At 73.3% G+C, this 112,367-nt stretch carries 101 protein-coding genes, 5 tRNA genes and 2 pseudogenes (1 of these 108 running past the window's edge); 25 read left to right on the forward strand and 83 right to left on the reverse strand.

Annotated features, from left to right (window positions below; genetic code table 11):
* Positions 1-69 precede the first annotated feature (69 nt).
* From metK to pyrR, 13 genes are all read right to left on the reverse strand, one after another.
* Positions 70-1,278: a methionine adenosyltransferase gene (gene metK, locus ACFQLX_RS06120; protein ID WP_386412878.1), complete on the reverse strand. Its 1,209-nt coding sequence runs from the start codon at positions 1,276-1,278 to the stop codon at positions 70-72.
* A 230-nt stretch (positions 1,279-1,508) separates the two neighbouring features.
* The gene (coaBC, locus tag ACFQLX_RS06125) at positions 1,509-2,717 is read right to left on the reverse strand and encodes a bifunctional phosphopantothenoylcysteine decarboxylase/phosphopantothenate--cysteine ligase CoaBC (protein WP_386412880.1); all 1,209 of its coding nucleotides are present in this window, start codon (positions 2,715-2,717) and stop codon (positions 1,509-1,511) included.
* 195 nt (positions 2,718-2,912) lie between these two features.
* Positions 2,913-3,179: a DNA-directed RNA polymerase subunit omega gene (rpoZ, locus tag ACFQLX_RS06130; RefSeq protein ID WP_386412882.1), complete on the reverse strand. Its 267-nt coding sequence runs from the start codon at positions 3,177-3,179 to the stop codon at positions 2,913-2,915.
* 29 nt (positions 3,180-3,208) lie between these two features.
* The gene (gene gmk / locus ACFQLX_RS06135; protein WP_386412883.1) at positions 3,209-3,766 is read right to left on the reverse strand and encodes a guanylate kinase; all 558 of its coding nucleotides are present in this window, start codon (positions 3,764-3,766) and stop codon (positions 3,209-3,211) included.
* 78 nt (positions 3,767-3,844) lie between these two features.
* Positions 3,845-4,165: an integration host factor gene (locus ACFQLX_RS06140; protein WP_386412886.1), complete on the reverse strand. Its 321-nt coding sequence runs from the start codon at positions 4,163-4,165 to the stop codon at positions 3,845-3,847.
* A gap of 247 nt (positions 4,166-4,412) precedes the next feature.
* Positions 4,413-5,288: an orotidine-5'-phosphate decarboxylase gene (gene pyrF / locus ACFQLX_RS06145; RefSeq protein WP_386412888.1), complete on the reverse strand. Its 876-nt coding sequence runs from the start codon at positions 5,286-5,288 to the stop codon at positions 4,413-4,415.
* Entirely contained in the window at positions 5,285-6,412 is a 1,128-nt protein-coding gene (locus ACFQLX_RS06150; protein WP_386412890.1) for a quinone-dependent dihydroorotate dehydrogenase, read from the reverse strand. Before ACFQLX_RS06150 ends, pyrF begins: the two co-directional genes overlap by 4 nt.
* A gap of 57 nt (positions 6,413-6,469) precedes the next feature.
* On the reverse strand, positions 6,470-9,796 hold the full coding sequence (gene carB / locus ACFQLX_RS06155; RefSeq protein WP_386412891.1) for a carbamoyl-phosphate synthase large subunit: 3,327 nt from the start codon (positions 9,794-9,796) through the stop codon (positions 6,470-6,472).
* Complete coding sequence (gene carA / locus ACFQLX_RS06160) at positions 9,789-10,967, reverse strand: glutamine-hydrolyzing carbamoyl-phosphate synthase small subunit (protein ID WP_386412893.1); 1,179 nt, start codon at positions 10,965-10,967, stop codon at positions 9,789-9,791. Before carA ends, carB begins: the two co-directional genes overlap by 8 nt.
* Complete coding sequence (locus ACFQLX_RS06165; protein ID WP_386412895.1) at positions 10,964-11,551, reverse strand: PH-like domain-containing protein; 588 nt, start codon at positions 11,549-11,551, stop codon at positions 10,964-10,966. The genes carA and ACFQLX_RS06165 overlap by 4 nt, the downstream gene beginning before the upstream one ends.
* A complete protein-coding gene (locus tag ACFQLX_RS06170; RefSeq protein WP_386412897.1) occupies positions 11,548-12,837 on the reverse strand; it encodes a dihydroorotase in 1,290 nt (429 codons plus the stop codon). The genes ACFQLX_RS06165 and ACFQLX_RS06170 overlap by 4 nt, the downstream gene beginning before the upstream one ends.
* Positions 12,838-12,868: 31 nt before the next feature.
* On the reverse strand, positions 12,869-13,876 hold the full coding sequence (locus ACFQLX_RS06175; protein ID WP_386412899.1) for an aspartate carbamoyltransferase catalytic subunit: 1,008 nt from the start codon (positions 13,874-13,876) through the stop codon (positions 12,869-12,871).
* Positions 13,877-14,004: 128 nt separating this feature from the next.
* A complete protein-coding gene (pyrR, locus tag ACFQLX_RS06180) occupies positions 14,005-14,589 on the reverse strand; it encodes a bifunctional pyr operon transcriptional regulator/uracil phosphoribosyltransferase PyrR (protein ID WP_386412901.1) in 585 nt (194 codons plus the stop codon).
* Positions 14,590-14,862: 273 nt separating this feature from the next.
* On the opposite strand from pyrR, the gene bldD reads away from it, so the two are divergent.
* Entirely contained in the window at positions 14,863-15,363 is a 501-nt protein-coding gene (bldD, locus tag ACFQLX_RS06185) for a transcriptional regulator BldD (protein WP_386412903.1), read from the forward strand.
* Between the two features lie 155 nt (positions 15,364-15,518).
* On the opposite strand, the gene nusB is transcribed toward bldD, so the two are convergent.
* The 19 genes from nusB to ACFQLX_RS06280 all read right to left on the reverse strand — a co-directional run bounded on the left by nusB (position 15,519) and on the right by ACFQLX_RS06280 (position 33,846).
* Positions 15,519-15,953: a transcription antitermination factor NusB gene (nusB, locus tag ACFQLX_RS06190; protein WP_386412905.1), complete on the reverse strand. Its 435-nt coding sequence runs from the start codon at positions 15,951-15,953 to the stop codon at positions 15,519-15,521.
* A 2-nt stretch (positions 15,954-15,955) separates the two neighbouring features.
* The gene (gene efp / locus ACFQLX_RS06195; RefSeq protein WP_386412907.1) at positions 15,956-16,522 is read right to left on the reverse strand and encodes an elongation factor P; all 567 of its coding nucleotides are present in this window, start codon (positions 16,520-16,522) and stop codon (positions 15,956-15,958) included.
* 53 nt (positions 16,523-16,575) lie between these two features.
* On the reverse strand, positions 16,576-17,688 hold the full coding sequence (locus ACFQLX_RS06200) for an aminopeptidase P family protein (RefSeq protein ID WP_386412909.1): 1,113 nt from the start codon (positions 17,686-17,688) through the stop codon (positions 16,576-16,578).
* 94 nt (positions 17,689-17,782) lie between these two features.
* Positions 17,783-18,511: an AAA family ATPase gene (locus ACFQLX_RS06205; RefSeq protein WP_386412911.1), complete on the reverse strand. Its 729-nt coding sequence runs from the start codon at positions 18,509-18,511 to the stop codon at positions 17,783-17,785.
* Positions 18,512-18,658: 147 nt separating this feature from the next.
* A complete protein-coding gene (locus tag ACFQLX_RS06210; protein WP_386412913.1) occupies positions 18,659-19,105 on the reverse strand; it encodes a type II 3-dehydroquinate dehydratase in 447 nt (148 codons plus the stop codon).
* The gene (aroB, locus tag ACFQLX_RS06215) at positions 19,102-20,205 is read right to left on the reverse strand and encodes a 3-dehydroquinate synthase (protein ID WP_386412915.1); all 1,104 of its coding nucleotides are present in this window, start codon (positions 20,203-20,205) and stop codon (positions 19,102-19,104) included. Before aroB ends, ACFQLX_RS06210 begins: the two co-directional genes overlap by 4 nt.
* A gap of 7 nt (positions 20,206-20,212) precedes the next feature.
* Positions 20,213-20,740, reverse strand: a complete 528-nt coding sequence (locus ACFQLX_RS06220) for a shikimate kinase (RefSeq protein ID WP_386412917.1) — start codon at positions 20,738-20,740, stop codon at positions 20,213-20,215.
* On the reverse strand, positions 20,737-21,921 hold the full coding sequence (gene aroC / locus ACFQLX_RS06225; protein ID WP_386412919.1) for a chorismate synthase: 1,185 nt from the start codon (positions 21,919-21,921) through the stop codon (positions 20,737-20,739). The genes ACFQLX_RS06220 and aroC overlap by 4 nt, the downstream gene beginning before the upstream one ends.
* A 116-nt stretch (positions 21,922-22,037) precedes the next feature.
* Complete coding sequence (locus ACFQLX_RS06230; RefSeq protein ID WP_386412921.1) at positions 22,038-22,865, reverse strand: shikimate dehydrogenase; 828 nt, start codon at positions 22,863-22,865, stop codon at positions 22,038-22,040.
* On the reverse strand, positions 22,862-24,214 hold the full coding sequence (gene mltG, locus ACFQLX_RS06235) for an endolytic transglycosylase MltG (RefSeq protein ID WP_386412924.1): 1,353 nt from the start codon (positions 24,212-24,214) through the stop codon (positions 22,862-22,864). The genes ACFQLX_RS06230 and mltG overlap by 4 nt, the downstream gene beginning before the upstream one ends.
* 367 nt (positions 24,215-24,581) lie before the next feature.
* A complete protein-coding gene (gene ruvX / locus ACFQLX_RS06240; protein ID WP_386412926.1) occupies positions 24,582-25,046 on the reverse strand; it encodes a Holliday junction resolvase RuvX in 465 nt (154 codons plus the stop codon).
* A 79-nt stretch (positions 25,047-25,125) separates the two neighbouring features.
* Positions 25,126-27,810 carry an alanine--tRNA ligase gene (alaS, locus tag ACFQLX_RS06245; RefSeq protein WP_386412928.1) on the reverse strand — a complete coding sequence of 895 codons (2,685 nt, stop codon included), beginning with the start codon at positions 27,808-27,810 and terminating at the stop codon, positions 25,126-25,128.
* A complete protein-coding gene (locus ACFQLX_RS06250; RefSeq protein WP_386412930.1) occupies positions 27,810-28,196 on the reverse strand; it encodes a DUF6167 family protein in 387 nt (128 codons plus the stop codon). The genes alaS and ACFQLX_RS06250 overlap by 1 nt, the downstream gene beginning before the upstream one ends.
* 6 nt (positions 28,197-28,202) lie before the next feature.
* The gene (locus tag ACFQLX_RS06255) at positions 28,203-28,622 is read right to left on the reverse strand and encodes a DUF948 domain-containing protein (RefSeq protein ID WP_386412932.1); all 420 of its coding nucleotides are present in this window, start codon (positions 28,620-28,622) and stop codon (positions 28,203-28,205) included.
* Positions 28,623-28,871: 249 nt separating this feature from the next.
* Positions 28,872-29,483: a 30S ribosomal protein S4 gene (rpsD, locus tag ACFQLX_RS06260; protein ID WP_386412934.1), complete on the reverse strand. Its 612-nt coding sequence runs from the start codon at positions 29,481-29,483 to the stop codon at positions 28,872-28,874.
* Between the two features lie 117 nt (positions 29,484-29,600).
* Positions 29,601-30,965: a replication-associated recombination protein A gene (locus ACFQLX_RS06265; protein ID WP_386412936.1), complete on the reverse strand. Its 1,365-nt coding sequence runs from the start codon at positions 30,963-30,965 to the stop codon at positions 29,601-29,603.
* Positions 30,966-31,033: 68 nt separating this feature from the next.
* Positions 31,034-31,669 (reverse strand): vitamin K epoxide reductase family protein, encoded by a 636-nt coding sequence (locus ACFQLX_RS06270; protein WP_386412938.1) that lies wholly within the window; start codon positions 31,667-31,669, stop codon positions 31,034-31,036.
* A gap of 190 nt (positions 31,670-31,859) precedes the next feature.
* Positions 31,860-33,122 (reverse strand): histidine--tRNA ligase, encoded by a 1,263-nt coding sequence (hisS, locus tag ACFQLX_RS06275; protein ID WP_386412941.1) that lies wholly within the window; start codon positions 33,120-33,122, stop codon positions 31,860-31,862.
* Positions 33,123-33,135: 13 nt separating this feature from the next.
* Positions 33,136-33,846, reverse strand: a complete 711-nt coding sequence (locus tag ACFQLX_RS06280; protein ID WP_386412943.1) for an MBL fold metallo-hydrolase — start codon at positions 33,844-33,846, stop codon at positions 33,136-33,138.
* 252 nt (positions 33,847-34,098) lie between these two features.
* On the opposite strand from ACFQLX_RS06280, the gene ACFQLX_RS06285 reads away from it, so the two are divergent.
* Positions 34,099-34,941 carry a peptidylprolyl isomerase gene (locus ACFQLX_RS06285; protein WP_386412945.1) on the forward strand — a complete coding sequence of 281 codons (843 nt, stop codon included), beginning with the start codon at positions 34,099-34,101 and terminating at the stop codon, positions 34,939-34,941.
* A 251-nt stretch (positions 34,942-35,192) separates the two neighbouring features.
* Entirely contained in the window at positions 35,193-36,422 is a 1,230-nt protein-coding gene (locus tag ACFQLX_RS06290; RefSeq protein WP_386412947.1) for a DUF349 domain-containing protein, read from the forward strand.
* A gap of 63 nt (positions 36,423-36,485) precedes the next feature.
* Here the strand turns inward: ACFQLX_RS06290 and ACFQLX_RS06295 are convergent, their stop codons facing one another.
* The 15 genes from ACFQLX_RS06295 to pgsA all read right to left on the reverse strand — a co-directional run bounded on the left by ACFQLX_RS06295 (position 36,486) and on the right by pgsA (position 52,236).
* Entirely contained in the window at positions 36,486-39,014 is a 2,529-nt protein-coding gene (locus ACFQLX_RS06295) for a RelA/SpoT family protein (protein WP_386412949.1), read from the reverse strand.
* Between the two features lie 159 nt (positions 39,015-39,173).
* On the reverse strand, positions 39,174-39,713 hold the full coding sequence (locus ACFQLX_RS06300) for an adenine phosphoribosyltransferase (protein ID WP_386412951.1): 540 nt from the start codon (positions 39,711-39,713) through the stop codon (positions 39,174-39,176).
* A 161-nt stretch (positions 39,714-39,874) separates the two neighbouring features.
* The gene (secF, locus tag ACFQLX_RS06305; protein WP_386412953.1) at positions 39,875-41,008 is read right to left on the reverse strand and encodes a protein translocase subunit SecF; all 1,134 of its coding nucleotides are present in this window, start codon (positions 41,006-41,008) and stop codon (positions 39,875-39,877) included.
* 1 nt (position 41,009) lies between these two features.
* Positions 41,010-42,794: a protein translocase subunit SecD gene (gene secD, locus ACFQLX_RS06310; protein ID WP_386412955.1), complete on the reverse strand. Its 1,785-nt coding sequence runs from the start codon at positions 42,792-42,794 to the stop codon at positions 41,010-41,012.
* A gap of 113 nt (positions 42,795-42,907) precedes the next feature.
* A complete protein-coding gene (yajC, locus tag ACFQLX_RS06315; protein ID WP_386412956.1) occupies positions 42,908-43,363 on the reverse strand; it encodes a preprotein translocase subunit YajC in 456 nt (151 codons plus the stop codon).
* A gap of 171 nt (positions 43,364-43,534) precedes the next feature.
* The gene (gene ruvB, locus ACFQLX_RS06320; protein WP_386412958.1) at positions 43,535-44,638 is read right to left on the reverse strand and encodes a Holliday junction branch migration DNA helicase RuvB; all 1,104 of its coding nucleotides are present in this window, start codon (positions 44,636-44,638) and stop codon (positions 43,535-43,537) included.
* Between the two features lie 102 nt (positions 44,639-44,740).
* Positions 44,741-45,364, reverse strand: a complete 624-nt coding sequence (gene ruvA, locus ACFQLX_RS06325; protein WP_386412960.1) for a Holliday junction branch migration protein RuvA — start codon at positions 45,362-45,364, stop codon at positions 44,741-44,743.
* Positions 45,361-45,996 (reverse strand): crossover junction endodeoxyribonuclease RuvC, encoded by a 636-nt coding sequence (gene ruvC, locus ACFQLX_RS06330; protein WP_386412962.1) that lies wholly within the window; start codon positions 45,994-45,996, stop codon positions 45,361-45,363. Before ruvC ends, ruvA begins: the two co-directional genes overlap by 4 nt.
* Positions 45,997-46,157: 161 nt before the next feature.
* Positions 46,158-46,910, reverse strand: coding sequence for a YebC/PmpR family DNA-binding transcriptional regulator (locus ACFQLX_RS06335; protein ID WP_386412964.1), 753 nt, complete (start codon positions 46,908-46,910; stop codon positions 46,158-46,160).
* A gap of 59 nt (positions 46,911-46,969) precedes the next feature.
* Entirely contained in the window at positions 46,970-47,557 is a 588-nt protein-coding gene (pdxT, locus tag ACFQLX_RS06340) for a pyridoxal 5'-phosphate synthase glutaminase subunit PdxT (RefSeq protein WP_386412966.1), read from the reverse strand.
* Positions 47,558-47,704: 147 nt separating this feature from the next.
* Positions 47,705-48,610: a pyridoxal 5'-phosphate synthase lyase subunit PdxS gene (gene pdxS, locus ACFQLX_RS06345; RefSeq protein WP_386412968.1), complete on the reverse strand. Its 906-nt coding sequence runs from the start codon at positions 48,608-48,610 to the stop codon at positions 47,705-47,707.
* Positions 48,611-48,821: 211 nt separating this feature from the next.
* Positions 48,822-49,373, reverse strand: coding sequence for a hypothetical protein (locus ACFQLX_RS06350; protein WP_386412970.1), 552 nt, complete (start codon positions 49,371-49,373; stop codon positions 48,822-48,824).
* 103 nt (positions 49,374-49,476) lie between these two features.
* Entirely contained in the window at positions 49,477-50,637 is a 1,161-nt protein-coding gene (locus tag ACFQLX_RS06355) for a glycosyltransferase family 4 protein (protein ID WP_386412972.1), read from the reverse strand.
* 46 nt (positions 50,638-50,683) lie between these two features.
* Complete coding sequence (locus tag ACFQLX_RS06360; RefSeq protein WP_386412973.1) at positions 50,684-51,577, reverse strand: phosphatidylinositol mannoside acyltransferase; 894 nt, start codon at positions 51,575-51,577, stop codon at positions 50,684-50,686.
* Positions 51,574-52,236, reverse strand: a complete 663-nt coding sequence (pgsA, locus tag ACFQLX_RS06365) for a phosphatidylinositol phosphate synthase (RefSeq protein ID WP_386412975.1) — start codon at positions 52,234-52,236, stop codon at positions 51,574-51,576. The genes ACFQLX_RS06360 and pgsA overlap by 4 nt, the downstream gene beginning before the upstream one ends.
* Positions 52,237-52,489: 253 nt before the next feature.
* Between pgsA and ACFQLX_RS06370 the strand changes: the two genes are divergently transcribed.
* Together ACFQLX_RS06370 and ACFQLX_RS06375 are read left to right on the forward strand one after the other, a co-directional pair.
* Positions 52,490-54,688, forward strand: coding sequence for an elongation factor G-like protein EF-G2 (locus ACFQLX_RS06370; RefSeq protein ID WP_386412978.1), 2,199 nt, complete (start codon positions 52,490-52,492; stop codon positions 54,686-54,688).
* Positions 54,689-54,886: 198 nt separating this feature from the next.
* A complete protein-coding gene (locus tag ACFQLX_RS06375) occupies positions 54,887-56,527 on the forward strand; it encodes a hypothetical protein (RefSeq protein WP_386412980.1) in 1,641 nt (546 codons plus the stop codon).
* Positions 56,528-56,706: 179 nt separating this feature from the next.
* Here ACFQLX_RS06375 and ACFQLX_RS06380 read toward each other — a convergent pair whose 3' ends face one another.
* Complete coding sequence (locus ACFQLX_RS06380; RefSeq protein WP_386412983.1) at positions 56,707-56,907, reverse strand: hypothetical protein; 201 nt, start codon at positions 56,905-56,907, stop codon at positions 56,707-56,709.
* A gap of 227 nt (positions 56,908-57,134) precedes the next feature.
* The gene (locus tag ACFQLX_RS06385; protein ID WP_386412984.1) at positions 57,135-57,383 is read right to left on the reverse strand and encodes a hypothetical protein; all 249 of its coding nucleotides are present in this window, start codon (positions 57,381-57,383) and stop codon (positions 57,135-57,137) included.
* A 239-nt stretch (positions 57,384-57,622) separates the two neighbouring features.
* Between ACFQLX_RS06385 and ACFQLX_RS06390 the strand changes: the two genes are divergently transcribed.
* The 3 genes from ACFQLX_RS06390 (at position 57,623) to ACFQLX_RS06400 (ending at position 60,177) form a co-directional block, all read left to right on the forward strand.
* Positions 57,623-58,858, forward strand: coding sequence for a serine/threonine-protein kinase (locus tag ACFQLX_RS06390; protein WP_386412986.1), 1,236 nt, complete (start codon positions 57,623-57,625; stop codon positions 58,856-58,858).
* Positions 58,859-58,889: 31 nt separating this feature from the next.
* Positions 58,890-59,801: a phosphotransferase family protein gene (locus tag ACFQLX_RS06395; RefSeq protein WP_386412989.1), complete on the forward strand. Its 912-nt coding sequence runs from the start codon at positions 58,890-58,892 to the stop codon at positions 59,799-59,801.
* Positions 59,802-59,877: 76 nt separating this feature from the next.
* Positions 59,878-60,177, forward strand: a complete 300-nt coding sequence (locus ACFQLX_RS06400) for a TFIIB-type zinc ribbon-containing protein (protein ID WP_386412992.1) — start codon at positions 59,878-59,880, stop codon at positions 60,175-60,177.
* A gap of 144 nt (positions 60,178-60,321) precedes the next feature.
* Here the strand turns inward: ACFQLX_RS06400 and ACFQLX_RS06405 are convergent.
* The 3 genes from ACFQLX_RS06405 to ACFQLX_RS06415 all read right to left on the reverse strand — a co-directional run bounded on the left by ACFQLX_RS06405 (position 60,322) and on the right by ACFQLX_RS06415 (position 60,659).
* Positions 60,322-60,393, reverse strand: a tRNA-Val gene (locus ACFQLX_RS06405).
* Positions 60,394-60,487: 94 nt separating this feature from the next.
* Positions 60,488-60,558: transfer RNA gene (locus tag ACFQLX_RS06410), tRNA-Cys, on the reverse strand.
* A 28-nt stretch (positions 60,559-60,586) separates the two neighbouring features.
* A tRNA-Gly gene (locus ACFQLX_RS06415) sits at positions 60,587-60,659 on the reverse strand.
* A gap of 160 nt (positions 60,660-60,819) precedes the next feature.
* Here ACFQLX_RS06415 and ACFQLX_RS06420 point away from each other — a divergent pair.
* The 4 genes from ACFQLX_RS06420 to ACFQLX_RS06435 are packed head-to-tail and all read left to right on the forward strand — an operon-like array spanning position 60,820 to position 64,137.
* Entirely contained in the window at positions 60,820-61,908 is a 1,089-nt protein-coding gene (locus ACFQLX_RS06420) for a chorismate-binding protein (protein ID WP_386412994.1), read from the forward strand.
* Positions 61,905-62,726: an aminotransferase class IV gene (locus ACFQLX_RS06425; protein ID WP_386412997.1), complete on the forward strand. Its 822-nt coding sequence runs from the start codon at positions 61,905-61,907 to the stop codon at positions 62,724-62,726. Before ACFQLX_RS06420 ends, ACFQLX_RS06425 begins: the two co-directional genes overlap by 4 nt.
* Positions 62,727-62,774: 48 nt before the next feature.
* On the forward strand, positions 62,775-63,596 hold the full coding sequence (locus ACFQLX_RS06430; protein ID WP_386412999.1) for a GNAT family N-acetyltransferase: 822 nt from the start codon (positions 62,775-62,777) through the stop codon (positions 63,594-63,596).
* A gap of 31 nt (positions 63,597-63,627) precedes the next feature.
* Positions 63,628-64,137 carry a DsbA family protein gene (locus ACFQLX_RS06435; protein WP_386413001.1) on the forward strand — a complete coding sequence of 170 codons (510 nt, stop codon included), beginning with the start codon at positions 63,628-63,630 and terminating at the stop codon, positions 64,135-64,137.
* A gap of 51 nt (positions 64,138-64,188) precedes the next feature.
* On the opposite strand, the gene ACFQLX_RS06440 is transcribed toward ACFQLX_RS06435, so the two are convergent.
* The 4 genes from ACFQLX_RS06440 to ACFQLX_RS06455 all read right to left on the reverse strand — a co-directional run bounded on the left by ACFQLX_RS06440 (position 64,189) and on the right by ACFQLX_RS06455 (position 66,219).
* Positions 64,189-64,653, reverse strand: coding sequence for a hypothetical protein (locus ACFQLX_RS06440; RefSeq protein ID WP_386413002.1), 465 nt, complete (start codon positions 64,651-64,653; stop codon positions 64,189-64,191).
* A 123-nt stretch (positions 64,654-64,776) separates the two neighbouring features.
* Entirely contained in the window at positions 64,777-64,959 is a 183-nt protein-coding gene (locus ACFQLX_RS06445; RefSeq protein WP_386413004.1) for a hypothetical protein, read from the reverse strand.
* Positions 64,960-65,026: 67 nt separating this feature from the next.
* A complete protein-coding gene (locus ACFQLX_RS06450; RefSeq protein WP_386413006.1) occupies positions 65,027-65,593 on the reverse strand; it encodes a CGNR zinc finger domain-containing protein in 567 nt (188 codons plus the stop codon).
* 212 nt (positions 65,594-65,805) lie between these two features.
* Positions 65,806-66,219 carry an SsgA family sporulation/cell division regulator gene (locus ACFQLX_RS06455; RefSeq protein WP_003959770.1) on the reverse strand — a complete coding sequence of 138 codons (414 nt, stop codon included), beginning with the start codon at positions 66,217-66,219 and terminating at the stop codon, positions 65,806-65,808.
* A gap of 190 nt (positions 66,220-66,409) precedes the next feature.
* On the opposite strand from ACFQLX_RS06455, the gene ACFQLX_RS06460 reads away from it, so the two are divergent.
* From ACFQLX_RS06460 to ACFQLX_RS06475, 4 genes are all read left to right on the forward strand, one after another.
* A complete protein-coding gene (locus ACFQLX_RS06460) occupies positions 66,410-66,895 on the forward strand; it encodes a TIGR02611 family protein (protein WP_386413009.1) in 486 nt (161 codons plus the stop codon).
* A 61-nt stretch (positions 66,896-66,956) separates the two neighbouring features.
* A tRNA-Val gene (locus ACFQLX_RS06465) sits at positions 66,957-67,028 on the forward strand.
* A 172-nt stretch (positions 67,029-67,200) separates the two neighbouring features.
* Positions 67,201-67,611 carry an SRPBCC family protein gene (locus ACFQLX_RS06470; RefSeq protein WP_386413012.1) on the forward strand — a complete coding sequence of 137 codons (411 nt, stop codon included), beginning with the start codon at positions 67,201-67,203 and terminating at the stop codon, positions 67,609-67,611.
* Between the two features lie 48 nt (positions 67,612-67,659).
* Positions 67,660-67,731, forward strand: a tRNA-Val gene (locus ACFQLX_RS06475).
* Positions 67,732-67,801: 70 nt separating this feature from the next.
* Here the strand turns inward: ACFQLX_RS06475 and ACFQLX_RS06480 are convergent.
* Entirely contained in the window at positions 67,802-68,542 is a 741-nt protein-coding gene (locus ACFQLX_RS06480; RefSeq protein ID WP_386413013.1) for a 3'-5' exonuclease family protein, read from the reverse strand.
* A gap of 246 nt (positions 68,543-68,788) precedes the next feature.
* Between ACFQLX_RS06480 and thrS the strand changes: the two genes are divergently transcribed.
* A complete protein-coding gene (thrS, locus tag ACFQLX_RS06485) occupies positions 68,789-70,774 on the forward strand; it encodes a threonine--tRNA ligase (protein WP_386413015.1) in 1,986 nt (661 codons plus the stop codon).
* A 69-nt stretch (positions 70,775-70,843) separates the two neighbouring features.
* A complete protein-coding gene (locus ACFQLX_RS06490) occupies positions 70,844-71,413 on the forward strand; it encodes an HIT family protein (RefSeq protein WP_386413018.1) in 570 nt (189 codons plus the stop codon).
* 59 nt (positions 71,414-71,472) lie between these two features.
* On the opposite strand, the gene ACFQLX_RS06495 is transcribed toward ACFQLX_RS06490, so the two are convergent.
* From ACFQLX_RS06495 to ACFQLX_RS06530, 8 genes are all read right to left on the reverse strand, one after another.
* Positions 71,473-72,282: a TrmH family RNA methyltransferase gene (locus ACFQLX_RS06495; protein WP_386413020.1), complete on the reverse strand. Its 810-nt coding sequence runs from the start codon at positions 72,280-72,282 to the stop codon at positions 71,473-71,475.
* Between the two features lie 27 nt (positions 72,283-72,309).
* Complete coding sequence (gene cobA / locus ACFQLX_RS06500) at positions 72,310-73,515, reverse strand: uroporphyrinogen-III C-methyltransferase (protein ID WP_386413022.1); 1,206 nt, start codon at positions 73,513-73,515, stop codon at positions 72,310-72,312.
* Positions 73,516-73,587: 72 nt separating this feature from the next.
* Positions 73,588-76,386, reverse strand: a complete 2,799-nt coding sequence (cobT, locus tag ACFQLX_RS06505; RefSeq protein WP_386413024.1) for a nicotinate-nucleotide--dimethylbenzimidazole phosphoribosyltransferase — start codon at positions 76,384-76,386, stop codon at positions 73,588-73,590.
* 311 nt (positions 76,387-76,697) lie between these two features.
* Positions 76,698-77,915, reverse strand: coding sequence for a precorrin-6y C5,15-methyltransferase (decarboxylating) subunit CbiE (gene cbiE, locus ACFQLX_RS06510; RefSeq protein WP_386413146.1), 1,218 nt, complete (start codon positions 77,913-77,915; stop codon positions 76,698-76,700).
* Between the two features lie 101 nt (positions 77,916-78,016).
* Positions 78,017-78,622, reverse strand: a complete 606-nt coding sequence (locus ACFQLX_RS06515; protein ID WP_386413026.1) for a GNAT family N-acetyltransferase — start codon at positions 78,620-78,622, stop codon at positions 78,017-78,019.
* Between the two features lie 227 nt (positions 78,623-78,849).
* Positions 78,850-79,707, reverse strand: a complete 858-nt coding sequence (locus tag ACFQLX_RS06520; RefSeq protein ID WP_386413028.1) for a MetQ/NlpA family ABC transporter substrate-binding protein — start codon at positions 79,705-79,707, stop codon at positions 78,850-78,852.
* Positions 79,708-79,796: 89 nt separating this feature from the next.
* Positions 79,797-80,534, reverse strand: coding sequence for a methionine ABC transporter permease (locus ACFQLX_RS06525; RefSeq protein WP_386413030.1), 738 nt, complete (start codon positions 80,532-80,534; stop codon positions 79,797-79,799).
* Positions 80,531-81,589 carry a methionine ABC transporter ATP-binding protein gene (locus ACFQLX_RS06530; protein WP_386413032.1) on the reverse strand — a complete coding sequence of 353 codons (1,059 nt, stop codon included), beginning with the start codon at positions 81,587-81,589 and terminating at the stop codon, positions 80,531-80,533. Before ACFQLX_RS06530 ends, ACFQLX_RS06525 begins: the two co-directional genes overlap by 4 nt.
* A gap of 425 nt (positions 81,590-82,014) precedes the next feature.
* Between ACFQLX_RS06530 and ACFQLX_RS06535 the strand changes: the two genes are divergently transcribed.
* Positions 82,015-82,383 (forward strand): hypothetical protein, encoded by a 369-nt coding sequence (locus ACFQLX_RS06535; RefSeq protein WP_386413034.1) that lies wholly within the window; start codon positions 82,015-82,017, stop codon positions 82,381-82,383.
* Positions 82,376-82,810, forward strand: coding sequence for a hypothetical protein (locus tag ACFQLX_RS06540; RefSeq protein ID WP_386413036.1), 435 nt, complete (start codon positions 82,376-82,378; stop codon positions 82,808-82,810). Before ACFQLX_RS06535 ends, ACFQLX_RS06540 begins: the two co-directional genes overlap by 8 nt.
* On the opposite strand, the pseudogene ACFQLX_RS06545 reads toward ACFQLX_RS06540, so the two are convergent.
* The 3 genes and pseudogenes from ACFQLX_RS06545 to ACFQLX_RS06555 form a co-directional block, all read right to left on the reverse strand.
* Positions 82,743-83,297: pseudogene (locus tag ACFQLX_RS06545) on the reverse strand (GNAT family N-acetyltransferase); the annotation flags it as partial. The gene ACFQLX_RS06540 and the pseudogene ACFQLX_RS06545 overlap by 68 nt on opposite strands.
* Positions 83,298-83,494: 197 nt before the next feature.
* Positions 83,495-83,992, reverse strand: a complete 498-nt coding sequence (locus tag ACFQLX_RS06550) for a sigma-70 family RNA polymerase sigma factor (protein WP_386413038.1) — start codon at positions 83,990-83,992, stop codon at positions 83,495-83,497.
* 108 nt (positions 83,993-84,100) lie between these two features.
* On the reverse strand, positions 84,101-85,264 hold the full coding sequence (locus ACFQLX_RS06555; RefSeq protein ID WP_386413040.1) for a glycerophosphodiester phosphodiesterase: 1,164 nt from the start codon (positions 85,262-85,264) through the stop codon (positions 84,101-84,103).
* 295 nt (positions 85,265-85,559) lie between these two features.
* Here ACFQLX_RS06555 and ACFQLX_RS06560 point away from each other — a divergent pair, with 295 nt between their 5' ends.
* A complete protein-coding gene (locus ACFQLX_RS06560; RefSeq protein WP_386413042.1) occupies positions 85,560-86,231 on the forward strand; it encodes a lysophospholipid acyltransferase family protein in 672 nt (223 codons plus the stop codon).
* A 27-nt stretch (positions 86,232-86,258) separates the two neighbouring features.
* Here the strand turns inward: ACFQLX_RS06560 and ACFQLX_RS06565 are convergent, their stop codons facing one another.
* The 6 genes from ACFQLX_RS06565 to argH form a co-directional block, all read right to left on the reverse strand.
* Positions 86,259-88,073 carry a hypothetical protein gene (locus ACFQLX_RS06565; protein ID WP_386413044.1) on the reverse strand — a complete coding sequence of 605 codons (1,815 nt, stop codon included), beginning with the start codon at positions 88,071-88,073 and terminating at the stop codon, positions 86,259-86,261.
* A complete protein-coding gene (locus ACFQLX_RS06570) occupies positions 88,070-91,678 on the reverse strand; it encodes a vWA domain-containing protein (RefSeq protein WP_386413046.1) in 3,609 nt (1,202 codons plus the stop codon). The genes ACFQLX_RS06565 and ACFQLX_RS06570 overlap by 4 nt, the downstream gene beginning before the upstream one ends.
* A 6-nt stretch (positions 91,679-91,684) precedes the next feature.
* The gene (locus ACFQLX_RS06575) at positions 91,685-92,815 is read right to left on the reverse strand and encodes an ATP-binding protein (RefSeq protein WP_386413048.1); all 1,131 of its coding nucleotides are present in this window, start codon (positions 92,813-92,815) and stop codon (positions 91,685-91,687) included.
* On the reverse strand, positions 92,815-97,827 hold the full coding sequence (locus ACFQLX_RS06580; protein ID WP_386413050.1) for a hypothetical protein: 5,013 nt from the start codon (positions 97,825-97,827) through the stop codon (positions 92,815-92,817). Before ACFQLX_RS06580 ends, ACFQLX_RS06575 begins: the two co-directional genes overlap by 1 nt.
* Positions 97,824-98,678: a DUF4132 domain-containing protein gene (locus tag ACFQLX_RS06585; RefSeq protein ID WP_386413052.1), complete on the reverse strand. Its 855-nt coding sequence runs from the start codon at positions 98,676-98,678 to the stop codon at positions 97,824-97,826. The genes ACFQLX_RS06580 and ACFQLX_RS06585 overlap by 4 nt, the downstream gene beginning before the upstream one ends.
* A gap of 108 nt (positions 98,679-98,786) precedes the next feature.
* The gene (gene argH / locus ACFQLX_RS06590) at positions 98,787-100,244 is read right to left on the reverse strand and encodes an argininosuccinate lyase (RefSeq protein ID WP_386413147.1); all 1,458 of its coding nucleotides are present in this window, start codon (positions 100,242-100,244) and stop codon (positions 98,787-98,789) included.
* Between the two features lie 146 nt (positions 100,245-100,390).
* Between argH and ACFQLX_RS06595 the strand changes: the two genes are divergently transcribed.
* Entirely contained in the window at positions 100,391-101,047 is a 657-nt protein-coding gene (locus ACFQLX_RS06595; protein WP_386413054.1) for a pyridoxamine 5'-phosphate oxidase family protein, read from the forward strand.
* Here ACFQLX_RS06595 and ACFQLX_RS06600 read toward each other — a convergent pair.
* The 6 genes from ACFQLX_RS06600 to ACFQLX_RS06625 form a co-directional block, all read right to left on the reverse strand.
* Positions 100,977-101,516, reverse strand: a complete 540-nt coding sequence (locus ACFQLX_RS06600) for an arginine repressor (protein WP_386413055.1) — start codon at positions 101,514-101,516, stop codon at positions 100,977-100,979. The genes ACFQLX_RS06595 and ACFQLX_RS06600 overlap by 71 nt on opposite strands.
* A 21-nt stretch (positions 101,517-101,537) precedes the next feature.
* On the reverse strand, positions 101,538-102,743 hold the full coding sequence (locus tag ACFQLX_RS06605) for an acetylornithine transaminase (protein ID WP_386413057.1): 1,206 nt from the start codon (positions 102,741-102,743) through the stop codon (positions 101,538-101,540).
* Complete coding sequence (argB, locus tag ACFQLX_RS06610; protein WP_386413059.1) at positions 102,740-103,657, reverse strand: acetylglutamate kinase; 918 nt, start codon at positions 103,655-103,657, stop codon at positions 102,740-102,742. Before argB ends, ACFQLX_RS06605 begins: the two co-directional genes overlap by 4 nt.
* On the reverse strand, positions 103,654-104,805 hold the full coding sequence (gene argJ, locus ACFQLX_RS06615) for a bifunctional glutamate N-acetyltransferase/amino-acid acetyltransferase ArgJ (RefSeq protein WP_386413060.1): 1,152 nt from the start codon (positions 104,803-104,805) through the stop codon (positions 103,654-103,656). Before argJ ends, argB begins: the two co-directional genes overlap by 4 nt.
* A 106-nt stretch (positions 104,806-104,911) precedes the next feature.
* Positions 104,912-105,940 carry an N-acetyl-gamma-glutamyl-phosphate reductase gene (gene argC / locus ACFQLX_RS06620; protein ID WP_386413062.1) on the reverse strand — a complete coding sequence of 343 codons (1,029 nt, stop codon included), beginning with the start codon at positions 105,938-105,940 and terminating at the stop codon, positions 104,912-104,914.
* Positions 105,941-106,080: 140 nt separating this feature from the next.
* Positions 106,081-106,905 carry an MBL fold metallo-hydrolase gene (locus ACFQLX_RS06625; protein WP_386413063.1) on the reverse strand — a complete coding sequence of 275 codons (825 nt, stop codon included), beginning with the start codon at positions 106,903-106,905 and terminating at the stop codon, positions 106,081-106,083.
* A gap of 357 nt (positions 106,906-107,262) precedes the next feature.
* Here ACFQLX_RS06625 and ACFQLX_RS06630 point away from each other — a divergent pair.
* Positions 107,263-108,402: pseudogene (locus tag ACFQLX_RS06630) on the forward strand (N(5)-(carboxyethyl)ornithine synthase); the annotation flags it as partial.
* On the opposite strand, the gene aac(3) reads toward ACFQLX_RS06630, so the two are convergent.
* From aac(3) to ACFQLX_RS06645, 3 genes are all read right to left on the reverse strand, one after another.
* Positions 108,384-109,283 carry an aminoglycoside 3-N-acetyltransferase gene (aac(3), locus tag ACFQLX_RS06635; protein ID WP_386413064.1) on the reverse strand — a complete coding sequence of 300 codons (900 nt, stop codon included), beginning with the start codon at positions 109,281-109,283 and terminating at the stop codon, positions 108,384-108,386. The pseudogene ACFQLX_RS06630 and the gene aac(3) sit on opposite strands and share 19 nt — an antisense overlap.
* Before the next feature lie 7 nt (positions 109,284-109,290).
* Positions 109,291-109,710 carry a RidA family protein gene (locus ACFQLX_RS06640; RefSeq protein ID WP_386413066.1) on the reverse strand — a complete coding sequence of 140 codons (420 nt, stop codon included), beginning with the start codon at positions 109,708-109,710 and terminating at the stop codon, positions 109,291-109,293.
* A 157-nt stretch (positions 109,711-109,867) separates the two neighbouring features.
* Positions 109,868-110,440 (reverse strand): CGNR zinc finger domain-containing protein, encoded by a 573-nt coding sequence (locus ACFQLX_RS06645; RefSeq protein WP_386413067.1) that lies wholly within the window; start codon positions 110,438-110,440, stop codon positions 109,868-109,870.
* Between the two features lie 86 nt (positions 110,441-110,526).
* On the opposite strand from ACFQLX_RS06645, the gene ACFQLX_RS06650 reads away from it, so the two are divergent.
* The gene (locus ACFQLX_RS06650; protein WP_386413069.1) at positions 110,527-111,744 is read left to right on the forward strand and encodes an MFS transporter; all 1,218 of its coding nucleotides are present in this window, start codon (positions 110,527-110,529) and stop codon (positions 111,742-111,744) included.
* A 422-nt stretch (positions 111,745-112,166) separates the two neighbouring features.
* Positions 112,167-112,367 carry the 5' portion of a hypothetical protein gene (locus ACFQLX_RS06655; RefSeq protein ID WP_386413070.1) on the forward strand. 63 nt of this gene lie beyond the right edge of the window, so 201 of the gene's 264 nt are visible here — the first part of the coding sequence; it begins with the start codon at positions 112,167-112,169; the stop codon falls past the right edge of the window.

Raw genomic sequence — 112,367 nt, forward strand, 5'->3', positions numbered from 1 at the left:
CCCCCGCGCCCCGGCGCCCCCCGCGCGGGGGGCGCCGGGGCGCGGGGGTGTGCGCGGTGGGGCGGGTGGCTACAGGCCCGCGGCCTTGCGCAGGGCGTCCACGCGGTCCGTGCGCTCCCAGGTGAAGTCCGCGTCCTCCCGGCCGAAGTGGCCGTAGGCGGCGGTCTGGGCGTAGATCGGCCGCAGCAGGTCCAGGTCGCGGATGATCGCGGCCGGGCGCAGGTCGAAGACCTCGGCGATGGCCTGCTCGATCCGCTCCGGGTCCACGGTGGCCGTGCCGAAGGTCTCGACGAAGAGGCCGACCGGCTCCGCCTTGCCGATGGCGTAGGCGACCTGCACCTCGCAGCGCGTGGCCAGGCCCGCGGCCACGACGTTCTTGGCGACCCAGCGCATCGCGTACGCGGCCGAGCGGTCGACCTTGGAGGGGTCCTTGCCGGAGAAGGCGCCGCCGCCGTGGCGGGCCATGCCGCCGTAGGTGTCGATGATGATCTTGCGGCCGGTCAGTCCGGCGTCGCCCATCGGGCCGCCGATCTCGAAGCGGCCGGTCGGGTTGACCAGCAGCCGGTAGCCCTCGGTGTCGATCTTGATGCCGTCCGCCACCAGCGAGGCGAGCACCGGCTCGACGACGAACTCGCGGATGTCGGGAGCGAGCAGCGAGTCCAGGTCGATGTCCGAGGCGTGCTGCGAGGAGACGACGACGGTGTCCAGCCGGACGGCCTTGTCGCCGTTGTACTCGATGGTGACCTGGGTCTTGCCGTCGGGCCGCAGGTAGGGGATGGTGCCGTTCTTGCGGACCTCGGTGAGCCGCCGGGAGAGCCGGTGCGCCAGGTGGACGGGCAGCGGCATCAGCTCGGGGGTCTCGTCGCAGGCGTAGCCGAACATCAGGCCCTGGTCGCCCGCACCCTGCCGGTCCAGCTCGTCCTCGTCGCCCTCCACCCGGTTCTCGTACGCCGTGTCGACGCCCTGGGCGATGTCCGGGGACTGGGAGCCGATGGACACCGAGACGCCGCAGGAGGCGCCGTCGAAGCCCTTCTTGGAGGAGTCGTAGCCGATCTCGAGGATCTTGTTGCGCACGAGGGTCGCGATGTCCGCGTAGCCCGTGGTGGTCACCTCGCCGGCCACGTGGACCTGGCCGGTGGTGATCAGGGTCTCGACCGCGACGCGGGAGGTGGGGTCCTCCTTCAGCAGGGCGTCGAGGATCGTGTCGCTGATCTGGTCGGCGATCTTGTCGGGGTGACCTTCGGTCACGGACTCCGAGGTGAAAAGACGGCGGGACACATCGCTCCCTGGGTTGCAGCGGCTGCTGGCTAGACAAGGTCGGACAGTCTGCCAGACGCGGCGGCGCCGCGCCCGGTTCGGGTCCGTAGTGAAGTTTATCGGGCGTCCTCGGCGGGCGGGCAACCCGTCTCGCCCTGTGGTCAGCCCGTGACCTGGGACGTCATCTGTACGACAGCCTGCGGACAGCCGGGCATGACGGAGTGTCGCCGCCTCCGGACGCAGCGCGAGGATCAGTCCAGGCGGGCGGTGACGAGGTCCCAGACGGTGTCGGCGAGGGCTTCCTTGGGCCCGTACGGCACCGGGTGCTCCGAGCCGTCGGCGCCCAGCACGACCGCCTCGTTCTGCGCGGAGCCGAAGGTCTTGTCCTCCCCCACCTCGTTGACGACCAGGAGGTCGCAGCCCTTGCGGGCGAGCTTCGCGCGGCCGTTGGCGAGCACGTCGTCGGTCTCGGCGGCGAAGCCGACCACGAGCTGCCCGGGCCGCGCCCGCTCGGCGGAGACCTCGGCGAGGATGTCGGGGTTGCGGACCAGGGCGACGGCGTCGGGCTCCCGGCCGTCCCGCTTCTTGATCTTCCCGGTGGCATACACGGCCGGCCGGAAGTCGGCGACGGCCGCCGCCATCACCACCACGTCCGCCTCCCCGGCGGCCTTCAGGACGGCCTCGCGCAGCTGGACGGCGGTCTGCACGCGCACCACGTCCGCTCCGGCGGGGTCGGGCAGCGCGGTGTTGGCGGCGATCAGCGTCACCCGGGCGCCCCGGGCCACGGCCGTGCGGGCCAGGGCGTAGCCCTGCAGTCCGGTGGAGCGGTTGCCGAGGTAGCGCACGGGGTCGAGCGGCTCGCGCGTACCCCCGGCGCTGATCACGATCCGGCGTCCCGCGAGATCGGGGACGAGCCCTTCGGGCCCGCGCGCCAGCACCCGCCGGCAGACCTCGAAGATCTCCTCCGGGTCGGGCAGCCGCCCCTTGCCGGTGTCGGCGCCGGTGAGGCGGCCGACGGCCGGCTCGATCACCACAGCGCCGCGCTCGCGCAGGGTGGCCACGTTGGCCCGGGTGGCCGGGTGCTCCCACATCTCGGTGTGCATGGCGGGGGCGAGGACGACCGGGGCGCGGGCGGTGAGCAGCGTGTTGGTGAGGAGGTCGTCGGCCAGCCCGTGGGCGGCCCTGGCCAGCAGGTCGGCGGTGGCGGGCGCGACGACGACCAGGTCGGCCTCCTGGCCGATGCGCACGTGCGGGACCTGGTGGACGTCGTGCCAGACCTCGGTGGCGGCGGGTTGGCCGGAGAGCGCGGACCAGGTGGCCTCGCCGACGAAGTGGAGCGAGGCGGCGGTGGGCACGACGCGGACCTCGTGCCCGGACTCGGTCAGCCGCCGCAGCAGCTCACACGCCTTGTACGCCGCGATGCCGCCGCTCACGCCGAGCACGACCCTGGGCTTGGCCATGGCTCTCCCCTCGAGATTCGCTGTCGCCCCCCATCACACACCACGGCGCGCGGGGGCGCAGGAGGGGGGTGAGGGTCGGCGCTGCGCGCCGCTCGGTCCGTAGAAGCGCGAGGGAAAGCACCGCGGAACGCAAAACGGGCCGCAGCGCGGCGTGTGCCGCGTGCAGCCCGATCCACCGGGGCCCGCAAGGGGTCCCTACGGCGCGTCCGTCTTCTCCGCCGTCAGCAGGCCGGCGTTGATCTCGCGCAGCGCGATCGACAGCGGCTTCTCGTGGACGTGGGTGTCGACCAGCGGGCCGACGTACTCCAGCAGGCCCTCGCCGAGCTGCGAGTAGTACGCGTTGATCTGCCGCGCACGCTTGGCCGCGTAGATCACGAGGCTGTACTTGGAGTCCGTGGCCTCGAGCAGCTCATCGATCGGCGGATTGATGATGCCCTCGGGCGCGGTCATGGGAGAGGACAACTCTCAGGCCTTCCGCTAAATGAAAAAATCTACGAAACCTTCATCAAGGCTAGCAGCTCGCCCGCAACGTCCTCGACGGAGGTGTTGACCAGGGTGGTGTCGAACTCCGACTCCGACGCCAGCTCCACCTTGGCGGCGTCGAGCCGCTGGGCGATCACCTCGGGCGGCTCCGTGCCCCGGCCGGTCAGCCGGCGGACCAGCTCCTCCCAGCTCGGCGGGGCGAGGAAGACGAGCTGGGCCTCCGGCATCGACGAGCGGACCAGCCGAGCGCCCTGCAGGTCGATCTCCAGCAGGACGGGCTCGCCGGCCTCCAGCCGGTCCAGCACGGCCTTGCGGGGCGTGCCGTAGCGGTTCCCGGAGAACTCCGCCCACTCCAGCAGCTCGCCGTCGGCGACCAGCCGGTCGAACTCCTCGTCGGAGACGAAGAAGTAGTGGACGCCGTTTCGCTCACCGGGCCGCGGCTTGCGGGTGGTGGCCGAGACGGAGAGCCATACCTCGGGGTGGACTGTGCGCATATGAGCGACGACCGTGCTCTTGCCGACCCCGGAGGGGCCGGAGAGCACGGTCAGACGCGGACGTTCTGTCATGCAGCGATTATCCAGCTTCCCGGAAGTGCCCGGGAACCTCGGAAGCCGTCATGCGTCCCGCAGGGGGACGCCGGGGCCTCAGGTGGTCGCGCCGAACTCGCGCTCGAGGGATGCGATCTGGTTGGAGCCCAGACCGCGCACACGCCGGCTCTCGGAGATACCGAGCCGCTCCATGATCTGCTTGGCGCGGACCTTGCCCACGCCGGGAAGGGACTCGAGCAGGGCGGAGACCTTCATCTTGCCGATGACCTCGTTCTCCTGGCCCTGCTTGATCACCTCCTGCAGGGAGGCGCCGGAGTGCTTGAGCCGATTCTTGACCTCGGCGCGCTCCCGGCGTGCCGCTGCGGCCTTCTCGAGCGCGGCTGCGCGCTGTTCAGGGGTAAGGGGCGGAAGAGCCACGCCTTCGTCACCTCGGATGTCGAACTTGTCGGATAGGGGCTGTACTGCTGGCACTGCTTGTACTGCTGGCACTGCTGGCACTGCTGGCACTGCTACGTGCTCCAACCCCCCGCACCTGCGGGGGAGTCGATAACGCGCAGGTACACGCGCTATGCCAACGGAGACTAGCGGCCGAGTCCGCCCCAGTCAGCGAGAACAGACTAAAAGTCCTGGTCAGACTGAAGTTGCGCGAGAATGCATACGGTTTTCAGCCATTTTGTCCGACTACGGTGCGTACCTCGTCGGCCAGTAGTTCGGCGGCCCGGCGCAATGCCGCGACGTCCGGTCCGTGGCGCAGTACACTCCGGCTCGCGCTCGGCACCACGTTGCGCAGTGCCCGGCCGAAGAGGGCCGGGAGGTCCGCGGGGGTGGCGCCCTGGGCGCCGATGCCGGGGGCCAGCAGGGGTCCGTTGACCATCAGGTCCGCCCCGGGGTCGGCGAGCGTGGCGCCGACGACCGCGCCGACGGAGCCCAGGGGCGCCGCTCCCGCGTTCTCGGCGGCGATGTGGGCGAGCATGGCCTGGCCGACCGTGGCGCCGTTCGCTGCCACGGCGCGCTGCACCTCGCCGCCCTCGGGGTTGGAGGTGAGGGTGACGACGAAGATGCCGCTGCCGCTCACGTGCGCGGCCTCCAGCGCCGGGCGCAGCGACTCGTAGCCGAGGTACGGGGTGACGGTCAGGGCGTCGGAGAAGAGCGGGGAGTCCTTGGCCAGGAAGGCGGCGGCGTAGCCGCCCATGGTGGAGCCGATGTCGCCGCGTTTGGCGTCCATCAGCACCAGGGCCCCCGCGGCGCGGGCGGCGGCGGCGGCCTTCTCCAGGACGGCCACCCCGCGCGAGCCGAAGCGCTCGAAGAACGCGGACTGCGGCTTGAGGACGGCCGTGCGGTCGGCGAGCGCCTCGACGACGGTCATGGCGAAGCGCTCCAGGCCCGCCACATCGTCGTTCAGGCCCCAGGAGGCCAGGAGCGCGGCGTGCGGGTCGATGCCCACGCAGAGCGGGCCGCGGGTGTCCATGGCGGTGCGCAGGCGGGCGCCGAAGGGCTCGGTCAGGGGGTCTGCCAGGGGCGTTGCCAGGGGATCCGTCATGCGCTCGGGGCCTTCCTCAGGTCGGCGCCGACGGCGTCGGCGAGGGTGTCGTACGGGCTGGCGGCGAGCAGGGCGGCCAGCCCGCGGTGGATCGCGCGGGGCCACAGCGGGCCCTCGTAGACGAAGGCGCTGTAGCCCTGGACGAGCGTGGCGCCGGCGAGGATGCGCTGCCAGGCGTCCTCGGCGGTCTCGATGCCGCCGACGCCGACCAGGACGGTGCGCTCGCCCACGCGGGCGTACAGGCGGCGCAGGACGTCCAGGGAGCGCTGCTTGAGGGGGGCGCCGGAGAGGCCGCCGGCGCCGAGGGAGGCGACGTGCGCGGGGTCGGTGCGCAGGCCGTCGCGGGAGATGGTGGTGTTGGTGGCGATGATGCCGTCCAGCCCCAGCTCCAGGGCCAGGTCGGCCACCGCGTCCACGTCCTCGTCGGCGAGGTCGGGGGCGATCTTGACCAGCAGGGGTACGCGCGCGGTGGTCGTGCGGTCGGCGGCCTCGCGGACGGCTGTCAGCAGCGGGCGCAGCACCTCGACGGCCTGCAGGTCGCGCAGGCCGGGGGTGTTCGGGGAGGAGACGTTGACGACGAGGTAGTCGGCGTAGGCGGCCAGGCGCTCGGTGGAGGTGACGTAGTCCGCGACCGCCTCCGGTTCGGGGACGGCCTTGGTCTTGCCGATGTTGACGCCGACGACGGCGTTCGGCCGGTACGGGACGCGGGAGCCGTGTGCGCGGCGGGCCAGGCGGGCGGCGACGGCGGCGGAGCCGTCGTTGTTGAAGCCCATCCGGTTGACCAGGGCCCGGTCGGCGGGGAGGCGGAAGAGGCGGGGGCGCTCGTTGCCGGGCTGGGGCCGGGCGGTGACGGTGCCGATCTCGACGAAGTCGAAGCCGAGCACGGCCAGTCCGTCGATGCCGACGGCGTTCTTGTCGAAGCCGGCCGCGAGCCCGAAGGGGCCGGGCAGGTCCAGCCCCAGCGTCTTGACGCGCAGGGAGGGGTGCGGGGGCGCGGCGACGGCGCGCAGGGCCGAGCGCGCGCCGGGGGTGGCAGCGGCGGCGCGGATGGCGTCGAAGGCGAGGTGGTGGGCCTTCTCGGGGTCCATCCGCTTGAAGACGGTGTTGAACAGGGCGGAGTACATGGCGGCCTTCGGTAGTGAGCCCCGCCGGTCTCGGACCGGCGGGGCTCGTGCTGCTGCTTACTGGCTGGGCTGCTGGCCGTCGCGGCCTGCGACGAGATGGCGGGCGTGCTCCTGGAGGGAGCGCACCCCCACGTCGCCGCGGGAGAGCGCCTCGATGCCCTGGACGGCGGCGGCGAGCGCCTGGACCGTGGTCAGGCAGGGGACGCCGCGGGCGACGGCGGCGGTGCGGATCTCGTAGCCGTCGAGCCGGCCGCCCGTGCCGAAGGGGGTGTTGACGATGAGGTCGACCTCGCCGTCGTGGATGAGCTGGACGATGGTCTTCTCGCCGTTGGGCCCCTCCCCCTCGGACTGCTTGCGCACCACGCGGGCGTTGATGCCGTTGCGCTTGAGGACCTCGGCGGTGCCGGAGGTGGCCAGCAGCTCGAAGCCGTGGGCGACCAGCTCGCGGGCCGGGAAGATCATCGAGCGCTTGTCGCGGTTGGCGACGGAGACGAAGGCCCGCCCCTTCAGCGGCAGCGCGCCGTACGCCCCGGCCTGCGACTTGGCGTACGCCGTGCCGAAGACGGAGTCGATGCCCATGACCTCGCCGGTGGAGCGCATCTCCGGGCCCAGCACGGTGTCCACCCCGCGGCCGTGGATGTCGCGGAAGCGCGACCAGGGCATCACGGCCTCCTTGACGGAGATCGGCGCGTCCATCGGCAGGGTGCCTCCGTCGCCGACGGCCGGGAGCATGCCCTCGGCGCGCAGCTCGGCGACGGTGGCGCCCAGGGAGATCCGGGCCGCGGCCTTGGCCAGCGGCACCGCGGTGGCCTTGGAGGTGAAGGGCACGGTACGGGAGGCGCGCGGGTTGGCCTCCAGTACGTAGAGGATGTCCCCGGCCAGCGCGAACTGGATGTTGATCAGCCCGCGCACCCCGACGCCGCGCGCAATGGCCTCCGTCGAGGCCCGCAGCCGCTTGATGTCGTGGCCGCCCAGGGTGATCGGGGGCAGCGCGCAGGCGGAGTCGCCGGAGTGGATGCCGGCCTCCTCGATGTGCTCCATCACGCCGCCGAGGTAGAGCTCCTCACCGTCGTAGAGGGCGTCGACGTCGATCTCGATGGCGTCGTCGAGGAAGCGGTCGATGAGCACCGGGTGGTCGGAGATGAGGCCGGCGTGCTTCTCGATGTACTCGCCCAGCGAGGGCTCGTCGTAGACGATCTGCATGCCCCGGCCGCCCAGGACGTACGAGGGGCGCACCATCACCGGGTAGCCGATGCCGCCGGCGATACGGGCGGCCTCCTCGAAGGAGAACGCGGTGCCGTACTTCGGCGCGGGCAGCCCCGCCTCGGTCAGCACGCGGCCGAAGGCGCCGCGGTCCTCGGCGGCGTGGATGGCCTCCGGGGGGGTGCCGACGACGGGCACCCCGTTGTCCTTGAGCGCCTGCGCCAGGCCCAGCGGGGTCTGGCCGCCGAGCTGGACGATGACGCCGGCGACCGGGCCGGCCTGCTGCTCGGCATGGACGATCTCCAGTACGTCCTCCAGGGTGAGCGGCTCGAAGTACAGCCGGTCGGAGGTGTCGTAGTCGGTGGAGACGGTCTCGGGGTTGCAGTTGACCATCACCGTCTCGTAGCCCGCCTCGCTGAGCGCGAAGGAGGCGTGGACGCAGGAGTAGTCGAACTCGATGCCCTGGCCGATGCGGTTGGGCCCGGAGCCCAGGATGATCACCGCGGGCTTCTCGCGCGGGGCGACCTCGTTCTCCTCGTCGTAGGAGGAGTAGAAGTACGGGGTCCGCGCGGCGAACTCGGCGGCGCAGGTGTCGACCGTCTTGTAGACGGGGCGGATGCCCAGGGCGTGGCGCACCTCGCGTACGACGTCCTCGCGCAGCCCGCGGATCTCGCCGATCTGGGCGTCGGAGAAGCCGTGGCGCTTGGCGTGCGCCAGCAGTGCGGGCGTCAGCTCGGGGGCGGCGGCCAGCTCCTGGGCGACCTCGTGGATCAGGAAGAGCTGGTCGACGAACCAGGGGTCGATCCGGGTGGCCTGGAAGACCTCCTCCTGGGTGGCGCCGGCACGGATGGCCGCCATCACCGTCTGCAGGCGCCCGTCGGTGGGCTGGACGGCCCGGGCCAGCAGCTCGGCCCGGTCGCCCGGCTCCCCGGTGAAGGAGAAGGGGGCGTCCTTCTTCTCCACGGAGCGCAGCGCCTTCTGCAGCGCCTCGGTGAAGTTGCGGCCCAGCGCCATGGCCTCGCCGACGGACTTCATCGTGGTGGTGAGGGTGGCGTCCGCGGAGGGGAACTTCTCGAAGGCGAAGCGGGGCACCTTCACCACGACGTAGTCGAGGCTCGGCTCGAAGGAGGCGGGGGTCTCCTCGGTGATGTCGTTGGGGATCTCGTCGAGGGTGTAGCCGACGGCCAGCTTGGCGGCGATCTTCGCGATCGGGAAGCCGGTGGCCTTGGAGGCCAGCGCGGAGGAGCGCGAGACGCGCGGGTTCATCTCGATGACGATGACCCGGCCGTCCTCGGGGTTGACGGCGAACTGGATGTTGCAGCCGCCGGTGTCCACGCCGACCTCGCGGATGACGGCGATGCCGATGTCGCGCAGGGTCTGGTACTCGCGGTCGGTGAGCGTCATCGACGGGGCGACGGTGATGGAGTCGCCGGTGTGCACGCCCATCGGGTCGAAGTTCTCGATGGAGCAGACGACCACGACGTTGTCGTGCTTGTCGCGCATCAGCTCCAGCTCGTACTCCTTCCAGCCGAGGATGGACTCCTCCAGGAGCACCTCGGTGGTGGGCGAGAGCGCGAGGCCCTGCCCGGCGATCCGGCGCAGCTCCTCCTCGTCGTGGGCGAAGCCGGAGCCGGCGCCGCCCATGGTGAAGGAGGGGCGCACGACGACCGGGTAGCCGCCGAGGGTCTCCACGCCCGCCAGGATCTCGTCCATGGTGTGGCAGACCACCGAGCGGGCGGACTCGCCGTGGCCGATGCGGGCGTTGACGGCCTCGACGACCTCCTTGAACAGCTCGCGGTCCTCGCCCTTGTTGATCGCCTCGACGTTGGCGCCGATCAGCTCCACGCCGTACTTCTCCAGCACGCCGTTGGCGTGCAGCGAGATGGCGGTGTTGAGCGCGGTCTGCCCGCCCAGGGTGGGCAGCAGGGCGTCGGGGCGCTCCCTGGCGATGATCTTCTCGACGAACTCGGGGGTGATCGGCTCGACGTAGGTCGCGTCGGCGATCTCCGGGTCGGTCATGATCGTGGCCGGGTTGGAGTTGACCAGGATGACGCGCAGGCCCTCGGCCCGCAGGACGCGGCAGGCCTGGGTGCCGGAGTAGTCGAACTCGGCGGCCTGGCCGATGACGATCGGGCCGGAGCCGATGACCAGGACGGACTGGATGTCGGTGCGCTTAGGCACGCTGGCCCTCCATGAGGTCGGGGCGGTGCTGGTCGGTGTCGCGCATGAGCTCGACGAAGCGGTCGAAGAGGTACGCGGCGTCGTGCGGACCCGCGGCGGCCTCCGGGTGGTACTGGACGGAGAAGGCCGGCCGGTCGAGCAGGCGCAGTCCCTCCACCACGTCGTCGTTGAGGCAGACGTGGGTGACCTCGGCGGGCCCGTAGGGCGTCTCGGCGGTGCCGTCCAGCGGTGCGTCGACGGCGAAGCCGTGGTTGTGGGCGGTGACCTCGACCTTGCCGGTGGTGCGGTCCTGGACGGGCTGGTTGATGCCGCGGTGGCCGTACTTCAGCTTGTACGTGCCGAAGCCCAGCGCCCGTCCGAAGAGCTGGTTGCCGAAGCAGATCCCGAACAGCGGGGTGCCGCGCTCCAGTACGCCCTTGACGACGGTGAGGTCGGCGGTGGCGGGGTCGCCGGGGCCGTTGGAGAGGAACACGCCGTCGGGGTCGACGGCGTAGACGTCCTCCAGGGTGGCGGTGGCGGGCAGCACGTGCACCTCGATGCCGCGCTCGGCCATCCGCTGCGGGGTCATGCCCTTGATGCCCAGGTCCAGGGCGGCGACGGTGAAGCGCTTCTCCCCGACGGCGGGGACGACGTAGGGCTCGGCGGTGGCGACCTCGGCGGAGAGGTCGGCGCCGCTCATCTCGGGGGCCTGGCGGACCCGGGCGAGCAGGGTGCCCTCCTCGGCCAGCGCGTTGCCGGAGAAGATCCCGGCGCGCATGGCGCCGCGCTCGCGCAGGTGGCGGGTGAGCGCGCGGGTGTCGACGCCGCTGATGCCCACGACGCCCTGGGCGGCCAGCTCCTCGTCCAGCGGGCGGCGGGCGCGCCAGTTGGAGGGGACGCGGGCGGGGTCGCGTACGACGTAGCCGGCGACCCAGATGCGGGCGGACTCGGGGTCCTCGTCGTTGACGCCGGTGTTGCCGATGTGCGGGGCGGTCATCACGACCACCTGGCGGTGGTACGAGGGGTCGGTGAGCGTCTCCTGGTAGCCGGTCATGCCGGTGTTGAAGACGGCTTCGCCGAAGGTCTCCCCCACCGCTCCGTAGGCCTGGCCGCGGAAGGTGCGGCCGTCCTCCAGGACGAGGACCGCGGGGGCGGTCCTGGGGTCGGTGCCCCGGGCCGGAAGCGTGGTCATCGCGTGCCCTCCGTGGTGGTGTGCCCGTTCGTGTCGGACGGGGTGTTCAGGGCGGCGAGCCACTGGGTGTGCTCGGCCGCGTGGTCGGAGCGGAAGCCGGAGTCGTACTCCCTGCCGCCGTGCTCCCAGGTGATCACCAGCAGGCCGTCCTCGGTGAGGACCTTGCCGGCGATGCCCTTGTCGAGGCGGGCGCCGCGCAGCCGGTCGGCGGGGACGAAGAAGTCCGTCGCCCCGGGCCGTATGACCGCCAGGCCGCCCTCGGTGAGGGTCAGCTCGGCGCGCGAGCGGGCGCCCAGGCCGTGGGCGACGACGCGGTCCAGCCAGTGCCCGGCGGTGGTGGTGCCGTGGTAGCGGCCGGTCATGGTGAGCCGCGGCTGCGCGTGTGCCGCGGGGATCGCCTCCAGCGGCGGCAGGTGCGACTGCAGGGTGCGGCGCCAGGTCCAGCCCTGGCGCATCAGCCAGTAGCACAGGGCGACGAACAGCAGCAGTCCCACGACCCAGCCGATCCGCTCGCCGAGGTGGGTCACCGGCTGGGACTTGGGCTCGGCGGCCAGCAGCAGGGCGCCGGGGGGCAGGTGCGTCACGCCAGCTCTCCGTCCACGACGGTCGCGGCGCCCCGCAGGAAGGTGTGGGTGACGCGGCCCGGCAGCTCCCGGCCCTCGTAGGGCGTGTTGCGGCTGCGGGAGGCGAAGGCGGCGGGGTCCACCAAGGCGCGGTGGGCGGGGTCGACCAGGGTGAGGTTGGCGGGCTCGCCGGCGGCGATCGGCCGGCCGTGCCCCGCCAGGCGCCCGATGGCCGCCGGGGTGGCGGACATCCGCTCGGCGACGCCCGCCCAGTCCAGCAGGCCGGTGTCGACCATGGTCTGCTGGACGACGGAGAGCGCGGTCTCCAGGCCGACCATGCCCATGGCGGCGGCGGCCCACTCGCAGTCCTTGTCCTCGTGCGGGTGCGGGGCGTGATCGGTGGCCACACAGTCGATGGTGCCGTCCGCGAGCGCTTCGCGCAGCGCCATGACGTCCGCCTCGGTACGCAGCGGCGGGTTGACCTTGTAGACGGGGTCGTACGAGCGGACCGTCTCCTCGGTGAGGAGCAGGTGGTGCGGGGTGACCTCGGCGGTCACCGGCCAGCCCTTGGACTTCGCCCAGCGGACGATCTCCACCGAGCCGGCGGTGGACAGGTGGCAGATGTGCAGCCGCGAGCCGACGTGCGCGGCGAGCAGCACGTCGCGGGCGATGATCGACTCCTCCGCCACGGCCGGCCAGCCGCCCAGGCCCAGCTCGGCGGAGACGACGCCCTCGTTCATCTGGGCGCCCTCGGTCAGCCGCGGCTCCTGGGCGTGCTGGGCGACGAGGCCGTCGAAGGCCTTCACGTACTCCAGCGCCCGGCGCATGATCACGGCGTCGTCGACGCACTTGCCGTCGTCGGAGAAGACCGTCACGTGCGCGGCGGAGTCGTGCATGGCGCCCAGCTCGGCGAGCTGCTTTCCCTCCAGGCCGACGGTGACGGCGCCGATGGGCTGCACGTCGCAGTAGCCGGACTCGCGCCCCAGCCGCCAGACCTGCTCCACCACGCCGGCGGTGTCGGCGACGGGGAAGGTGTTGGCCATGGCGTGCACGGCGGTGTAGCCGCCCTTGGCGGCGGCGCGGGTGCCGGTCAGGACGGTCTCGGAGTCCTCGCGGCCGGGCTCGCGCAGGTGGGTGTGGAGGTCCACCAGGCCGGGCAGCAGGACCAGCCCCGCGGCCTCGATCACCGTGGCGCCCTCGGGGGCGGTGAGGCCGGTGCCGACGGCCTCGATGCTCTCGTCGTCGATCAGCACGTCCTGCGGCTCTCCGCCCAGGACCTTCGCACCGCGGATCAGGGTCTTGCTCATTCTTACTCGTTCTCCTTGCTGGCGGTACGGGTCACGGCTGGGGGGCGGCGTCGGCGTCGGGGAGGACGGCGCCGCCGAGCAGCAGGTACATCACGGCCATCCGGACCGAGACGCCGTTGGCGACCTGCTCGACGATGGTGGATCGGTGGGAGTCGGCGACCTCGGCGGAGATCTCCATGCCGCGGTTCATCGGGCCGGGGTGCATGACGATGGCGTGCTCGGGCATCCGCGCCATCCGGTCGCCGTCCAGGCCGTAGCGGCGGGAGTACTCGCGCTCGGTGGGGAAGAACGCGGCGTTCATCCGCTCGCGCTGCACGCGCAGCATCATCACCGCGTCGGACTTGGGGACGGCGGCGTCGAGGTCGTAGGAGACCTCGCAGGGCCAGCTCTCCACCCCGATGGGCAGCAGCGTGGGCGGCGCGACCAGGGTCACCTGGGCGCCCAGGGTGTGCAGCAGGCGGACGTTGGAGCGGGCGACGCGGCTGTGCAGCACGTCGCCGACGAGCGTGATGCGGCGTCCCTCCAGGTCGCGGCCCGTGCCGTCGCCGGGGCCGCGGTGGTGGGTAGGACCGCCGCCGGGGGCGCCGGCGAGGTGGCGGCGCATGGTGAAGGCGTCCAGCAGGGCCTGGGTGGGGTGCTCGTGGGTGCCGTCGCCGGCGTTGATGACGCTGCCGTCGAGCCAGCCGGAGCCGGCCAGGCGGTGCGGGGCGCCGGAGGCGTGGTGGCGTACGACGACCGCGTCCGCGCCCATCGCCTGCAGGGTCAGGGCGGTGTCCTTGAGGGACTCGCCCTTGGAGACGGAGGAGCCCTTGGCGGAGAAGTTGATGACGTCCGCGGAGAGGCGCTTGGCGGCGGCCTCGAAGGAGATGCGGGTGCGGGTGGAGTCCTCGAAGAAGAGGTTGACCACGGTGCGGCCGCGCAGGGTCGGCAGCTTCTTGATGGGGCGGTCGGCCAGGCGGGCCATCTCCTCGGCGGTGTCGAGGATGCGCAGGGCGTCGTCGCGGCTGAGGTCGGCGGTCGAGATCAGATGGCGCTTCATCCGGGTGTTCACTCCCGTTTCACGGCGGTTGCGGGGTGTGGTGCTTCTGCCGTGTTCGTGGTGGTGGCTGACGTGGCGGCGGGCATGCGGGGGCGCCGGCCCGGAGCGGGTCCGGGTCGGGCGGGGGGCTACTGCCCGCCGGCCGGGGCGGTTGCCTTCTCGCCGAGCAGGACGGCGTCGCGGCCGTCCTCCTCGGTGAGCAGGACCTTGACCGTCTCCCGCAGCGAGGTGGGGAGGTTCTTGCCGACGTAGTCGGCGCGGATGGGCAGCTCGCGGTGGCCGCGGTCGACGAGGACGGCGAGCTGGACGGCGCGGGGCCGGCCGATGTCGCCGAGGGCGTCGAGGGCGGCGCGGATGGTGCGGCCGGAGAAGAGCACGTCGTCGACGAGGACGACGAGGCGCCCGTCGACACCGGCGGCGGGGATGTCCGTGTGGCCGAGCGTGCGGGCGGGGCCCAGGCGCAGGTCGTCGCGGTACATCGTGATGTCGAGGGAGCCCACCGCCTGCTTGCGGCCGGTGATGTCCTGGAGCTTGTCCGCCAGCCGCCGGGCGAGGAAGACGCCGCGGGTGGGGATGCCGAGAAGCACCACGTCGTCGGCGCCCTTGGCGCGTTCGACGATCTCGTGGGCGATGCGGGTGAGCACCCGCTGGATGTCCGGGGCCTCCAGGACGGGCCTGGGGGGCGCCGGGGTCGTGCCGTGCTGCGAGTCCATAAGAAACGGACCTCCTTCCCAGCCTCACGGGACTGGTGTTAAAGGACGTCGGGTCCCCACCACGGTAGCAGCGCCTGCGAGGGCCCTGCCAATCGGTCCGCAACCGGTCCGCGACCGGCCCTCCGAGGGGTCCGCGGCGCAGGTCGGGAGGGGGGTGGGCGGGGGTCGGCGGATCTCGGCTTGACGGGTCCACGTTACGCTGCGTAACCTCACAGTGAGTTACGGAGCCACGGGCGGCTGAGCCGCCTGTGGGAACAGCGTCCGGGGAGTTCTATGTCCAGCGAATACGCTAAGCAGCTCGGGGCGAAGCTCCGTGCGATCCGCACGCAGCAGGGTCTCTCCCTCCACGGTGTGGAGGAGAAGTCGCAGGGCCGCTGGAAGGCGGTCGTGGTCGGTTCCTACGAGCGCGGGGACCGCGCCGTCACCGTGCAGCGGCTCGCCGAGCTCGCGGACTTCTACGGCGTGCCGGTGCAGGAGCTGCTGCCGGGCACGCAGCCGGGCGGTGCGGCCGAGCCCCCGCCGAAGCTGGTGCTGGACCTGGAGCGCCTCGCGCACGTCCCCGCCGACAAGGCCGGCCCGCTGCAGCGCTACGCCGCCACGATCCAGTCGCAGCGCGGTGACTACAACGGCAAGGTCCTCTCCATCCGCCAGGACGACCTGCGCACGCTGGCCGTCATCTACGACCAGTCGCCGTCGGTGCTCACCGAGCAGCTGATCGGCTGGGGCGTGCTGGACGCGGACGCGCGCCGCGCGGTGCACACCGAGGACGTGTAGCGCCCGCCGACCCAGGCAGGCACCACCGCCCGGCGCCGGATCCCCCACACGGGGGCCGGCGGCCGGGCGGCGGTGCGTTCGGGAGGAAGACGACCGGGCGGTGCCCCCCTTTACGCAAAGGGGGGCACCGCCCGGTCGGTCCGGCGTCTGCCCGGCTATTCCGCGTCGCGGCGCAGCTGGGGCTTGAGGGTCTTCAGCCGGCCGAGGAGGCCGTTGACGAAGGACGGGGAGTCGTCGGTCGAGAACTCCTTGGCCAGCTGCACGGCCTCGTCCATGACGACCGCGTCCGGAGTCTCGTCCTCCCACAGCAGCTCGTAGGCGCCGAGCCGGAGGATGTTGCGGTCGACGACCGGCATCCGGTCGAGCGTCCAGCTCGTCGCGTACTGCGAGATCAGCGAGTCGATCCGCTCGGCGCGCGGGCTGTAGCCCTCGACCAGTTGCATCGTGTACTCGCTCACCGGCGGCTGGCGGGTGTCGCTGCGCGCGTGCCGGATCCAGTCCGCAAGCACTGTCTCCACGGACACACCGCGCTGGTCTGCCTCGAAGAGGATCTGGAAGGCGCGCTTGCGGGCCTTGTTGCGAGCAGCCACGGTTAGCTGTTCACCCGGCCGAGGTAGTCGCCGGAACGGGTGTCGACCTTGATCTTCTCGCCGGTGGTGATGAAGAGCGGCACCTGGATCTGGTAGCCGGTCTCCAGCGTCGCCGGCTTGGTACCGCCGGTGGAGCGGTCACCCTGCAGACCCGGCTCGGTCTCGGCGATGACCAGCTCGACGGAGGTGGGCAGTTCGACGTAGAGCGGGGACCCCTCGTACATGGCGACGACGGCGTCGAAGCCCTCCAGGAGGAAGTTGGCCGCGTCGCTCACGGTGTCGGGGGTGATGTAGATCTGGTCGTACGTCTCCATGTCCATGAACACGAAGTCGTTGCCGTCCTTGTACGAGTACTGCATGCCGCGCTTGTCGACATTGGCCGTCTCGACCTTGGTGCCGGCGTTGAACGTCTTGTCGACGATCTTTCCGGAGAGCACGTTCTTCAGCTTCGTACGGACGAACGCGGGGCCCTTGCCGGGCTTGACGTGCTGGAACTCGACAACGGACCAGAGCTGGCCCCCGTCGAGCTTGAGCACCATGCCGTTCTTGAGGTCGTTCGTGGTGGCCACGGTGGCGGAATCTCCTGCACTGCTGCTTCGGACGGCCTGGGGGGCTCTCGCCGCTAGAGGGCGAGCAACTCCTTGGTCGTGATGGTGAGTAGCTCTGGACCGCCGTCCGCCGCGGGGCGGACGACGAGCGTGTCATCGATCCGGACGCCGCCCCGGCCCGGGAGATGGACCCCCGGTTCGACGGTGACCGGCACGCAAGCGTCCAGTTTACCCATGGCCGCGGGGGCCAGCTTCGGGTCCTCGTCGATTTCGAGTCCCACGCCGTGTCCGGTCCACGGCGCGAGGTCGTCGCCGTACCCGGCGGCGGTGAGGATCTGCCGGGCGGCGCGGTCGACGTCGCGGTACTCGGCGCCGGGGGTGAGGGCCTCGCGGCCGGCGCGCTGAGCGGCGAAGACCAGGTCGTAGAGCTCGATCTGCCAGGTGTCGGGCACGCTGCCGATGACGAAGGTGCGGCCGATCTCGCAGCGGTAGCCCCGGTAGCGGGCACCGAGTCCGATGCTGAGGAAGTCGCCCTCCTCGACCCGCCGGTCGGTGGGTACGTGTCCGGCGCGCCCGGAGTTGGGGCCGGTGCCCACGGAGGTGGGGAAGGCCGGGCCCTCGGCGCCGTGGTCGACCAGGCGGCGCTCCAGCTCCAGGGCGAGGTGGCGTTCGGTGCGGCCGACGAGGATCGACTCCAGCAGCTCCCCGAGCGCCTGGTCGGCGATCTCGGCGGCGATCCGCAGGCAGGAGATCTCCTCGTCGTCCTTCACCAGCCGCTGCTGCTCCACCGCGCGGCCGAGGTCGGCCAGGCGCAGGGCGGGGGCGGCGCTGCCCAGGGCGCGGTGGCGGGCGACGGTGAGGTGGTGCTCCTCGACGGCGAGGGCCTGCGCGCGGGCGGCTGCCGCGAGGGAGGCGGCGGCGACGGCGGGGTCGCCGCCGGGTACGGCGAGGGTGTGCACGCGCAGTTCCTCCGGCAGCCCGCCCTCGCCCCCGTCGGGTTCGCCGAGGTGGACGAGCACGTCCTCGCCGGGCCCGAGCAGCAGCACGGAGCCGGCGGGCGCGTACCCGGTGAGGTACCGGATGTTCGCGGGCCGGGACACCAGCACGGCGTCGCTTCCGGCGCCCGCGCAGTGGGCTCGCAGACGCGATCGGCGTACGGTGTGCGGCTCGGACGTGGAAGGAGCCATATGTGGAGCGTATGACTCCGCTCCGGTGCCCGCGCGGTGGGCGGGTGCGTCCGGGTGGGTGCGTCCTGGTGGGTCGGCGGCTGCCGGGCGGGGGCTACCAGGCGGGCGGGCTCGCGATCGCCCGCGACACCACCTCGTCCAGCATCCGCGCCGTCGTCGCCACGTCGTGGTGGGTGTTGTCCAGGATCGGCAGCCCCGAGCCGTACCAGCCGGCCATCCGCCCGTGGATACGGGCCACCTCCTCGTCCGCCAGTCTGCGCGTACCGCTGCGCAGGGCGTTGCGGGCCAGCACCGCCTCCAGGCCGGGGAGGAGGACCACCGGCAGCAGGCCGGGCCCCACGTGCCGCTTCCAGCCGCCGAGGCCGACGACGGGGCGGTCGGGGAAGACGGCGTCGTCCAGGACGCAGGAGATGCCGTTGGCAAGGTAGTTGCGCGCGGCGAAGCCGCAGGTGCGCCGAGCCAGCCGGTACTGCGCCTCGGAGCGGTCGGTCCACCCCGCGCGCGGGTCGGCGAAACCGGCGCGCACCCATTCGCGTACGTCGTCCAGGGAGATGTGCGCGGTGGGCGCCCGGCGGGTGTCCGCCCAGTACCGCGCGACGCTGGTCTTGCCGGCGCCCGCGGGGCCGATCAGCAGCACCGCCACGATCGGCGGCGGCGCCCCGTGCGGCTGCCGGATGAGCGGCAGCGGCGGCGGGGTGGGCACCGGCACGAGGGCGCCGGGCGGGAGCCGCAGCGCACCGGTGGTCTCCGCGCTCCCGGCCGGACGCTCCGGGGCCGGCCGTCCCGTCCCGTGGGGCGGCGTAGGAGTGTCCACTGTCCGCATCCGGCGCCCTTCTCGTCCCGTATCCGTGCCCGCCCGGCCGGTGGCTTCTCCCCGGCCTCTCCGAACCGTACCCAAACTGATTGCCGGTTGATGCACGCCCGGCGTCGACCGGGCGTGCCCCGGGGGGAGTTGGGCACCGGCAGCGTCTCAGCCGGCCGGCTCCTGCGCCAGTGCGCGCAGCGCCAGCAGGTAGGAGCCGATGCCGAAGCCCGCGATCGTACCCGTGGCGATCGCGGCGATCACCGAGGTGTGGCGGAAGGACTCGCGGGCGTACGGGTTGGAGATGTGCACCTCGATCAGCGGCGCCGTGCGCTGCGCCGCCGCGTCGCGCATGCCGTACGAGTAGTGCGTGAACGCGCCCGGGTTGACGACCACCGGGATCCGGCCGTCCGCCGCCTCGTGCAGCCAGCGGATCATCTCGCCCTCGTCGTTGGTCTCCCGGACCTCGACGTCCATCCCCAACTCCCCGCCCAGCGCGGTGCACTGCTCGACGAGGGCCGGGTAGGAGGTGGAGCCGTAGACGTCGGGCTCGCGCGAGCCCAGCCGGCCGAGGTTGGGGCCGTTGAGGACCAGGACCCTGCGCGGCTCGCTCACGCGGCGATCTCCGCGTGCGCGGCCAGCAGCATCGCCGGGTCGGGGGCCTCCAGCACGGTGGGCTTGGCGAGGCCGTCCAGGACGACGAAGCGCAGCCGGTCGCCGCGCGACTTCTTGTCGACCTTCATGTTCTCCAGCAGCTTGGGCCACTGGTCGCCCCGGTAGGCCACCGGCAGTCCGACCGACTCCAGCACCGCGCGGTGGCGGTCGGCCGTCGCGTCGTCCAACCGGCCGGCGATACGGCCCAGTTCGGCGGCGAAGACCATGCCGACCGAGACGGCCGCGCCGTGGCGCCACTCGTAGCGCTCGTTCTTCTCGATGGCGTGCGCGAGGGTGTGCCCGTAGTTGAGGATCTCGCGCGGCCCCGACTCCTTCAGGTCGCTGGAGACCACGTCGGCCTTGACCCGGATGGAGCGCTCGATCAGCTCGGCGGTGTGCGGTCCGTCGGGGCTGCGGGCGCCGGCGGGGTCGGACTCGATCAGGTCGAGGATGGCCGGGTCGGCGATGAAGCCGGCCTTGATGATCTCCGCGAGGCCGGAGACGTAGTCGTGCACGGGCAGCGAGGCCAGCGCGGCCAGGTCGCACAGCACGCCCGCCGGGGGGTGGAAGGCGCCGACGAGGTTCTTGCCCTCGGCGGTGTTGATGCCGGTCTTGCCGCCGACCGCCGCGTCCACCATGCCCAGCACCGTCGTCGGCACCGCGATCCAGCGCACGCCGCGCAGCCAGCTCGCGGCCACGAAGCCGGCCAGGTCGGTGGTCGCCCCGCCGCCGACGCCGACGATCACGTCGCTGCGGGTGAAGCCGGACTGCCCGAGGGCCTTCCAGCAGTACGCGGCCACCTCGGCGGTCTTCGCCTCCTCCGCGTTGGGCACCTGGACGGCGACGGCCTCGTACCCCTGGGCGGCGAGGTCCTCGCGCAGCACCTCGCCGGTCTCGGCGAGGGCCTCGGGGTGGATGACCGCCACCCGCTGGGCCTTCTCCCCGATGAGGGCGGGGAGTTCACCGAGCAGCTGGTGCCCGATCAGCACCTCGTACGCCTCGGTGCCGGGCGTCTCGGCGATCGCCACGCGAATGGTCTCGGGCGTCTGGGACTCGCTCATCTCCACCTCACTGCTGTGCGCTCGCCCCGGCCAGGCCGAGTGCCTGGAGCACCGCCTGTGCGACGGCTTCGGGGCGCTGCCCGCCGGTGTCCACCACGGCGCGGGCGACTTCCGTGTACAGGGGCCGGCGGCGCTCCATCAACTCGCGCCACTGCTGGCGGGGGTTGACGATGAGCAGCGGCCGGGGGGCGTCCAGGCCGACGCGCTTGACCGCGTCGGCGAGCGGCACGTCGAGGAAGACCACGGGGCGCCCGGCCAGCAGCGCACGCGTCTCGTCCGCCAGGACGGCTCCGCCGCCGAGGGACAGCACTCCGTCGTGCTCGGCGAGCGCCTCGCGCACGGCGGTGCGCTCCAGCGCGCGGAAGTGCGGCTCGCCCTCGTCGTAGAAGAGGTCGGCGACGGTCTTGCCCGCGCGGCGCTCGACGTCGGCGTCGGTGTCGCGGACGGTGGTGCCGAGGCGCTCGGCGAGGAGCTGCGCCACGGTCGACTTGCCGGCGCCGGGCGGCCCGACGAGGACGGCGACGGGGCCGCTCACCGGATCGCCAGGTTTTCCAGGTACGAGCGGACGTTGCGCGCCGTCTCGGCCACGGAGTCGCCGCCGAACTTCTCGCAGACCGCGTCCGCGAGGACCAGCGCCACCATCGCCTCGGCCACGATGCCGGCGGCCGGCACGGCGCAGACGTCCGAGCGCTGGTGGTGGGCGGCGGCGGCCTCGCCGGTGGTGACGTCGATGGTGGCCAGGGCGCGCGGCACGGTGGCGATGGGCTTCATCGCGGCCCGTACGCGCAGGAGTTCGCCGGTGCTCAGCCCGCCCTCCGTACCGCCGGAGCGGCCGGAGGAGCGGCGCACGCCCTCGGGGGTGGGGACGATCTCGTCGTGCGCCTGCGAGCCGGGGACGCGGGCCAGGCCGAAGCCGTCGCCGACCTCGACACCCTTGATCGCCTGGATGCCCATCAGCGCGCCGGCCAGGCGGGCGTCTAGGCGCCGGTCCCAGTGCACGTGCGAGCCCAGGCCCACGGGGACGCCGTAGGCGAGGACCTCGACCACACCGCCCAGGGTGTCGCCGTCCTTGTGGGCCTGGTCGATCTCGGCGACCATCGCCTTCGCGGCATCGGCGTCCAGGCAGCGCACGGGGTCGGCATCGAGGCGCTCCACGTCCGCGGGCGTCGGCACGACGCCGTAGGGGGCCTTCGCGGCGCCCAGCTCCACCACGTGGGAGACGATCTCGATGCCGGCGGCCTCCTTCAGGAAGGAGCGGGCCACCGCGCCCAGCGCCACCCGGGCGGCGGTCTCGCGGGCGGAGGCGCGCTCCAGGACGGGGCGGGCCTCGTCGAAGCCGTACTTCTGCATGCCGGCCAGGTCCGCGTGGCCGGGGCGGGGGCGGGTGAGCGGCGCGTTGCGGGCCAGCTGCGCCAGCTCGGCCGGGTCCACGGGGTCGGCCGACATGACCTTCTCCCACTTGGGCCACTCGGTGTTGCCGACCATGACCGCCACCGGCGAGCCGATGGTCAGCCCGTGCCGCACCCCGCCCAGGAAGGTGACCTCGTCGCGCTCGAACTTCATCCGGGCCCCGCGCCCGTAGCCCAGCCGGCGCCGGGCCAGATGGTCGGCGACGAGGTCCGTGGTCACCGGCACACCGGCCGGCAGGCCCTCAAGCGTCGCGACGAGGGCGGGTCCGTGCGATTCACCGGCGGTGAGCCAGCGCAGCCTGGTCAACGGTGCTCCCTTGTACGGTTTGCGCGTGCAGCCCCGATCCTCCCACGCCCCGGGGGTGCCTCCTCGCGGAGGTCCACGATGTGGGCCCGTACGGTCGAGGCGTGGACGCGGTGCGCTCAGCGCGCGTGCAGCGCCGCCTCGCCCGCCGCCCGCATCGCCGCCAGCGGGGCGCGGGGGACGCCCGTCATCGACTCGACCTGGAGCACGGCCTGGTGGACGAGCAGGTCCAGGCCGCCGATGACCGGTCCCGTCCAGGCGGCGGCCAGTGCCGTCGGCCAGGGGTCGTAGAGCACGTCGAAGAGCGCCCCGGCGCCCGGCGGTACCTCGGCGGCGAGCGCGTCCGTCGCGCCGGCCGGGGTGGTGGCGACGACCAGCGGCGCGGTCAGCGCCCGCGCGGCCTGCGACCAGGGGGCGGTGCGCACCCGGATGCCCAGGCGCTCGCCCCACTGCCGCATCTCGTCGCCGCGCGCCTCGCTGCGTACGTACACGGTGGCCTCGCCGGCGCCGAGCCGCGCCAGGGCGGCCAGTGCGGAGGAGGCGGTGGCGCCCGCGCCGAGGATCGCCGCCTCCTCGGCCTTCTCGACACCGCGCTCGCGCAGGGCGGCGAGCATCCCGGGGATGTCGGTGTTGTCGCCGGTGCGCCGTCCGTCGTCGGTGAAGAGCACGGTGTTGACGGCCTCCACCGAGGCCGCGGTGGGGCTGATCCCGTCCAGCAGCGCGATGACGGCCCGCTTCAGCGGCATGGTGAGCGAGAGGCCGGCCCACTCCCCCGGTTCCAGGCCGGCGAGGAAGCCGGGCAGGGCGGCCTCGTCGACCTCGAAGCGGTCGTAGGAGCGCCCGTCCAGCCCCAACTCCGCGTAGGCGGCGCGGTGCAGGACCGGTGAGAGGGAGTGCGCGATCGGCGATCCGAGGACCGCCGCGCGCCGGCGGGCCGGGGCGCTCACTGCTCCTTGGCCCTCTCCTGCTCGTAGAGTTCGACGTTCTTCTCGTGCTCCTCGTTGGTGGTGGCGAAGAGCGTCTTGTCGTTCAGCGAGACGAAGTAGTTCCACGGGCCGTCAGCCGGGTCGTGCGTGGCCTCGATCGCCTTGGCGCCCGGGTTGTCGATGGGGCCGGCGGGCAGGCCCTTGACGTAGTACGTGTTGTACGGGTCCTGCAGCTTGCGCATCTCGGAGGGCGGCGGCACGTCCAGGGTGCTCTGCTGCTTGATGTAGTTGTAGGTCGAGTCGAAGTCCAGCAGGCCGTACGTCTCCGTGTTGTCCTTCTTCATGCGGTTGAGGACAACACGGGTGATCTTGCGGTAGTCCGCCTCGTTGTTGCCCTCCGCCTCCACGAGGCTGGCGACGGTGAGGACCTGCCAGGGGCTGCTCAGGCCCAGCCTGGCGGCGTTCTCCTCCAGGCCCGCCCGCTTGAACTCGGCGTTGGCCCGCGTGACCATCTGCTTGAGGATGGCCTCGGGCTCGGCGCCCTTGCCGGCGTTGTAGGTGGCGGGGAAGAGGAAGCCCTCCAGCGGGTCCTTGACGTCGCCGCCGCGCTTGGCCCACTTGGGCAGTCCCAGCTCGGCGTAGTGCTCCTGGCCGGCCTTCTTCGTGGTGCCGTGCTTCAGGCCCAGCTTGTCGTCGATCTTCTGGTAGACCTCGCGCGCGGTGCTGCCCTCGGGGAAGGTGAGGGCGTTGCGGGTCCTGGGGTCGAGCATCATGTCGATGGCGCTCTTGGCGGACATCTTCTTGTGGAGCGTGTAAGTGCCGGCCTGGATGGTGCCCGACTTGCTGTTCTCGTTGGCGGCCTGGATGAAGGCGTCGACGCTCTGCACCACGCCGTTGTCCTTCAGGAGGTTGCCGATCTGCCCGATCGTGGCACCCTGCGGGATCTCGACGCTCACCTCGCCGCTGCCCTCGCCGGTGTAGTCGGCGGCGCTGGCGAAGAACCGGTCCTTCACGAACTCGTAGCCGTAGTACGCCGCCGCGCCGCCCCCGCCGACCAGCACCAGCGCCACCACCAGGCAGGCGCAGCCGTTGCGCCTCTTGGACTCCCGCTCGCTGTCGCGCTCCCCGTCGTCGCCCCGCCCGCCCCGGCCCCGGCCGGGCGGCGCCTCCTCGTCCTCCTCGGAGAAGAAGGAGTGGTCGCGCTCCGGGGGCAGTCCCTCGTCCCAGGAGCCGGGCCGCTCCCGGCGGGCGCCGCCGGGGCCGCGGCGCGGGGCGCCGGGCGGCGGGTACGCCTCGGGGGTGGCGTAGTAGTCGGGGGGGACCGGGGAGCCCGGCTGCGCGGGCTGCCCGTAGGGATCGACGGCCGGCATCCCGCCGGTGGTGTCCCAGGAGGGGTTGTACGCCGGCTGCTGGCCCGTGTGGCCCGGAGCCGGGTACTGGGGTGGATGCTGGGCCGGGTACTGGGGCTGCGGTCCGGTGTGCCACCCGCCCGGGCCCGGCTGTCCGCCGCCCTGCTGGGGGTATCCCGGCTGCTGACCCTGATGGCCGCCTCCGTAGGAGCCCTGGGCTCCCCATGTGCCCTGCTGTCCGGCATTACCGGAGAGCGGGTCACCCGGGTACCACGGTTCGGAGCCTGCGCCCCGGCCATACTCAGTCATCGATCCCCTAGAGCCGATTGGCTGTCGGTGCGTTTATATGACAGCTGCCATGTTCGCGCGGAACGTTACCGTATCGCGATCAGATGACGACTTCGACGCTCTCTCCGGGCTCTTGCCCGGACGCCCGTTCGGCCTCAAGTGCACTCTGAAGGATGACGACCGCCGCCGCCTGATCGACGACCGAGCGGCCCTTCTTCACGGTGACCCCCGAGGCGCGCAGACCCTGCGCAGCAGTCACCGTACTCATCCGCTCGTCCACCAGACGCACCGGGACCGGGCTGATGTGGCGGGCCAACTCCTGGGCGAACGCCCGGACTTTGACCGCGGCGGGGCCCTCCTTGCCGCTCAGGGAGCGCGGCAGCCCGACGACGACCTCCAGCGGCTCGTACTCCGCGACGATCGCCGACAGCCGACGGTGCGCGGCCGGGAGGTCCCGGCCCGGCACCGTCTCCACCGGGGTGGCGAGCACCCCGTCGGGGTCGCAGGACGCGACCCCGATCCGGGCGTCGCCCACGTCGACGGCGATACGCCGCCCCCGGCGCATCAGCCCCTCCCCCGCCCGTACCGCGACAACCGGGCGGGACGGGCGGGTTGGACGGGCGGGACGAGGACTGCCGGCGGCGTCATGCGGTCTCGGCCACCAGGCGCTCGACGGCGGCGATGGCCTCGCCCACCGCCTCCGGGTCCTGGCCGCCACCCTGGGCGATGTCGGGCTTGCCGCCGCCACCGCCACCGAGGGTCTTGGCGGCCGTACGCACCAGGTCGCCGGCCTTCAGACCGCGCTCGCGGGCGGCGTCGTTGGTGGCGATGACCGTCAGCGGACGGCCTCCCGCCACCGCGAAGAGCGCCACCACGGCCGCCCGGCCGCCCTGCCCCGCTGTCTGACCGAGCCGCCCCCGCACGTCGAGGACCAGCTTGCGCAGGTCGTCGGCGGCGGTGCCGTCCGGCACCCGGGCCGCGACGAAGGCCACGCCGCGCAGGTCCTTGGCGCCCTCGGCGAGGCCGCCGGCGGCCTGCAGGACCTTCTCGGCACGGAAGCGCTCGATCTCCTTCTCGGCGTCGCGGAGCTTGCCGAGCATGCCGGAGACGCGCTCGGGCAGCTCCTCGGGGCGGCCCTTGAGCAGCTCGGTGAGCTGGGCGACGACCGTGTGCTCCCGGGCGAGGAAGTTGTACGCGTCCACGCCGACGAGCGCCTCGATGCGGCGCACGCCGGAGCCGATGGAGGACTCGCCGAGCAGCTTGACCAGGCCCAGTTGGGCGGTGTTGCCCACGTGGGTGCCGCCGCACAGCTCCTTGGAGAAGTCGCCGATGGTCACCACGCGGACCCGCTCGCCGTACTTCTCGCCGAACTCGGCGATGGCGCCCTGCTTGCGGGCCTCGTCGATGCCCATCACCTCGGCGGTGACGTCGAGTTCCCGCGAGAGGACGTCGTTGATCTTCTGCTCGACGTCCGTGAGGACCGTGCCGGGGACGGCGTTGGGCGAGCCGAAGTCGAAGCGGAAGCGGCCCGGGGAGTTCTCCGAGCCGGCCTGCGCCGCCGTCGGGCCCAGCGCGTCGCGCAGCGCCTGGTGGGTGAGGTGGGTGGCGGAGTGGGCGCGGGCGATGGCCCGGCGGCGGCGGGTGTCGATCGCCGCGTGGGCAAAGGCACCGAGGGTGACCTCGCCGACCTGGACCGAGCCCTTGTGCACGAACACGCCGGGGACGGGCTGCTGGACGTCGCGCACCTCGATCACGGCGCCGGAGTCCAGCCGGATGCGGCCGTGGTCGGCGAGCTGGCCGCCGCCCTCGGCGTAGAAGGGGGTGCGGTCGAGGATGACCTCGACCTCGTCGCCCTCGGAGGCGGCGGGCGCGGGGACGCCGTCGACCAGCAGGCCGACGATCGACGACTCGCCCTCGGTGGCGGTGTAGCCGGTGAACTCGGTGGCGCCGGAGCCGTCCGCGATCTCCCGGTAGGCGGACATGTCCGCGTGCCCGGTCTTCTTGGCCCTGGCGTCGGCCTTGGCGCGGTCGCGCTGCTCCTGCATCAGGCGGCGGAAGGCGCCCTCGTCCACGGAGAGGCCCTGCTCGGCGGCCATCTCCAGGGTGAGGTCGATGGGGAAGCCCCAGGTGTCGTGGAGCAGGAACGCCTTGTCGCCGGAGAGGACCGTGCCGCCGGCGGCCCTGGTCTCGCTCACGGCGGTGTCGAGGATGTTCGTCCCGCCCTTGAGGGCCTTGAGGAAGGCGGCCTCCTCGGCGAGCGCGACGGTCTCGATGCGCTTGCGGTCGGTGATCAGCTCCGGGTACTGCTGCCCCATCGTGTCGATCACGACGTCGACGAGCTCCTGGACGACCGGACCGGTGGCGCCCATGAGGCGCATGTTGCGGATGGCGCGGCGCATGATGCGGCGCAGCACGTAGCCCCGGCCCTCGTTGCCCGGGGTGACGCCGTCGCCGATCAGCATGACGGAGGTGCGGATGTGGTCGGCGACCACGCGCATGGACACGTCCGTGCCCTGGGCGGCGCCGTACCGCACGCCGGTCAGCTCGGTGGCCTTGTCCATGACCACGCGCAGGGTGTCGGTCTCGTACATGTTCCGCACGCCCTGCAGGATCATCGCCAGGCGCTCGAGTCCGAGGCCGGTGTCGATGTTCTTGGAGGGGAGGTCGCCCAGGAGGGGGAAGTCCTCCTTGCCCTCGCCGGCGCCGCGCTCGTACTGCATGAAGACCAGGTTCCAGATCTCCACGTACCGCTCGTCGTTGACGGCGGGGCCGCCCTCGACGCCGAACTCGGGGCCGCGGTCGTAGTTGATCTCGGAGCAGGGGCCGCAGGGGCCGGGGACGCCCATGGACCAGAAGTTGTCCTTCTTGCCCAGGCGCTGGATGCGCTCGGCCGGGACGCCGATGACCTCGCGCCAGATCCGCTCGGCCTCGTCGTCGTCGAGGTAGACGGTGATCCAGAGCTTCTCGGGGTCCAGGCCGTAGCCACCGTCCGCCACGGAGCTGGTGAGCAGCTCCCAGGCGTACGTGATGGCGCCTTCCTTGAAGTAGTCCCCGAAGGAGAAGTTGCCGCACATCTGGAAGAAGGTGCCGTGCCGGGTGGTCTTGCCGACCTCCTCGATGTCCGGGGTGCGGACGCACTTCTGCACCGAAGTGGCGCGCGGCGCCGGGGGCTTGGTCTCGCCGAGGAAGTACGGCTTGAACGGCACCATGCCCGCGTTGACCAGCAGCAGAGTCGGGTCGTCCGCGATCAGCGAGGCCGACGGCACGACGGTGTGCCCGCGCTCCTCGAAGAAGCGCAGCCAGCGGCGGCGGATTTCAGCCGACTCCATCAGAGGTCCTCTTTCCGGTCGTACGTGCGGTAGGGGCGGTTCGGGGAAGCGCCTGCGGCGGGCAGCCCGCGCGCGGGTGCGCGCCGCTGCCGTCGCCTGGGCGCGGCCTCGGACGCGGGCAGCGACTTCAGCCGCTGCCCGGGCAGTTCGTGCCGGGGTCCGGACTCGAGGCCGAGCGCGTCGTTCAGCTGGGCCTCACGCTCCGCCATCGCGTCGCGTACGTCCTCGGCGAAGAGCTTCGCGCGAAACCCCGCGTCGATGGCCCGGTTGACCGCGGTGGCGGCCAGGCTCTCGGGAGTGAGGCCGCGCACGAAGCGCTGTGCCTTGGTGGTGGCCCAGACGCCGGTGACGGCTCCGGCCGTGAACCAGAAGGTACGGCGGAACAATGCTACTCAGCCCTTTCTGCCTCGGGTGCCCCGACCACCGCGCCGGGCGGGGGGAACGGTCCTGCTGACGACCACCCCGGGCCCGGGACGGCCCAGTGCGCGCCGCACTCCGTAGCCGAAGGCCGCGACCTTCACCAGCGGGCCGCCGAAGGTGGAGGAGACGGTCGTGGAGAGCGCGGAGGCGTTCGCCGTGACCTCCTGGACGTCGGCGGCGATGGCGTCGACGCGGGCGAGCTGGGTGTGGGCGGAGCGCACCGTGTCGGAGGCGTCCGCCAGCAGCGGAACGGCCTGCTCGGTGATCCGCTCCACCAGCGTGCCCGCCGAGCGGAGGGTCTGCGCGAGCCGGACCAGGGCCAGTGCGAGGAACGATACGAGGATCGCCCAGAACACGGCCACGAGGATCCCGGCCACCTCGACACCGGACACGATGGGCGACTCCCTTGGACTGGACGGCTGCACTGGACGGCGCGGCTACGTTGCGTCACGTCGATGGCTTCGAACCCTATCGCGCCGCACCGACAGTGCGATCCATCCACCCCTCGGTCCCGGCCGGTCCCGGGAGGGCGGCTCCGCCGGAACGCCTACGGGGCGCGGCGGCCCGGACAGCGGGCCGCCGCGCCCCGTACGGGCACCCGGGCCAAGGCGGACGGCGCCCCGTCGCCTCCGGCCGACCGGTCAGCGGGCGTAGTACTCCACGACGAGCTGCTCGTCGCAGATCACCGGGATCTCCTTGCGGTTGGGGTCGCGGTCGAGGCGGAAGGCCAGCGCCGGGAGGTTGACCTCCAGGTACTTGGGCGTCTCGCCCTCGCCGGCGTAGCCGCCCTCGCGCGCCACCTGGAAGGGGTGCTTCTCGCGGCTGCGCTCGCGGACCGTCACCACGTCGCCCGGGCGGACCCGGTAGGAGGGCTTGTCGACCTTGCGGCCGTTGACCTCGATGTGGCCGTGGACGACCATCTGGCGGGCCTGGTAGACGGTACGGGCCACGCCGGAGCGCAGGACGAGCGCGTCCAGGCGCCGCTCCAGCTCGACGATCAGCGCCTCGCCGGTCTTGCCCTGGGCCTTGGTCGCGCGCTCGTAGGCGCGCACGAGCTGGCGCTCGCTGATGTCGTACTGGGCGCGCAGCCGCTGCTTCTCCAGCAGGCGCACCTTGTAGTCACTGGTGCTCTTGCGGCCGCGGCCGTGCATGCCGGGCGGGTAGGGACGGGCCTCGAAGTACTTGACGGCCTTCGGGGTGAGCGGGATGCCGAGCGCCCGCGACTTGCGGACCTTGGGGCGCGACTGGTTCACAGTGTGCGGTTCCTTCGATGAAAGATTAGGTATGCCTTACCTTACGCGACGGATCGTGTGAGGAGCCAATCCAGGTCAACGAGGGCGCGCAATCGGGCATTCCGGATGTGACCAAGGTTACTCCCCCTCCTCGCCCTCCCCCGCCAGTCGTCTGCGCACCCGGTCGGCCACCTCTGCGTACCGCGCCTCCGCCCCGTAGCGCGTGGGCTCGTAGTACCGGCGGCCGTGCACGGCGTCCGGCGCGTACTGCTGGGCCGCGACCGCGCCGGGCACGTTGTGCGGGTAGACGTACCCCTGCGCGTGCCCGAGCCTCTTCGCGCTCTTGTAGTGCCCGTCGCGCAGGTGCGGCGGTACGGGGCCCGCCTTCCCGGCCCGCACGTCGGCCAGCGCCTCGCGGATCGCCGTCGTCGCGGAGTTCGACTTCGGCGCCAGGGCGAGCGCGATGGTGGCGTGGGAGAGGGTGAGCTGCGCCTCCGGGAAGCCGATCATCGCCACCGCCTGGGCGGCGGCGACGGCCGTCTGCAGCGCCGTGGAGTCGGCCATGCCGATGTCCTCGCTAGCGGCGATCATCAGCCGCCGGGCGATGAAGCGGGGGTCCTCGCCCGCCTCGATCATGCGGGCCAGGTAGTGCAGCGCGGCGTCGACGTCGGAGCCGCGGATGGACTTGATGAAGGCGCTGGCGACGTCGTAGTGCTGGTCGCCGTCGCGGTCGTAGGCCACCGCGGCGCGGTTCACCGCGCTCTCCACCGTCTCCAGGGCGATCTGCGCCTCCCGCTTGGACAGGGCCGAGCCGGCCGCCGCCTCCAGCGCGGTCAGCGCCCGCCGGGCGTCGCCGCCCGCGATCCGCACCAGGTGGTCCTCCGACTCGGGGGGCAGCGTGAGCGAGCCGGCCAGCCCCCGCTCCTGCGCCAGCGCGCGGCGCAGCAGTCCGCGGATGTCGTCGTCGGTGAGCAGCTCCAGGGTGAGCAGCAGCGAGCGGGAGAGCAGCGGGGAGATCACCGAGAAGTAGGGGTTCTCGGTGGTGGCGGCGATCAGCGTCACCCAGCGGTTCTCCACCGCCGGGAGCAGGGAGTCCTGCTGGGCCTTGCTGAAGCGGTGGATCTCGTCCAGGAAGAGGACCGTCTCCTTGCCGTACCCCCCGGCGGCGCGCTTGGCGCCCTCGATGACGGCCCGGACCTCCTTCACCCCCGCGGTGATCGCCGAGAGCTCCACGAAGCGCCGGTCGGTGGCCTTGCTCACCACGTACGCCAGGGTGGTCTTGCCCGTGCCGGGCGGACCCCACAGCAGCACGGAGGCGGGGCCGGCCGGGCCCTGCTCCCCCGTCTCGACGAGTCGGCGCAGCGGCGATCCGGGCTTGAGCAGATGCTGCTGGCCCACCACCTCGTCCAGGCTCCTGGGGCGCATCCGCACGGCCAGGGGGCTCGCCCCCGGGCTGGACTCCTGGCGCTCCTCGGCGGCGGCTGTGAACAGGTCGGGCTCCATGCCTGCGACCTTAGGCCACCCCTGTGACAGCGGCCCGCGCGTCCCGCTCCCGGGCGGGCGCCCGGTGCTCAGGCGAAGACGGCGTTGCCCCACTTCAGGTAGATCAGCAGGGCGATCGCCGCGTACCACAGGACCGGGACGGTCCAGGAGAACTCCAGCACGTTGGCACGCACGCCCGCCGGCACCCGGAAGACGCCGGTGCGGATGTTCTGCACGGTGGTGTACCAGAACACCAGGATCGTGACCGCCCAGGCGCCCATGCACCACAGGCAGAGGTTGTGGATCTCGTACAGCGAGGAGTACTGCAGGAAGAAGCAGAAGAGGACGCCGAAGAGGCTTCCGGCCCACAGGCCCACCCACCACCAGCGGGCGAAGCGGCCGCCGGCGAGCAGCGAGACGCCGATCACGATCAGCATGGAGAAGGCGACCCAGCCGATGTACGGGTTGGAGAAGCCGAAGATGTGCGACTGCCAGCTCTCCATCACGTTCTTGCAGGAGAAGATGGGGTTGATCCCGCACGGCGGCTCGTAGTCCGGGTTCTTCAGCAGCTCCGTCTTGTCGTGCGTGATGGCCGCGGAGGCCGCCAGGCCGAGCGCGCCGCAGATGATCAGCAGCCAGGCGAAGGGGCGGCCGGCGCCGATCAGAGTGGACTTCTCGCCCGAACCCTCGTCCGTGCCGGAGCGGTTGACTGCCGCAGTCGTCATGGCGCCGTTCATCCCATCGTCGTCGTGGCCGCGCGGCCGAAGACCGGCTCGGGCAGCGCCCATTGTGCCCCACCTCCCGGTGGCCCGGGGGGCGGGAACGCAGAGCGCCCGGGCGGGCGGAGGCCCCGGAGTGGAGGCCACTCTGCCCGACCGGGCGTTCACTCCCCGTAAAGATCCGCGCACAGCTTGCTCAGCCGAGGCGGCCGCGCAGCTCCGCCACCACCGCGTCGAGCGCGATCGGCGACTGCTCGCCGGACTCCATGTCCTTGAGCTGGACGACGCCCTCCGCCAGGTCGCGCTCGCCCGCCACCAGGGTGTAGCGCGCCCCCGAGCGGTTGGCGGCCTTCATCGCGGCCTTCAGGCCCTTCCCGCCGTACGCGAAGTCAGCGGCGACGCCGCCCCTGCGCAGCTCGGAGACCGTGGCGAACAGGACTCGGCGCGCCTCCTCGCCGAGGGGGACGGCGAAGACGGAGGTCGCGGCCGGCAGCTCCAGCTCGACGCCCTCCGCCTCAAGGGCGAGGACCGTGCGGTCGACGCCCAGGGCCCAGCCCACGGACGGCAGGGCGGGACCGCCGATCATCTCGGAGAGCCCGTCGTAGCGGCCGCCGCCGCCCACCGCCGACTGGGAGCCCAGTCCGTCGTGGACGAACTCGAAGGTCGTACGCGTGTAGTAGTCCAGGCCGCGCACCAGCCTCGGGTCGTCCTCGAAGGCCACGCCGGCGGCCGTGAGCAGCTCGCGCACCTCCTCGTGGTAGGCCTTGCAGCCGTCGCACAGGTAGTCGCGCAGCAGCGGCGCCCCGGTGAGCTGCTTCTGCACGTCCTGGCGCTTGTCGTCCAGCACCCGCAGCGGGTTGATCTCGGCGCGGCGCAGCGTCTCCTCGTCGAGGTCCAGGCCGCGCAGGAAGTCCTGCAGGGCGGCCCGGTAGACGGGGCGGCACTCCTTGTCGCCGAGGCTGTTGAGCAGGATGCGGAAGCGGCGCAGCCCCAGCGAGCGGTACGCCTGGTCGGCCAGGATGACCAACTCGGCGTCCAGCGCCGGGTCCTGTGCCCCGATGGCCTCCGCGCCGACCTGGGAGAAGTGGCGGTAACGGCCCTTCTGCGGGCGCTCGTAGCGGTAGTACGAGCCCGAGTACCAGAGCTTGACCGGCAGGTTGCCCTGCTTGTGCAGGTTGTGCTCCAGCGCGGAGCGCAGCACGGAGGCGGTGCCCTCGGGGCGCAGCGCCAGCTCGCTGCCGCCCTTGGTGGTGAGGGTGAACATCTCCTTGGTCACGATGTCCGTGGACTCGCCCACACCGCGCGCGAACAGCTCCACGTTCTCGAAGCCCGGCGTCTCGATGTAGCCGTAGCCCGAGGTGCGCAGCGGCGCCGCGATGGCCTCGCGCACGGCCAGGAAGCGCGCGGAGTCCGGCGGGATCAGGTCGTACGTGCCCTTGGGGGCCTGAAAGGTACTCACGGAAGAAGTCCCGTCACATTCCTCGTCGTGGGGCGGCGCTCGGGCCGCCCCGGCCGGCGGCCACTTCCCGCAGATAGGGGTTGGTGGCGCGCTCGCGGCCGATGGTCGTCTGGGGGCCGTGCCCGGAGAGCACCACGGTCGGGTCCTCGAGCGGCAGGCACACGCGTGCCAGCGAGTCGAGCAGCTCGGCCTGGTCGCCACCGGGCAGGTCGGTACGTCCGACGGAGCCGGCGAACAGCAGGTCGCCCGAGAACAGCACCGGCGGTACGTCGGGCTGCTCGGGCATCCGGAAGGCCACCGACCCCTTGGTATGGCCGGGCGCGTGCGCGACGTCGAGCGTCAGCCCCGCGAGCTCCAACCGCGCCCCGTCGGCCAGCTCCCTGACGTCGTCCGGCTCCCCCACGGTCAGCTCGCCCATCAGCTGCCTGCCGATGGAGGCGCCCAGGGCCTTCTCCGGATCGCTCATCATGTAGCGGTCGTCGGGGTGGATCCAGGCGGGGACGTCGTTGGCGCCGCAGACCGGCACCACGGAGGCGATGTGGTCGATGTGGCCGTGGGTGAGCATCACGGCGACCGGCTTGAGCCGGTGCTTGGCGATCGTCTCCGCGACGCCCTCGGCGGCCTGGTGGCCGGGGTCGATGATCACACACTCCTCGCCGGCGGCGGGGGCGACCAGATAACAATTGGTCCCCCAGGCCCCGGCGGGGAACCCGGCAATGAGCACGATCGTCCTTCGAAACGTCCGGTGGGATGAGGCGGGCGGGCACGGCCGGTGACGGACCGGTGACGGGTGGGTCACGGTCCGCGGGCGTGAGCCGTTGCACAGCCTACCGGCGCTGCTCATGAGGGGGCGAACCGATATACGGTACGCCTCACACACATCCGGTTATTCGACATGCCTGGCAAGCAGGCGACACGCCTGGCAGGCAGGCGTCCACCGGCACGGGGGCGTCCGAAGGCAAGGGAGAGGTACGCGGTGGTCACCAAGGACCAGCGGCGGCGGCAGCTCGCCCGGGAGAAGTTCGAGCGCCAGCAGCAGCGTCGCGTGGGTGCGCGGCAGCGCGCACGGCGGCGCAACATCGTGATCGCGTCGGTCCTCGCCGTGGTGGTGGCCGGCGGCGGCGGCCTGCTCGCCGCGGCGCCGTGGAAGAAGGACCCCGCGAAGGACAAGGCGGACAGCGCGCCCAGCGCGGCGCCGACGTCCAAGGCCCCGGACCCCTGCGGGAAGCCGGCCGGGGGCACCCCGAAGGCGGGGACGTTCCCGAAGGAGCCGGCGATGAGCATCGACACGTCGGCCGACTACACGATGAAGCTGGAGACCACCTGCGGCGACATCTCCGTCGCGCTGAAGGCCAAGGCCGCGCCGCACACGGTGAACTCCTTCAACTTCCTCGTCGGCAAGGGCTACTTGGACCACACCAAGTGCCACCGCCTCACCCCCCAGGGCATCTACGTGCTCCAGTGCGGCTCCCCCAAGGGCGACGGCACCGACGGTCCCGGCTACACGATCCCCGACGAGAACCTCAAGGACGCCTCCCTGAAGGGCGGCGTCTACCCGGCGGGCACGGTCGCGATGGCGAACCAGTACAACGCCCAGGCGAAGACCGGCCGCGACAGCGGCGGCAGCCAGTTCTTCCTGGTCTACCAGGACAGCCCGCTGCCGCCCGACTACACCCCCTTCGGCACGATCGACAAGGCCGGCATGGATGTCCTGAAGAAGATCGCGGGAGCGGGCGCCGCCGCTCCGGACCCGACGACGGGCAACACCGCGCCCAACGCCACCGTGGTCATCAACAAGGCGACCGTGGCGAAGGGTTGAGCCCGGGGCGGCCCGGCCCCCGCGGGCGTCCGCGCCCGCGCGGCGCCGCCTGCGCGCGCGATTGGTCTCGCGCGGGATGCGGACAGCCGGGCCACCTCTCGCCTATGTTGGCGTTGTGCAAGGCGCCCTCGGCCGACCGGAGTCGGCGGGGGCGACGATACGGCCGCAGGCACAAGGCGCTGTCCGGCCGAAGACAGATGTGGACGATACCGGCGGGTGCTCCCCGCTTCGGTGTCATGTGAGGAGGCGCTGTGAGCAGCGACCCGTGGGGCCGTGTCGACGAGTCGGGAACGGTGTATGTGCGTACGGCCGACGGTGAGCGTGCCGTCGGTTCGTGGCAGGCCGGATCGCCGGACGAGGCCCTGGCCTACTACAAGCGCAAGTACGACGGCCTGGTCGTGGAGATCGGCCTCCTCGAGCGCCGGGTGCGCACGACGGACCTGTCCACCAAGGACGCGCTGACGGCCGTCGACCATCTGCGCGAGCAGGTCGTCGACGCGCACGCGGTGGGCGATCTGGACGCGCTGGCGGCCCGGTTGGACAAGCTGGTCGCCAGCGTCGAGTCGCGCCGCGAGGAGCGCAAGGCGGCCAAGGCCCAGCAGTCGCAGGAGGCGCGTGCCGCGAAGGAGGCGCTGGTCGTCGAGGCCGAGGAGTTGGCCGCCTCCGAGCAGTGGCGCTCCGCCGGGGAGCGGCTGCGGGCGCTGGTCGACATCTGGAAGGGCCTGCCGCGGCTGGACCGCAAGAGCGACGACGAGCTCTGGCACCGCTTCAGCCACGCCCGTTCGGCCTTCTCCAAGCGCCGCAAGGCGCACTTCGCCGCGCTGGACGCCCAGCGGGAGGAGGCGCGGCGCGGCAAGGAGAAGCTGGTGCAGGAGGCCGAGGCGCTCTCCTCGTCCACCGACTGGGGTGGCACGGCGGCGCGTTACCGCGAGCTGATGGCCGACTGGAAGGCTTCCGGCCGGGCGCAGCGCGAGGCCGAGGACGAGCTGTGGAACCGCTTCCGCGGTGCGCAGGACGTCTTCTTCCAGGCCCGCGGCGAGGTCTTCGCCGAACGCGACGGGGAGCAGCGGGAGAACCTCGCGCGCAAGGAGGAACTGGCCGCCGAGGCGGAGACGTTGCTGCCGATCGCGGATCTGAAGGCCGCCCGCGCGGCGTTCCGCACGATCAACGAGCGCTGGGAGTCCCTCGGTCACGTGCCGCGCGACGCCCGGCCGAGGATCGAGGGGCGGATGCACGCCGTGGAGCGGGCGATCCAGGAGGCCGAGGAGGCCGAGTGGCGTCGTACGAACCCGGAGGCGCGCGCCCGTGCCGCGGGGCTGACCGGTCAGCTCCAGGACGCCGTCGACAAGCTGCGCGGGCAGATCGACACGGCCCGCGCCGCCGGCAACGACGCGAAGGCCGAGAAGCTCTCCCGGGAGCTGGAGGGCCGCCAGGCGCTGCTGGACCAGGCGCTCAAGGGCCTGCAGGAGTTCGGCGGTTGAGCCGCTGAGCCGCCACGGTGAAGGGCCCCCGGCCGGACCGGTCGGGGGCCCTTCACCGTGCGGTCAGTTGTTACGGGCCGAGGTCACCCGGTAGACGTCGTAGACGCCCTCCACCTTGCGGACCGCCTTCAGGACGTGCCCCAGGTGCTTGGGGTCGCCCATCTCGAAGGTGAAGCGGGAGGTGGCGACGCGGTCGCGGGAGGTCTGGACGGCCGCGGAGAGGATGTTGACGTGCTGGTCGGAGAGCACCCGGGTGACGTCGGAGAGCAGCCGGGAGCGGTCCAGCGCCTCGACCTGGATGGCCACCAGGAAGACCGAGGACTGGGTCGGCGCCCACTCCACCTCCAGCAGCCGCTCGGGCTGCTGGGAGAGGGAGTCGACGTTGACGCAGTCCGCCCGGTGCACCGAGACGCCGTTGCCCCGGGTGACGAAGCCGATGATCGGGTCGCCCGGGACGGGTGTGCAGCAGCGTGAGAGCTTCACCCACACGTCCTCGACGCCCTTGACGATGACGCCCGGGTCGTTGGCCGCGCGCCGCTTGCGGCCGCGTCCGTGCAGCGGCGGCGCCGTCTCCTCGATGTCCTCGGTGGCGGCCTCCTCCCCGCCGAGGGCCTGCACCAGCTTCTGCACCACGCTCTGCGCGGAGACGTGCCCCTCGCCGATCGCCGCGTAGAGGGCGGAGATGTCCGGGTAGCGCATCTCGTGCGCGATGGTGACCAGGGTGTCGCCGGTGAGGATGCGCTGGATGGGGAGGTTCTGCTTGCGCATGGCGCGCGCGATGGCGTCCTTGCCCTGCTCGATCGCCTCGTCGCGGCGCTCCTTGGAGAACCAGCCGCGGATCTTGTTGCGCGCCCGGGGCGACTTGACGAAGTTCAGCCAGTCCCGCGAGGGCCCGGCGCCCTGCGCCTTGGAGGTGAAGACCTCCACCGTGTCGCCGTTGTCGAGGGTCGACTCCAGCGGTACGAGGCGCCCGTTTACCCGTGCCCCTATGGTCCGGTGGCCGACCTCGGTGTGGACGTTGTAGGCGAAGTCGACGGGGGTGGCACCGGCCGGCAGCGCTATCACGTCGCCCTTGGGCGTGAAGACGAAGACCTCGTTGCGCGAGAGGTCGAAGCGCAGCGCGTCGAGGAACTCCCCCGGGTCCTCGGTCTCCTTCTGCCAGTCGATCAACTGGCGCAGCCACGCCATGTCGTTGACCGTCTCCTCGCCCTTGCCCGAGCGGCGCGGGGTGTCGGTGCGGACCTTGGACTCGCCGGCGACGGCCTGCTGCTTGTACTTCCAGTGAGCGGCGATGCCGTACTCCGCGCGGCGGTGCATGTCGAAGGTGCGGATCTGCAGCTCGACGGGCTTGCCGCCGGGGCCGATGACCGTGGTGTGCAGCGACTGGTACATGTTGAACTTCGGCATCGCGATGTAGTCCTTGAACCGTCCGGGGACGGGGTTCCACCGCGCGTGGATCGTGCCGAGCGCCGCGTAGCAGTCGCGGACCGACTCCACCAGGACCCGGATGCCGACCAGGTCGTAGATCTCCGCGAAGTCCCGGCCGCGGACGATCATCTTCTGGTAGACGCTGTAGTAGTGCTTGGGGCGGCCGGTGACGGTCGCCTTGATCCGGGCGCTGCGCAGGTCGGACTGGACCTCGTCGGTGACGACGGCCAGGTACTCGTCGCGCTTGGGGGCGCGCTCGGCGACCAGGCGGACGATCTCGTCGTACATCTTGGGGTAGAGGATCGCGAAGGCGAGGTCCTCCAGCTCCCACTTGATGGTGTTCATGCCGAGCCGGTGGGCCAGCGGCGCGTAGATCTCCAGCGTCTCGCGGGCCTTCTGCTCCTGCTTCTCGCGGCGCAGGTAGCGCATGGTGCGCATGTTGTGCAGCCGGTCGGCGAGCTTGATGACCAGCACCCGGGGGTCCTTGGCCATGGCGACGACCATCTTGCGGACCGTCTCGGCCTGCGCGGCCTCGCCGAACTTGACCTTGTCCAGCTTGGTCACGCCGTCGACGAGCAGCGCCACCTGGTCGCCGAAGTCCAGCCGCAGCGTCTCCAGCCCGTACTCGGTGTCCTCCACCGTGTCGTGCAGCAGTCCGGCCATCAACGTGGCCGCGTCCATGCCGAGTTCGGCGAGGATCGTGGTGACCGCGAGGGGGTGGGTGATGTACGGGTCGCCGCTCTTGCGCTTCTGGCCGCGGTGCCAGCGCTCGGCGACCTGGTAGGCGCGCTCGATCTGGCGCAGGGTGCTGGCGTCGGCCTTGGGGTCGTTGCTGCGGACGATGCGCAGCAGGGGCTCCAGGACCGGGTTGTACGGGCTCTGGCGCTGGACGCCCAGGCGGGCGAGGCGGGCGCGCACGCGGTTGGGCGAGCCGGAGCGCGTCGATCCGGTGACGGGGCGGCCGGATCCGGGGCGGGCGGCGGGCTGCGCGGGCCGGGGCTTGTCCTGGGCGGCGTCCCCGGCGTCCTTCCCTGCGAGGGGGGCTGCAGGCGGCTCCTCCCCGGGCGCGGGCCCGGTCGCGGCCGGCTCGGGCGCGCCGGGGGCCGCCGCGACGGCGTTCTCGTCGCGCTGTGCGGTGGCGGGGGGCTTGGCCTCGTCCTGCAAGTGCACTCCCTCGGGGGTCGCCCGGCATTCACGAAGGGGCCGGACAGCCATGGTATCGGGCCGACCGGCCGCCCCACCCGCCGGGCGCTGTCCTCCGGGCCGCCCCGGGACCGCCCCCGGGCCGGGTCCAGCCCGCCCCGGGGGCCGCCCGGTGCGTGCTCACAGGGCGAGGAGTGCCTCCAGCGGAGCGCCCGCCAGGGCCGGCTCCAGGCGTTCACGGCCCCGCAGGAAGCCCAGTTCCATCAGTACGGCGACGCCCGCGACCTGCGCGCCCGTGCGCCCGATCAGCTCCAGGGACGCCCGGGCGGTACCGCCGGTGGCCAGGACGTCGTCGATGACGAGCACCCGGTCGTGCGGGGTGAGGGCGTCCGCGTGGATCTCGATCTCCGCCGTGCCGTACTCCAGCGCGTAGCTCTGCCCGAGCGTGGCACCGGGGAGCTTGCCGGCCTTGCGCGCCGGTACGAAGCCGACCCCCGCCCGCACCGCCACCGGGGCGCCCAGGATGAAACCGCGCGCCTCCAGGCCGACGACCTTGGTGGCGCCCTGGCGCAGGCAGATGTCCGCCAGGGCGTCGGTCAGCGCCGTGAAGGCGGCCGGGTCCGCGAGCAGCGGGGTGATGTCCTTGAAGACGATCCCCGGCTCGGGGTAGTCGGGGACGTCCTTGATCCGGCTCAGCAAGAGCTCCTGCAGGCTGCTCATCAACCGCCTCGTCCGTGCGTTCGGCGCCGTCGGGGGTGACGGCCTGACCGGGCGCCACGGTAGCAGCGCAGGGCCGGCGCCCCGGCCCGCGGGTGGAACGCCGAGGGGCGCCGGGCCGCCTCTCGGCGGGCCCGGCGCCCCTCGGCCTCGTACGTCGGACCTCAGCGCCGCTTGCCCGAGGGCCGGCCGCGGCCCCGGTTGCGCGGGGGCTGGCGGCGCGGGCCGCTGCCGGCGCCCGCGGGCTCGGCGTCCTGCGAGGAGTCGTCCTCGGCGTCCGCCTCCCCCTCGTGCCCCTGGCCGCCCTTGCCCTCACGGGCGGCGCGGGCCTCGGCGGCACGGCGGGCGGCGACCCGCTTGTCGTGCGCCTTGACCTCGGGGTCGCGCTCCTTGAGGTCGACCACCAGCGGCGTCGCGATGAAGATCGACGAGTAGGCGCCGGCGGCCAGGCCCACGAAGAGCGAGAGCGCGATGTCGTTGAGCATGCCGCCGCCGAGCACGCCGCCGCCGATGAAGAGCAGGCCAGCGACCGGCAGCAGCGCCACCACGGAGGTGTTGATCGAGCGCACCAGCGTGCCGTTGAGCGAGCGGTTCGCCAGCTCCCGGTAGGTGAAGCGGGTCTGCTTGGTGAAGTCCTTGCTGCTCTCCTTGAGGCCGTCGAAGACGACGACGGTGTCGTACAGGGAGTAGCCGAGGATGGTCAGCAGACCGATCACCGTGCCCGGGGTGACCTCGAAGCCCACCAGGGCGTACACGCCGATGGTGATGGTGAGGTCGTGGATCAGCGCGATCAGCGCCGCGACCGCCATCCGCCACTCGAAGGCGATCGCGAGGTAGACCACCACCAGGACCATGAAGATCCACAGGCCCTGCCAGGCCTTGTCGGCGATCTGCTTGCCCCAACTGGGGCCGACCAGCTGCGCGTTGATGCTGCTGGCGTCCTTGATGCCGAAGTCCTCGGCCAGCTTGTTCTGGACCTTGGTGGACTCGGCGGTGCCGATGCCGCTGACCTGGATGCGCAGCTTGTCGCCGCCGACCTGCTGGACGATGGCGTCGTGCCCGGAGGCCGCCTCCGCCGCCTCCTGCGCGTGGGCGACCGAGACGCTGGTCTTCGGGGTGGTGAAGACCGCCCCGCCCTCGAACTCGATGCCCATGTTGAGACCGCGGATGAGGAATCCGGCGATCGCCACGATGGTGATCAGGATGGAGACGCCGTACCAGAGGAACCGCTTGCCGACGAAGTCGTAGCCGACCTCGCCGCGGTAGAGCTTGGCACCGAGATTGCCGAGACGCGACATCTCACGCCTCCTTCGTCAGGTCGAGCGGGGCGGCGGAGCGCCGGCCGCGGCGGATCGGCGGCTGCACCCCGAGGCGCCGGGGGTCCAGGCCGGACCACGGGTTGCCGCTGGCGAAGAACTTCGTCCGGGCCAGGATCGTCATCAGCGGCTTCGTGAAGAGGAAGACCACGACCACGTCCAGGACGGTGGTCAGCCCCAGCGTGAAGGCGAAGCCCTGCACCTTGCCGACCGTCACGGCGAAGAGCACCGCGGCGGCGAGGAAGGAGACGAAGTCGGAGACGAGGATCGTACGGCGGGCGCGCGGCCAGGCCCGCTCCACGGCGGGGCGCAGCGAGCGGCCGTGGCGGATCTCGTCACGGATGCGCTCGAAGTACACGATGAAGGAGTCGGCCGTGATGCCGATCGCCACGATCGCGCCGCAGACGGCCGGCAGGTTCAGCGCGAAGCCGATGGCCGGGCCGAGCAGTGCCATGATCGTGTACGTGAGGGCCGCCGAGGCCAGGAGGCTGGCGATCGCGATGAGCGACAGGCCCCGGTAGTAGGCCACCAGGTAGATGACGACCAGGCCCAGGCCGATGGCGCCGGCGATCAGGCCCGCCTCCAGCTGCTCGGAGCCGAGCGCGGCGGAGACGGTGTCGACCGAGAGCGTCTCGAACGACAGCGGCAGCGCGCCGTAGGACAGGACGTTGGCCAGCGACTCGGCGGACTGCTGGGTGAAGCTGCCCTCGATGAACGCCGAGCCGCCGCCGATGGACTCGCGTACCGACGGCGCGGAGACGATCTCGCCGTCCAGCTCGATCGCGAACTGGTTCTGCGGCGGCTGCTTGGCGGAGATGTCGCCGGTGACCTTGGCGAACTTCTTCGAGCCGGAGCCGGTGAAGTCCATGTTGACGATCCAGCCGCGGCCCTGCTGGGTGTCGAGCGAGGCCTGTGCCGACTTGACGTCGGTGCCCAGCACGGCGGCCGGGCCCAGGATGTACTTCTGGGAGCCGTCCTGCTCGCAGGCGACGACGCTCTTGGTGTCGCCGGCCTCGGCCGCCTTGTCGGCGGCCGCGGCGCGCTTCTCCTTGGTGGAGCAGTCGAGCTTGGTGAGCGCGGCCTGCAGCTCGGGGGTGACACCCGGCACGGGCGCGGGGGTGGCGGCGGGAGCGGCGGGGTCCTGGGCCTTCGGGGACTGCGACGCCTTCGGGGAGGCGCTGGGCGAGCTGTCCTGCTGCTGCAGGCCCTGGGTCAGCGCGCGGCCCTGCGGGGCCGTGCTGCCGGCGGAGGGGTCGGCCTTGCTGCCACCGTCACCGCTCGTGCCGCCCTCCCCCGCCTTCGGGGAGGCGCTCGGCGAGGACTCCGGAGCGGCAGAGGGGTCCGGCGCGGGGGCCGCGCCCAGCTCCGCCGCGAGCACGGGGCGGAAGTAGAGCTTGGCGGTCGTACCGACCTGCTCCTGCGCCGACTCCTGGTCCGTGCCCTTGGGGATGTTGACGATGATGTTCTTCTCGCCCTGGGTCTGGACCTCGGCCTCCGACACACCAAGACCGTTGACACGGCGCTCGATGATGCCGACCGCCGTCTCCATGTTCTTGGGAGTGATCGAGCCCGTCTTGCCGGGCTGCTCCTTGGCCTCGAGCGTGATGCTCGTACCACCCGCGAGGTCGATGCCCAGTCGCGGTGTGGTGTGGCCGGAGAGGAACATCCCCCCGGTGAGCGCGACGAGGGCGATCAGGATCGCCAGCAGCGGGCGCCACGGCCGGCTCTGCGATCCCTGGGCCCCGCGGCCCCTCTTCGGTGCTGCCACCTTCTCAGTTCTCCTGTCCAGCGCCGTCCCGCGGCCCTGGCGGGCCGCGGGACGGCGAAGTCGTGTGAGGACACCCCGGCGGAAACCCGGCGCCCGCGGGCGGCCGGGACCGCTTACTTCGCGGTGCTGCCGTCCTGGTCGTCGCCGTCCGCCGCGTCCTTGGGCTTGCCCAGGTCGATCTCGGGGGCCTCGGGGGCGCTGTCGCCCTCGCGGGCTCCGGCGTCGCCCCCGGTGAGGGACGAGGCGTCCTCGGGAACCTCCGGAAGGTCGTCGGCCTTCGCCGTCTCGACCCCGTGGACGATGCGGTTGTACTCCTCGTCGTCCAGGATGGCGCCGATCGAGTTCTTCGCGTACACGGCGTGCACCCCGGGGGCGACCTCGAGGAGAACGGCGTCGTCGTGGACCTCCTTGACCACCGCGTACATACCGCCGATGGTCCGCACGCCGGAGCCCGGCTGCATGGAGTCCCGCATCTGCGCGGCCTGGCGCTGCTTGTTCTTGGCCGACCGGGTCATGAGGAGCATGGCGCCGATCAGGATGATGAACGGCAGAAGAATTCCGATATCCACGGTGTCCGGATTTTCCTTAGTGGCCGAATTCACGGCCTCGATTTCGGGAGCGAATCGCCGTCCGCTCTACGGAGGACGTCGGCGGAGTCTAAGCCAGTCCCCACCTGATGAACAACGCCCAGCATGGCACCACCGTTCCTGGGCGGGCCAATACCCGCGCCGCCGCCGGGCTCATGCGTCGGGGAGCGTCGCCTGGCGTCCCGCACCCGCGGCGCCCTGCGGTGCGGTAAGCCCGAGATGCGCCCAGGCGGCGGGCGTCGCGACGCGGCCTCTGGGCGTACGGGCCAGCAGCCCCTCGCGGACCAGGAACGGCTCGGCGACCTCCTCGACCGTCTCGCGCTCCTCCCCCACCGCGACGGCGAGGGTGGACAGGCCGACCGGTCCGCCGCCGAAGAGCTGCAGCAGAGCCCGCAGTACGGCGCGGTCCAGGCGGTCGAGGCCGCGGTCGTCGACCTCGTAGACCTCCAGGGCGCGGCCGGCCAGTTCCTCGGTGACCGCGCCGTCCGCGCGCACCTGGGCGTAGTCGCGCACCCGTCGCAGCAGCCGGTTGGCGATACGGGGCGTGCCGCGCGAGCGGCCGGCGATCTCGGCGGCGCCGGCCGGGTCGATCGACACGTCCAGCAGCCCGGCGGAGCGGTGGATGACCCGCTCCAGCTCCTGGGGGGCGTAGAACTCCATGTGCCCGGTGAAGCCGAAGCGGTCGCGCAGCGGGGGCGGCAGCAGGCCGGCGCGGGTGGTGGCGCCGACCAGGGTGAAGGGCGGCAGCTCCAGCGGGATGGCCGTGGCGCCGGGGCCCTTGCCGACGATCACGTCGACGCGGAAGTCCTCCATCGCCATGTAGAGCATCTCCTCGGCGGGCCGGGACATCCGGTGGATCTCGTCGAGGAAGAGGACCTCGCCCTCCTGGAGGGAGGAGAGGATGGCGGCCAGGTCCCCGGCGTGCTGGATGGCCGGGCCCGAGGTGATCCGGATCGGGGCGCCCATCTCGGCGGCGACGATCATGGCGAGGGTGGTCTTGCCGAGGCCGGGCGCACCGGAGAGCAGCACGTGGTCGGCGGTGGCGCCGCGCTGGCGGGCGGCGCGCAGCACCAGGTCGAGCTGCTCGCGCACGCGCTCCTGGCCGACGAACTCGGCGAGGTCCTTGGGGCGCAGCGCCGCCTCGACGGCCGCGTCCTCGCCGTCGGCCGCCGCACCGACCAGCCGGCTCGCGCCCGGGTCGGCGGTCGCCTCGGCGCCCGGTCCGCCGGCGCCGTACTCGGCGTCGTCCCATGTCACGTCAGGTCACCTCGGTCGTTCGGTCGTCGGACGGGGCCGCACTCCCGGGGCCTGCGGGGCCGCGGGGCCCGCCGGGGCCGGCTGCGCGGTCATCGGGCGCGGTCATCGGGCGCGGTTCAGGGACTGCAGGGCCGTGCGCAGCAGGCGCCCCACCTCGGGCGCCGCACCGGCGGCCACGTCCTCCTCGGCCTGGGGGGCGACCGCCTCCACGGCGGCCTCCGCCTCCCGGGGGGCGTAGCCGAGACCGGTGAGCGCGGTGTGCAGCTGCTCGCGCCAGCCGGACGTCGCCGCGGACACCGCGCCCGCGCGGGCCGGGGCGCCGACCGGCGCGCCGAGCCGGTCCTTCAACTCCAGCAGCAGCTTCTGCGCGCCCTTCTTGCCGATGCCGGGCACGGCGGTGAGGGCTTTCTCGTCGCCGGTGGCGACCGCCAGGCGCAGGGCGTCCGGGCTGTGCACGGCGAGCATGGCCTGGGCGAGGCGGGGGCCGACGCCGCTGGCGGTCTGCAGCAGCTCGAAGGTCCGGCGCTCGTCGTCGTCCGCGAAGCCGTACAGCGTGAGGGAGTCCTCCCGGACGACCAGGCTGGTGGCCAGCTTGGCCGGGGCGCCCAGCCGCAGTGCGGCCAGGGTGCCCGGGGAGCACTGCACGGCCATCCCGATGCCGCCGACCTCGATGACGGCGCAGTCGGGGGCGAGCGCGGCGACGGGGCCGCTGACGAAGGCGATCATGAACGCCCTTCCTGGTGCGCGGCGGCTGCCGCCTGGGCTTCTGCTTCGGCCCGGCGCAGACGCTCCTGCGCCGGGGTGGGGGGTCGGGCGGCGGCCGCGGCCGCGCGGGCCAGCAGCTGCTGTGTCTGCCGGCTGCCCGCGGTGCGCAGCCGCTCCTGGGCGGGGCCGCGCCAGATGTGGCAGATGGCCAGGGCCAGGGCGTCCGCCGCGTCGGCGGGCCGGGGCGGGGCGTCGAGGCGCAGCAGCCGGGTGACCATCGCGCCGACCTGGGCCTTGTCCGCGCGCCCGCTGCCGGTGACGGCGGCCTTCACCTCGCTGGGCGTGTGCAGCACGACCGGCAGTCCGCGGCGGGCGGCGCAGAGCATCGCGGCGGCGCTGGCCTGGGCGGTGCCCATGACCGTCCGCACGTTGTGCTGGCTGAAGACGCGCTCAATGGCGACGACGTCGGGCCGGTGCTCCTCCAGCCAGACCTCCAGCCCCTGCTCGATGAGCAGCAGCCGCTCGTGCACCGGGGAGTCCGGCGGGGTGCGCACGACCCCGACCGCGACCATCGCCAACGGCCGGCCGGGGGCGCCGTCGACGACCCCCGCCCCGCATCTGGTCAGCCCCGGGTCCACACCCAGTACCCGCACCTCGACTCCCTTCCGTCGCCGCAGGTGCAGGCTATCCGCAGCCACCGACAACGCCGGGGGCGGGCACGCTCGTACGAGGCGCCCGCACCGGGAGGGCAGGCATGCGGCGGGGCCGCCGGGGCGAGCGCTCGCCCGCCCCGGCGGCCCCGCCGCACCCGCCGTCAGACGTCGACCTTCTCCATGACCTCGTCGGAGACGTCGAAGTTGGCGAAGACGTTCTGCACGTCGTCGCTGTCCTCCAGGGCGTCGATCAGCCGGAAGATCTTCCGCGCGCCCTCCTCGTCCAGCTCGACCTGCATCGTGGGGACGAAGTTCGCCTCCGCCGAGTCGTAGTCGATGCCGGCCTCCTGCAGCGCGGTGCGCACGGCCACCAGGTCGGTCGCCTCGGAGAGCACCTCGAAGGACTCGCCCAGGTCGTTGACCTCCTCGGCGCCGGCCTCCAGGACCGCGTCGAGCACGTCGTCCTCGCCCAGCTCGCCCTTGGGGACGATCACGACGCCCTTGCGGTGGAAGAGGTACGAGACGGAGCCGGGGTCGGCCATCGAGCCGCCGTTGCGGGTCATCGCCACGCGCACGTCGGAGGCGGCGCGGTTGCGGTTGTCGGTCAGGCACTCGATGAGCACCGCGACACCGTTGGGGCCGTAGCCCTCGTACATGATCGTCTCGTAGTCGGCGCCGCCGGCCTCCAGGCCCGCGCCGCGCTTGATGGCCGAGTCGATGTTCTTGTTGGGAACCGAGCTCTTCTTGGCCTTCTGCACCGCGTCGTAGAGCGTGGGGTTGCCGTCGATGTCGGCGCCGCCCATCCGGGCCGCGACCTCGACGTTCTTGATCAGCTTCGCGAAGAGCTTCCCTCGCTTGGCATCGATCACGGCCTTCTTGTGCTTGGTGGTTGCCCACTTAGAGTGGCCGGACACGGCATGGCTCCATTCAACGACCCTACGGAAACGAACGAGGGGATCCTACCGGGACCGCGTCACGCCGCCGCGCGCACCATCTCGGTGAACAGCCGGTGCACCCGGTGGTCCCCGGTCAGCTCGGGGTGGAAGGACGTGGCGAGCAGAGCGCCCTGGCGCACCGCGACGGCGTGCTCCCCGTAGCGGGCGAGCACCTGCGCCTTCGCGCCGACCGACTCCACCCACGGCGCCCGGATGAAGATCCCCTCGACGGGGCCGCCGTCGACGCCGTCGACGTCCAGTGCGGCCTCGAAGGACTCGTTCTGGCGCCCGAAGGCGTTGCGGCGGACGATCATGTCGATGCCGCCGATGGTCTCCTGGCCGGAACGGGGGTCGAGGATCTTGTCCGCGAGCATGATCATCCCGGCGCAGGAGCCGTAGACGGGCAGCCCGGCGCCGACGCGCTCGCGCAGCGGCTCCATCAGGCCGAAGGCGATGGCCAGTTTGGAGATGGTGGTCGACTCGCCGCCCGGCAGCACCAGGCCGTCGACCGCGGCCAGTTCCTCGGGGCGGCGGACGGACACGGTCGCGGCGCCGGCGGCCTCAAGGGCGGCCAGATGCTCGCGGACGTCGCCCTGGAGGGCGAGGACACCGATGACGGGGGACACGGGACCTTCCTGGATTAGGTGGTACGACGGGACCTGCGCGCCCGCGGGATCGCGGGGCGGCGACCGGGTCCCGGATCGGCGACGGGGCGGACGCCCGTACCGCTACGGCGCGCCCACCCCGTCAACCGCTGTGCTCCGGTGCGGGGTTCACCAACCGCGCTTGGCGTAGCGCTGCTCTTCGGGGAGGGTGTCGCAGTTGATGCCGACCATGGCCTCGCCCAGGTTGCGGGAGGCGTCCGCGATGATCTTGGGGTCGTCGTGGAAGGTGGTGGCCTTCACGATGGCGGCGGCGCGCTTGGCCGGGTCGCCGGACTTGAAGATGCCGGAGCCGACGAAGACGCCCTCGGCGCCGAGCTGGCGCATCAGCGCCGCGTCGGCCGGGGTGGCGACGCCGCCCGCGGAGAAGAGCACCACCGGCAGCTTGCCCAGGCGGGCCACCTCGGCGACCAGCTCGTAGGGGGCGCGCAGCTCCTTGGCGGCGGCGTACAGCTCGTGGTTGTCCAGGCCGCGCAGGGCGCCGATCTCGTTCTTGATCTGGCGCAGGTGGCGGACGGCCTCCACGACGTTGCCGGTGCCGGCCTCGCCCTTGGAGCGGATCATGGCCGCGCCCTCGGCGATCCGGCGCAGGGCCTCGCCCAGGTTGGTGGCGCCGCAGACGAAGGGGGTGGTGAAGGACCACTTGTCGGAGTGGTTGACCTCGTCGGCCGGGGTGAGGACCTCGGACTCGTCGATGTAGTCCACGCCCAGCGACTGCAGGACCTGGGCCTCGACGAAGTGGCCGATACGGGACTTCGCCATGACCGGGATGGAGACGGCCTCGATGATCTCCTCGATCATGTTCGGGTCCGACATACGGGCCACGCCGCCGTCCTTGCGGATGTCGGCGGGCACCCGCTCCAGGGCCATGACGGCCACGGCGCCGGCGTCCTCGGCGATCTTCGCCTGCTCGGCGTTGACCACGTCCATGATCACGCCGCCCTTGAGCTGCTCGGCCATGCCGCGCTTCACGCGGGCGGTGCCGGTCTCGGGGGCCTGAGAGGTGTTGCTGGACACGGTTGACCTCACTCGTGTGACGAAGGGTGCGATACATCTATCGTAGGCGCGTTCGGGGCTTACTCCGACCAGAGGCGGTGCGGCCCGTACACCAGGGAACCGCAGGTGGCGCGGTGGGGAAAGAGCCAATCGCAAGGCTGTGGCCACCCCGCACACCCTGGGTGCCCTGCCGGCCTCCACCAGCTCCCGCCGCTCGGCGGCCCGCTCCGCCTCAGCCCGCCGCCCGGTCCGTCAGCGCCGTCGGCGGCTCGTCGTCCATCTCGAAGGCCAGCGGGAAGGGCGCGTGCCCCGCCAGCCGCAGCCAGCGCACCTTGCGGTGCCGGCGCAGTGCCCGCGCGGCCCGTACCGCGTCGTTGTGGAAGCGCCGGGCCATCGGCACCCGGCGTGCGGCCTCGGCCAGCTCCGCCACGGACTCCGCGCCGCCGGGCGCGCGGCGCAGGACCTCGACCTGCTGCGGCTCCCCGAAGACCGCCCGCAGCGCCTGGCTCAGCTCGCTCTCCGCGACCTCGCGCTGCTCGTCCTGCGCCTGGCGGGCGGCGTGCGCGGCCTGGTAGAGCACGATGGCCGCGGCCGGGTCCAGCACCCCGCTGGTGGCCAGCTCCAGGGTGACGGAGGCGCGGCGCAGCAGTTGGGCGTCCAGGGCGGCCCGCGAGGCGTCGATACGGGTGTGCAGCCGGTCCAGCCGGCCGGCGGTCCAGCTCAGGTAGACGCCGAGGAGGAACAGGGCGACGGTGATCCACAGCAGCGACAGGGGGAAGTCCACGAGCGCCGAGGCTACCGCCCCGACGCGGGGGCGCCGCGCCGGGTGGGCGGCCCTGCGCCGTACTGCGGTCCCAGCCTCGGCCCAGCGCCGGCCCAGTCCCGACTCAGTCCCGGCCCAGCCCCAGCCTGCTCCACAGGCCGGCGCCCTCGTCCTCCGCGACGCAGGCGGCGCCCTGGGTGACCGTCTCGTAGACCGAGAGGATGTCCGCGCCGACCGTCGACCAGTCGAAGCGCTCCACGTGCCGGCGGCCCCGCTGCCTCAACTCCGCCCGCTGCCCGGGGTCCTTGAGCAGTTCCACGGCCCGGACCGCGAGGTCGTCGGCGTCCTCGTTCGCGAAGAGGCGGCCTGCCTGCCCGCCGTCCAGCACCTGCGCGAAGGCGTCCAGATCACTGGCCAGTACGGGCGCGCCCGCCGACATCGCCTCCACCAGGATGATCCCGAAGGACTCACCGCCGGTGTTGGGCGCCACGTACACGTCCACGCTGCTCAGCAGCCGCGCCTTGTCCTCGTCGGAGACCATGCCGAGGAACTCCACCTGCGCGCGCATCGCCTCCGGCAGCGCCGCGACGGCCTCCTCCTCGTCGCCGCGGCCGGCCACCAGCAGCCGGGTCCGCGGCAGTTCGGCCAGGATCTTCGGCAGGGCCCGCATCAGCACGGGCAGCCCCTTGCGGGGCTCGTCGATGCGCCCTATGAAGCCGAGCGTGCCGCCCTGCCACTCCTCCCGGGGGCGGGCGCGGTCGAAGAAGCCGACGTCGACCCCGTTGGGGATGACGACGGCGTCGCCGCCCAGGTGCTCCACCAGCGTGCGCCGGGCGTACTCGCTCACCGCGATCCGCGCGCTGATCTTCTCCAGGGCGGGCTGCAGGATCGGATAGGCGGCGACCATCCCGCGCGAGCGCGGGTTGGAGGTGTGGAAGGTGCCCACGATCGGCCCCTGCGCCGCCCAGCAGGCCAGCAGTGCCAGCGAGGGGGAGGCGGGTTCGTGGATGTGCAGGACGTCGAAGTCCCCGTCGTTGACCCAGCGGCGCACCCGCGCGGCCGACAGGAAGCCGAAGTTGATGCGCGCCACCGAGCCGTTGTACGGGACGGGGACCGCGCGTCCGGCGCACACGACGTAGGGCGGCAGTGCGGTGTCCTCGTCGGCGGGCGCCAGGACGGACACCTCGTGCCCGCGTGCGATGAGGTGCTCGGCGAGGTCGCGGATGTGGAACTGCACTCCCCCGGGGACGTCCCAGGAGTACGGGCACACGACGCCGATCCTCACGGGCGCACCCCGGCGGCCCCGCCGGACGGGCCCGCGCCCCGGGCGCTCACCGGCGCTCCAGGTCGTCGAGCCAGAAGCGCTGCAGCATGTGCCAGTCCTCCGGGTGCTCGGCGATGCCCGCGGCGAAGACGTCCGCCACGGCCTGGGTCATGACCGCCGTGCGCTCCGCGCGGGTGCCGCTCTCCGGGACCTCCACCGGAGGGTGCACCCGGCCCTGCAGGACGGGCGTGCGGTCGTACCAGAGGGTGACGGGCAAAAGCAGCGCCCCGGTGGACTGGGCGAGCATCGCCGGGCCGGCCGGCATCTTGGCCCGGCCGCCGAAGAAGTCGACCTCCACGCCGGAGGCGGACAGGTCGCGGTCGGCGACCAGGCAGACCAGTCCGCCCGCGCGCAGCCGGCGGGCCAGGGTTCCGAAGGCGCTCGCTCCCTCGTGGGCGAGCACCTCCATGCCCAGGCTCTCGCGGTAGGCGACGAAGCGGTCGAAGAGGGACTCGGGCTTCAGCCGCTCGGCGACCGTGGTGAAGGGCACGCCGAGCCTGCTGGTGACCCAGGCGCCGGCCGTGTCCCAGTTGGCCATGTGCGGCAGCACGATGACGACGCCCCGGCCCTCGGCCAGTCCGTCCTCCAGCCAGTGCACGTCCTTGGGGTCGAAGCCCTCGCTCATCTGCTGCCTGGTACGGGAGGGCAGCCGGAAGGCCTCCATCCAGTAGCGCAGGTACGAGCGCATCCCGGCCCGGGTCAGCCGCGCCAGCTCCGCCTGGTCCGCCTCGGGGCGCACCCGGGCCAGGTTGGACCACAGCCGCTGGACGGCCTTGCCGTCGCGCCGCCAGGCGAGGTCCGCGATCCGGTCGCCGAGCGCGCGGGCGGCGGGCTCGGGCAGCCGTTTGACGGCGGCCCAGCCGGCTCCGTACAGCCCGTCGGTCAGCCGGTCCCTGATCATGCGCTCTCCCGCTCCGCGGCCGAGGCCGCCGCGTCCGCCTCGGCGCACTCGCGGCGCACCGTGACGACGCGCTGCCCCAGGGTGACGAGGCTGCCGACGGCCACGATCCACAGGCCGATCGGGAGCAGCACCTCGATGTGGGGGACGCCGAAGGAGTGCAGTCCGGCCAGCCCCGCCAGCACCAGGGAGATCACCAGCCGCTCGGCCCGCTCGATCAGTCCGTTCACGTCGACCGGCAGCCCGATGCTCTCGCCGCGCGCCTTGGTGTACGAGACGACCTGCCCGCTGGCCAGGCAGAAGATCGCCACGGCGCAGAGCGTGAGGCTGTCGCCGCCCCCCGCGTACCAGAGGGCGAAGCCGCCGAAGACCGCCGCGTCGGCGACCCGGTCCAAGGTGGAGTCGAGGAAGGCGCCCCAGCGCGAGGAGGTCCCCGCCTGGCGGGCCATGTTCCCGTCGACCAGGTCGGAGAAGACGAACAGCGTGATGACGACGGTGCCCCAGAAGAACTCGCCGCGCGGGTAGAAGGCCAGCGCACCGGCCATCACCCCGGCCGTCCCGATCAGGGTCACCGCGTCGGGACTGACCCCTCGGCGCAGCAGAAAAGCGGCGAACGGCGTGAGAACACGCGTGAAGAATGCACGCGCGTACTTGTTCAGCATGGCCTTCCCGGGGGGTGTGCGACCTGGAGGCCGACCGGATTCTGTCCGAAACCGGCGGGCCGACGAGCCCGCCCATCGTAGCCACGGCGCCCGCACCGCGGGGCGGCGCACCCCGACCGGCTTCCCTCCCGCCGTCCCCGCCGCAGCCGCATCGTCCCCTCATGGACCGCTGTGCGGCGTATGGACGCATCGTGATCACGGTGGAAAGCTCGGTGGCACCGAAGGTTGCGAGCCTCGGAAGGCGGAACAGCACATGGGTGACAAATCGAGCGCACACCCCGGAGCCGCCGGCAGGGCGGTCACGGCCGTCCAGCCCTCCTCCATCCGGAACGTGGTACTGGTCGGCCACAGCGGATCCGGGAAGACCACACTCGTCGAAGCACTGGCGCAGGCCGCGGGGGCGGTGACGCGGGCCGGCCGGGTCCAGGACGGCGGCTGCCTCTCCGACTACGACGAGATCGAGCACCGCCAGCAGCGGTCCGTACAACTGTCGCTGGTACCGGTCGAGTTCAACGGCATCAAGATCAACCTCCTGGACACCCCCGGCTACGCCGACTTCGTCGGCGAGCTGAGAGCCGGACTGCGGGCCGCCGACGCGGCCCTCTTCGTCGTCTCAGCCGCGGACGGGGTGGACGGCGCGACGCGGCTAGTGTGGGACGAGTGCGCGGCGGTGGGGATGCCGCGCGCCCTGGTGGTGACCCATCTCGACGCGGCGCGGGCGGACTTCGAGGAGATGACGGCGACCTGCCAACAGGTCTTCGGCGCCGGCGACCCCGACGCCGTACTCCCCCTCTACCTGCCCCTGCGCGCCGCGCCGGGCCCCGACGGGCACGCCCCCGTGGAGGGGCTGGTCGGGCTGCTCTCACGGCGGGTCTTCGACTACTCCTCCGGTACGCGGGTGGAACGCCCGCCCAAAGCCGACCAGTTGCCGCTGATCGAGCGGGCCCGCAGCCGCCTCATCGAGGGGATCATCGCCGAGAGCGAGGACGAGACCCTCATGGACCGCTATCTCGGCGGCGAGGAGGTCGACGTCAAGACACTGGTGGAGGACCTGGAGACGGCCGTCGCGCGCGGCACCTTCCATCCGGTCCTGGCCGCCGCCCCGGCCGCCGCGAACGGCACCCGGGGGCTGGGCACGGTCGAGCTGCTGGAGCTGATCACCGGCGGCTTCCCCACCCCGCAGGAGCGGGCGATCCCCGCGGTGACGAGCCCGCGGGGCGAGCCGCGCCCGCCGCTGCGCTGCGACCCCGGCGGCCCGCTGGCCGCCGAGGTCGTCAAGACCTCCTCCGACGCCTATGTCGGCCGCCTCTCGCTGGTGCGCGTCTTCTCCGGCACGCTGCGGCCCGACACCACGGTGCACGTGTCGGGCCACGGCCTGACCGACCGCGGCCACGAGGACCACGACGTGGACGAGCGCGTCGGCGCGCTCTCCTCCCCCTTCGGCAAGCAGCAGCGGCCCGTGGCCGCGGCCCTCGCCGGGGACATCGCCTGTGTAGCGAAGCTGAGCCGCGCGGAGACCGGCGACACCCTCTCGGCGAAGGACGACCCGCTGCTGATGGAGCCCTGGCAGATGCCGGACCCGCTGCTGCCGGTGGCCGTCGAGGCGCACAGCAGGCAGGACGAGGACAAGCTCTCCCAGGGGCTGGCGCGGCTGGTCGCCGAGGACCCCACGATGCGCCTGGAGCAGAACCAGGACACCGGCCAGGTGGTGCTCTGGTGCCTGGGCGAGGCGCATGCGGACGTGGCCCTGGAGCGGCTGCGCACCCGCTACGGCGTCGCGGTGGACGCGGTGGCGCACCGGGTCTCGCTGCGCGAGACCTTCGGCGGGCGGGCGTCGGCGCGCGGGCGGCACGTGAAGCAGTCCGGCGGCCACGGGCAGTACGCCATCTGCGAGATCGAGGTGGAGCCGCTGCCGGGCGGCGCGGGCGTGGAGTTCGTCGACAAGGTGGTGGGCGGCTCGGTGCCGCGCCAGTTCATCCCCTCCGTCGAGAAGGGGGTGCGGGCCCAGGCCGCACGCGGCGTGGCCACCGGCAGTCCGCTGGTCGACGTACGCGTGACGCTCCTCGACGGCAGGGCGCACTCGGTCGACTCCTCCGACGCGGCCTTCCAGACCGCCGGGGCGCTGGCGCTGCGGGAGGCCGCCGCCCGGGTGGGGGTCCATCTCCTGGAGCCGGTCGCCGAGGTGCGGGTGCTGGTGGGCGACGAGTACGTGGGCCCGGTGATGAGCGACCTCTCCGGCCGCCGGGGCCGGGTGGTCGGCACCGAGCAGGCGGGAGGCGGCCGCACCCTGGTACGGGCCGAGGTGCCGGAGATCGAGATCGGCCGCTACGCGGTCGACCTGCGCTCCCTCTCCCACGGCACCGGCCGCTTCAGCCGCGCCTACGTACGCCACGAGCCGATGCCCCCGCAGGTGGCGGCCAAGATCCGCGAACAGGGGGAGGGCCAGGGTTGACCGGCGCTAACCTGGGGCACCAGGTGTGCGGGGGGCTTCAGCGGCGGGCTGCCGCCGTGCGCCGTGGCCCGAACGGGGCCGGGGCGCACGGAGGTTGCCCCGTAATCCCCCGCGGCGTTGCGGGGCCGCACCGTCCATCGGCCGTACAGGGGGTTCAGGGTGGCAAGGACAAGGGATCCCTTCCGGCAGGAGGGCGCCATGGACCTGCGGCCGGGGGCGGAGGTGCCGCTCACCGGCGGCGCGGGGCAGACCGTCGCCTCCAACGCCCTTGCCTCCGCGGCCTATCGGGACGGCAGCCCGGGCAAACTCCTCGAAGCCAACAGCGAGTTGTCCAAGACGGAGTTCAAGGAGGGCCGCCTCCGCAAGCTCTTCGAGCCCAACTTCGGCGAGGCGTTCTCCCGCGCCGTCCAGACCCGGCTGCTGGGCGGCGGGCGCAAGCAGGTCATCCAGTCCTTCGGCACGGACCCGCAGGCGGTCGTCGAGCACTGCCTGTCGGCCTCCCGGCTGCGGCGCGAGCGCGACGACAAGTTGACGGTGGCCATGCTCGTCTTCGGGGTGGCCTTCCTGCCCGGACTGCTGCTCTGGCTGGGCGCGTTCTGGCTGCGCCGCACCTTCGCCGGCTCCCAGGACAAGAAGGTCAACGCCTACGGGATCGCCGCGCTGGCGGCCCTCGCGGTGATGGCCCTGCTGCTCTTCGTCCGGCTGCCGCTGGACGGCGCGGCGGCGCTCTACGTCCGCGCGATGGTCATCGCGCCGGCCGTCGGCTGGCTGTGGGCCCGGCAGATCTGCGAGCGCACGGCCAGGGACCTGCGCGCCCGCTGGCTGGGCCTGCTCAGCGGCGGCGGGGTCGCGGCGAAGATCCCCGAGGCCGTCCCGCGCGCCCCGGGCGAGACCGCGGCGGAGACCCTGCGCCAGCAGCTCGCCCGGCTCTCCGCCGAGCAGCAGAGCAACGTCGTCTTCTACGCGGGCCCCAAGGGGATACTCGGCATGGGCACCCGCTGGGGCTCCTGGCAGCTCGCGGAGGACCTGGTGGCGCGCACCGGCTCGGACATCCACCCCTTCCGCAGCTGGGACGTGGCCAAGGCGATCCACGCGCAGCTGAAGCTGCTGGAGCGCAAGCCGATACACACCGGCGGCTTCCCCACGCCCGCGACGCGCGACTGGATCGTCTCCCCGATCGGGGAGAACGCCACGGAGGTCGCGCGGCCCGAGGGGCTGGAGACGGACGGCTTCCGGGTCAAGGACTTCGAGGTCCAGCGGATCTGCAACGAGCAGCAGTTCGGCAGCGGCAACAGGCACTACCTGGGCGTGCAGTTCGTCCTGTGGGAGGGCCAGTTGGTCATCACGATGCTGGTGACGGTGACCGTGCTGCACCAGACGCTGCGCGTGGAGGTCACGGGGTACGCGCTGGGCCCGGTGCACCCCCTGTTCACGACCAAGCCGAAGGCGGAGACGAAGGACGTCGCGAAGAGCCTGAAGTTCTGGGAGACGAAGAAGGTGGAGCTGCCGGTCGTGCCCGCCCGCGAGGTCGTACGCCTCGCGGTGCGCGCGCCGTTCTCGCGGGTGCCCGGCTTCCTGGACTGGATCGGCGGTAGGTACGCGCTGCCGGAGCCCTTCGGGATGCGCCACGTCTGGGCGGGCCCGCCGTGGCGCCACCGCTTCATGGCCGACGACGCGCTGCGCGCCGCGACCCCGGTGCTGCGGGTCGTCCACGCGGCGGCGCTGAAGGTCCTCGCCGAGAACGGCGTGGACACCACGCGCTTCGGTGAACGCTCGCGCCTGCTCAGCGGCTTCATCCAGGGCGTGGAGCCGGCGAAGGCCGACGTCTACGACGCGTAGGCCCGTACGGGACCGGCGTTGCGGGCCGGCGTACGCACCGCCGCGAACCGCGTGAGGCCCGGGGATCCGTTCGGATCCCCGGGCCACGCGTCCGTCCGCCGCACCCCCGTCCCCACGGGGCTGAGCCGGCTGTCCTTGAGGACCGGGCCGCTCTCCCGGTCCTCACTGGCGCTCTTCGCTCAGAGCCCCATCAGTCCGGCCACGGACGACGCATTGAGTGCGACCGCCTCCCAGCCGCCGAACAAGGCGGTGAGAAGGGCCGCCAGAGGAAGGACCATGGCGGCGGCCGCCACCGGATGGCGCCGCCGCGCCGACCCCGCGCCGAGCGCGCCGGGCCGCCGGGAGACCACCGCACCGCGTCCGATCGACTCCACCGCCATGTCCGGCCTTCCTCTGCACGTTTCGGGTACGTCCTGGGGCGGCGGGCGTTTCAACCTCGGGGGACGAGTGCACCACCCGCCGCTTGATCCCAATCTAGGCGCGCGCCCCCTTCCCGGCGTCATGCCCGCGTACCGCTCCGGCGGCCTCCCGCAGGATGACCCCGCCGCGTCCCGGCTACTCCTCTGGGTGGAGGAGCGGCCCCGGCACCCCTGACACCTCCCGGAGCTCAGCCCTCCCCGGCAGGCCGCTCGGACTCCTCCTGGCGCGGCACGGGCTGCTCCACCAGCGCCAGCACCCGCGCCGCCATGAACCGCGCGGTACGCACCACCGTCCCGTTGCGCGTGACCTCGCTCACCTCCACCACGCCGCGCTTCACCGAGGCTTCCACCCGGCGCCCGGCCCGGCTCGCCACGACCAGATACGTACGCGTGGTGTCCCCCGCGTCCACGACTATCTCCACACGATCGCCCTTCACCGCAGTCAATCCCCCTGTCTGCGACGGTGCTTCGGGAGGCCACCCCTCCCGAAGCCTGCCTCCAGCATCCCACCGGGGTACGACAACTCCGGTGCGCGCGACCGCCGTACGGGCCCGCACGCCCGCAGCGCGGCCCCTCCCCCGGGTGGGCGTGGGAGTCGCGCCGGTTTCGTACCCAGCCTCTAAGCTGTGCCCAGACAGCAGCAGACGGCAGCACACGACCGCAGCGGGGATGGTTCATGGCGATGATGCGGCTCCGGCGCGAGGACCCGCGTGTCGTCGGCTCGTTCCGCATTCACCGGCGGCTCGGCGCGGGCGGGATGGGCGTCGTCTACCTCGGCTCCGACCGCCGCGGGCAGCGTGTCGCGCTCAAGGTGATCCGGCCCGATCTGGCGGAGGACCAGGAGTTCCGCTCCCGCTTCGCCCGCGAGGTCTCCGCCGCGCGCCGGATCCGCGGCGGCTGCACGGCCCGGCTGGTGGCGGCCGACCTCGACGCCGACCGGCCGTGGTTCGCCACGCAGTACGTCCCCGGCCCCTCGCTGCACGACAAGGTCGGCGAGGAGGGCCCGCTGGCCGCGTCCCGGGTGGCGGCCGTCGGCGCGGCGCTCGCGGAGGGCCTCGTCGCCGTGCACGAGGCCGGGGTGGTGCACCGCGACCTCAAGCCCTCGAACATCCTGCTCTCCCCCAAGGGCCCGCGCATCATCGACTTCGGCATCGCCTGGTCGACGGGCGCCAGCACTCTCACGCACGTGGGCACCGCCGTGGGCTCCCCCGGCTTCCTCGCCCCCGAGCAGGTGCGCGGCATCGCGGTGACACCCGCGAGCGACGTCTTCTCCCTCGGCGCGACCCTGGCCTACGCGGCGACCGGCGACTCCCCCTTCGGACAGGGCAGTTCGGAGGTGATGCTCTACCGCGTCGTGCACGAGGACCCCCAACTGCGCGGCACACCCGATGCACTGGCCCCGCTGATCCAGGCGTGCCTGGCCAAGGACCCCGCCGACCGCCCCACCACCCTGCAGCTCTCCCTGCGCCTGAAGGAGATCGCCGTCCGCGAGGCCCGCGGCACGGGTGCCCCGGCGCCCCAGGCCGCCCCGCGCGCCACCGAGCGCCGCACCGAGGCCCTGGCCCCGCCGCCCCGGCCCTCCGGCTCCCACAGCGCGCCACCCGCCCGCGCTGCCGCTCCCGAGCGCCCCGAGCCCTCCGAGGCCCGCGGCGCGGCGAACCCCTCCTCCCGCGGCGGTACGCCCCAGCGCCGCCCCCGCCGGGAGCCCCCGCGCACCACCCCCGCCGCCCGGCCGCACACCGCGCGCACCCCGGCCCCGCGCAAGGGCGAGCCGGGCAGCCGTCCGCCGGCCCGGCCGCGCCGTCCCTCGTACGACCGGATGCTGCGCCAGCGCCTCATCGTCTTCGTGATCGTCACGGTGCTCGTCACGCTGGGCATCGCCGCCGCCCAGGGCTGCCAGGGCCCCGTCTGACCCCGGCGGCGGCGCCCGTACGATCGGAGCCGTGCCCCTCTCGCAGCAGACCCTCGTGCAGCGGCTCGCCGCGCTGCGTCCGGGCCGTCCGCACCGGGTGCTCGCCGACCGCCCGGACGCGACGGTCGTCGCCGCCGGCGGCGTGGTCGCCAAGGCCCACGACCCCGGCAGCGACCCGGCGGCCCTGCGCGCACGGCTGCGACTGGCCGCCCATCCCGCGCTGAGCGGTGTCCTGCTCGCCCCGCTCCCTGGCCCGCCCCACGTGTGGGACGACCGCCTCGTCACGCAGTGGCCCGAGGGCGCGCCCGTCTCCCCCGACCACCCCGAGGACGCCCCCTGGGCGCAGGCGGGCCGGCTGCTGGCCCGCCTGCACCGCCTGGACCCCGCCGCCCTGCCGGGCCCCCTCCCCCCGATGCGCGGCCCCGCGAAGGCCGCCCGGGCGCTGGCCCGCCTCCACGCCGCCCCGGCCCCCAAGGGCCCGGACGCCGCGGCCCCCGTCCGCCGGGCCTGGGCCCAACTCCCGCCGTGGGCGCGGGGGGAAGAGCCCTACGCGGGCCCCACCGCGCTCTGCCACGGCGACCTGCACCTGGGCCAGCTGGTGCGCCACCCGCTCCCCGACGGACCCTGGCTGCTCATCGACATCGACGACACGGGCCTGGGCGACCCCGCCTGGGACCTGGCCCGCCCCGCCGCCTGCTACGCGACCGGCCTCGTCCCGCCGGCCGACTGGGAGGCGCTGCTGAGCGCCTACCGCGAGGCCGGCGGCACCGCCGCGGGTCCGCCCGGCGCGGGGCTGTGGCCGGCGCGGCTGGAGGTCCCCGCCCGCGCGCTCACCGTGCAGATGGCCGCGCTCGCCCTGGCCCGGGCCCGGGAGGAGGGGCGTGCGCCCGACGACGTGGACAGAGACCTCCTGAAAGCCTGCGAGCGGATGGTTTACCCCTGACGCCTCCACGTGGGCGGTCTGCTGGTCGTACGCTGGGGCCGACCACGACGGCTGTCCCGAGGAGTTGAGACGTTCGATGCAGTGCCCCAAGTGCCGTGCGCCGATGCAGACATACAACCGAAGCGGCGTCCAGATCGAGCAGTGCAGCGGATGCCGGGGGATCTTCCTGGACTACGGCGAGCTGGAGTCGATCGCGCGGATGGAGGCGCAGTGGCAGCAGCAGCAGGCCCCGCCCCCCGCCGCGCCGCCCGCCCAGCCCTACCCCCAGCAGCAGGCCCCGGCCTGGGGCGCCCCGCAGCACGGCGGCCACGGTGGATACGGCCACGGCTACGGGCACCGCAAGGGCGGATTCGGCCGGATGCTCTTCTCGTCCTGAGCCGGCCCCGAGCCCGCCGGGCGGGCTCGCCCGAAGCCGCGTCGCCCCGCCTCTCGCGAAGAGGCGGGGCGACGCGGCTGTGCACACAAACGACGGGGGCGACGCGGACCCGCTCTGCGCGGACCCGCGTCGCCCCCGTAAGTGTGCGCGATACTGGGATTGAACCAGTGACCTCTTCCGTGTCAGGGAAGCGCTCTCCCGCTGAGCTAATCGCGCGGGACCATGGGATGTTCAGCGTGCGCGATACTGGGATTGAACCAGTGACCTCTTCCGTGTCAGGGAAGCGCTCTCCCGCTGAGCTAATCGTCCGAGGTGGAGACGGGATTTGAACCCGTGTAGACGGCTTTGCAGGCCGTTGCCTCGCCTCTCGGCCACTCCACCAGCAGGGGACCCGGGAAGACCCCCATCGAGCGGACGACCAGATTCGAACTGGCGACCCTCACCTTGGCAAGGTGATGCTCTACCAACTGAGCTACGTCCGCTTGTCATGATCCGCTCCGCCTCGCGGCGACCCGGTGACGTCATGAACTGTAGCGGATTACGGGGCCAGCTCAAATTCCGTATCCCCGGCCCGCCGCGCAGGTCTCCCCCGGCCAACCCCTCGACCGGCGTGCGCGTCTCGACCGCACCTAGACTCGACACGTGTTCGACCTCGCTCCTCTCGCCCGCTTCGGCGGGATCGTCGCCTCCGATCTGCGGGACGTCACCACCGACCCCGCGGCGCTGGACTCCAGCGGCTGGTGGGCCGTGGTGGCCGACTTCGAGGGGCGGGTGGTCTGCGCCCGTTTCGGCGACGTCCGCGCGACAGCGCCCTCACGGACCTCCCCCGCCCCGCCCGCGCACCGCTGGCGGGGCCCCGCCCAAGACGCCTGGACCTCCTCGCTGGACCGCGACGCCTATCTGGCGGGGGTCCGCCGGATCCGGGAGCACATCGCGGCCGGCGAGGTCTACCAGGCCAACCTCTGCCGGGTGCTGAGCGCCCCGCTCCCCGACCCGGACGCCTCCGACGTGGACGCCCTGACCGCCGTGCTGGCCCGCGGCAACCCGGCCCCGTACGCGGGGACGGTCCGGCTGCCCGCGTACGGCGTCGAGGTGGCGACCGCCTCGCCCGAGCTGTTCCTGCGCCGCAGCGGCACCGTGGTGGAATCCGGTCCGATCAAGGGCACCGGGCGGACGGCCGCGGATCTGCTGGAGAAGGACCACGCCGAGAACGTGATGATCGTGGACCTGGTCCGCAACGACCTGGGCCGCGTCTGCGCCACCGGCTCGGTCACCGTCCCCGAGCTGTGCGCCGTGGAGGAGCACCCGGGCCTGGTCCACCTCGTCTCGACCGTACGGGGCGAGCTGGCGCCCGGCGCCGGCTGGGCGGAGCTGTTCGCGGCCGCCTTCCCGCCGGGCTCCGTCACCGGGGCGCCCAAGAGCAGCGCCCTGCGCATCATCGACGCCCTGGAGACGGCGCCGCGCGGCCCGTACTGCGGCGGGGTGGGCTGGGTGGACGCCGACCGCCGCCGGGGCGAACTGGCCGTGGGCATCCGCACGTTCTGGATCGACCGCCGCCCCCCGGGCGGCCCGGTGCTGCGCTTCGGCACCGGAGCGGGCATCACCTGGGGGTCGGACCCGGTGCGCGAGTGGGAGGAAACCGAGTTGAAGGCGGCCCGGCTGCTCGCGGTAGCGTCGGGGACGCACGCACCGGCGGGATCCGTGGGGGCAAGGGGAGGGGCACGTACGTGAAGATCTGGCTCGACGGGGCGCTGCGGGAGGTCGCCGACGCCCGCGTCTCCGTCCTCGACCACGGACTGACGGTCGGCGACGGCGTCTTCGAGACGTGCAAGGCCGTCGACGGGCGCCCGTTCGCGCTGAGCCGCCATCTGCGGCGGCTGGCGGACTCGGCGCGCGGGCTGGGGCTGCCGGAGCCGGACGAGGACGAGGTGCGCCACGCCTGCGCGCAGGTCCTCGCCGCCAACCCGGTGGCGCTGGGCCGGCTGCGCATCACCTGCACCGGCGGCCTCTCCCCGCTCGGCTCCGACCGCGGCGAGAGTGGCCCCACACTGGTCGTCGCGCTGGCCGCCACGGCGCCGCGACCGGACACGACGGCCGCGGTGACCGTCGCGTGGACCCGCAACGAGCGCAGTGCGGTGGCGGGGCTGAAGACCACCTCGTACGCGGAGAACGTCGTCGCCCTCGCGCACGCCCACCGGGCCGGCGCCTCCGAGGCGCTCTTCGCCAACACGCGGGGGCGGCTGTGCGAGGGCACCGGCTCCAACGTCTTCGTCGTCCTGGACGGCGAGCTGCACACCCCGCCGCTGGCCTCCGGCTGCCTGGCCGGGATCACCCGCCGCCTGGTGGTGGAGTGGACCGGCGCGCAGGAGACGGACCTGCCGCTGGAGGCGCTGGCCGAGGCCGACGAGGTCTTCCTGACCTCCTCCCTGCGCGACGTGCAGGCCGTCAGCCTGCTGGACGGCCGCGGGCTGCCCGGCGCGCCGGGCCCCGTCACCGCGAAGGCGATGCGGGTCTTCTACGAGCGCGCCGCGGCCGACATCGACCCGTAGGACCCGTAGGACCCGCAGACCCGCAGCGAACACGGCAGGGGGAGCCACATGACCACCACGATCCGGCCCACGGGTCCGGAGCGGACCGGGGCGGACGGCGGGCGCGCCCGCGACTTCGAGGTCTGCGTGAACGGGCGACCGGTGGGCGCCGTCGAGGTGCGCGCCGACGCCGAGCGGGGCGGCCGTATCAGCGGCCTGCGGATCGACGAGGGCGACCGCCGCCGGGGGCGGGCCACGGTGGCGGCGCTGGCCGCCGAGGAGGTGCTGCGGGGCTGGGGCTGCCGCGGCGTACGGATCTCCGTACCGGCCGGGGCGGCGGCCGCGCTGCGACTGGCCGCGGCACTCGGCTACACGGAGACGAACCGCCATCTGGAGAAGCGTCTGGGGCGCCCCCCGGAGCTGCCCGCCGGCAGCGTGCCGCGCCCGATCACGGAGATCGAGTTCCCGGCGTGGCGGGAGACCTCCGCGGCCGTCTACGTCGAGGAGGCCGTCGCCCGGGGCGCATCGCGCGAGGCCGAGGTACGCGACACCGAGCGCTACCTGGCGGCGCAGCTCCCGCAGGGCGCGGCGACGCCGACCGCCTCCCTGCGGATCCTCACCCACGACGGCGTGGACGTGGGCTACCTCTGGGTCGCGCTGACCTGCCCGGGGAAGCCGGGCGGCTGGGTCAACGACGTCGAGGTCCGCCCGGCCCACCGCGGCCGCGGGCACGGCCGGACGCTGATGCTGACGGCGGAGCGGGACTGCCTGGCGGCCGGCACCGGCATCCTCGGCCTGAACGTCTTCGCGGACAACACCCCGGCCCTGCGGCTGTACGAGTCGCTGGGCTACGCCCCGACCGCGTTCCACCTGGCGAAACCCCTGGCGTGAGCGGGCGGGCCGCACCTGGCAGAGTGGCCCCATGACAGACGCGACCCCCGCCCCCGCCCGCCCCGTTCTGGACGTCTGGTGCGAGCTGCAGTGCTCCGACTGCCTCAGCGCGCTGGACGACGTCCGCGCCCTGCGGGAGCGCTACGGCGACCGATTGGAGATCCGGCTGCGGCACTTCCCGCTGGAGAAGCACAAGCACGCCCTCGCCGCGGCCCAGGCCGCCGAGGAGGCCGCGGAGCAGGGACTCGGCTGGCCGTTCGCGGAAGCGGTGCTGGCGCGGGTGGCGGAGTTCGACGACCGGGGCGAGGCGCTGCTGACCGAGGTGGCCGCGGAGCTGGGGCTGGACGCGGAGGAGATGGCCACGGCGCTGGTCGACGGCCGCCACTTCCTGGCCGTGGACGCGGACACGGCGGAGGGCCGGGCGATCGGCGTCACGGGCACGCCCACGTACGAGATCGCGGGCCGGCGCCTGGACGGCGGGCAGAGCCAGGAGGGGCTGCGCGAGCGTATCGAGGAGATCGTGGACGGCCTGCCTGCCTGAGCGGCAGCGGCCCGGAGCGGCCCTGAGCAGCCCTGAGCAGCGCAGACACGCTCAGATGCCGTGTTTTTTCAGGATCTTCTCGATGTCGCTGAAGTCCTCCTGGTCCTGGCCCTGGTTTCGACCCTGGCCCTGCGCCGCTCGCGAGGACCCCAGCGCGGGCGCCTTGGCTGTCGTGTCCACGGCAGTGGAGCCCGGGCGGCTCCGCGCCGCGCGCTCGCGCCGGCCGGGGGTGCGGCCCGCGCCGATCCGGGCGGCGGCGTAGAGCACCACCGACAGCGCGAGGACGGCGAAGCCCGCCCAGACCGTGGGCTTGAGTACGAGGTCGGCGGCCCAGCCGCCGACCGCCGTACCGACCTCACGCCCCAGGTCGACCAGGCCGGCCATGGCCAGGCCCACCGGCAGCAGCGACACGGCGGCGATCCGCACCGCGCGCCGGAAACGGCGCCGGTAGGCCGTGAGCAGTGCGACGGCCAGGCCCGCCGCGGACAGTGCGGCACAGACGGTCGTGGTGAACATGCCCCCATCGTGCACCCACCGGCCCCTTCCGGGCCATGCCCACCGGACGGGGTCAGGGGGATGTGGGGGACGACGGGGGCGCCGTCTCCTCCTCAGGGAGCAGGCGGCGCTGCGGACGGCCGGTCACCACGGGATGAGGTCGTACCCCCCGGTGAGGGCGATGAGGCCGCCCACCACCGTCAGGAAGAGCATCAGCGGCGGCTGGGAGAGGGCGAAGAGGCAGCCGCGCGGCTCGGCGACGGCGACGCTGGAGGCCCGGGGCGGCCGGGACCGCGAGGGCTGCTGGGACGGGGTCGTGTGCGCCATGGCGGCACCGATGATGGCGCAGGGAACCCCCGCCGCGTAACCCAACACGCCGAAATCCGGGGGGAGTTCACCCGGCGGGGAGCTCCGCCTCGCGCTGGCGGGCCCGGTACGCGGCCACGTGCAGCCGGTTGCCGCAGGTGCGGCTGGAGCAGTAGCGCCGGGAGCGGTTGCGCGAGAGGTCGACGAAGGCGCGCCCGCAGTCCGGGGCCTCGCAGCGCCGCAGCCGCTCCTGCTCGCCCGCGACCACCAGGAACGCCAGGGCCATGCCGCCGTCGGCGGCGAGGTGCTGGGCGAGGGAGGCGCCGGGGGCGAAGTAGTGGATGTGCCAGTCGTAGCCGTCGTGGTCGGTCAGCCGCGGTGTCGTCCCGGCCTCGGCGACGAGGTCGTTGAGCAGGCCGGCGGCGGCGCGGGGGTCGGCGGCGGCGAAGACCTTCGCGAAGCGCTCGCGTACGGAGCGGACCTCGGCCAGGTCGCGCTCGTCGAGGGTGCCCACGCCGCTGATGTCGTACGCGGTGACGAAGCGGCGCAGCGCGGTCAGATCGCCCAGCCCGTCGTCCACCGGCTCCTCGTCGGCCGTGTTCAGCAGGCCGACGACCGCGTCCAGCGCGCACCGGGTGTCGTGATTGATCAACACGGGTCTCCCCACTGCCGTACCGCTGCCCGTGGCCCCGACTCTAACGTCAGCACGGCGCCGCCGTCGCGGTTGGTCCGCGACGGCGGCGCCGTGCTGGTGCAGCTATCCGGTTGGGTGAGCGATTGTGGCCAGGCAGTGACTTTCGGCGACTCTGTGTGACTGTTCGTGCCGCTCCGCGCCGTCTCCCCGAGTCGGACGGGCGCGGTCGACCGTCAGCTCTCCGCGAGGATGTGGGAGAGCTCCGTGTCGAGATCGAAGTGACGGTGTTCGGTACCGGGCGGGACGGCGGCGTCGGTCCGCTTCAGGAACGACTCCAGCGCCCGCGCGGGGGCTTCCAGCAGGGCTTCCCCCTCCGGAGAACTCAGGGCGATGCAGACAACGCCCTGACCGTGGCTGCGGGACGGCCAGACGCGGACGTCTCCGGTGCCGGTGGGCCGGTGCAGGCCCTCGGCGAGGAGGTCACGGGCGAATACCCATTCGACCGTCTCCTCGGCTCCGGTGTGGAAGGTGGCGTGCACGGCGTAGGGATCCGCCGTGTCGTACCGCAGGCCCGCCGGGACTGGCAGGGAGGACTCGCTCGACACAACGAGGCGCAGGTGCAGCTCGCAGCTGACCGTGGTGTTCATAAGCGCCAGGGCCTTTCGCTCAGTGTGCGCTCGGGGATTCGCACGTCGGCGAAGTCGACATGCCACCTACGGGGGCGTTGTAAACCCCTCTGACCGTTTTGTGATGATTTGGGTACTTCGTATGGCTTAGTGATGGTCCTGCGCGGTAAGCCATTCCGGTGAAGTCCCCGACTCGGGTAGTTTGGGCTGCATGAATGCGGAGAGTAACGGAGGTGGCCATGCCGCCTCGGGAGGCGCGACGGACGGCACCGGAGATGACCCGGTGGAGGTAACGGGGACCTCCGAGCCGCCGGTCAAAGAGCCCGCGCCCGGCATCTCGAAGGCCCCCCGGTTCGTCCAGGCGCGGCGCACCCTGCACCTGAGCTGGCAGGTCGGCGTCTTCGTCGTGGGGCTGGCCATCGTCGGGCTCGGCATCGTGATGCTGCCGCTGCCCGGGCCCGGCTGGGTGGTGATCTTCCTGGGCATGGCCGTCTGGGCGACGGAGTTCGTCTGGGCCCAGATAATCCTGCGCTGGACGAAACGCAAGGTCACCGAGGCCGCCCAGCGCGCCCTCGACCCCCGGGTACGCAGGCGGAACATCATCCTCACCACGATCGGCTGCGTCATCGCCGGCGCGCTGCTGGCCGCCTACACCGCACGCTACGGCTTCGTGATGCCCTGGGACACCGGCAGCTGACCGCACGGCCACCGGGCGGCACGGGCACGTTCTGACATGCGGTAACGTAGTGCCCACGCCCGGGCGATTAGCTCAGTGGGAGAGCGCTTCGTTCACACCGAAGAGGTCACTGGTTCGAACCCAGTATCGCCCACCCTGGTGAGCCCGAGGAAAGGGCCCGATCCGCACAAGACGCGGATCGGGCCCTTTCGCCTTTCCCCGTACCCCCCCGTTCCGGTTTCACCGAAGGGTGGCGGGACGGGGGCGGGTTGGCGTTCACTGGCGGGGTGGGGTGGAACCGGTACTCGTTTCGTGACCGCTGGGTCGTGGGGGCCTCCCCCGACGCCGTCTACCGGGCGCTGGAGGACGTGGCGGGCTACCCGGCGTGGTGGCCGCAGGTGCGCGCGGTGGCCGAGCAGGGGGAGGACCTGGGGACCTTGCGGATCAGGTCCGCCCTGCCGTACGAGCTGCGGGTGACCGCCTGGGCGCGGCGGCGCGATCCCGGGGCGCGGGTGCTGGAGATCGGGATGCGCGGGGATCTGGAGGGGTTCGCCCGGTTCACCGTGTCGGCCGCCGGGACGGGCGCGGTGGCGGTGTTCGAGCAGGAGGTCGAGGTGCGGCGGCCCCTGCTGCGGTGGTTCGCGGTGCCGGGGAGGCCGCTGTTCCTGGCCAACCACGCGTGGATGATGCGCGGGGGGCGGCGGGGGCTTCGGCGGCTGCTGCGCGAACGGGTTTGAATCCCGGGGGGCGGGCCCTGTAATGTTCTTCTCGCGCCACGGCGCAGCGGGCGATTAGCTCAGTGGGAGAGCGCTTCGTTCACACCGAAGAGGTCACTGGTTCGAACCCAGTATCGCCCACCCGTTGACGGGGCCCGAGTCCATGGACTCGGGCCCTGTTGCTTTTCCCGGTTGCTTCCCGCCGCCGCCCTCACGCCGCGTGCGGCAGCTCGGGGCGCAGGGGCCAGGCCGGGTCCGGGAGGGCCTCGCCGGGCTTCGCGAACCACGCCTGGGGGCCGCGGGCCTGGGCGGCGTGCCAGACCGCCTGGCGGGCGTGCAGTTCGGCCAGGCGGTGGGCGCCTATCCGGTCGCGGTGGCGCCGGCCGATCGACCGTACGACCGTCAGCGCCGCGAGTGCCCGCGCCGCCGTGTCGTGGGGGTCGTCGCCTTCCTGCCGTACGACCTCGTAGGCGGCGCAGAGGTCCGCCAGCGCGCTGCCGCCCGGGCGCTGGGGGTCGAGGTGGCCGTCCAGGACCCGGGGGTCCAGCACGCACAGCACGCCCGTGCCCAGATAGGTCGCGAGGGAGGAGTTGCGATGCCGGCGCAGCTCGCGGTCCAGGAGGGTCAGGCCGAAGGGCGCGTCCATCACCACCAGCGGCACTCCCGCCGCCGCGTGCGAGGAGAGCGCCCGGCCGACCTCCTCCATCACCGGTGAGGGCCAGCGGCCGAAGTGCTGGAGATGGGACTCGGTCAGCCCGTGCGCGCGGGTCGCCGCGGCCGGGACCTCGACGCCCGGGGAGACCAGCCAGCGGGTGACGCGCGGCGGCGACGAGGGCTGGTGCTGGACGACCAGCGCCGCGCAGACGATGCGGTCGTGCTCGGTGTCCGCGCCGGTCGTCTCGACACCGAACGCGGCGAGCGGCCCCTCGTACCAGAGTGTGGTCGATTCCAAGACCCCAACTCCCTGATCTAGACCGGTCGATACTGCCCGTTTCCCCGCCCGGGCTGGTGATACCCGCCCGGGGGGCGGGTCGAACAGGCGTCTTCGGACTGTTACGCGGACTGCGCGGGTGGACGCCGGCCCGCAGTGGGTTTTCCACAGGCGGACATAGTCGTTTTCCCGCGCGGGGGCGGGATCGGTACGATTCAGGCCGCATCGCGTTCGCGGTGCCTGTGCCCGATCCCCGAGGAGCTACCGGTGTCCGACGTCACTGTGATCGTCCAACGCGAATCCGCCGAGCCGGAAGCGCGCGTGGTCACGACGGGTACGACGGCGGCGGCGCTCTTCGAGGGCGAGCGCCAGATCGTGGCCGCCCGGGTGCGCGGCGAGCTGAAGGACCTGTCGTACGAGCTGGCCGAGGGCGACGAGGTCGAGCCCGTCGGCATCTCCTCCCCCGACGGCCTGGACATCCTGCGCCACTCCACCGCGCACGTGATGGCGCAGGCGGTGCAGGAGCTGTTCCCCGAGGCGAAGCTGGGCATCGGACCGCCCATCAAGGACGGTTTCTACTACGACTTCGACGTCGAGACGCCCTTCACCCCCGAGGACCTCAAGCGCGTCGAGAAGAAGATGCAGGAGATCCAGAAGCGCGGCCAGCGCTTCGAGCGCCGGGTCACCACCGACGAGGACGCCCGCGCCGAGCTGGCCGACGAGCCGTACAAGCTGGAGCTGATCGGGCTGAAGGGCTCCGCGGCGGACGCCGCCGAGGGTGCCTCGGCCGAGGTCGGCGCCGGCGAGCTGTCGATCTACGACAACGTGGACGCCAAGACGGGCGAGCTGTGCTGGAAGGACCTGTGCCGCGGCCCGCACCTGCCGACGACGCGCGCCATCCCGGCGTTCAAGCTGATGCGCTCGGCCGCCGCCTACTGGCGGGGCAGTGAGAAGAACAAGCAGCTGCAGCGGATCTACGGCACCGCGTGGCCGACGAAGGACGAGCTGAAGGCGTACCTGGACTTCCTGGTCGAGGCCGAGAAGCGCGACCACCGCAAGCTGGGCGCGGAACTGGACCTGTTCTCCATCCCGGAGGAGCTGGGCTCGGGTCTCGCGGTCTTCCACCCCAAGGGCGGCATCGTGCGCCGGGAGATGGAGAACTACTCCCGCAAGCAGCACGAGGACGCGGGGTACGAGTTCGTCAACACCCCGCACATCTCCAAGGAGCAGCTCTTCGAGACCTCCGGGCACCTGCCGAACTACGCGGACGCGATGTTCCCGCCGCTGGAGTTCGACGGGCAGAACTACCGCCTGAAGGCGATGAACTGCCCGATGCACAACCTGATCTTCAAGGCGCGCGGGCGCTCGTACCGCGAACTGCCGCTGCGGCTCTTCGAGTTCGGCACGGTGTACCGGTACGAGAAGTCCGGTGTGGTGCACGGGATGACCCGGGCGCGCGGCTTCACGCAGGACGACTCGCACATCTACTGCACCAAGGAGCAGATGCCGCAGGAGCTGGACTCGCTGCTGACCTTCGTGCTCGACCTGCTGCGGGACTACGGGCTGGGCGACTTCGAGCTGGAGCTGTCCACCCGCGACCCGGAGTCGGACAAGTTCATCGGTGAGGACTCCGAGTGGGAGGAGGCCACCGAGGCGCTGCGCCAGGCCGCCGAGAAGCAGGGGCTGCCACTGGTCGCGGACCCGGGCGGCGCGGCGTACTACGGGCCGAAGATCTCGGTGCAGGTCAAGGATGCGATCGGCCGGTCATGGCAGATGTCGACCATCCAGGTCGACTTCCAGCAGCCCAAGCGCTTCCACCTGGAGTACACGGCGGCGGACGGCTCCCGGCAGCAGCCGGTGATGATCCACCGGGCGCTGTTCGGCTCGATCGAGCGCTTCTTCGCGGTACTGCTGGAGCACTACGCGGGCGCGTTCCCGGCGTGGCTGGCCCCGGTGCAGGCGGTGGGCATCCCGATCGGCGACGCGCACGTGCCGTACCTGGAGGAGTTCGCGGCGGCGGCGAAGGCCAGGGGGCTGCGGGTCGAGGTGGACTCGTCCTCGGAGCGGATGCAGAAGAAGATCCGCAACCAGCAGCGCAACAAGGTGCCGTTCATGGTCATCGCGGGCGACGAGGACATGGCGAACGGCTCGGTGTCCTTCCGCTACCGGGACGGCTCGCAGGAGAACGGCATCCCGGTCGACGAGGCGATCGAGAAGATCGCGAAGGTCGTCCGGGAGCGGACCCAGGTCTGAGGCCGGGCGGGCCATGCCCCGGTACGGGCCGCGCCGAGGTCGGGCGCGGTGCGTACCGGGGCACGTCCTATGCTGGCCCGCATGAGCAACGAGCCGGAGCTGCAGATCGGGGTGGGGGCCCCGGACGCATTCCAGCGTCTGTGGACCCCCCACCGCATGGCCTATATCCAGGGTGAGAACAAGCCGACGGGGCCCGGCTCCGACGACGGCTGCCCCTTCTGCGCCATCCCGGGCAAGTCCGACGAGGACGGGCTCGTCGTCGCGCGCGGCGAGCGCGCGTACGCGGTGCTCAACCTGTACCCGTACAACGGCGGGCATCTGATGGTGGTCCCGTTCCGGCACGTCGCCGACTACACGGAGCTGACGGCCGAGGAGACCGCCGAGGTCGCGGAGCTGACGAAGCAGGCGATGCGTACGCTGCGGGCGGCCTCCGGGGCGCAGGGCTTCAACATCGGGTTGAACCAGGGCGCGGTGGCGGGCGCGGGGATCGCGGCCCATCTGCACCAGCACATCGTGCCGCGCTGGGGCGGGGACGCCAACTTCATGCCGGTCGTGGGACACACGAAGGTGCTGCCGCAACTGCTGGCGGACACGCGGCGGTTGCTGGCGGAGGTCTGGCCGGCGGACGGCTCCGACTGACGCGGACGGCTCCGAGCGACGGAGTGGACCCGCGGCGGGAGCCGGGCGCCGCGGGTCGGTCAGGGGCGCGGGCGGGTGGCGTAGAAGGCGACGGCTGAAGCGGCGGCCACGTTGAGGGAGTCGACGCCGGCGTCCATCGGGATGCGGACGTGCACGTCGGCCGCCTGGAGGGCCGCGGGCGACAGCCCCTCCCCCTCCGTGCCCAGCATCAGGGCCAGTTTCCCGTCGCGGCGGGCGGCGAGTTCGTCGAGGGTGACGGAGGTCGGGGAGAGGCACAGGGCCGCGAGGACGAAGCCGTGGGCGCGGACGGCCTCTGCGTCGCGCGGCCAGGACTCCAGCCGGGTGTACGGGACGGCGAAGACCGCCCCCATCGACACCTTCACCGCCCGCCGGTAGAGCGGGTCCGCGCAGCGCGGGGTGAGCAGTACCGCGTCCACCCCGAGCGCCGCCGCGTTGCGGAAGGCGGCGCCCATGTTGGCGTGGTCGACGGTGTCCTCGAAGACGGCCACCCGGCGGGCGCCCGCGAGGACGTCGGCGAGGGCGGGGAGGGGCTTGCGTTCCATCGAGGCCAGGGCGCCGCGGTGGACGTGGTAGCCGGTGACGCTCTCGGCGAGTTCGGGGGTGACCACGTGGACCGGGGCGTCGGTGGCGGTGATGACGTCCTGCAGCTGGCCGGCCCACTTGGGGGTGAGCAGCATCGAGCGCATGCGGTAACCGGCGTGCAGGGCGCGGCGGATGACCTTCTCGCCCTCCGCGATGAAGAGGCCCTCGACCGGTTCGCGGCGGCGGCGCAGCTCCACGTCGGTGAGGTCCGTGTAGTCGCTCAGGCGCGGGTCGGCGGGGTCGGTCACGGGGGCGGTGGGGTGCATGGGCTGCCTTGCTCGGGGTGGTGCGGGCTAGCGGTCGCGGCGGGTGCGGGTGACGACGTCGCCGATCACGATGACCGCCGGGGGGCGGATGTCCTCGTCCCTGATGCGGACCGCGATGTCCGCGAGGGTGCCGTCCACCCGGCGCTGCGCCGCCGTCGTCCCCTCCTGGATCGCCGCCACGGGGGTGTCGGCCGGGCGGCCGTGGGCCGTGAGGGTCTCGGCGATGGCGGCTATCCGCTCGACACCCATGAGGACCACGATCGTCCCCGTCGTACGGGCCAGGGCGGGCCAGTTGGTCAGGGAGCGCTCGTCGCCGGGGGCGACGTGGCCGCTGACCACCGTGAACTCGTGGGCCACGCCGCGGTGGGTGACCGGGATGCCCGCCGCGCCCGGCACGCTGATGGAGCTGGTCACGCCGGGGACCACGGTGCAGGGGATGCCGGCCTCGGCGAGTGCCTCGGCCTCCTCCATGCCCCGGCCGAAGACGAAGGGGTCGCCGCCCTTGAGCCGTACGACCGACTTCCCGGCCCTGGCGTGCTCGATGAGGGCGTTGTTGATGGCCTCCTGGGCCATGAAGCGGCCGTAGGGGATCTTCGCGGCGTCGATCACCTCGACGTGGGGGGCGAGTTCGTCGAGGAGGTCGCGGGGGCCGAGGCGGTCGGCGATGACGACGTCGGCCTCGGCGAGGAGGCGGCGGCCGCGCACGGTGATCAGGTCGGGGTCGCCGGGGCCGCCGCCGACCAGGGCGACGCCGGGGGTGCGTTCGCGGTGGCGGGGGGCGGCCAGGGTGCCGTCGTGGAGTCCCTCGACGATGGCGTCGCGGACGGCCGCCGAGCGGCGGGGGTCGCGGCCGGTGAGGACGGCCACGGTCACGCCCTCGCTGCGGCCGGTGGCGGGGGTCCAGGCGGTGGCCCGGGAGGCGTCGTCGCTGCGTACGCACCAGACGCGGTGCGCCTCGGCCTCGGCGGAGGCGGCGGCGTTGGCCTCCGGGTCGCCGGTCGCCACCAGGGCGTACCAGGCGTCGGCCAGGTCGCCGTCGCGGTACGGGCGTTGCTCCCAGCAAAGCTCTCCCGCCGCCGCCATCGCCTCGACCGAGGGGGTCGCCGCCGGGGCGACGAGCGTCACGTCGGCGCCGGCGGCGATCAGCGCGGGCAGCCGCCGCTGGGCGACCTGCCCCCCGCCGATGACGACGACCTTCTTGCCTTCGAGACGCAGTCCGACGGGGTAGGCCATGGGGAGCGGGCTCCTTGCTGTACTGCCTGGAAGGGGGCGACTTGACGATATAACGGCCGCCCCCGCCACGGGTCAGCCCTTCTCTGTGACGCCCGCCGCATCAAAGGTGGCCACCTCGTGCATGGCGCGCGCCGCCGACTGGACCAGGGGCAGCGCCAGCAGGGCGCCGGTGCCCTCGCCCAGGCGCAGGTCCAGGTCGATCAGGGGGCGCAGGCCCAGCTTCGTCAGCGCGGCCGAGTGGCCCGGCTCCGCCGAGCGGTGGCCGGCCACGCACGCCGCCAGGGCCTCCGGGGCGATCGCCCGGGCCACCAGGGCGGCCGCTCCGGCGCTCACGCCGTCCAGGACCACCGGGGTGCGCAGGGAGGCGCCGCCCAGGATGAAGCCCACCAGCGCCGCGTGCTCCAGGCCGCCGACCGAGGCCAGGACGCCGACGGGGTCGGCGGGGTCGGGCTGGTGCAGCTCCAGCGCGCCGCGTACCACCTCGACCTTGCGGGCGTGCGTCTCGTCGTTGATACCCGTGCCGCGGCCGGTCACCTCCGCCGGGTCGGTCTGGGTGAAGACCGAGATCAGCGCCGCCGAGGCGGTCGTGTTGGCGATGCCCATCTCACCGGTGAGCAGGGCCTTGTTGCCCGCCGCGACCAGGTCGCGGGCGGTCTCGATGCCCATCTCGACGGCCCGTACGGCCTCTTCGCGGGACATCGCGGGGCCGGTGCTCATGTCGGCGGTGCCGGGCCGTACCTTGCGGGGGACCAGGCCCGGGGTGGCGGGCAGCTCCGCCGCCACGCCCACGTCGACCACGCAGACCTCCGCGCCCACCTGCGCCGCGAAGGCGTTGCAGACCGCGCCGCCGCTCAGGAAGTTCGCCACCATCTGCGCGGTGACCTCCTGCGGCCACGGCGTCACGCCCTGGGCGTGCACCCCGTGGTCGCCCGCGAAGATCGCCACCGCGGCGGGCTCCGGGATCGGCGGCGGGCACGTGCGCGACAGTCCGCACAGCTGCGCGGAGATGATCTCCAGCATGCCCAGGGAGCCGGCCGGCTTCGTCATCCGCTTCTGGCGCTCCCACGCCTCGCCGAGCGCCTTGGCGTCCAGCGGGCGGATCGCGTCCAGCGTCTCCAGCAGCAGGTCGTGCGGCTGCTCGCCGGGCAGCGCGCGCCGTCCGTACGTCTCCTCGTGGACCACCCACGACAGGGGGCGGCGCTTGGACCAGCCGGCCTGCACCAGCTCCGGCTCCTCGGGGAACTCGTCCACGTACCCCACGCACAGGTACGCCACCACGTCCAGGTGCTCGGGCAGCTCCAGCTCCCGGCACAGCTCGCGCTCGTCGAAGAAGCTCACCCAGCCGACGCCCAGGCCCTCGGCGCGCGCCGCGAGCCAGAGGTTCTCCACGGCCAGCGCGGAGGAGTACGGCGCCATCTGCGGCTGGGTGTGGCGGCCCAGGGTGTGGCGGCCGCCGCGGGTGGGGTCGGCGGTCACCACGATGTTCACCGGAGTGTCGAGGATGGCCTCGATCTTCATCTCCTTGAACTGCTTGGCCCGCGCCTTCGGCAGGGAGCGCGCGTAGGCGTCGCGCTGGCGCATCGCCAGCTCGTGCATCCGGCCGCGGGTCTCCTCGGAGCGGATGACCACGAAGTCCCAGGGCTGCGAGTGGCCGACGCTGGGCGCGGTGTGCGCCGCCTCCAGCACGCGCAGCAGCACCTCGTGCGGGACGGGGTCGGGGCGGAAGCCGTTGCGGATGTCGCGCCGCTCGCGCATCACGCGGTGCACGGCCTCGCGGTCGCTGTCGTCGAAGGGGGCGGCGGGGGCGGTCGCGGGCTTGGGGGGTGCTGCTTCCGCCGCTGCTGCCGGCTCGGGGGCTTCGGGGGCTTCGTCGAGCGGCTCGTCGGCCGGCGGGGCGGGCGGCTCCTCCAGTACGACCGTGACCGCCGTGGACGAGTGGACGTACGCCCCGTCGGGGATGGCGAGTGCGGGGACGGCGGCCGCCGGCTGCGGTGCCTGCTCGGCTTCGGGTGCCTCGGGCGCCTCCGGTGCGGACGGCCAGGGCTCCGGCTGCGCGGGGATGCGGCCGAGTTGCGGGACGGGGAGTTCGGCCGCGGGGCCGGAGGTGTCGAGGTACTCCGGGCCGATCGTCGCCGGGCCGGGCTCGGGCCGCGGGTCCGCGGCGGCGGGGGGCCGCGGCGATCCGTCCGCCGGTCGGACCGGCGCGTCCGGCTGCACGGCGGCGGGAGCGGGCGCGGGGGCGGGGGCGGCTTCTGCCGCTGCGGGGGCCTGAGTCGGGGCCGTCACGGGCGGTACGGGCGCCTCGGGGGCGAGTACCTCGGGGGCGAGCGCTTCGGGGGCGGGTGCCTCGACCGGCTGCGCGGCGGCCGGCGGCTGCGGCCGCACCGGCGCCGGGGTCTGGACCGGCTGGACCGGCACGACCGCCGGCGCCACGGGGGCCGGCTCCGTACGGGAGGGCTGCGACGCCCGGTCCTCCACCGACGGTACGGGGACGGGCACGTCGGCGGGTCCGGCAGGGGCCGCCGTCGCGGCGGGCGCCGCGGGACGGAGCGGCTGGACGGGCGCCTGCTGCGGCGCCGCGGCCGCCGGGCCGCGGTCCGCCAGCGAGCGGACCATGCCGATCCCCTGGCCCGGCACCGGGCCCATGTGCGGCGGGCGGCGCACCGCGCCGGGTGCCGCCTCGCTCCACGCGCCCTGGGCGCCCGGCAGGAAGAGGAGGTCGTCCTCCTCGACCAGCGTCTCGACGCCCTCCGCGCCCGCGGGGAAGCCGAAGTCCCCCGGCGGCGCGGGCTGCGCGTCCGCCGCGAGCGGTGTCTCGGGGCCGTGTCCGCTCCCCGGACGTCCCTCCGGGAGCGTGCCGGTGTCAGTCATGCGTACGTACCCCTCGCCCATCGCTCGTGCTCCTTCCAACCGCCGTCCGGTTCACCCCGGGGCGAACCGTCCGCCCGAACCAAGAACGAGCGCGCCCGCCACGCGGCACGACCCACTCGAGGTGTTCGGATTGCCCGACAGGCCGGACGGCCGCTGCTTCCGCCGCCGTCGACCCGCTCTTGTGGGAACGCCGCACCGCTGCGGCTTTCCGTCCCCGCGGCGCCCTTTGACCACTTCGGCCACCGCGCGGCACAACGATCGGTCAGCCTACCCGTCCGCCGGATGCCGCGGCGCGGCAGGTGTCCGAGTTGTCAGTGAGTGCGGCTTCCGGACAAGAGAAATACGACAGTCCGCTCGCTTTCGGCCCAGGTGGCCGTGTCGAGTTCGACCGACTGGAGAAGCGCGCACTCCACGGCGTATCCCGCCTCCGCCAGTTCGCGCCCGACGGCCTCCGCCTCGTCGCGGGTGCCGGCGTGCGCCACGATCCGCTCCGGGCGCCGCGCGGCGCAGGCGGCGACGACGGGCACGCCGCCGGCTGCGATCCGTACGACGTCGGGCTCGGGGAGGTCCTCCAGCACGTGGGGCGCGGCGCCGTGCACGGCCTGCAGGTGCACGCCGTGGCGGCGGGCGGCGGCGATCGTACGGGCGCAGGCGTCGGCGTCCGCGTCCACGGCGATGACCGCGGCGCCGAAGCGGGCCGCCTCGACGGCGGCGGCGCCGCTGCCCGAGCCGATGTCCCAGACGAGGTCGCCGATGCGCGGTCCCAGCCGGGCGAGTTGGGCGGCGCGCAGTTCGGCGGACTCACGCGGGCCCGGGTCGGCCCCGTACTCCACGCCGGGGCGGGCCCAGCCGCGCGCCGCCGGCGGGTAGCCGGGGTCGCGGCCGGCGAGCCAGCCGGTGGCGGGCGCGGCGGGGGCGGCGTGGCCGGGGCCGCCCAGGACGATGACGACGTTGGGGTCGCGCCAGGTCAGCTCGCCGACCTTGTCGGAGGTGACGACGCTCACCTGTTCGGAGGCGGTGCCCAGCTCCTCGCAGATGACGAAGGTGCGGTGCACGCCCCGCAGCAGCAGGGCGAGTTCAGCCGGGCCGGCGCCGGGCGAGGTGAGGACGGCGACCTTGGTGTGGGCGCGGCAGACGTTCACCGCGCGGCGCAGGGTGCGGCGGTGCGCGACGACGACCCGCGCGTCGTCCCAGGGCATGCCGGTACGGGCGAAGGCTGCGGCGACGGAGGAGACCGCGGGCAGTACCTCGACCTCCAAACCGTGTTCGGGGTCGCGCAGTTGGCGTACGACGCCGAAGAAGCCGGGGTCGCCGTCGGCCAGGACGACCGCGGAGCCGCGGTGGCGGGCGATCCGGCGGGCGGCCAGCTCCACGCTGCCCAGGCGCACCCGCTCGGCGCCGGGCGGGACGCCGGGCAGCTGGAGGTGGTGGGCGGCGCCGGCCACGAGGGTGGCGGCGGTGAGGGCGGCGCGGCCGGCTTCGGTCAGCGGTGAGCCGTCCCAGCCGATCACCGTGACCCGGTCGGCCATCGTCTGCGTCTCCTGCGGACAGAGCGTGAACACATGGGGTGAGGGAGGTGCGGGCCACACAGTACTTCAGGCCGGGTCGGCCCGGTACGTGCTCGCAGCGGTCAGTGCCACTCGTCCGCCGGGATGCCCTCCAGGTCCTCCGGCAGGAGGCTCCAGACCAGCAGGTCGGTGCGGATGTCCGTCCAGCCGCCGTCCTCGGTGCGGGTGCGCGCTATCCAGGCGTTGCGCAGGACGCCCTCGCTGATGAAGCCGGTCTTCTGGGCGACCTGCTGGGAGGCGGCGTTGTCGGCGGCGGTGCGCAGCTCCAGGCGTTCGAACTTCTGGCTGTCGAAGAGCCAGCGTGCCACGGCGAGCACGGCCTCGGAGGCGTAGCCCTCGCCGCGCGCCCAGGGGGCGGTGACGTAGGAGATCTCGGTGGAGAGCACCTGCCAGTCGGTGTTGCGCAGGTGGACGGTGCCGACCAGGCGCTGGGTGAGGAACTCGGTGACGGCGAAGACGATGCCGTGCCCGGCGGTGCGCTCGGCCGGGGCGGCGCGCAGCACCCAGTAGCGGGCGTCGGCGCGGGTGTAGGGGTGGGGAGCCGCGGTCCAGGTGACGACGAGTTCGTCGTTCATCATCTCCTGGAGCGCGTCCGCGTCCTCTTCGTCGAACGGTCGCAGCACGAGGCGTTCCGTGCTGAGGGAGATGTCCGGGAAGGTCGATGACATGCGCTGCTCCGAGGGCTTCCGAGGGCTTCTGAGGGCACGAGCCGTGGGGCTGGATGGCCGAGTAACCAGCTGACCTGCACAGCATGCAGCATGACCGCTGCGCTCTGCCACGTACGTCCATGATCGTACGGGCGGGCGCGGGCCTCGTACGCCCTCGAAGGCGCGTACGAGGCCCGGGGGTTGGGACGGGTCGTGCTCTTGTCGTCGTCAGCCGCCGTCAGTCGCCGTCAGCCGGCGGCGCCGAACGCCGGGATGACCGAGCCCGCGTACTCCTTCTCGATGAAGGCGCGCACCTCGGCGGAGTTGAGGAGCTTCGCCAGCTTCACCACTCGCGGGTCCTTCTCGCCGCCCGCCTTCACCACCAGGAGGTTGGCGTACGGGTTGCCCTCGGCCTTCTCCAGCGCCAGGGCGTCGCGCGCCGGCTTCAGGTCCGCCTCCAGGGCGTAGTTGCCGTTGATCACGGCGGCGTCGACCTCGCCGAGGGCGCGCGGCAGCGTGGCGGCCTCCAGCTCCTTGAACTTCAGGCCCTTGCCGTCCGCGACGTCGGCCAGGGTGGCGGCGGAGGGTGCCACGCCGTCCTTGAGGGTGATCAGGCCGTTGTCGGCGAGGAGTTGCAGGGCGCGGCCGGCGTTGGTGGTGTCGTTGGGCAGGGCGACGGTGCTGCCGGCGCCGAGCTTCTTCAGGTCGTCGAGGCTCTTGGAGTAGAGGCCCAGCGGCTCCACGTGCACGGCGGTGACCGGGACGAGGTGGGTGCCCTGCTTGGTGTTGAAGTCGTCCAGGTAGGGCTTGTGCTGGAAGAAGTTCGCGTCGACCTGGCCGTCCTCGGTGGCCGTGTTCGGCAGGACGTAGTCGGTGAACTCCTTGACCTCCAGCTTCAGTCCGGCCTTCGCGGCGAGGTTGTCCCTGACGTAGCCGAGGATGTCCGCGTGCGGGACGGGGCTGGCGGCGACCGTCAGCGGGGCGGAGGCGTCGGCCGCCGCGCCGGTCTTGGGGTCGGCCTTCGAGTCGCCACCGCAGGCGGTGAGCGAGAGGGCGAGCGCGGTGGTGGCGGCCAGGGTGGTGGTGATCTTCACGGTGCGACGCACGACAAGTGCCTCTTTCTTCATGGTGGTTCGGCCCGACGAAAAGTTCGGGCGCTCGGGGGCTCTCCCGCGAGGTGTCCGCGGCGAGAGGGTCAGGGGGCCGCCTTGCGCAGGCGGGGCAGCCGCGGTCGCGGCCGTCGTACGGGCGCGGGGGCGCCGGTGCGGGCGAGGCGGCGTACGGCCAGGTCGCCCAGGAGCTGGATGGCGGCGACCAGGGCGATCAGCGCGGCGACGGTCGCCGTCATCAGTCCGGTCTCGAAGCGCTGGTAGCCGTAGGTGTAGGCGAGGTTGCCCAGTCCGCCGCCGCCGACCACGCCGGCCATGGCGGAGTAGCCGATCAGCGCGATGACGGTGGTGGTGGCGCCGGCGGTGAGCGAGGGCAGCGACTGCGGGAGCAGGACCTTGCGCACCACCGTCCAGGTGGAGCCGCCCATGGACTGGACGGCCTCGACCAGGCCGCGGTCGACCTCGCGTACGGAGGTCTCGACCAGGCGGGCGTAGAAGGGGATGGCGCCGACGGAGAGCGGGACGATCATCGCCTGGGTGCCGATGAAGGTGGCGGTGCCGGTGGTGAGGCCCATCACGGCCTTGGTGAGGGGGATGAGGGTGAAGAGCAGGATGATGAACGGCAGCGAGCGGCCGAGGTTCACCACCGCGCCGAGGATCCGGTTGACCGCGGCGTTGGCCAGTGCGCCGCCCCGGTCGGTGAGGACCAGCAGCACGCCCAGCGGTACGCCGCCGAGCACGGCCAGGAGCGTGGACCAGGCCACCATCAGCAGGGTCTCGCCGGTGGCCGTCTCCAGCAGGGGGCGCATCGTCTCCCAGGTCATCGCACGGTCTCCTTCTGCTCCGCGGCGGCCTGCGCCACGTGTTCCGGGGCGGCCTGCACCACGTGTTCCACCTGCAGTCCGCGCTCGCGCAGGAAGCCGACGGGGACGACGTTCTCCTCGTACGCGCCGGGGAGCTGGATGCGCATCCGGCCGATCTGCCGGCCGCCAACGGTGTCCATGGCGGCGCCCAGGATGGAGACGTCCACGTTGTACGTGCGGGCCAGTTGGGAGATCACCGGCTGGGCGGCGGTGTCCCCGTGGAAGGTGACGTCGACCACGGTGTCGTGCGGGGTGGAGGCCGCCCCGCCGACGGGGAAGAGTTCGCGGGCGAGCTGCGAGCCGGGGGTGGCGAGCAGTTCGGCCACCGTGCCGGACTCCGCCACGCGGCCGCCCCGCATCAGTGCGGCGGAGTCGCAGACCGTCTTGACGACGTCCATCTCGTGCGTGATGAGCAGCACGGTGAGGCCGAGGCGGCGGTTGAGGTCGCGCAGCAGGGTCAGGATCGAGCGGGTGGTCTGCGGGTCCAGGGCGGAGGTGGCCTCGTCGGAGAGCAGCACCTTCGGCTCGCCGGCCAGGGCGCGGGCGATGCCCACGCGCTGCTTCTGGCCGCCGGAGAGCTGGGCGGGGTAGGCGCCGGCCTTGTCAAAGAGGCCGACCAGGTCGAGGAGTTCGCGGGCCCGGCGGGCGCGGGCGGCGCGGGTGAGGCCGAGGATCTCCAGCGGGAGTTCGACGTTGTCCTGCACGGTGCGCGAGGACAGGAGGTTGAAGTGCTGGAAGACCATGCCGATGCGGGAGCGGGCCCGGCGCAGCTCCCGGCCGGCGCGCACCCCGCGCCCGCCGAGGGCGGTGAGGTCGAGGCCGTCGACGGTGACGGTGCCGGAGGTGGGGCGCTCCAGGAGGTTCACGCAGCGGATGAGGGAGGACTTGCCGGCGCCGCTGCGGCCGACCACGCCGTACACCTCCCCTTCGCGTACGTGGAGGTCGACGCCGTCCAGGGCGGTGACCTCGCGGCCGTGGGAGCGGTAGACCTTTCTCAGGTCCGTGGTGGTGATCACAGGGGTTCCGTCACTGTCGGGTGCGTGCCGGGGCGCGGTGGGGCGCCGGGGGCACGGAAGTCTGGGGTGGGCGTACGGGCGGGCGCGGCCTTCTTGGCAGCGGCGCGCGGCTCGGCTCCGGGGGCACGGCGCCTCTTCGGGAGAAGGCCGTGGGCTCGCTTCGGGGGCGCGAGGCTGGGGCGGGGACCCTCAGTTCGTACGCATTCGACACATGCGGCAAGCACCGGGCGTCAGGTACGCCTCGGTCGCGGGGACGCGGTTGCTCGTCGTGGTCATGGGCGGTATTCAAACATGCGAGCCCTTGCATGGGCACGGGTGTCCGAATAGCGGACATCTGTCGTCCGAGGTACGGCCCGGCTCCGTACCGGCCGGGGAAGGCGCCCTCGCGCGCGGAGCCGGTCCGGGGCCTCGCTAGGCTCAGGGGCATGTTCGACCCCCTGACCATCGCGGTGGCCGTCGCCGTGCTCGGGCTCGGCGCCTGGTGCGCGTACGCCGCGTTCAAGGACCAGCCGACCAAGGACTGGCATCTTCTGGGCATGGCGGCGGTGAGCCTCGCCGCGCTGGCCCAGCTGGTCGTCGGCATCGTGGCGCTCACGCGCGGCGAGGACCCGCACGACGGCACGGCCGTCTTCGTCAGCTATCTCGTCGGCGCCGCGCTGACCGTCCCCGCGGCGGCCTTCCTCTCGCTCTCCGAGCGCAGCCGCTGGGGTTCGGCGACGGCCGCGGCGGGCGGCTTCGTGCTCGCCGTGCTGCAGGTGCGCCTCTACGACATCTGGAACGGTACGAGTGGCTGACAGCAAGCGCGACGTCCGGCTCACCTCCGGCCCCGGCCGGCTGATCGTCACCCTCTACGGCGTGGTCACCGTCGGCGCGGTCTCCCGCTCCGCGGTGCAGTTGTCGACGAACTACGCCCAGGCGCCGCTCGCCTACACCCTCTCGGCCGTGGCCGGCCTGGTGTACGCGGTGATCCTCGTCGCGCTCGTGCGCGGCAGCGAGGGCGCGCGGCGGCTGGCGCTGGTGTGCTGCGCGGCGGAACTGCTGGGGGTGCTGGCGGTGGGCACCTGGACGCTGCTGGAGCCGGACCGCTTCCCCGACCAGACGGTCTGGTCGGACTACGGCATGGGCTATCTCTTCATCCCGCTGCTGCTGCCCGTCACAGGGCTGCTGTGGCTGCGGCGGTCGGCGCCGGGGCGCTCTCCGCGCGGGGCTTCTCCAGCGTGACGAGGCTCAGGCGGGGGCTGAGGCGCTCGGTGGCGACGGCCTCGTAGCCCAGTCCGCGGTAGAGGCGCAGGTTGGTCTCGCTGCGGTGGCCGGTGACGAGCTGGAAGCGCTCGGCCGCCCCGTCCTCGTACAGCCGCTGCTCGATGCCGGCGATCAGGCGGGCGCCCAGGCCGTGGCCCTGGAGGCGGGGGTGGACGATCAGCTTGGCGATGCGGCCGGTGCGGCTGTCGTCCACACGGCCGCGGACGGCGCCGACGACCTCGGGGCCCAGGCGGGCCACCAGGGCGCTGCCGCGGGCGAGTTCGGCGCGCAGGTCCGCGAGGGACTGGGTGAGCGGTTCGATGCCGTAGTCGTCGTAGAGCGCGGCCTCCGACTGGTAGCACAGGTACTGGAGTTTGAGGATCTGCTCGACGTCGGCGGCGTCCGCCGCGGTGATCGTCACGCTCATGCCCATGGCGCTTCCGCCCCTCTCGCCCCGCTGCCGTCCCTGCGTGACGGTGTGCCGTCACATGCGGGTTACCGCGTCTTTCCCCACGGTTCGCCCGGCCCAACCTCCGTCGCCTGCATTGTGCGCGGGTGGGGGCGGGGTCGGATAGGGGGCGGTCCGCTTTGGGCTGTGAGATACGCAACGTCCCTGCGTTTTCCGGGAGTACGGACCCGGTGCTCGTATGTCAGTGCTCGTACTCAGTGCTCGTCCGGATGGGCGGCGGCCAGGCGGCGGCGCAGGAGTGCGGTGCAGCGGGAGCGGATCGCGCCCAGGCTGCCCTGGGGGATGCCGAGGCGGGCGGCGATCTCCCGGTAGCTGAGGTCGGCGGGGTCCAGGAGCGCCTCGACGAGGGCCGGGTAGGGGGCGTGCAGGCCGCGGGCGGCGCGGCGCAGGGCGGCGAGCTGCTCGGCGGCGAGGACGGTGGCCGCGACGTCGCTCTGGCGCGGGGCCGTGGCAGGGTGGCGGTCGCGGTAGGCGACCTCGGTGCGCTGCCTGCGTCGGGCGCCGCGCACCTCGGCCCGTGCGGTGGCGCGCAGCCAGTCGGCAGTGGCGGCGCCCTCCCCCGCGCGCCGGCGCTCCAGCACCCGTACCCACAGCGCCTGTTCGAGGTCCTCCGCGTCCAGGCCCGTGCCTGCCGCCTCGGCGGCCGCCTCGGCGGCGAGCAGGGGGCGCAGTGCGGTGAGCGTGGCGTCCATGTGCCGCACGACGCGGCCGCGGGGTGGTGCGGTTGCCGGTGCCGCGGCGCGTCACCCGGGCGGGTGAGCGTTGCCCGGGCGGGCGCCGCGACGGCCGGTCGGGTGCGGTCAGGCCCGGTCGGCGCGGAAGTCCGCCGCGGCGAGGAGGGCCTGGTCGGGGTTGTCGGAGAAGATGCCGTCGATGCCGGTCTCCAGGAAGCGCTTCAGGGCGCCGAAGGTGTCGCCGTAGGCGGCCGGGTCGGTGCCGACCCGGTAGTCCAGCGGGAGGAAGTTGTTCTCGCTGCGGTGCGTCCACGGGTGCAGGACCAGGCCGCGGGCGTGCGCGTCGCGTACCAGCGTGGTCTCGTCCAGGAGCTTGCCGGTGGCGTCGCGCGGGAGGATCAGGTCCATCGTGGGGCCCAGGCCCTTGGCGTAGCCCGCGATCCAGTCCAGGCCCTCGGGCTTGACCAGGTCCGCGACCGTGCGCGGGTCGCCGGCCTCGACGAAGTCCCAGGGGCGGGTGGTCGGGCCGGAGAGCAGGACCACGCCGGGGGCGGAGACCAGGCGGGCGAGGCGCTGGATCGAGCCGGGCTCGAAGGACTGCAGGAAGTTCGGGGCCTGGCTGCCGGCGCGGTCGTACGTGCGCAGCAGGGCGGCGAGGCGCTCCTCCAGGCCCAGGTCGAGGTGGCGGAAGTAGGTGGGGTGCTTGGTCTCGATGTGCAGCCAGACCGGGCGGCCGCTCTCCTCCTCCAGGCGCTGCGCCCAGCGCAGCACCTCCTCGAAGGTCGGCACCTGCCAGCGGCCGTTGTAGACGGTGTTGCGCGGGCGCAGCTGCGGGATGCGCTCCTTGGCGCGCAGCGTCCGCAGCTCGGCGAGGGTGAAGTCCTCGGTGAACCAGCCGGTCACGGCGGTGCCGTCGACGGTCTTGGTGGTGCGCCGGCCGGCGAACTCCGGGTGGTCGGCGACGTCGGTGGTGCCGCCTATCTCGTTCTCGTGCCGGCAGACCAGGTGGCCGTCCCTGGTCGGCACCAGGTCCTGCTCGATGACGTGGGCGCCCAGGTCGTGGGCCAGCTGGTACGAGCCGAGGGTGTGCTCGGGGCGGTAGCCGCTGGCGCCGCGGTGCGCGATGACCGTCGGCACCGGGAGCCTGGGGGCGCGCCGGGCCGACGTACCGCGCGCGGCGGCCGTACCCGCGCTGAGGCCCAGGGCGGCCCCCGCCGTGCCGAGGGCGGCCGCCCCGAGCACGGACCTCCTGCCGATCGAACCCCGTCCGCTGCTGCTGTCCCGATTCATCACGATCTCCTCACGCTCTGACCGATCTGGTCAAACCCCCGCGATGCTAGGGGGATTGCGGTGGACTGCGGGAGTCCTGCGACGGAAGGCGAGGGAAATACGAGTCAACGGCCGATATCCAGCAGGTGAACCCGATGTGCGCGGCGTCGGCGCGCGCGAGTATGGTCCCAGCCTGCGCGTTCCGCGGTGCGGTGCCGTCATCGGCCGTCACGGGCCGGCGCCTGCTGACGGGTGCCGGCGGGTGCCGATCCCGGCCGGCGGAGTGCGTGAACCACACACGAACTCGGAGGGCACGTTGCTTCGCATCCTGGTCAAGGCGTTTCTCGGGCTGCTCATGCGCGTCCTGTTCCGCCCACGGGTCGAGGGCATCGGGCACATCCCGGCCGACGGCGCGGTGATCGTCGCCGGCAACCACCTCACCTTCATCGACTCGATGTTCCTGTCGCTGGTGGTCAAGCGGCAGGTGTACTTCATCGGCAAGGACGAGTACGTCACCGGCAAGGGCGTCAAGGGCCGGCTGATGGCCTGGTTCTTCTCCAACGTCGGCGGCATGATCCCCGTCGACCGCGACGGCGGGCGCGGGGGCGTGGCGGCGCTGATGACCGGCAAGCGGGTGCTGGAGGAGGGCCGCGTCTTCGGGATCTACCCGGAGGGCACGCGCTCCCCCGACGGGCGGCTCTACCGGGGCCGTACCGGAGTGGCCCGGCTGGCGATGATGACGGGCGCGCCCGTGGTGCCGTTCGCCATGGTCGGCACCGACCGCATCCAGCCGAGCGGCGCGGGTATGCCGCACATCGCCCGCTTCACGGTGCGCTTCGGCGCCCCGCTGGACTTCTCGCGCTACGAGGGCATGGACCGCGACCGCTACGTGCTGCGCTCGGTGGCGGACGAGGTGATGGCGGAGATCATGCGGCTGTCGGGGCAGGAGTACGTGGACGTCTACGCGACGAAGGTGAAGGCGGCCTAGAGCCCCCTCCTCCCTAGCCCCCTCCCCCTAGTCCCCTTCCGTTCCGGCCCCCTCCCAGGCTGTGCGGCACAGCAGAGTGGCCGCCGCCTCCGTGTAGAGCGCTGCCGCGAGCCAGGCTTCGGCGAAGTGGTCCGTATCGGCCGGGAGCAGACGCCCGAAGTGGTCGCGCCCCCGGTCGGCGGCGGCGCGGCGGAGGCGGTCGAGGAGCTCCGCGGCGGTGGTGAGGCCGGCGCGGCGCAGTGGGCGCGTGTCGTCGGTGGCGGGGAGGGCGAGGGCGCGCCGGCCGGCGGCTACGGCCTGCTCGGTGCGGCGGCGCAGGAGGTGCAGGGGCGCGGGCGCCGACGGAGGTGCCGCGGGCAAGGCGGGCGGCGGTGTCCCGGCGGGCAGGTCGCTCCGCTGGAGCCGGTCGAGGCCCAGATCGTGGATGCCTGCGGGGAGTTGGACGGCGAGCGGCTGGACCCGGGGGTGGTCGGCGCGGACCAGCCGGCCGATGAGGCGCACGGTGCGGCCCGGGGCGGCGGCGAGGGTCCGCAGGTTGTCGCGGTACGCCAGGTCGGGGTGCTCGTGGGCGGCGGCCAGGCGCAGGGGCAGTCCGGAGCAGTCGGCGAGGAGGCAGTCGCCGCCTGTCTCGCGGACAGTGCCCAGGAGGGTCGCTTCGAGGAAGAGCAGGCCCGGGTCGTCCGGGTCGGTCAGCGCCCGGGCGACCTGGTGGGCTGGGGATGGCGCCCAGAGCCGGTCCAGGGGCGGCTCGGACCAGGGGGCGCCTGCCGCCCGTACCGCCTGGACACCCTTGCCCGCGCCCAGCCGGCCGTCGGCGGAGACGGTCGCGCCGGATACCGCCAGGCCGGTGCGGGCCAGCTCGCGGTGGGTCAGCGCCGTGTCGCCCAGCCGTACGGGCCGGGCGGCGGCGTCGATCGCGCGGGGCGGGCCGCCGGGGGCGAGGTCGGGCACGGAGTAGATCCGGCCCTCGGCGTCGGCGGTCCAGGTGACGGCGCCGGCCTGGCCGGTGGTGGTGAGCACGGGCTCGGTGCACAGTCCGTAGAGGCGCAGCGAGCCGCCGGGCGTGTAGGCGCGGCGGGCGGTGCCCCGGGCGGCGGCGCGCTGGACGGCGTGGGTGTGGTCGCGGCGCAGGTGGTGGGTGGTGGCGAGGAGGTCGCGGAGGGCCTGCGCCAGCTCGGCCAGCCGGTGGTCGGGGGCGGCGGCCCGGGCGGCGCGCAGGTGGTTCACGGTGTGGACGGCCGCGGCGGCGGGGCGGGGCAGCGCGGCGAGGCGCGCGGTGTGGGCGGCGCGCAGCAGCTCGGCCTGCAGCACGGCGCCGGCGCCGTCGATACCGGCTTCCAGCACGGCGGCGCCCGCGGCCCACAGGGCGTCGGCGGGCACGCGGTCGGGGTGCGCGGCGGGGGCGCCGGCGCCGTCCCGCCCGGGGTCGGACGCCGGCGCCGGACCCGGCTCCCCGCCGGGCTCCCCCGGTCCGGGCGGTGGGTCGTCCTTCGGCAGGTCCGGCTGTCCGAGCGCCGTGCCCGCCTCCTGCGGGAGGCCCGCGGGGTCCGCCTGCGCCACGGGTGCCGCGCAGGCCGCCGCCGCACGGTGCACGCATGCCGGCGCGAGCAGGCAGCTGCACCGGATGTCCGCCGCGCGGCGGACCACGCCGTCCGGCGCCCGCAGCTCCAGCGCGGTCTCGTCGTCCAGCGCGACGCGGACCGTGCCGCCCTCGATCGTCAGCGGCCGGGCCGCCAGCTTCGCGGCGGCCGCGTCCAGGCGCTTGCGCAGCCGGGGCGGCAGGGCCTCGACGAGGTCGGCGGTGGCCTGGGGTACGACGGCGGGCAGTCCTGTCGGAGTCATCGGACCTTCTCCCCCACCCAGCGGGCCAGTTCGAGGGGGCTGAGGGCGGCGACGGGCATGCCGGCGGCGACCAGCCGGCCCGCCGTCGCCGTGGAGTAGCGGGGTCGGCCCGCGTCGTCGAGGCTGGCGCAGCCGAGCAACTGGCAGCCGGCGCCCACCAGTTCACGCACCTCCGCGAGCAGGCCGCCCAGCGGGTAGCCCTCCTCGAAGTCGCTGACCACCACGACGAGCGTGCGGGAGGGGGCGGTGACGAGGGTGCGGGCGTGGCGCAGTCCGGCGGCGATATGGGTGCCGCCCCCGATCCGTACCTCCAGCAGCAGCCCGAGCGGGTCGTCGACCTGGCCCGTCAGGTCCACGACCTCGGTGGAGAAGGCGAGGAAGTGCGTGGTGAGGGCGGGCACTCCGGCCAGGATGGAGGCGGTGAGCGCGGACCAGATGGTGGAGGTCTCCATCGACCCCGACACGTCGGTCACGATGATCAGCCGCCAGTCCGCCGACCGGCGGGTGCGGCTGCGGAACACCGGATGCTGCGGGATCACCCGGACGCTGCCGTCCGCGGTGCGGCGGGCGGTGGCCAGATTGGCCCGCACGGTCCGCGCCAGGTCGAGGCCGCCGCCGGGGCGGCGGGTCGGGCGGGGCACGGTGAGGCCGCTGAGGGCGGGGCGGACCCGGGTGGCGAGCTGCCGGGTGAGCTCGTCCACCAGTCGCCGTACGAGCGGGCGCAGTGCGGCGAGCCGGGCCTCGGGCAGGCCGCCGGCGTGCTGCAGAACGGTCCGGAGCAACTCCACGGAGGGGCGGACGCTTTCCGGGTCGAGGGCCAGGACGGCGTCCTGGCGTCCGCTCGCCGCGGCGGCGGCGAGCACCTCCTCGCGGATGCCGGGGCCGAAGAGGGCGGTGAGCTCCTGCGCCCATTCACGGACGCCCGGGTAGGCGGGCTCGCGGCCGCCCCGGCCGCCCGGACCGCTGCGGTCGAGATCGCCGCGGGAGCCTTCGCCGCGACCGGTGCCGTAGAGCTCGTCCAGGGCGGTGGCGACGGCGACGGTCCGCGGCGGCAGGTCCCGCGAGCGGCGTCCGAGCAGGAGCCGCCAGCGCTCGGCGCCGGAGATGACCTGGAGCTCTCCGGCGGCCGGTGCGCTGCCCTCCGGTACTTCTCCTGCACCCGGCGGCCGGTCCTGGGCTCCTGCGCCCGCCGGGCTGTCCGGTGTTGGCGTGTCGGGTCTGTCGGGCAGCAGTCCCAGTGCGGCGAGCGTCTGGCGCACCTCGAGATCGACGGACGTCCACACGGCCAGGGTCTCCGGGCCGGCCCCGGTGTCGGGCAGTTCCGGCACCGCCTCTCCCAGGCGTTCCTCCACCGCGTCCAGCAGCCGGTCCCGGGCGGCCGGGCTCAACGTGTCGAAGCCGCCGCGCAGTGCCGGCAGCCGGTCGAGGAAGGCCCGGTCGGAGAGTCCGCCGACCCGGTCGAGCAAGGGGTGCAGCGCGGTGGGCGAGGTCTCCAGCAGTGGCCCGGCAGCGGTCAGCAGCCCGGTGAGCCGGGCGGCGAGCTCCTCCCGGCCGCCGGGCGCGGTGGCCGCGTCGACCCAGGAGGCCACCCGCTCGCCGAACTCCCGGGCCGCGTCGAGCCCGAGGAGTACGCGCACCGCGCCGGCCGCGCCCCGCATCAGCGGCGAACCGCCGGCGGCCAGCCGGGCCAGCGCGTCGACGAGCCGGAGGCTGCCGAAGACGTCCGCGCGGTGGGCCAGTTCCAGCAGGGCGCGGGCGTCCTCGGGAGCCTCGGAGCCGGCCAGCCCGTCGAGCTGCCGGACCGCCGCGAGGGTAAGGGCGTCGGCGCAGGCGTCCAGCGCCGGCCGCCACCCGGGCTCCGGGTCGCGCGCCGCCAGCCCTGCGAGGTGCCCGGAGCGAAGCCGGTCGGTCAGGCCGAGTCCCGCCAGCAGCTCGGGGAGGGTCGCGCAGGCCCGCAGGACGGCGTCCGCCTCGTGCAGCGCCTGCACGGCAAGCGACGGCAGTCCGCACGCGGCCGCCTGCCCGAGCAGGTCGAGGGCTTGGGCGGCGGTGGGCCCGCCGTCCTCCTTCGCCGCCCGCCGCCGCTCCCGCAGGACGCCTTCCGCGGCCTGCGCCGAGGTCACGCCGCGGCTGCCGGCGACCGTGAGCACGGCGGCCGTCGCCGGGGTCCAGCGCACGGTCCACCGCGTGGACAGCGCGTCGGCGCCGCCGACCCCGGTGACCTGCTGCTCCTCCCCGTACGGGATGCCGCACAGCGCCAGCCGGCGCAGCAGCACGTCACGCTTGCGGTCGAGGTCCGTGCGCAGGGGGTCGAGCCGCAGCTGCCGCTCCGTGCCGGGGCTGTCGGGTCCCGGCAGCCGGAGCGCCGCCAGCTCCGCCTCGACCGCGGGCGCGAGGCCGCTGCGCGGTGCGGCGGGGGCGGGGCTGCCGTGGCGGCTGCCGACCAGCACCCGCTCCAGGGCGCGGGCGACGGCACGCCCCCGGCCGAGGGGCTCGCCCTGTGCGAGCACGCTCTGCACGGCCTCGGCCAACTCGCCGCGCCCCGCTGCCGGGAGCCCGCGCAACCGGGCGAGGTCCCCGGCGAGGCGGACGATCTCACGGGCGTCGGCGGGACCGGAGGGCTGGTCCTGCGCCCGCAGCTCGGCGCAGATCCGCACCGCGGTGCGCAGGAGTGCCTCGTCGAGGTCGGCGGTCCGGCCGCCGGCCCGGAAGACGAGGTGCTGCCACTCGGGGTCGCGGATCCCGGCGGGATAGCCGGAGCGCTCGTCCAGCAGGGCGTAGGTGTACGGGATGAGGGACACGGTCCACGCGCCCTTCGAGGGTGCTCCGGCAGGGGAGCCCTCCTCGTCCGGGTGCGGTGCCCCGGTCGGCGCCGGCGCGGCGTCCGGGGGCGGCGCATCGCCTGGCGCCGGCGCTCCCGGTCCGGCCAGTGCCGGCACGTGGAACGCGCCCACGACCGCCGCCGCCCGCCGCCCCGCGTGCGCGGCCTCCCGCAGCCGCCCGCGCATCCACGCCTCGCGGGCCAGGTCCGCCGGATCGATCCCGGCCCCCTCCTGGGCGTCGCGCCGCAACGCCCAGCCGGTGAGCAGCGCGGCGCGCCGCAGCGCCTCCGGCGTGGAACCGGGCGCCGCCGCCTCCACCAGCCGATCCCACAGGTCCTCGCCCCCGCGCCCCGTCATCGCGGCCCGCAGGGCGTCCTGCAGCCCCGGCTCCCCGCGCGCTCCCACGGGGGACGTACGCGCCTCCCAGGCCCGGTCCGCCAGCGGCAGATCGCAGGCCACCACGGGCACCCCGTGCCGCGCCGCCCACCGCACCGCCGCCAGCTCCGGTGAGAAGTCGGCGAACGGGTAGAACGCGGGGCTGCGCTCCCCGTCCCGTACGGCTGCCAGCGCCACCGGTGCGGTGGTCTCCTCGTGCGCCAGCCAGGGCAGCCACTCCTGCAACTCCGCGGGCAGCTCGACGAGCAGCACCTCGGGGCGGGCGGTGTCCAGCAGCGCCGGCATCGCGGCGGCCAGTGAGGGCGCGTGGTGGCGCACCCCGATCAGGTAGGGCCCGGCGGGGTCGGTCAGGCGGGCCAGGGCCTCGTCGACGGCGGTGCGGTCCACGGCCTCTCAGCCCTCCAGCGCGGGCCGCAGGTCCCACAGCGTGCGCCAGGTCCGCGAACCCTCCTCGGCCCGGCGCCGTACGGCCCCGTCCCAGTAGCCGAGCAGTCGGGCGGCGTCGGCCGGGTCGTCCTTGCGGACCACGCCGGTGAGGTGGCCGGGCAGCAGCCCCAGCACGTCCCGGTCGCCGGGGAAGTACGCCACGGCCAGCCCCAGCGCCGTGGCCACGGACACCGCCTCGGCGGTGCTCATGACCGTCGACGGCCGCTCGACCTCCCAGCCTTCGGCGGAACGGCCCAGCCGCAGATCCCGAAACGCCGTCACCAGCGCCTCGAGCACGGCGTCGTCCACCTGGTAGTCGACGCCCGAGCGCTCGACCGCGGCCTTCGACTGCCGCCGTACGAGGTCGAGTTCGGCATCGAGGTCGCCGATGGGGCCGACCGTCTCGAAGTTGAAGCGCCGTTTGAGGGCGGCGGACATCTCGGAGACGCCCTTGTCGCGGAGGTTGGCGGTGGCGATCACGTTGAACCCGGGGGCGGCATGGGCCTGCGCGGCGTCGGTGCCGGCCAGCTCGGGGACGGCGATGCGGCGCTCGGAGAGCAGGGAGATGAGGGCGTCCTGCACCTCGGGCAGGCAGCGGGTGACCTCCTCCACGCGGGCGATCGACCCGCTGCCCATCGCGCTGAGCACGGGCGAGGGGACCAGCGCCTGCGGGCTGGGGCCCTGGGCCAGCAGCAGCGCGTAGTTCCAGCCGTACTTGAGCTGGTCCTCCGTGGTGCCGGCGGTGCCCTGCACGGTGAGGGCGCTGGTGCCGCTCACCGCGGCGGCGAGCAGCTCGGAGAGCATGGACTTCGCGGTGCCGGGCTCGCCGACGAGGAGCAGCCCGCGCTCCCCGGCCAGGGTGACCACGCACCGCTCCACGAGGGCGCGGTCGCCCACGAACTTCCGCCGTACGGCGAGGCGTCGGCCGTCCGGCAGGACGAGCGGCGCCCCGCCGCCGGTGACGAACGTGACGGCGGCCCGCGGGGTGAGCCGCCAGCCGGGCGGCCGGGGGCCGGGGTCGTAGGCGGCGAGGAACTCCAGCTCCTCGGCGTACAGCTCCTCGGGCGGGATGATCTGGCGCGCGGGGGCGGTGGTCATCAGCGGCGTCCCTTCCGGGTGGCGCGGGTGGTGAGCTCCTCGAAGGCGGGCCGGTCCCCACCGCGTACGCGCTGCCAGGCGGTCTCGAACAGCTCCGCGACCGGCTCCATGGGGACCATGCGCATGTCCTCGTGGAAGGGCAGGTGTCCCCGCTTCCACGTCTCCACGGGCAGCGCGGGGTTCTTCAGCGCCTCCCAGCCTCCGGGCAGGAAGAGGCTGCGCCCGGCCCGTGCCCGTTTGGCCTCGACGACGAGGTCCGTCGCGGTGAGCTCGGCGCGCGCCTTCTTCAGCCGGGCGGGCTTCCAGCCCGTCCACTTGGCGCAGTTGCGGTCGGTGGGGTCGGGCAGCGCGAGCAGTTGGAGGTAGAGGGCTGCGGCGTCCTCGCTCAGCTCGTACTCCTTCGCGGCCTCGGCGACCAGCTGCGGCACCGCGCGGGTGGGGTCGTGCGGGAAGCCCGCAGCGGTCGAGTCGGCCACGGCCCGCTCCAGGGCGCTGGACAGCACCGCACGCAACGCCTGCAGGGCGAGGGTGCCGCGGCCGCCCGTCAGCCCCGCGACCAGTGCGAACGCGGGATCGTCGGCGCCGGTCAGCCCGGCGGGCCGCAGCAGCACCGACTCGCGGTCCTGGTACCAGGGCACGAGTACGAACGCCTCGCCCGCCCGGACCAGCCCGTCCGCCCCCGCGCCGCCGGTCTCGGGCAGCCCGTAGACCTTGCGCAGTTCGGCAGCCGTGAACGTCCCGTTCCCGGTGAACTCCAGGCCCAGGTCCAGCAGCAGTGCGGGGTCGGCGAGCCGGCGGCGCACCGCGTCGAGCGCGCCGGGCAGCGCCGCGCGCAGCGGATGCCCGGCGGGCAGCTCGTACGCCAGCTGCCCGAGTGCCCGCACGGCTGAGACGAACGTGTGCCGCTGGGGCACCGCGCGCGGGTCGGCCGCGGTCAGCCGGCCGTCCTGGTCGGGCCGCTGGGTGGTGGTGCGGCTGAGCCACGGGGTACGGGCGGGGTTGAGCACCGCCTCCACGGCCTCGGCGCTCGCGATGCCGTGGAAGGAGACGTCCAGGTCCTCGGGCAGGCGCACCAGGGCGCCGAACCGGTCGGTCCACTCGCGGACCGCCGAGCGGGTGTCGGGCCCGTCCTCCCAGAGGGCCGCCGGATCCTGGGGCAGCAGCGCGCCGAGGACGGCGAGCCGGGAGGCCCCGTCGAGAGCGGTGAGCCGGTCGTTGCCGTGGGCCAGGGAGGTGCTCTTCAGCCCGGTGAGGGCGACCAGCGTCGTCGCTGCGAACCGCTCCGTGCCGGGGCATCCGGCAAGCAGGAGCATGGCCTGCGCGCGGCCGGCCCCGGGGGCCTGCGCCAGCTCTTCGACGGCCTCGGGGCGCCAGGGCGCCGGGCCGCGCTCGCGGACGAGGCCGGTGAGCGCGCGCAACCGGGCCGCCGGGAAGGCTCCCGCGGGGCGGGCCTCGACGGTCGTGAAGTGGGCGACCGGGCCGAAGGCGCGGGAGGGGTCGAGGTCGACGGCCAGCCAGTCGATCTCGTCCTGCCGCGTGTCGAACCGCAGGCCCGCAAGGATCATGACGGTCCTGCCCCCGCACCGCAGGACCTGGCCGGCGCGCTTCTTGCGGCGGTCCGGCTCGCGCAGGACCACCCGCCGCAGGCTGCCGCCCAGTTCGGTGAGGGGTCCCTCGGCCAGGGCGTCGAGGAGGAGCAGCAGGCCCGCCCGCTCCTCCTCGTCGACCGCCTGCGCGGCCGCGTGGTAGGCGAGGGCGGGCAGGTGGTCGAGGAGCGCGGGCCAGTCGGTGTACCCGACCGGTGCCGTGAGCGGGTCGGAGGTCCAGCCGTCGGTGAGCGCGGCCAGGTCGTGCTCGGTGGGGAGCGGTTTGCCCGTGGCGGGCCGGCCGGCCAGGACGTGCCCGGCCGCGCGGATCTGCCGCAGCACTGTCCAGTCGTGGCTGCTCCAGGTGTTGCCCAGGCTCACGCCGAGCAGGGAGCGGCAGGCGGAGAGGACGGTCATGTCGTCTCCGTGCTCCGGCTCGTAGTCCTCGAACATGTCGGTGGCGGCCGCCGTACGGGACGTCGCCGCGGCCGGCTGCTCCGGGTCGGTGAACCGCTCCGTCCCCCGCCGCACCTGCACCGCCGCGCACACGATCGAGGCGATCCCGGCGCGCAGGGCGGGGTGCGTGACGGCGGGCAGCAACTGCTCGACGACGGCCAGGGTGGCGGCCCGCTCGTCGGGCTTGGCCGCCGGCTCCTGAGAGGAGGGGCGCAGCACACCCGGGGGCAGCAGGTGCGCGCTCGGCGCGAGTCGCGGATGCCCTGCGGGGTCTCCCGGCTGTTCGCGGAAGGCGTCCATGATCTCTGCCGTCCGTGTGAAGAGTTCGGCGGCCTGGCGGTCGGTGAGGTCGCGCAGCGCCTGGGAGCCGGCCTCGTCGCGGGGGCGCAGCGCGTGCCAGTACGCCGCTGGTGGGACGAGGTCCGTCCCCGCGGCGAACGTATCGCCCCGGTGTCCGCCGGCGGCGTGGGCCAGGGAGCCCTCGCCGGATGCCGCTCCGTCGCGGAAGAGGCAGACCAGATGTCCGTTGGAGGCCAGCACGGGGGCGGCGCCGCCGGGCAGCCGCAGGGCGCCGAGGGGGACGAGGCCGTCGTGGGGCGCCATGGTGACGGTGGTGCCGTCGGGGGTGCCCGCGGTGAAGTGGTCGCCGTCCGCGCGCACCCAGTGGCCGAGCTGTGCGCCGTCCGTGCCGAGCGGGGTGCCCTCCAGCCCGGGGTGGAGCGGCAGCACCTGGCAGGAGGCGTGCAGCAGTTCGCTGCCGTCGCGGACCGCGTCGGCGAGGAGCGCGGGCAGCGAGGAGCGGCCGCCGGCGCCCGTGGCGGGTTCGTACTCCGTCCAGCTGCTGCCCGTGCTGGTCTCGCGCAGCCGCCAGTAGGTGCGGCCGTCGCTGATGACGTGGTGCCGTTTGGGCAGGGCGGTGTCGCCCGCGTGCAGGGGGCGGGCGCCCGAGGTGCGACCGCCGCCGGGGAGCGGCAGGGTGGGCTGCCGTGTCTGGCGGCCGTAGCCGCTGTCGCCGGCCGGGGCGAAGACCTCGGCGGGGCGTGCGGACCAGTAGGCACGGGGTTTGTGGCTGTCCCACCAGCTGACGAGGAGCTCACCGTCGACGTAGTGGAAGTCGGGCTGGCGATACCGGTCCACGCTGTCGGGCAGCCGCAGGTCGTGCTCCAGCAGGATCCCCTCGGGGCCGACCACGACGGCCTTGTGCCGGCGCGCCACGATCAGCGCGGGCCACGCTTCCTGGACGGTCTGCCAGTCGCCCCGGCCTCCCTGGCCCCCCTGGCCCCTCGGCCCGAGGATGCGCATGGCCTCGTCCAGCGCCGGCCAGCCCAGCTCGTCCATGAGGCCGGCGCGCAGGGTGCGGGCGAGGGCCTGGACGACGTCGTGGCGGCGGATGCGGTCCACGGCGGCGGGGTTGAGGTCCGCCGCGACGTGCCGGGCGAACGAGACCTCGTTGAGCACGGAGCGGATGCCGGGCAGTCCGCTCGCACCGCACAGGGCGTCGGCCCGGTCGGCCAGCCACTCGCTGAACACCCGCCGCAGGACCGGGTGTCCGACGATGGCGTGCAGGGTGCGGTTGCCGCCGCGGGCACGCGCCCCGTCGGCGACGGCCTGCCGCAGCAGCGCTACGAACCGCGGGTCGCCGCCGACGGCCTCCAGCGGCTGGCGTCCCTCGTCGGATCCCCCGAACCAGTCGTCGAGGCCGAAGCGCCCCCGCTCCAGGCCGGTCGGCGGATCCGCCAACGCGATCCCCTCGGACAGGCAGACGTCGGCCAGGTCCAGATCGCAGGAGATCCGCCAGTACCGGCGGTGGAAGACGTCCACCGGCCGCCCCTCGGCGCGCAGTCGCGGCGCCATCGCGCGGACGAGGTCGTAGGTGGCCGGGGAACGGCGCGTCCCGTGCCAGCCGCCCTGCAGATGGGCGGCCCAGCGGGTGAGCCAGGCCGCCGCGCCGACGGCCGGGTCCGGTCGGGGGTCGGTCAGCAGGGTGTCGGCGCCGGTCTCGGCGAGGATGCCGAGCCAGGTGTCCCGCGCGTGGTTGTCGTTGTCGAAGCCGGTCGGCACGAGCTCCAGCAGCCGCCGCCGCACCGCGGGTTCACGCTCGGCGAGCTCCACGAGCGTCTCCCGGTACGCCGTCCAGAACGAGGCCGGCGCCCGTCCCACCGCCGGGGTCGCCAGCAGCTCGGCGAGCAGGGCGCACTCCTCGGCGGCCCGGTCGAGCTTCGCCGCCTTGATCAGCCGGCGGGCGTCCTGCGGCAGCGCCGCGTAGGGCGGCAGCCCGGCGGTGCAGCGCTCCACGGTCAGCCGGCGGTACTGCTCCCAGGCCGCGCTCGGGGAGAGGCGTTGCGTCAGGTCCCGGACGTGGTCCTTCAGGGCTTTGACGGTCAGCGCGCCGGCGAAGGCGAACTCCAGGAACACGGCCCGCTGGCGGTCCTCGTCGACGGGCAGGCTGTGCACCCGCTCCACCTCGCGGGCCTTGCCGAAGAAGACGGCGGCGTAGCCGGTGTTGCCGTGCTGCAGGAAGCAGCGGCCCGCCTGCTCGTAGAAGGTGGGCAGGAAGTGCGGCACCGAGCGGCCGAGCCGCTCGCCGAGCTCCTCGAAGCCCTCCTTGGCGGCGCCGGCGCGCGATCTGGCCATCCGGCCGAGCCGCTCGACGTCCTTCACCAGGGCGAGGGCGTGGTGTCCGTTGGCCGGGTCGTGCACCAGCGCCCAGGCGGGGAAGCCGAGGGTCTCGCGGCGCACCTGGCCGAGCCCGGCGGCCACGGACCGCCGCTCAAGCCCGAGGAACTCAAGGGCCAGGTCCTCCGCTTCGGCGAGGGTCTCCCCCACCAGCCGCACCACGGGGCGCTCGTCGAGGGCGGGGTGGATGTACGCGCGTGCCGTCAGCCCGTCCGCGTCCTGGCCCCGGTGCGTCCCGGGCGCCAGGAGGGCGCCGGCCTCCAGCAGTGCGCCTGTGTCCATCGCCGTGCTCATGCCGCCTGCTCCCCGTCCTCGATCTCCCGGCCCGCGTACAGTGCGGCCGCCATCCGCATTCCCTCGGACCAGGCCACCGGTCCGACCTCACCGAGCCGCAGCGGTGCGCCGCCGACGGTGGTCCAGGTCAGCGGCCCGGTCTCCGCCTCGTAGTAGGGGTCGTCGTCGCCGAGCCAGATACGGGCCTCGACGGTGTGCCCCGCCTCCACAACGGGCAGGACGGCCTGGCCGCCGCGTACCCGGTAGCCGAGCCCGGTGGCGCGGGCCTTGAGGAAGCGCAGCTCCTTGAACGTGCCGCCCTCGTAGTCGGAGACGGCGGTGGCGTGCGGGTCGCGGGCTTCGGGTCCGTCCCGCCACACCTCGCGGAACAGCTGCCGCGTGCCCTGCTCCACCTCCAGCTCGACGGCGAACTCCCGCAGCTCGTCCAGTTCCTCCAGCAGCACCGGGTGCGGGATGCGGATCTCCGTGGGGCGGATGCGCACCGTGTCGCCGTCCAGATCGACCAGGCCGATACCGGACTGCGTGTCCGCGTCCCGCAGGAATCCCGCGGTGGTGTCCGCGACGACCACGAGGTCCCGCAGGGCCGAGCGCCAGGCGGGGTCCGGCCAGACCTGCGCGAGCACCGCGGCGGGGACGGGCAGGGAGCGGATCATCCAGGTCTCGACCCGGTCCAGGCATTCGCGTTCGTGACGCGCGAGCCACTCCGCGAGCTGCCGCAGGCCGATCACCGCGGGCTCGTCGGCGAGCTTCGACGGGACGGATCTCAGCTTGCGCCCCGCCGCGTTGCGGCAGATCACCTTGCCGTTGCCGTCCAGCGCGACGTCGTAGCCACCTGCCGCAATCCATCCCATAACCGTCCCCCACAGCGCTCATGTCCAGGTGCGGAGAACTGTAGGGGCAGGGTCTGACAATGCCGCGGCCCGGCCCCCGACCGGGAGCCGGGCCAAGGGGTCGGGCGATCACTTCCGGTCGTTCACCCAGGCGAACTGCGCCGCCAAGTCCTCCTTGAACTCCGCCAGTTGGACCGCCACCGCCGAGGGCGCCGTGCCGCCGCGGCCGTTGCGGGAGGCCAGCGCGCCGGGGACGTTCAGCACCGAGCGGACCTCGGGGGTGAGCTGCGGGGAGATCGCGGCGAACTGCTCGTCGCTGAGCTGGTCCAGCTCGATGCCCTGCGCCTCGCAGACCTTCACGCACTCCCCCGCGCTCTCGTGCGCGACGCGGAACGGGACCCCCTGCCTGACCAGCCATTCGGCGATGTCCGTCGCCAGTGAGAAGCCCGCCGGGGCCAGCTCCTCCAGCCGTTCGCGGTTGACGGTGAGCGTCGCCAGCATCCCGGTGAACGCCGGAAGGAGGACCTCCAGTTGGTCGCAGGAGTCGAAGACGGGTTCCTTGTCCTCCTGCAGGTCGCGGTTGTACGCGAGCGGGAGCGCCTTGAGCGTCGCCAGCAGGCCGGTCAGGTTGCCGATGAGGCGGCCGGACTTGCCCCGGGCCAGCTCGGCGATGTCCGGGTTCTTCTTCTGCGGCATGATCGAGGAGCCGGTGGAGAAGGCGTCGTGCAGGGTGACGAAGGAGAACTCCTTCGTCGCCCACAGGATGACCTCCTCGGCGATCCGCGAGATGTCGATGCCGATCATCGCCGTGACGAAGGCGAACTCGGCGGCGAAGTCGCGCGAGGCCGTGCCGTCGATGGAGTTGGCCGAGGAGCCGCCCTCGAAGCCCAGGTCCGCCGCGACGGCCTGCGGGTCCAGGCCGAGGGAGGAGCCGGCCAGCGCGCCGGAGCCGTAGGGGGAGACGGCGGTGCGCACGTCCCACTGCCGCAGGCGCTCGGCGTCGCGCGACAACGCCTGGGCGTGGGCGAGGACATGGTGGGCGAAGAGCACCGGCTGGGCGTGCTGGAGGTGGGTGCGGCCGGGCATCGCCACACCGGGGTGGGCCTCGGCGAGGCCGACGAGGGCCTGCTGCAGCTCGGCGAGGAGGCCGGCGAGGATGCGGGCGTGGTCGCGCAGGTACATCCGGAAGAGGGTGGCGACCTGGTCGTTGCGGGAGCGGCCGGCGCGCAGCTTGCCGCCCAGTTCGGGGCCGAGGTGCTCCAGCAGCCCGCGCTCCAGCGCGGTGTGCACGTCCTCGTCGGCGACGGTGGCGGTGAAGGCGCCGGAGGCGACGTCGGCCTCCAGCGCGTCGAGGCTGGCGAGCATCGCGGTCAGCTCGCCGGCCGTGAGCAGTCCGGCGGTGTGCAGCACCCGGGCGTGGGCGCGCGAGCCGGCAAGGTCGTAGGGGGCCAGGCGCCAGTCGAAGTGGACGGAGGCGGAGAGCTTCTCCAGCGCGGCGGCGGGTCCGTCGGCGAAGCGGCCGCCCCACAGCTTCACGTCGCCTGCCGCGGGGGCGCCGCTCACCGGGGGCGCCACCTGCGTGTCCATCTCCGTCACGGCCGTCTCCTCGTCGTCCATTCGCATCCATGCGCCATCCATGCGCCAGATAGCATAAGTATGCAGCTTGCTGCATGACTCGTCAAACCCGGAATGCCGCTGTCGCCCGCACACCCCCGTACGGCACGATTCTCCCCATGGGACAGACATACGAACGGATCGACGGCCGGCTGCGCGCCTTCATCGAGGAGCAGCCGCTCTTCTTCACCGCGACAGCGCCCCTGGCGGCCGACGGCACGGTCAACCTCTCCCCCAAGGGGCTGCGCGGCTCCTTCGCCGTACTGGACGAGGCCACCGTCGCCTACCTGGACTTCGCCGGCGCCAACGCCGAGACCGTGGCGCACCTGCGGGAGAACGGCCGCATCACCCTGATGTGGTGCGCCTTCCAGGGGCCGCCCAACATCGTGCGGGTGCACGGCCAGGGCGAGGCGGTCTTCCGCGACGACCCGCGCTTCCCCGGGCTCCTCGCGCACTTCCCCGGCATCGACCCGGCCGGGCACGGGCTGCGGGCCGTCGTGGTGGTACGGGCCGAGCTGATCCGCGACACCTGCGGCTACGCGGTGCCCTTCATGACGTACGACGAGGACCGCGACCTGCACCGGCGGCGCTTCGAGCGGGAGGACGACGAGAGCCTCAGCGCGTACTTCGCGAAGAAGGACAACATCGAGGTGAGCATCGACGGCCTGCCCGGGGTGCCGCTGCCGCTCGCCCCCCTGCCGGGGGTCAGTGCTCGCCCTGCGCCAGTTTCAGCAGATGGTCCGCCAGCGCCTGGCCGCCCGACGGCTCGCGGCTGATCAGCATCAGCGTGTCGTCGCCGGCGATGGTGCCGAGGATGTCGTGCAGTTCGGCCTGGTCGATCGCCGAGGCCAGGAACTGCGCGGCGCCCGGCGGGGTGCGCAGCACCACGATGTTCGCCGAGGCCTCGGCGGAGATGAGCAGTTCGCCGGCGAGGCGGCTCATCCGCTCCTCCTTCGCCGACTCGCCCAGCGGGGCCTGCGGGGTGCGGAAGCCCCCCTCGGAGGGGACGGCGTAGATCAGCTCGCCGCCGGTGTTGCGGATCTTCACCGCGCCCAGCTCGTCGAGGTCGCGCGAGAGCGTCGCCTGGGTGACCGTCAGCCCGTCGTCGGCCAGGAGCTTGGCCAACTGGCTCTGGGAGCGCACCGGTTGGCGGTTGAGGATGTCGACGATCCGGCGGTGGCGGGCGGTGCGGGTCTGCGGCACCGAGGGGCCGTTCCCGTGTGCGCTGTCCTGCGGCTCGGTCATCTCGGCGCCTCCCGGCACGTGTCAGGCGCTGACTGCGGTCGCCCGCTCCGCCGCGTCCAGGACGGCGGGGAGCGCCTGCAGCAGTGCGTCGGCTTCGGCTTCGGTCACGACCAGCGGCGGGGCCAGGCGGACCACGTCCGGCGCCACCGCGTTGACCAGGAACCCGGCGTGCTGAGCGGCCTCCTGCACCCGTGCGGCGACCGGCCCGGTGAGAACGATACCGAGCAGCAGCCCCGTGCCGCGCACCCGGTCGACCAGCGGGTGTCCGAGCCGTCCGATCCCCTCGCGCAGCCGCTCGCCCACCCGGGTGACGTGCGCCAGCAGCCCGTCCTCCTCGATGGTCCGCAGCACGGCCAGCGCGGCGGCGCAGGCCACCGGGTTGCCGCCGAAGGTGGAGCCGTGGCTGCCGGGGGTCAGCAGGTCGGCGCTCTCGCCGAAGGCCAGCACGGCGCCGATCGGCAGCCCCCCGCCGAGTCCCTTGGCCAGGCACACCACATCGGCCTCGACGCCCTGCGCCTGCGCCGCGAACCAGCTGCCGGTGCGGCCGATGCCGGTCTGCACCTCGTCCACGACGAGCAGGGTGCCGGTGGCGGCGGTGATCTCGCGCGCGGCGGCCAGATAGCCGGCCGGGGGCACGACGACGCCGCGCTCGCCCTGCACCGGCTCCACCACGAACGCGGCCGTCTCCTCGGTGACGGCCGCCCGCAGCGCCGCCACGTCGCCGTAGGGCACGTGCACGACCTCGCCGGGCAGCGGGTGGAAGCCCTCCCGCTTGGCGGGCTGGCCGGTCAGCGCCAGCGCGCCCATGGTGCGGCCGTGGAAGGCGCCCTCGGTGGCGACCATGCGGCGCCGCCCGGTCAGCCGGCCGATCTTGAACGCCGCCTCAAGGGCCTCCGCGCCGGAGTTGGCGAAGTAGACGCGGCCCGGCCGCCCGGCGAGGGCGAGGAGCTTCTCGGCGAGCGCGACGGGCGGCTCGGCGGCGTAGAGGTTGGAGACGTGGCCGAGGGCGGCGATCTGCCCGCTCACGGCGCGTACGACCGAAGGGTGCGCGTGGCCCAGGGAGTTGACGGCGATCCCGCCGACGAAGTCGAGGTACCGCGCGCCGTCCGCGTCCCACACCCGGGCGCCCTCGCCGCGTACCAGCGCCAGGCGGGGCGTGCCGTAGTTGCCGGCCAGCGCGGCGCTCCACCGCTTCGCCAGGGCGTCGTTGGCCGATGGGCTGCTCACTGCGCCTCCTCCTCGTCCGGCACGACCATCGTGCCGATCCCCTCGTCCGTGAAGATCTCCAGCAGGATGCTGTGCGGGACGCGGCCGTCGATCACGCGGGCGGTATGGACGCCGCCCCGTACCGCGTACAGGCAGCCCTCCATCTTGGGGACCATGCCGCTCGCCAACTCGGGCAGCAGCTTCTCCAGTTGGCTCGCGGTCAGCCGGCTGATCACCTCGTCGCTGTGCGGCCAGTCCTCGTAGAGGCCCTCGACGTCGGTGAGGACCATCAGCGTCTCCGCGCCCAGCGCGGCGGCCAGCGCGGCGGCGGCGGTGTCGGCGTTGACGTTGTAGACGTGGGTGTCGTCGGCGCTGCGGGCGATGGAGGAGACCACCGGGATGCGGCCGTCGGCGAGCAGCGCCTCGATGGCGCCGGTGTCGATGCCGGTGATCTCGCCGACCCGGCCGATGTCCACCAACTCGCCGTCGATACGCGGCTGGTGCTTGACGGCGGTCATGGTGTGGGCGTCCTCGCCGGTGAGTCCGACGGCGAGGGGCCCGTGCGCGTTGAGCAGTCCGACCAGCTCGCGCTGGACCTGCCCGGCCAGCACCATGCGCACGATGTCCATCGCTTCGGGCGTGGTGACGCGCAGCCCGGCCCGGAACTCGCTGACCAGGCCGTGCCGGTCGAGCTGGGCGCTGATCTGCGGGCCGCCGCCGTGGACGACGACGGGACGCAGCCCCGCGTGGTGGAGGAAGACCACGTCCTGGGCGAAGGCGGCCTTCAACTCCTCGTCCACCATGGCGTTCCCGCCGAACTTGATCACGACGGTCTTCCCGCGGTGGCGGGTCAGCCACGGGAGGGCCTCGATGAGGGTACGGGCCTTGGGCAGCGCGGTGTGGCGGCGGGCCGGGGTGTTCGCGGCGCCCGTCATGAGGAGTACGCGCTGTTCTCGTGGACGTAGTCGGCGGTCAGGTCGTTCGTCCAGACCACGGCGCGGGCGCCGCCCGCGGCGAGGTCGGCGGTGATGTCGACCTGTCGGTAGCGCATGTCGACCAGGTCCCGGTCCTCGCCGACGGCGCCCTTCTTGCAGACCCAGACGCCGTTGATGGCGACGTTCAGCTCGTCGGGGTCGAAGACGGCGGTGGTGGTGCCGATGGCGGAGAGCACGCGGCCCCAGTTGGGGTCCTCGCCGTGGATCGCGCACTTGAGGAGGTTGTTGCGGGCGATGGTACGGGCCACCGCGACGGCCTCTTCCTCGGTGGCCGCGCCGGTCACCTCGATGCGGATGTCCTTGGAGGCGCCCTCCGCGTCGGCGATCAACTGCCGGGCGAGATCGGCGCAGACGGCCGCCACCGCGGCGTCGAAGTCCGCCTGCGGGGGTGCGATGCCGGCGGCGCCGGAGGCCAGCAGCAGCACGGTGTCGTTGGTGGACATGCAGCCGTCGGAGTCGATGCGGTCGAAGGTGACGGCGGTGGCGGCGCGCAGGGCCGCGTCCAGGCCGGGGGCGTCCACGTCGGCGTCGGTGGTGAGGACGGCCAGCATGGTGGCCAGCCCGGGGGCGAGCATCCCGGCGCCCTTGGCCATGCCGCCGACCGTCCAGCCCTCGCCCTCGTACACGGCGGTCTTGTGCACGGTGTCGGTGGTGCGGATGGCGATGGCGGCCTTCTCGCCGCCGTGCGCGGAGAGTTCGGCGGCGGCGCTCTCGACGCCGGGCAGGAGCCGGTCCATCGGCAGCGGTACGCCGATCAGCCCGGTGGAGCAGACGGCGACCTCCGAGGCGCTGTGGCCCAGGACCTCGGCGGCCTTCTCGGCGGTGGCGTGGGTGTCCTGGAAGCCGAGCGGCCCCGTACAGGCGTTGGCGCCCCCGGAGTTGAGGACGACGGCGGTGACCTGCCCGCCCTTGAGGACCTGCTCGGACCACAGGACGGGGGCGGCCTTGACGCGGTTGGCGGTGAAGACGCCGGCCGCGGCCGCGCGGGGGCCGGTGTTGACGACGAGCGCCAGGTCCGGGTTGCCGTTCGCCTTGATCCCCGCGGCGACGCCCGCCGCGGTGAATCCCTTCGCTGCCGTGACGCTCACGGTGCCTCCAGGTTCGCTGGGGTGGTGGATCGGTGGGTGGTGCCCAGGGCGCGGACGGCCCGGGCGGCGTGCACGAGGCAGACGACGTACAGGGCTCGGGCGGCGCTCACGGCGCCAGCCCGACGCAGGTGAGCCCCGTCTCCTCGGGCAGTCCCAGGGCGAGGTTCATGCTCTGGACCGCGCCGCCGGCCGTGCCCTTGGTGAGGTTGTCGAGGGCGCAGACGACAACGGCGCGCCCGGCGTCCTCGTCGTAAGCGACCTGGAGGTGTACGGCGTTGGAGCCGGCGACCGCGCCGGTGGCGGGCCACTGCCCCTCGGGGAGCAGGCGGACGAAGGGCTCACCCGCGTACGCCTTCCCGTACGCCTCGCGCAGCTCGCGGTAGCCGGCGTGGGGCTTCGTCCTCGCCGAGCAGGTGGCGAGGATGCCGCGGGGCATCGGGGCGAGGGTCGGGGTGAAGGAGACCGTGACCGGGCCCCCGGCGGCGGCGCTGAGGTTCTGGACCATCTCCGGTGTATGGCGATGCACGCCGCCGACGCCGTACGGGCTCATGCCGCCCATGACCTCGCTGGCGAGCAGGTGCGGCTTGAGGGCCTTTCCGGCGCCGGAGGTGCCGCTGGCGGCGACGACGACGGCTTCGGGCTCGATGAGCCCGTGCGCGTAGGCCGGGGCGAGGGCGAGGGAGACGGCGGTGGGGTAGCAGCCCGGGACGGCGATGCGCTTGGCGCCGCGCAACGCCTCGCGCCCGCCGGGGAGTTCGGGCAGCCCGTACGGCCAGGTCCCGGCGTGCGGGGTGCCGTAGAAGCGCTCCCACTGCCCGGGATCGACGAGCCGGAAGTCGGCGCCGCAGTCGATGACCAGCGTCTGGCCGCCGAGCTGCTCGGCGACGGCGGCGGACTGCCCGTGCGGCAGGGCGAGGAAGACCACGTCGTGCCCGCTCAGCGCCGCAGCCCCGGTGGCCTCCAGCACCCGATCGGCAAGCGGCCAAAGGTGCGGCTGCACACCCCCGAGCTTCCGCCCCGCGCTGGAGTGCGCGGTCAGCGCTCCGATCTCCACCCCGGGATGCCCCAGCAGCAGCCGCAGGACCTCTCCCCCGGCATATCCACTGGCCCCGGCCACAGCTACGCGCACGGTCATGACGCCTCCCTCACCCATGAGGCATGACTATACGAAACAGGGAAGTTTTATGCAACAAATTCCCCACTGCGCTCCTTCCGGTGCTGCGACTGAGCGCCGCAGCCGGCGGGCGAGCGCGCTACGTGGCGGAGCTGAGCGTTTCAGCCGGGCGTCCCGTCGTACCCGCTTCCTCGGGCGAGGCTCCGGGCCTGCCCTTCGTGAATGCCACTCGCCCACTCCCAGCCGGGCTTGGGGGAGACGACCCGTGGGTCGCCGGTAACCCGGGCGTCACGCAGGTCCTCCACGTACGCCCGGTCCAGCTTGATCCTTGCGCGTACCTCATCGTCCCTGGCAACGGACCCGTGTCCGGGGATGAGGACATCGACGCCGTCCGCTACGCCCTCGAGCAGCCGCAGCCCGACGAGGTAGTCCCCGATCGGGTCAGCGGTGTCGTCGAGCATGGGGACGAAGACGTCGGAGAGCATGTCGCCGGCGACGAGAACGCGGCGTTCTTCGATCAACAGCGCCGCATGGCCCGGGGCATGCGCAGGATGCTCGATGATCCGCACCCTGGGGCCGTCCCAAGGAAGCCGCGCGGTACCAGCAGGCAGACCCGTGATGAGGCCGTACCGGTCCAGCGGTGTGTCCTCGGCGATTTCCGGCGGCAGCCCCTCGGCGACGCCGGCCTTCCAGTCCGCGTTCGACAGCACATCCCGCATGAAGGCCGCGCAGCGGGCCGTGCCGTAACGAGGCGCTTCGCCGAGTTCGGCGTGCCAGAGCACGTGATCCCAATCAGGATGCGTCGAGAAGCCCGCCACCACGGGCCGGCCCAGCTCACGAAGGTCGTTCGCCAGACAGGCCATTTCGGCGCCGGTGATCCCGGCGTCCACGAGTAGCACCCCTTCCCTGCCCTGCACGACAACGGTGTTGTTCTCGAGCAACCCACTCTGGTGGACCAGCACACCCTCGGCGACCTGCTTCAGCATGGAGCCCCTCCCGCTTGTGGTCTGCAACCGCTTGTCAGACGGTAGTCCGGGGCGGTCTCCATCGCTAGCGCGCTGCCGTCGCTCGACCGGACTGACCACACTGCCGCGGCGGCCATCTCGTCGGTTCGACTGCCGAGCGTGAGCCGGGCGCCGGCTGCCCCGGCGTCTTGCGTATCGACCCCCGCTTGGGCCGTAGGGTCCTTCGAGCTCAAACGAGCGGTAGGCGCTGGGCTGTCCGCACCGGAGTACGGTGGCACTACCGAGCGCACCTCGCACGCCGCCGTCCATGGCGGCGTCGCCCTCGGGGAACGGCAATCCCGGAGCGCCTCGCGTCCGGTCGGAAATGAGCCGCCCCACATGAGTCTGATGAGTCTCGGAGTACTGGCCTCCTCGCACAAGGAGAACGAGTTCCGGCTGCCGCTGCACCCCGGCCATCTCGAACGGATCGCCCCGGACATACGCGAGCGGATCTTCCTCGAACAGGGCTACGGCCAGCGGTTCGGCGTCGCCGACGACGCGCTGCGACCGCTCGTGGCCGGTCTGCGCTCCCGCGAGCAGCTCCTCGCCGAGTGCGACGTCCTGCTCCTGCCCAAACCCATGCACGACGACGTCGCCGAGCTGCGCGAGGGCCAGGTGCTGTGGGGCTGGCCGCACTGCGTGCAGGACGGGAGGACGACCCAGCTCGCCATCGACCGACGGCTGACCCTGATCGCCTGGGAGGCCATGAACCACTGGACCTCCACGGGTGCCTTCAGCGTCCACGTGTTCCACAAGAACAACGAGCTCGCCGGCTACTGCTCGGTGCTGCACGCCCTGCAGCTCGGCGGCCTGACCGGCAGCTACGGGCGCCGCCTGCGGGCGGCGGTCATCAGCTTCGGCGCCACGGCGCGCGGCGCGGTCACGGGCCTGGGCGCGATGGGGGTCTCCGACGTCACCGTGCTCACCCAGCGCGCCGCGGCGGCGGTGGCCTCTCCGATGCCCTCGGTCGTGATGGGCCACTTCGAGGAGCAGGAGGACGACCCCTCGCGTCTGCGGGCGGTCACCGCGGCCGGTTTTGAGCCGCTGGCGGAGTACCTGGCCGGGTTCGACATCATCGTCAACTGCGTCCTGCAGGACACCGACGCGCCGCTCATGTTCGTCACCGGCGAGGAGCTCGCCCTCTTCCGGCCGGGAACGTTCTTCATCGACGTCTCCTGCGACGAGGGCATGGGCTTCGCCTGGGCCCGCCCGACCACCTTCGGCGAGCCCATGCTCCCGGTGGGGTCGGGCTGCCACTACTACGCGGTGGACCACAGCCCGTCCCACCTGTGGAACTCCGCCACCTGGGAGATCAGCGAGGCGCTCCTCCCCTACCTGCGCAGGGTCATGAGCGGCCCCGCGGCATGGGACGCCGACGCCACGATCAGCAAGGCGATCGAGATCCGCGACGGCGTCGTCCAGAACCCGAAGATCCTCTCCTTCCAGCACCGGTCGGCCGCCTACCCGCACGCTCCCGAGGTCCCGGCGCCCGAGATCCCGGAGCCCGACTTCCCGGCGCCCAGCTTCTCCTCGATCCAGGCGACGCCGAAGTCCACGACCTCACCGGCCTCGAACAGGTAGCTGTCGGCCGCTCCGACCGTGCCCCGGCTGCCGATTCCGGCGGCGAGCATGTCGCGGGCGATGGCCTCGAACGGATCGCGCCCCTCGGGTACGACGGCGGAGTAGTCGAAGGCCCCGTGCTCCGAGTCGATGTCGTGGAAGCGCCGCCAGACGCGCTCTCCGTCGACGCGGATCGGCTGCTCGTAGTCCACGAACCGCTTGCCGGGCGCTTCGGCGAGCGCCTCGGCGTGGTGCAGCAGCGTGAGCGTGTCCAGCGGGGCACCCAGGAGCAGCACCCGGCCGCCCAGCGCGACCAGCCGGGCGAGGGGGCTGCCCGGGCCGTGCGGGTCGTCCCACGGGTGGTCCGCCATCAGCGCGGCGGCCGCCGCGCCGACCGCTGCGAAACTCACGTCCGGGTGGCGGCTGCGGAGGGCGCCCGGCCGGCGGCGCAGCGCCTCGGGCAGGCGCCCGTTGTCGTGGTCGGCCTCGCTGAACTCGGGGTCGAACGCGGGGTGTTCCGCGCGTACGGCGTCCTGCCAGGCCCGCGGCCAGTCCGTGAAGCCGTACGGCGGGGCGTCGTTCCAGCCGCAGGTCACCATCAGGGTGCCCTGCCCGCCGACCACCTCGCCGAGGGCGTCGATGATCGTCTGGGGGCCGCCCGCCACGTAGCCGATGGCGGACATCCGCGTATGGAACATGACGGTGTCGCCGTCGGCGAGACCGAGCGCGGCCAGGTCCCGTACGAGTCGCCGGCCGGTGACGGGTCCGCCCGCCCGCCGGAGCAGGGTCAGTTCGTCCATGGTCCGCTCACGGCCCGAGGGTGGGCGGATCCGGGACGACGGCCGTGGCGGTGATCTCCACCAACTGCCCCGGGTAGCCGAGGCAGTTGACGCCGATCAGGGTGGAGGAGTGCGGGCCGGTGCTGAGTCCCGACGCCTCCACGGCGCCCCAGACCTCCGCGAGGACGGCGGGTTCGCCGCTCACCACGTACACGTCCGTGTACGCCACCAGCGAGAGGTCGCTGCCGACGGCCTGGAGTTGCTCCTCCAGGTTGTCGATGACCTGCCGGGCCTGCGCCACGGGGTCGCCCGCGCCGACCAGGCCGCCGTCGGCGTCGAGCGGCACCGCCCCGGCCAGGAACGCCAGCCGCGTACCGGCCTCGACGACGGAGGCGTGCGCGTAGGCCGGCGGCCTGAAGAGCGTGGGGACGACGGTGCGCTTGATCACGGGGCCTCCCGGACATCGGCGGTCGGTGCACGGCAGCTTCCGCCGGTCGGCGGGAGCGTGCAACACCATTTCAGCAAAGGCCAGTTGCGTACGGGTTCCTGTACGTCCCTAGTCCGCCAGGGCGACCACGCAGGTGTCGCCCTGGCGCGGCCTCCGCTCAACCGCCCGCGTTCCTGCGTGCGCGGAAGGCCGCCGCCTTGACCCGGTTGCGGCAGGCGTCCGAGCAGAAGTGGCGGGCGGCGTTGCGGGAGGTGTCGACGTAGACGCGGTCGCACTGGGGGGCCGTGCAGACGCCGAGGCGCCCGGCGAGGTTGCTGCCGATGGCCAGGGCGAGAGCGGTCGCGCAGCCGGCGCTCCAGCCCACGGCGAGGGTGTCGTCGGCGCCGTGGAAGTGGACCTGCCAGGGCTCGTCGTCGACGCGGTCGAGTTGAGGACGGGCGCCGGTGGTGCGCAGCAGGACGTTCACGAGCTCAGCCGCCCGGTCGGTGCGGCCCACGTCGACCGCGTCGAACACCGACCTCAACTGCTGGGCGGTGTCCGCGAGATAGGCCGCGTGCGCCGGCTCGACAGTGGTACGGGCGGCCGCGAGCGGCAGCGCGTCGTGAACCGCCCCGGGAAGGTCGTCGCCGCGTGGGGCCGTATAGGGGCGCCCCTGCCGGAATCCGTCGGTCAACGCGTTCACAAGTGAGACGGCCGCGTCGAGCAGCGTCATCACGTGACCATCGAACATCACTTGACTGGTCACTCCTTTGGGCCCTAGCGTTCATTCGTCACCAACGATATCCGTTTCGCCGGTAACGAATGGGGGGTGGTTCCATGCGGGGCAGTACGCGCCTGCCGCGTACGGTGCGGCTGCTGATCGTCGCACGGGCGGTGAACCGGCTGGGGGCGTTCTCGATGTCGTTCCTCACTGTGCTCATCACGACGGACTTCGGGGCCGGCGCCGCCGTCGCCGGAGGCGTCAGCGCCGCCTTCGGCCTCGCCACGATCCCCTCCCGGCTGGCCGGCGGACGCCTGGCCGACCGGATCGGCCGGCGCCGCACGATCGTGGCGGGCCTGACAGGGTGCGCGGTGGCACAACTGGGACTGGCCGCGTCCGGCAGCCTGCCGTCGGCCGTCGGCTTCGCGGTGCTGCTGGGTCTGGTCTTCGAGCTCTACGAGCCGCCGAGCCAGGCCATGATCGCCGACGCGGTGGCTCCGAGCGAGCACGTGCGCGCCTACGGACTGCTGAACGCGGCCCTGGCAACCGCCGGAATGGGAGCGGGACTTGTGGCGGCCGGCCTGGGCCACTGGGACCTGCGCTGGCTGTTCGTCGCCGACGCCCTCACCTGCCTGCTCTGCGCACTGACCGTGCACCTGGCGCTCCCCGCCGACCACCGCACCCCCGTTCCGACCCCCGCCGCCCCCGACCACACACCCGCCCCCGCCGCCCCGTGGCGCGACCGCGCCCTGCTGCTCATGCTCGCGACGGGGACCCTGTTCGCCGTGGTCTACCTCCAGATCATGACCACGCTCCCGCTCGCCATGGAGCACGAAGGACTGCGCCCCACCGACGCCGGCCTGCTGTTCACCGCCTCCGCACTCACCATCAGCGCGGGCCAACCGCTCCTGCGCCGAAGCCCCCTGGCCGCACTCCAGCCACCAGCCGCCTTCACCACCGGATACCTGCTGCTGGCACTGGGACTGGCCGGATACGCGCTCACCCACAGCCTGCCCGCCCACCTGGCGGCGACCGTCGTGTGGAGCGTGGGCGACCTACTGCTGGTGGGCCGTGCGTACGCGGTCGTCGTCGCCCTGGCCCCACCCGGCGGACGGGGACGCTACCTGGCCGCGTACGGCACCAGTTGGGGCATCGCGGGGATCGTAGCGCCCCTGCTGGGAACACAGCTGATCGAGCACACCGGCCCGACCGGACTGTGGAGCACGACGGCGCTCACGTGCCTCCTGCTCGCGGCACTGCAGCCCGCCCCGGCCCAACGCACCACCGCCCGCCACACCGACGGCAACCGCCAGCCAGCACCCACCACCGGATGAACCCCGACCGCAACGCAAAAACACCGGCGCCCCGTTCAAAACACCCCTGCGACACACAGACGGCGCCCTACCGAACGACACAACGCCCCCACGCCCAAACCCCACCACCTACCCAAAAGGAACCAAAGCGCGACAGGAGCCCGGCAGCCCGCGTGAGGGGCCCGGAGCGACGACTCCGAAAAGACGCACCGCAACGCAGGCCCCCGACAGAGCAGCAAATCGACCGATGGCAAGTACATCCCTATGGCTTTTCGGAGTTGTCGCGGAGAGGCCCCGCCCCCCAACGCAAACAGCCCCCACCCCCACAGCGCGAAGCAGCCCCACCCCCAGGTTGCGCCACGGTTGCGCCAACCCGCGAACATCTTGACGGGGCTATGCCAACCTCCGGACAATCGCAGCCACTTCACTCACCGGGAGGACCGTTGAGTCACGGCCCCACACGTCGCACCGCGCTGCTCGCCGCAGCCGGGAGCGCCCTCGCGCTGCCCGTCATATGCTCCGCACCCGCCCTCGCCACCACCACCCCCACCCCCACCCCCGGCCCGCGCGAGCTCCCGCTCGTCACCCACCCCCGCCACCCCGCCGCCGTCTACGCCCCCGACGCCGCCCGCAGCGCCTCGCCC

Origin of the sequence: Streptomyces polyrhachis, from assembly GCF_042663125.1 — a bacterium.
GTDB classification, from domain to species: domain Bacteria; phylum Actinomycetota; class Actinomycetes; order Streptomycetales; family Streptomycetaceae; genus Streptomyces; species Streptomyces polyrhachii.

What these genes read in the sequence shown, in the direction of transcription:
- coaBC (WP_386412880.1), bottom strand. Translation starts at nt 2,717, where the DNA reads ATGGCCAAGCCCAGGGTCGTGCTCGGCGTGAGCGGCGGCATCGCGGCG.
- ACFQLX_RS06150 (WP_386412890.1), bottom strand. Translation starts at nt 6,412, where the DNA reads ATGTACTCCGCCCTGTTCAACACCGTCTTCAAGCGGATGGACCCCGAG.
- ACFQLX_RS06270 (WP_386412938.1), bottom strand. Translation starts at nt 31,669, where the DNA reads ATGACGACTGCGGCAGTCAACCGCTCCGGCACGGACGAGGGTTCGGGC.
- ACFQLX_RS06435 (WP_386413001.1), top strand. Translation starts at nt 63,628, where the DNA reads ATGACAGACGCGACCCCCGCCCCCGCCCGCCCCGTTCTGGACGTCTGG.
- ACFQLX_RS06625 (WP_386413063.1), bottom strand. Translation starts at nt 106,905, where the DNA reads ATGCTGAAGCAGGTCGCCGAGGGTGTGCTGGTCCACCAGAGTGGGTTG.
- ACFQLX_RS06555 (WP_386413040.1), bottom strand. Translation starts at nt 85,264, where the DNA reads ATGAATCGGGACAGCAGCAGCGGACGGGGTTCGATCGGCAGGAGGTCC.
- pyrR (WP_386412901.1), bottom strand. Translation starts at nt 14,589, where the DNA reads ATGGACTCGCAGCACGGCACGACCCCGGCGCCCCCCAGGCCCGTCCTG.
- ACFQLX_RS06515 (WP_386413026.1), bottom strand. Translation starts at nt 78,622, where the DNA reads ATGTCATCGACCTTCCCGGACATCTCCCTCAGCACGGAACGCCTCGTG.
- ACFQLX_RS06525 (WP_386413030.1), bottom strand. Translation starts at nt 80,534, where the DNA reads ATGACCTGGGAGACGATGCGCCCCCTGCTGGAGACGGCCACCGGCGAG.
- argC (WP_386413062.1), bottom strand. Translation starts at nt 105,940, where the DNA reads ATGACCGTGCGCGTAGCTGTGGCCGGGGCCAGTGGATATGCCGGGGGA.
- cobT (WP_386413024.1), bottom strand. Translation starts at nt 76,386, where the DNA reads ATGACTGACACCGGCACGCTCCCGGAGGGACGTCCGGGGAGCGGACAC.
- ACFQLX_RS06445 (WP_386413004.1), bottom strand. Translation starts at nt 64,959, where the DNA reads ATGGCGCACACGACCCCGTCCCAGCAGCCCTCGCGGTCCCGGCCGCCC.
- ruvX (WP_386412926.1), bottom strand. Translation starts at nt 25,046, where the DNA reads ATGCGCCGGGGGCGGCGTATCGCCGTCGACGTGGGCGACGCCCGGATC.
- carA (WP_386412893.1), bottom strand. Translation starts at nt 10,967, where the DNA reads ATGACCACGCTTCCGGCCCGGGGCACCGACCCCAGGACCGCCCCCGCG.
- ACFQLX_RS06550 (WP_386413038.1), bottom strand. Translation starts at nt 83,992, where the DNA reads ATGGACGCCACGCTCACCGCACTGCGCCCCCTGCTCGCCGCCGAGGCG.
- alaS (WP_386412928.1), bottom strand. Translation starts at nt 27,810, where the DNA reads ATGGAGTCGGCTGAAATCCGCCGCCGCTGGCTGCGCTTCTTCGAGGAG.
- ACFQLX_RS06300 (WP_386412951.1), bottom strand. Translation starts at nt 39,713, where the DNA reads ATGAGCAGCCTGCAGGAGCTCTTGCTGAGCCGGATCAAGGACGTCCCC.
- pgsA (WP_386412975.1), bottom strand. Translation starts at nt 52,236, where the DNA reads ATGCTGAACAAGTACGCGCGTGCATTCTTCACGCGTGTTCTCACGCCG.
- argB (WP_386413059.1), bottom strand. Translation starts at nt 103,657, where the DNA reads ATGACGGGCGCCGCGAACACCCCGGCCCGCCGCCACACCGCGCTGCCC.
- ACFQLX_RS06575 (WP_386413048.1), bottom strand. Translation starts at nt 92,815, where the DNA reads ATGACCACCGCCCCCGCGCGCCAGATCATCCCGCCCGAGGAGCTGTAC.
- ACFQLX_RS06380 (WP_386412983.1), bottom strand. Translation starts at nt 56,907, where the DNA reads ATGGCGGTGGAGTCGATCGGACGCGGTGCGGTGGTCTCCCGGCGGCCC.
- ACFQLX_RS06360 (WP_386412973.1), bottom strand. Translation starts at nt 51,577, where the DNA reads ATGATCAGGGACCGGCTGACCGACGGGCTGTACGGAGCCGGCTGGGCC.
- pyrF (WP_386412888.1), bottom strand. Translation starts at nt 5,288, where the DNA reads ATGACGGATCCCCTGGCAACGCCCCTGGCAGACCCCCTGACCGAGCCC.
- ACFQLX_RS06390 (WP_386412986.1), top strand. Translation starts at nt 57,623, where the DNA reads ATGGCGATGATGCGGCTCCGGCGCGAGGACCCGCGTGTCGTCGGCTCG.
- ACFQLX_RS06595 (WP_386413054.1), top strand. Translation starts at nt 100,391, where the DNA reads ATGGGACAGACATACGAACGGATCGACGGCCGGCTGCGCGCCTTCATC.
- ACFQLX_RS06170 (WP_386412897.1), bottom strand. Translation starts at nt 12,837, where the DNA reads ATGAGCAAGACCCTGATCCGCGGTGCGAAGGTCCTGGGCGGAGAGCCG.
- mltG (WP_386412924.1), bottom strand. Translation starts at nt 24,214, where the DNA reads ATGCCGGCCGTCGATCCCTACGGGCAGCCCGCGCAGCCGGGCTCCCCG.
- ACFQLX_RS06535 (WP_386413034.1), top strand. Translation starts at nt 82,015, where the DNA reads ATGTTCGACCCCCTGACCATCGCGGTGGCCGTCGCCGTGCTCGGGCTC.
- ACFQLX_RS06490 (WP_386413018.1), top strand. Translation starts at nt 70,844, where the DNA reads ATGCTGGCCCGCATGAGCAACGAGCCGGAGCTGCAGATCGGGGTGGGG.
- ACFQLX_RS06370 (WP_386412978.1), top strand. Translation starts at nt 52,490, where the DNA reads ATGGGTGACAAATCGAGCGCACACCCCGGAGCCGCCGGCAGGGCGGTC.
- ACFQLX_RS06585 (WP_386413052.1), bottom strand. Translation starts at nt 98,678, where the DNA reads ATGGGATGGATTGCGGCAGGTGGCTACGACGTCGCGCTGGACGGCAAC.
- ACFQLX_RS06430 (WP_386412999.1), top strand. Translation starts at nt 62,775, where the DNA reads ATGACCACCACGATCCGGCCCACGGGTCCGGAGCGGACCGGGGCGGAC.
- ACFQLX_RS06600 (WP_386413055.1), bottom strand. Translation starts at nt 101,516, where the DNA reads ATGACCGAGCCGCAGGACAGCGCACACGGGAACGGCCCCTCGGTGCCG.
- ACFQLX_RS06265 (WP_386412936.1), bottom strand. Translation starts at nt 30,965, where the DNA reads ATGGAGCCCGACCTGTTCACAGCCGCCGCCGAGGAGCGCCAGGAGTCC.
- ACFQLX_RS06495 (WP_386413020.1), bottom strand. Translation starts at nt 72,282, where the DNA reads ATGCACCCCACCGCCCCCGTGACCGACCCCGCCGACCCGCGCCTGAGC.
- argH (WP_386413147.1), bottom strand. Translation starts at nt 100,244, where the DNA reads ATGGACACGCAGGTGGCGCCCCCGGTGAGCGGCGCCCCCGCGGCAGGC.
- cbiE (WP_386413146.1), bottom strand. Translation starts at nt 77,915, where the DNA reads ATGGCCGACCGGGTCACGGTGATCGGCTGGGACGGCTCACCGCTGACC.
- ACFQLX_RS06650 (WP_386413069.1), top strand. Translation starts at nt 110,527, where the DNA reads ATGCGGGGCAGTACGCGCCTGCCGCGTACGGTGCGGCTGCTGATCGTC.
- gmk (WP_386412883.1), bottom strand. Translation starts at nt 3,766, where the DNA reads ATGACAGAACGTCCGCGTCTGACCGTGCTCTCCGGCCCCTCCGGGGTC.
- ruvA (WP_386412960.1), bottom strand. Translation starts at nt 45,364, where the DNA reads ATGATCGCCTTCGTCAGCGGCCCCGTCGCCGCGCTCGCCCCCGACTGC.
- ACFQLX_RS06375 (WP_386412980.1), top strand. Translation starts at nt 54,887, where the DNA reads ATGGACCTGCGGCCGGGGGCGGAGGTGCCGCTCACCGGCGGCGCGGGG.
- ACFQLX_RS06400 (WP_386412992.1), top strand. Translation starts at nt 59,878, where the DNA reads ATGCAGTGCCCCAAGTGCCGTGCGCCGATGCAGACATACAACCGAAGC.
- ACFQLX_RS06175 (WP_386412899.1), bottom strand. Translation starts at nt 13,876, where the DNA reads ATGAAGCGCCATCTGATCTCGACCGCCGACCTCAGCCGCGACGACGCC.
- bldD (WP_386412903.1), top strand. Translation starts at nt 14,863, where the DNA reads ATGTCCAGCGAATACGCTAAGCAGCTCGGGGCGAAGCTCCGTGCGATC.
- ACFQLX_RS06645 (WP_386413067.1), bottom strand. Translation starts at nt 110,440, where the DNA reads ATGTTCGATGGTCACGTGATGACGCTGCTCGACGCGGCCGTCTCACTT.
- ACFQLX_RS06565 (WP_386413044.1), bottom strand. Translation starts at nt 88,073, where the DNA reads ATGACTCCGACAGGACTGCCCGCCGTCGTACCCCAGGCCACCGCCGAC.
- ACFQLX_RS06205 (WP_386412911.1), bottom strand. Translation starts at nt 18,511, where the DNA reads ATGCGGACAGTGGACACTCCTACGCCGCCCCACGGGACGGGACGGCCG.
- secF (WP_386412953.1), bottom strand. Translation starts at nt 41,008, where the DNA reads ATGTCGCGTCTCGGCAATCTCGGTGCCAAGCTCTACCGCGGCGAGGTC.
- aroB (WP_386412915.1), bottom strand. Translation starts at nt 20,205, where the DNA reads ATGAGCGAGTCCCAGACGCCCGAGACCATTCGCGTGGCGATCGCCGAG.
- ACFQLX_RS06440 (WP_386413002.1), bottom strand. Translation starts at nt 64,653, where the DNA reads ATGTTCACCACGACCGTCTGTGCCGCACTGTCCGCGGCGGGCCTGGCC.
- ACFQLX_RS06455 (WP_003959770.1), bottom strand. Translation starts at nt 66,219, where the DNA reads ATGAACACCACGGTCAGCTGCGAGCTGCACCTGCGCCTCGTTGTGTCG.
- ACFQLX_RS06580 (WP_386413050.1), bottom strand. Translation starts at nt 97,827, where the DNA reads ATGAGCACGGCGATGGACACAGGCGCACTGCTGGAGGCCGGCGCCCTC.
- cobA (WP_386413022.1), bottom strand. Translation starts at nt 73,515, where the DNA reads ATGGCCTACCCCGTCGGACTGCGTCTCGAAGGCAAGAAGGTCGTCGTC.
- ACFQLX_RS06460 (WP_386413009.1), top strand. Translation starts at nt 66,410, where the DNA reads ATGAATGCGGAGAGTAACGGAGGTGGCCATGCCGCCTCGGGAGGCGCG.
- ACFQLX_RS06200 (WP_386412909.1), bottom strand. Translation starts at nt 17,688, where the DNA reads ATGGCTCCTTCCACGTCCGAGCCGCACACCGTACGCCGATCGCGTCTG.